At 29.1% G+C, this 104,864-nt stretch carries 106 protein-coding genes, 1 pseudogene and 1 other annotated feature (1 of these 108 only partly in view); of the genes and pseudogenes, 98 read left to right on the forward strand and 9 right to left on the reverse strand.

The window, feature by feature from the left end:
- From spoIIIAD to aroQ, 62 genes are all read left to right on the forward strand, one after another.
- On the forward strand, positions 1 to 58 hold the 3' end of the coding sequence (gene spoIIIAD / locus CHL78_RS04100; RefSeq protein ID WP_243446370.1) for a stage III sporulation protein AD. Its footprint begins 320 nt before the window's first position; 58 of the gene's 378 nt are visible here — the last part of the coding sequence; the start codon falls outside the window, past its left edge; the stop codon is at positions 56 to 58.
- A gap of 14 nt (positions 59 to 72) precedes the next feature.
- The gene (gene spoIIIAE / locus CHL78_RS04105) at positions 73 to 1,248 is read left to right on the forward strand and encodes a stage III sporulation protein AE (RefSeq protein ID WP_094366542.1); all 1,176 of its coding nucleotides are present in this window, start codon (positions 73 to 75) and stop codon (positions 1,246 to 1,248) included.
- Positions 1,249 to 1,258: 10 nt separating this feature from the next.
- On the forward strand, positions 1,259 to 1,846 hold the full coding sequence (locus tag CHL78_RS04110) for a stage III sporulation protein AF (RefSeq protein WP_094366543.1): 588 nt from the start codon (positions 1,259 to 1,261) through the stop codon (positions 1,844 to 1,846).
- 14 nt (positions 1,847 to 1,860) lie between these two features.
- The gene (locus CHL78_RS04115; RefSeq protein WP_094366544.1) at positions 1,861 to 2,403 is read left to right on the forward strand and encodes a stage III sporulation protein AG; all 543 of its coding nucleotides are present in this window, start codon (positions 1,861 to 1,863) and stop codon (positions 2,401 to 2,403) included.
- 29 nt (positions 2,404 to 2,432) lie between these two features.
- On the forward strand, positions 2,433 to 3,098 hold the full coding sequence (locus tag CHL78_RS04120) for a SpoIIIAH-like family protein (protein WP_094366545.1): 666 nt from the start codon (positions 2,433 to 2,435) through the stop codon (positions 3,096 to 3,098).
- A 203-nt stretch (positions 3,099 to 3,301) separates the two neighbouring features.
- Positions 3,302 to 3,667: an Asp23/Gls24 family envelope stress response protein gene (locus CHL78_RS04125; protein ID WP_094366546.1), complete on the forward strand. Its 366-nt coding sequence runs from the start codon at positions 3,302 to 3,304 to the stop codon at positions 3,665 to 3,667.
- A 77-nt stretch (positions 3,668 to 3,744) separates the two neighbouring features.
- The gene (gene nusB, locus CHL78_RS04130; protein WP_094366547.1) at positions 3,745 to 4,260 is read left to right on the forward strand and encodes a transcription antitermination factor NusB; all 516 of its coding nucleotides are present in this window, start codon (positions 3,745 to 3,747) and stop codon (positions 4,258 to 4,260) included.
- Positions 4,241 to 5,230: an O-sialoglycoprotein endopeptidase gene (locus tag CHL78_RS04135; protein ID WP_094366548.1), complete on the forward strand. Its 990-nt coding sequence runs from the start codon at positions 4,241 to 4,243 to the stop codon at positions 5,228 to 5,230. Before nusB ends, CHL78_RS04135 begins: the two co-directional genes overlap by 20 nt.
- A gap of 66 nt (positions 5,231 to 5,296) precedes the next feature.
- On the forward strand, positions 5,297 to 6,505 hold the full coding sequence (xseA, locus tag CHL78_RS04140) for an exodeoxyribonuclease VII large subunit (protein ID WP_094366549.1): 1,209 nt from the start codon (positions 5,297 to 5,299) through the stop codon (positions 6,503 to 6,505).
- Between the two features lie 2 nt (positions 6,506 to 6,507).
- Positions 6,508 to 6,723, forward strand: a complete 216-nt coding sequence (gene xseB / locus CHL78_RS04145; protein ID WP_094366550.1) for an exodeoxyribonuclease VII small subunit — start codon at positions 6,508 to 6,510, stop codon at positions 6,721 to 6,723.
- 2 nt (positions 6,724 to 6,725) lie between these two features.
- Positions 6,726 to 7,613, forward strand: a complete 888-nt coding sequence (locus tag CHL78_RS04150; RefSeq protein WP_094366551.1) for a polyprenyl synthetase family protein — start codon at positions 6,726 to 6,728, stop codon at positions 7,611 to 7,613.
- A 9-nt stretch (positions 7,614 to 7,622) separates the two neighbouring features.
- On the forward strand, positions 7,623 to 8,060 hold the full coding sequence (locus CHL78_RS04155; RefSeq protein ID WP_094366552.1) for a divergent PAP2 family protein: 438 nt from the start codon (positions 7,623 to 7,625) through the stop codon (positions 8,058 to 8,060).
- A 207-nt stretch (positions 8,061 to 8,267) separates the two neighbouring features.
- On the forward strand, positions 8,268 to 10,190 hold the full coding sequence (gene dxs, locus CHL78_RS04160) for a 1-deoxy-D-xylulose-5-phosphate synthase (RefSeq protein ID WP_094366553.1): 1,923 nt from the start codon (positions 8,268 to 8,270) through the stop codon (positions 10,188 to 10,190).
- Positions 10,141 to 10,950, forward strand: a complete 810-nt coding sequence (locus CHL78_RS04165; RefSeq protein WP_094366554.1) for a TlyA family RNA methyltransferase — start codon at positions 10,141 to 10,143, stop codon at positions 10,948 to 10,950. The genes dxs and CHL78_RS04165 overlap by 50 nt, the downstream gene beginning before the upstream one ends.
- 133 nt (positions 10,951 to 11,083) lie before the next feature.
- A complete protein-coding gene (gene recN / locus CHL78_RS04170; RefSeq protein WP_094366555.1) occupies positions 11,084 to 12,766 on the forward strand; it encodes a DNA repair protein RecN in 1,683 nt (560 codons plus the stop codon).
- 118 nt (positions 12,767 to 12,884) lie between these two features.
- A complete protein-coding gene (locus CHL78_RS04175) occupies positions 12,885 to 13,919 on the forward strand; it encodes a SpoIVB peptidase S55 domain-containing protein (protein ID WP_094366556.1) in 1,035 nt (344 codons plus the stop codon).
- Between the two features lie 142 nt (positions 13,920 to 14,061).
- Positions 14,062 to 14,889 carry a sporulation transcription factor Spo0A gene (gene spo0A / locus CHL78_RS04180; protein ID WP_094366557.1) on the forward strand — a complete coding sequence of 276 codons (828 nt, stop codon included), beginning with the start codon at positions 14,062 to 14,064 and terminating at the stop codon, positions 14,887 to 14,889.
- A 160-nt stretch (positions 14,890 to 15,049) separates the two neighbouring features.
- Complete coding sequence (locus tag CHL78_RS04185; RefSeq protein ID WP_094366558.1) at positions 15,050 to 16,276, forward strand: CCA tRNA nucleotidyltransferase; 1,227 nt, start codon at positions 15,050 to 15,052, stop codon at positions 16,274 to 16,276.
- 153 nt (positions 16,277 to 16,429) lie between these two features.
- Positions 16,430 to 17,551, forward strand: coding sequence for a putative cytokinetic ring protein SteA (steA, locus tag CHL78_RS04190; protein WP_094366559.1), 1,122 nt, complete (start codon positions 16,430 to 16,432; stop codon positions 17,549 to 17,551).
- 16 nt (positions 17,552 to 17,567) lie between these two features.
- Positions 17,568 to 18,443 carry a copper transporter gene (locus CHL78_RS04195; RefSeq protein WP_094366560.1) on the forward strand — a complete coding sequence of 292 codons (876 nt, stop codon included), beginning with the start codon at positions 17,568 to 17,570 and terminating at the stop codon, positions 18,441 to 18,443.
- Between the two features lie 17 nt (positions 18,444 to 18,460).
- On the forward strand, positions 18,461 to 19,153 hold the full coding sequence (locus CHL78_RS04200; RefSeq protein WP_094366561.1) for a glycosyltransferase family 2 protein: 693 nt from the start codon (positions 18,461 to 18,463) through the stop codon (positions 19,151 to 19,153).
- A gap of 7 nt (positions 19,154 to 19,160) precedes the next feature.
- Positions 19,161 to 19,985: a glycosyl transferase gene (locus CHL78_RS04205; RefSeq protein WP_094366562.1), complete on the forward strand. Its 825-nt coding sequence runs from the start codon at positions 19,161 to 19,163 to the stop codon at positions 19,983 to 19,985.
- Between the two features lie 4 nt (positions 19,986 to 19,989).
- A complete protein-coding gene (locus CHL78_RS04210; protein ID WP_094366563.1) occupies positions 19,990 to 21,084 on the forward strand; it encodes a DUF3866 family protein in 1,095 nt (364 codons plus the stop codon).
- The gene (locus tag CHL78_RS04215) at positions 21,059 to 21,589 is read left to right on the forward strand and encodes an NUDIX hydrolase (RefSeq protein ID WP_199533987.1); all 531 of its coding nucleotides are present in this window, start codon (positions 21,059 to 21,061) and stop codon (positions 21,587 to 21,589) included. The genes CHL78_RS04210 and CHL78_RS04215 overlap by 26 nt, the downstream gene beginning before the upstream one ends.
- Positions 21,590 to 21,748: 159 nt before the next feature.
- Positions 21,749 to 22,354: a stage II sporulation protein M gene (locus CHL78_RS04220; RefSeq protein ID WP_094366565.1), complete on the forward strand. Its 606-nt coding sequence runs from the start codon at positions 21,749 to 21,751 to the stop codon at positions 22,352 to 22,354.
- Between the two features lie 11 nt (positions 22,355 to 22,365).
- On the forward strand, positions 22,366 to 23,271 hold the full coding sequence (locus tag CHL78_RS04225) for a tyrosine-type recombinase/integrase (RefSeq protein ID WP_094366566.1): 906 nt from the start codon (positions 22,366 to 22,368) through the stop codon (positions 23,269 to 23,271).
- Positions 23,264 to 24,436, forward strand: a complete 1,173-nt coding sequence (locus tag CHL78_RS04230) for a phosphopentomutase (RefSeq protein ID WP_094366567.1) — start codon at positions 23,264 to 23,266, stop codon at positions 24,434 to 24,436. The genes CHL78_RS04225 and CHL78_RS04230 overlap by 8 nt, the downstream gene beginning before the upstream one ends.
- 16 nt (positions 24,437 to 24,452) lie before the next feature.
- On the forward strand, positions 24,453 to 25,274 hold the full coding sequence (locus tag CHL78_RS04235) for a purine-nucleoside phosphorylase (protein WP_094366568.1): 822 nt from the start codon (positions 24,453 to 24,455) through the stop codon (positions 25,272 to 25,274).
- 116 nt (positions 25,275 to 25,390) lie between these two features.
- The gene (locus tag CHL78_RS04240; RefSeq protein WP_199533988.1) at positions 25,391 to 26,716 is read left to right on the forward strand and encodes a pyrimidine-nucleoside phosphorylase; all 1,326 of its coding nucleotides are present in this window, start codon (positions 25,391 to 25,393) and stop codon (positions 26,714 to 26,716) included.
- 148 nt (positions 26,717 to 26,864) lie between these two features.
- Positions 26,865 to 27,917 carry an endolytic transglycosylase MltG gene (mltG, locus tag CHL78_RS04245; protein ID WP_094366570.1) on the forward strand — a complete coding sequence of 351 codons (1,053 nt, stop codon included), beginning with the start codon at positions 26,865 to 26,867 and terminating at the stop codon, positions 27,915 to 27,917.
- Between the two features lie 130 nt (positions 27,918 to 28,047).
- Entirely contained in the window at positions 28,048 to 28,716 is a 669-nt protein-coding gene (locus CHL78_RS04250) for an O-methyltransferase (RefSeq protein ID WP_094366571.1), read from the forward strand.
- Positions 28,709 to 29,944, forward strand: a complete 1,236-nt coding sequence (locus tag CHL78_RS04255) for a peptidase U32 family protein (protein WP_094366572.1) — start codon at positions 28,709 to 28,711, stop codon at positions 29,942 to 29,944. The genes CHL78_RS04250 and CHL78_RS04255 overlap by 8 nt, the downstream gene beginning before the upstream one ends.
- Complete coding sequence (gene udk / locus CHL78_RS04260; protein ID WP_094366573.1) at positions 29,931 to 30,560, forward strand: uridine kinase; 630 nt, start codon at positions 29,931 to 29,933, stop codon at positions 30,558 to 30,560. Before CHL78_RS04255 ends, udk begins: the two co-directional genes overlap by 14 nt.
- Positions 30,561 to 30,625: 65 nt before the next feature.
- Entirely contained in the window at positions 30,626 to 32,305 is a 1,680-nt protein-coding gene (locus CHL78_RS04265; protein ID WP_094366574.1) for a peptidoglycan D,D-transpeptidase FtsI family protein, read from the forward strand.
- A gap of 84 nt (positions 32,306 to 32,389) precedes the next feature.
- Complete coding sequence (gene sigK / locus CHL78_RS04270; protein WP_094366575.1) at positions 32,390 to 33,040, forward strand: RNA polymerase sporulation sigma factor SigK; 651 nt, start codon at positions 32,390 to 32,392, stop codon at positions 33,038 to 33,040.
- Between the two features lie 463 nt (positions 33,041 to 33,503).
- Positions 33,504 to 35,492 carry a PAS domain-containing sensor histidine kinase gene (locus CHL78_RS04275; RefSeq protein ID WP_158540629.1) on the forward strand — a complete coding sequence of 663 codons (1,989 nt, stop codon included), beginning with the start codon at positions 33,504 to 33,506 and terminating at the stop codon, positions 35,490 to 35,492.
- Positions 35,493 to 35,532: 40 nt separating this feature from the next.
- A complete protein-coding gene (locus CHL78_RS04280; protein ID WP_094366577.1) occupies positions 35,533 to 38,013 on the forward strand; it encodes a PAS domain-containing sensor histidine kinase in 2,481 nt (826 codons plus the stop codon).
- An 83-nt stretch (positions 38,014 to 38,096) separates the two neighbouring features.
- Entirely contained in the window at positions 38,097 to 38,954 is an 858-nt protein-coding gene (gene aroE, locus CHL78_RS04285) for a shikimate dehydrogenase (protein WP_094366578.1), read from the forward strand.
- A 21-nt stretch (positions 38,955 to 38,975) separates the two neighbouring features.
- A complete protein-coding gene (locus tag CHL78_RS04290) occupies positions 38,976 to 39,341 on the forward strand; it encodes a hypothetical protein (RefSeq protein WP_094366579.1) in 366 nt (121 codons plus the stop codon).
- Positions 39,325 to 39,945 carry a hypothetical protein gene (locus CHL78_RS04295; RefSeq protein WP_094366580.1) on the forward strand — a complete coding sequence of 207 codons (621 nt, stop codon included), beginning with the start codon at positions 39,325 to 39,327 and terminating at the stop codon, positions 39,943 to 39,945. Before CHL78_RS04290 ends, CHL78_RS04295 begins: the two co-directional genes overlap by 17 nt.
- 19 nt (positions 39,946 to 39,964) lie before the next feature.
- Entirely contained in the window at positions 39,965 to 40,390 is a 426-nt protein-coding gene (locus tag CHL78_RS04300; RefSeq protein ID WP_094366581.1) for a hypothetical protein, read from the forward strand.
- Positions 40,380 to 40,937, forward strand: a complete 558-nt coding sequence (locus CHL78_RS04305) for a hypothetical protein (protein WP_094366582.1) — start codon at positions 40,380 to 40,382, stop codon at positions 40,935 to 40,937. The genes CHL78_RS04300 and CHL78_RS04305 overlap by 11 nt, the downstream gene beginning before the upstream one ends.
- Complete coding sequence (locus CHL78_RS04310) at positions 40,934 to 41,440, forward strand: shikimate kinase (RefSeq protein WP_094366583.1); 507 nt, start codon at positions 40,934 to 40,936, stop codon at positions 41,438 to 41,440. The genes CHL78_RS04305 and CHL78_RS04310 overlap by 4 nt, the downstream gene beginning before the upstream one ends.
- A 173-nt stretch (positions 41,441 to 41,613) precedes the next feature.
- Positions 41,614 to 42,171 carry an elongation factor P gene (gene efp / locus CHL78_RS04315; protein ID WP_094366584.1) on the forward strand — a complete coding sequence of 186 codons (558 nt, stop codon included), beginning with the start codon at positions 41,614 to 41,616 and terminating at the stop codon, positions 42,169 to 42,171.
- Positions 42,172 to 42,258: 87 nt separating this feature from the next.
- Positions 42,259 to 42,681 carry a CD1247 N-terminal domain-containing protein gene (locus CHL78_RS04320; RefSeq protein ID WP_094366585.1) on the forward strand — a complete coding sequence of 141 codons (423 nt, stop codon included), beginning with the start codon at positions 42,259 to 42,261 and terminating at the stop codon, positions 42,679 to 42,681.
- A gap of 135 nt (positions 42,682 to 42,816) precedes the next feature.
- Complete coding sequence (gene rnc / locus CHL78_RS04325; RefSeq protein WP_094366586.1) at positions 42,817 to 43,518, forward strand: ribonuclease III; 702 nt, start codon at positions 42,817 to 42,819, stop codon at positions 43,516 to 43,518.
- A gap of 94 nt (positions 43,519 to 43,612) precedes the next feature.
- Positions 43,613 to 44,683, forward strand: coding sequence for an elongator complex protein 3 (locus tag CHL78_RS04330; protein WP_094366587.1), 1,071 nt, complete (start codon positions 43,613 to 43,615; stop codon positions 44,681 to 44,683).
- A gap of 23 nt (positions 44,684 to 44,706) precedes the next feature.
- Complete coding sequence (gene smc, locus CHL78_RS04335; protein ID WP_094366588.1) at positions 44,707 to 48,261, forward strand: chromosome segregation protein SMC; 3,555 nt, start codon at positions 44,707 to 44,709, stop codon at positions 48,259 to 48,261.
- A 28-nt stretch (positions 48,262 to 48,289) separates the two neighbouring features.
- Positions 48,290 to 49,567 carry a signal recognition particle-docking protein FtsY gene (gene ftsY / locus CHL78_RS04340; RefSeq protein ID WP_094366589.1) on the forward strand — a complete coding sequence of 426 codons (1,278 nt, stop codon included), beginning with the start codon at positions 48,290 to 48,292 and terminating at the stop codon, positions 49,565 to 49,567.
- A gap of 101 nt (positions 49,568 to 49,668) precedes the next feature.
- Positions 49,669 to 50,037 (forward strand): YlxM family DNA-binding protein, encoded by a 369-nt coding sequence (gene ylxM, locus CHL78_RS04345; RefSeq protein WP_094366590.1) that lies wholly within the window; start codon positions 49,669 to 49,671, stop codon positions 50,035 to 50,037.
- Entirely contained in the window at positions 50,034 to 51,386 is a 1,353-nt protein-coding gene (ffh, locus tag CHL78_RS04350) for a signal recognition particle protein (RefSeq protein WP_094366591.1), read from the forward strand. Before ylxM ends, ffh begins: the two co-directional genes overlap by 4 nt.
- Before the next feature lie 35 nt (positions 51,387 to 51,421).
- Positions 51,422 to 51,691 (forward strand): 30S ribosomal protein S16, encoded by a 270-nt coding sequence (gene rpsP / locus CHL78_RS04355; protein WP_094366592.1) that lies wholly within the window; start codon positions 51,422 to 51,424, stop codon positions 51,689 to 51,691.
- A 71-nt stretch (positions 51,692 to 51,762) separates the two neighbouring features.
- Positions 51,763 to 51,990 carry a KH domain-containing protein gene (locus tag CHL78_RS04360; RefSeq protein ID WP_094366593.1) on the forward strand — a complete coding sequence of 76 codons (228 nt, stop codon included), beginning with the start codon at positions 51,763 to 51,765 and terminating at the stop codon, positions 51,988 to 51,990.
- Positions 51,991 to 52,177: 187 nt separating this feature from the next.
- Positions 52,178 to 52,693: a ribosome maturation factor RimM gene (gene rimM / locus CHL78_RS04365; RefSeq protein WP_094366594.1), complete on the forward strand. Its 516-nt coding sequence runs from the start codon at positions 52,178 to 52,180 to the stop codon at positions 52,691 to 52,693.
- A gap of 8 nt (positions 52,694 to 52,701) precedes the next feature.
- Positions 52,702 to 53,394: a tRNA (guanosine(37)-N1)-methyltransferase TrmD gene (trmD, locus tag CHL78_RS04370; RefSeq protein ID WP_094366595.1), complete on the forward strand. Its 693-nt coding sequence runs from the start codon at positions 52,702 to 52,704 to the stop codon at positions 53,392 to 53,394.
- Between the two features lie 107 nt (positions 53,395 to 53,501).
- Entirely contained in the window at positions 53,502 to 53,855 is a 354-nt protein-coding gene (gene rplS / locus CHL78_RS04375) for a 50S ribosomal protein L19 (protein WP_094366596.1), read from the forward strand.
- Between the two features lie 300 nt (positions 53,856 to 54,155).
- Positions 54,156 to 55,052 (forward strand): ribosome biogenesis GTPase YlqF, encoded by an 897-nt coding sequence (ylqF, locus tag CHL78_RS04380; RefSeq protein WP_094366829.1) that lies wholly within the window; start codon positions 54,156 to 54,158, stop codon positions 55,050 to 55,052.
- A 305-nt stretch (positions 55,053 to 55,357) separates the two neighbouring features.
- Positions 55,358 to 56,659 (forward strand): branched-chain amino acid transport system II carrier protein, encoded by a 1,302-nt coding sequence (gene brnQ, locus CHL78_RS04385; RefSeq protein ID WP_094366597.1) that lies wholly within the window; start codon positions 55,358 to 55,360, stop codon positions 56,657 to 56,659.
- Positions 56,660 to 56,810: 151 nt separating this feature from the next.
- Positions 56,811 to 57,578, forward strand: coding sequence for a ribonuclease HII (locus tag CHL78_RS04390; RefSeq protein ID WP_094366598.1), 768 nt, complete (start codon positions 56,811 to 56,813; stop codon positions 57,576 to 57,578).
- Between the two features lie 102 nt (positions 57,579 to 57,680).
- Complete coding sequence (locus CHL78_RS04395; RefSeq protein ID WP_094366599.1) at positions 57,681 to 58,694, forward strand: alpha-hydroxy-acid oxidizing protein; 1,014 nt, start codon at positions 57,681 to 57,683, stop codon at positions 58,692 to 58,694.
- Between the two features lie 215 nt (positions 58,695 to 58,909).
- Positions 58,910 to 59,728, forward strand: a complete 819-nt coding sequence (gene aroF / locus CHL78_RS04400) for a 3-deoxy-7-phosphoheptulonate synthase (protein ID WP_330408577.1) — start codon at positions 58,910 to 58,912, stop codon at positions 59,726 to 59,728.
- A 29-nt stretch (positions 59,729 to 59,757) separates the two neighbouring features.
- A complete protein-coding gene (aroQ, locus tag CHL78_RS04405) occupies positions 59,758 to 60,201 on the forward strand; it encodes a type II 3-dehydroquinate dehydratase (protein WP_094366600.1) in 444 nt (147 codons plus the stop codon).
- 56 nt (positions 60,202 to 60,257) lie between these two features.
- Here aroQ and CHL78_RS04410 read toward each other — a convergent pair whose 3' ends face one another.
- The 6 genes from CHL78_RS04410 to CHL78_RS04435 all read right to left on the reverse strand — a co-directional run bounded on the left by CHL78_RS04410 (position 60,258) and on the right by CHL78_RS04435 (position 66,652).
- Complete coding sequence (locus CHL78_RS04410) at positions 60,258 to 61,325, reverse strand: ABC transporter permease (RefSeq protein ID WP_243446367.1); 1,068 nt, start codon at positions 61,323 to 61,325, stop codon at positions 60,258 to 60,260.
- The gene (locus tag CHL78_RS04415) at positions 61,325 to 62,413 is read right to left on the reverse strand and encodes an ABC transporter permease (RefSeq protein WP_094366601.1); all 1,089 of its coding nucleotides are present in this window, start codon (positions 62,411 to 62,413) and stop codon (positions 61,325 to 61,327) included. The genes CHL78_RS04410 and CHL78_RS04415 overlap by 1 nt, the downstream gene beginning before the upstream one ends.
- An 11-nt stretch (positions 62,414 to 62,424) precedes the next feature.
- On the reverse strand, positions 62,425 to 63,363 hold the full coding sequence (locus CHL78_RS04420) for an ABC transporter ATP-binding protein (protein ID WP_094366602.1): 939 nt from the start codon (positions 63,361 to 63,363) through the stop codon (positions 62,425 to 62,427).
- Between the two features lie 114 nt (positions 63,364 to 63,477).
- On the reverse strand, positions 63,478 to 64,122 hold the full coding sequence (locus CHL78_RS04425; protein ID WP_094366603.1) for a response regulator transcription factor: 645 nt from the start codon (positions 64,120 to 64,122) through the stop codon (positions 63,478 to 63,480).
- On the reverse strand, positions 64,109 to 65,275 hold the full coding sequence (locus tag CHL78_RS04430) for a sensor histidine kinase (RefSeq protein ID WP_094366604.1): 1,167 nt from the start codon (positions 65,273 to 65,275) through the stop codon (positions 64,109 to 64,111). The genes CHL78_RS04425 and CHL78_RS04430 overlap by 14 nt, the downstream gene beginning before the upstream one ends.
- 81 nt (positions 65,276 to 65,356) lie before the next feature.
- Complete coding sequence (locus tag CHL78_RS04435; protein ID WP_243446368.1) at positions 65,357 to 66,652, reverse strand: CapA family protein; 1,296 nt, start codon at positions 66,650 to 66,652, stop codon at positions 65,357 to 65,359.
- A 129-nt stretch (positions 66,653 to 66,781) separates the two neighbouring features.
- On the opposite strand from CHL78_RS04435, the gene CHL78_RS04440 reads away from it, so the two are divergent.
- The 18 genes from CHL78_RS04440 (at position 66,782) to CHL78_RS04525 (ending at position 86,973) form a co-directional block, all read left to right on the forward strand.
- Positions 66,782 to 67,126 (forward strand): YraN family protein, encoded by a 345-nt coding sequence (locus CHL78_RS04440; RefSeq protein ID WP_094366605.1) that lies wholly within the window; start codon positions 66,782 to 66,784, stop codon positions 67,124 to 67,126.
- A 12-nt stretch (positions 67,127 to 67,138) separates the two neighbouring features.
- Complete coding sequence (locus tag CHL78_RS04445; protein ID WP_094366606.1) at positions 67,139 to 68,680, forward strand: YifB family Mg chelatase-like AAA ATPase; 1,542 nt, start codon at positions 67,139 to 67,141, stop codon at positions 68,678 to 68,680.
- A gap of 9 nt (positions 68,681 to 68,689) precedes the next feature.
- Positions 68,690 to 69,790, forward strand: a complete 1,101-nt coding sequence (gene dprA / locus CHL78_RS04450) for a DNA-processing protein DprA (RefSeq protein ID WP_094366607.1) — start codon at positions 68,690 to 68,692, stop codon at positions 69,788 to 69,790.
- Positions 69,791 to 69,820: 30 nt separating this feature from the next.
- Positions 69,821 to 71,929: a type I DNA topoisomerase gene (gene topA, locus CHL78_RS04455; protein WP_094366608.1), complete on the forward strand. Its 2,109-nt coding sequence runs from the start codon at positions 69,821 to 69,823 to the stop codon at positions 71,927 to 71,929.
- Between the two features lie 185 nt (positions 71,930 to 72,114).
- Positions 72,115 to 72,900 carry a GTP-sensing pleiotropic transcriptional regulator CodY gene (gene codY / locus CHL78_RS04460; protein WP_094366609.1) on the forward strand — a complete coding sequence of 262 codons (786 nt, stop codon included), beginning with the start codon at positions 72,115 to 72,117 and terminating at the stop codon, positions 72,898 to 72,900.
- A gap of 98 nt (positions 72,901 to 72,998) precedes the next feature.
- The gene (locus CHL78_RS04465) at positions 72,999 to 74,261 is read left to right on the forward strand and encodes a replication-associated recombination protein A (protein ID WP_094366610.1); all 1,263 of its coding nucleotides are present in this window, start codon (positions 72,999 to 73,001) and stop codon (positions 74,259 to 74,261) included.
- A gap of 75 nt (positions 74,262 to 74,336) precedes the next feature.
- Complete coding sequence (locus CHL78_RS04470) at positions 74,337 to 75,119, forward strand: GNAT family N-acetyltransferase (protein ID WP_094366611.1); 783 nt, start codon at positions 74,337 to 74,339, stop codon at positions 75,117 to 75,119.
- An 88-nt stretch (positions 75,120 to 75,207) separates the two neighbouring features.
- Positions 75,208 to 76,140 carry an ROK family protein gene (locus CHL78_RS04475; RefSeq protein ID WP_094366612.1) on the forward strand — a complete coding sequence of 311 codons (933 nt, stop codon included), beginning with the start codon at positions 75,208 to 75,210 and terminating at the stop codon, positions 76,138 to 76,140.
- 247 nt (positions 76,141 to 76,387) lie between these two features.
- Positions 76,388 to 76,843, forward strand: coding sequence for an RrF2 family transcriptional regulator (locus tag CHL78_RS04480; RefSeq protein WP_094366613.1), 456 nt, complete (start codon positions 76,388 to 76,390; stop codon positions 76,841 to 76,843).
- Between the two features lie 12 nt (positions 76,844 to 76,855).
- Complete coding sequence (gene nifS / locus CHL78_RS04485) at positions 76,856 to 78,040, forward strand: cysteine desulfurase NifS (protein ID WP_094366614.1); 1,185 nt, start codon at positions 76,856 to 76,858, stop codon at positions 78,038 to 78,040.
- Positions 78,041 to 78,056: 16 nt separating this feature from the next.
- Positions 78,057 to 78,503: a Fe-S cluster assembly scaffold protein NifU gene (nifU, locus tag CHL78_RS04490; RefSeq protein ID WP_094366615.1), complete on the forward strand. Its 447-nt coding sequence runs from the start codon at positions 78,057 to 78,059 to the stop codon at positions 78,501 to 78,503.
- A 207-nt stretch (positions 78,504 to 78,710) separates the two neighbouring features.
- On the forward strand, positions 78,711 to 79,787 hold the full coding sequence (gene mnmA / locus CHL78_RS04495; RefSeq protein ID WP_094366616.1) for a tRNA 2-thiouridine(34) synthase MnmA: 1,077 nt from the start codon (positions 78,711 to 78,713) through the stop codon (positions 79,785 to 79,787).
- Between the two features lie 91 nt (positions 79,788 to 79,878).
- Positions 79,879 to 80,095, forward strand: a binding site (T-box leader).
- A 79-nt stretch (positions 80,096 to 80,174) separates the two neighbouring features.
- Complete coding sequence (alaS, locus tag CHL78_RS04500; RefSeq protein WP_094366617.1) at positions 80,175 to 82,820, forward strand: alanine--tRNA ligase; 2,646 nt, start codon at positions 80,175 to 80,177, stop codon at positions 82,818 to 82,820.
- Positions 82,821 to 82,847: 27 nt separating this feature from the next.
- Positions 82,848 to 83,108 (forward strand): IreB family regulatory phosphoprotein, encoded by a 261-nt coding sequence (locus CHL78_RS04505; protein ID WP_094366618.1) that lies wholly within the window; start codon positions 82,848 to 82,850, stop codon positions 83,106 to 83,108.
- 9 nt (positions 83,109 to 83,117) lie between these two features.
- Positions 83,118 to 85,295, forward strand: a complete 2,178-nt coding sequence (locus tag CHL78_RS04510; protein ID WP_094366619.1) for an MFS transporter — start codon at positions 83,118 to 83,120, stop codon at positions 85,293 to 85,295.
- Between the two features lie 120 nt (positions 85,296 to 85,415).
- Positions 85,416 to 85,841: a Holliday junction resolvase RuvX gene (ruvX, locus tag CHL78_RS04515; protein WP_094366620.1), complete on the forward strand. Its 426-nt coding sequence runs from the start codon at positions 85,416 to 85,418 to the stop codon at positions 85,839 to 85,841.
- Between the two features lie 71 nt (positions 85,842 to 85,912).
- A complete protein-coding gene (locus tag CHL78_RS04520) occupies positions 85,913 to 86,188 on the forward strand; it encodes a DUF1292 domain-containing protein (protein ID WP_094366621.1) in 276 nt (91 codons plus the stop codon).
- A 344-nt stretch (positions 86,189 to 86,532) separates the two neighbouring features.
- Positions 86,533 to 86,973, forward strand: a complete 441-nt coding sequence (locus tag CHL78_RS04525) for a Fur family transcriptional regulator (protein ID WP_094366832.1) — start codon at positions 86,533 to 86,535, stop codon at positions 86,971 to 86,973.
- Positions 86,974 to 86,998: 25 nt separating this feature from the next.
- On the opposite strand, the gene CHL78_RS21470 is transcribed toward CHL78_RS04525, so the two are convergent.
- Entirely contained in the window at positions 86,999 to 87,736 is a 738-nt protein-coding gene (locus CHL78_RS21470) for a metal-dependent hydrolase (protein WP_094366622.1), read from the reverse strand.
- Positions 87,737 to 87,960: 224 nt separating this feature from the next.
- Here CHL78_RS21470 and CHL78_RS04535 point away from each other — a divergent pair, with 224 nt between their 5' ends.
- The 9 genes from CHL78_RS04535 to CHL78_RS04575 all read left to right on the forward strand — a co-directional run bounded on the left by CHL78_RS04535 (position 87,961) and on the right by CHL78_RS04575 (position 94,570).
- Positions 87,961 to 89,637 carry a ribonuclease J gene (locus CHL78_RS04535; protein ID WP_094366623.1) on the forward strand — a complete coding sequence of 559 codons (1,677 nt, stop codon included), beginning with the start codon at positions 87,961 to 87,963 and terminating at the stop codon, positions 89,635 to 89,637.
- Between the two features lie 171 nt (positions 89,638 to 89,808).
- The gene (locus tag CHL78_RS04540) at positions 89,809 to 90,144 is read left to right on the forward strand and encodes a YlbF family regulator (RefSeq protein WP_094366624.1); all 336 of its coding nucleotides are present in this window, start codon (positions 89,809 to 89,811) and stop codon (positions 90,142 to 90,144) included.
- 23 nt (positions 90,145 to 90,167) lie between these two features.
- The gene (locus CHL78_RS04545; protein ID WP_094366625.1) at positions 90,168 to 90,455 is read left to right on the forward strand and encodes a DUF503 domain-containing protein; all 288 of its coding nucleotides are present in this window, start codon (positions 90,168 to 90,170) and stop codon (positions 90,453 to 90,455) included.
- 83 nt (positions 90,456 to 90,538) lie between these two features.
- The gene (locus CHL78_RS04550; RefSeq protein ID WP_243446369.1) at positions 90,539 to 90,751 is read left to right on the forward strand and encodes a CD1290 family small acid-soluble spore protein; all 213 of its coding nucleotides are present in this window, start codon (positions 90,539 to 90,541) and stop codon (positions 90,749 to 90,751) included.
- A 43-nt stretch (positions 90,752 to 90,794) separates the two neighbouring features.
- Positions 90,795 to 91,946: a D-alanyl-D-alanine carboxypeptidase family protein gene (locus CHL78_RS04555; RefSeq protein WP_094366626.1), complete on the forward strand. Its 1,152-nt coding sequence runs from the start codon at positions 90,795 to 90,797 to the stop codon at positions 91,944 to 91,946.
- Between the two features lie 156 nt (positions 91,947 to 92,102).
- Positions 92,103 to 92,705: a site-2 protease family protein gene (locus CHL78_RS04560; protein ID WP_094366627.1), complete on the forward strand. Its 603-nt coding sequence runs from the start codon at positions 92,103 to 92,105 to the stop codon at positions 92,703 to 92,705.
- 27 nt (positions 92,706 to 92,732) lie between these two features.
- Complete coding sequence (locus CHL78_RS04565; protein ID WP_094366628.1) at positions 92,733 to 93,461, forward strand: segregation and condensation protein A; 729 nt, start codon at positions 92,733 to 92,735, stop codon at positions 93,459 to 93,461.
- A gap of 1 nt (position 93,462) precedes the next feature.
- On the forward strand, positions 93,463 to 93,996 hold the full coding sequence (gene scpB, locus CHL78_RS04570) for an SMC-Scp complex subunit ScpB (protein WP_094366629.1): 534 nt from the start codon (positions 93,463 to 93,465) through the stop codon (positions 93,994 to 93,996).
- 184 nt (positions 93,997 to 94,180) lie between these two features.
- Positions 94,181 to 94,570, forward strand: coding sequence for a YbaN family protein (locus CHL78_RS04575; protein WP_094366630.1), 390 nt, complete (start codon positions 94,181 to 94,183; stop codon positions 94,568 to 94,570).
- 59 nt (positions 94,571 to 94,629) lie between these two features.
- Here the strand turns inward: CHL78_RS04575 and CHL78_RS04580 are convergent, their stop codons facing one another.
- Complete coding sequence (locus tag CHL78_RS04580) at positions 94,630 to 96,009, reverse strand: MATE family efflux transporter (RefSeq protein WP_094366631.1); 1,380 nt, start codon at positions 96,007 to 96,009, stop codon at positions 94,630 to 94,632.
- Positions 96,010 to 96,205: 196 nt separating this feature from the next.
- Between CHL78_RS04580 and CHL78_RS04585 the strand changes: the two genes are divergently transcribed.
- The 8 genes from CHL78_RS04585 (at position 96,206) to CHL78_RS04620 (ending at position 103,549) form a co-directional block, all read left to right on the forward strand.
- On the forward strand, positions 96,206 to 96,520 hold the full coding sequence (locus CHL78_RS04585) for a hypothetical protein (protein ID WP_094366632.1): 315 nt from the start codon (positions 96,206 to 96,208) through the stop codon (positions 96,518 to 96,520).
- Positions 96,521 to 96,539: 19 nt separating this feature from the next.
- Positions 96,540 to 98,318, forward strand: a complete 1,779-nt coding sequence (locus CHL78_RS04590; RefSeq protein ID WP_094366633.1) for an ABC transporter ATP-binding protein/permease — start codon at positions 96,540 to 96,542, stop codon at positions 98,316 to 98,318.
- Positions 98,311 to 99,990 (forward strand): thiol reductant ABC exporter subunit CydC, encoded by a 1,680-nt coding sequence (cydC, locus tag CHL78_RS04595; protein ID WP_330408581.1) that lies wholly within the window; start codon positions 98,311 to 98,313, stop codon positions 99,988 to 99,990. The genes CHL78_RS04590 and cydC overlap by 8 nt, the downstream gene beginning before the upstream one ends.
- Before the next feature lie 11 nt (positions 99,991 to 100,001).
- Positions 100,002 to 100,301 (forward strand): nitrous oxide-stimulated promoter family protein, encoded by a 300-nt coding sequence (locus tag CHL78_RS04600; RefSeq protein ID WP_094366634.1) that lies wholly within the window; start codon positions 100,002 to 100,004, stop codon positions 100,299 to 100,301.
- Positions 100,302 to 100,456: 155 nt separating this feature from the next.
- Positions 100,457 to 101,089 carry a hypothetical protein gene (locus tag CHL78_RS04605; protein WP_094366635.1) on the forward strand — a complete coding sequence of 211 codons (633 nt, stop codon included), beginning with the start codon at positions 100,457 to 100,459 and terminating at the stop codon, positions 101,087 to 101,089.
- A complete protein-coding gene (gene ytfJ / locus CHL78_RS04610; RefSeq protein ID WP_199533989.1) occupies positions 101,043 to 101,459 on the forward strand; it encodes a GerW family sporulation protein in 417 nt (138 codons plus the stop codon). Before CHL78_RS04605 ends, ytfJ begins: the two co-directional genes overlap by 47 nt.
- 172 nt (positions 101,460 to 101,631) lie before the next feature.
- Positions 101,632 to 102,075 carry a MarR family winged helix-turn-helix transcriptional regulator gene (locus CHL78_RS04615; protein ID WP_094366637.1) on the forward strand — a complete coding sequence of 148 codons (444 nt, stop codon included), beginning with the start codon at positions 101,632 to 101,634 and terminating at the stop codon, positions 102,073 to 102,075.
- Between the two features lie 31 nt (positions 102,076 to 102,106).
- Positions 102,107 to 103,549 (forward strand): leucyl aminopeptidase, encoded by a 1,443-nt coding sequence (locus tag CHL78_RS04620; protein WP_094366638.1) that lies wholly within the window; start codon positions 102,107 to 102,109, stop codon positions 103,547 to 103,549.
- Between the two features lie 163 nt (positions 103,550 to 103,712).
- On the opposite strand, the gene CHL78_RS04625 is transcribed toward CHL78_RS04620, so the two are convergent.
- The gene (locus CHL78_RS04625) at positions 103,713 to 104,447 is read right to left on the reverse strand and encodes a TMEM164 family acyltransferase (RefSeq protein WP_456300081.1); all 735 of its coding nucleotides are present in this window, start codon (positions 104,445 to 104,447) and stop codon (positions 103,713 to 103,715) included.
- 162 nt (positions 104,448 to 104,609) lie between these two features.
- On the opposite strand from CHL78_RS04625, the pseudogene CHL78_RS04630 reads away from it, so the two are divergent.
- Positions 104,610 to 104,864: pseudogene (locus CHL78_RS04630) on the forward strand (hypothetical protein); the annotation flags it as partial.

Genomic DNA, 104,864 nt, shown 5'->3' on the forward strand with positions numbered 1-104,864 from the left:
AATGTCATTCCCTATACTTTTATCAATTGTAGAAATGATAATAAATATAATACCGTAGGAGAATGATTACTTATGAAAAAAATATTTTTAGGAACTATGCTCCTATTTTTATTAATGGGGGTATCAAATAATTGTTTTGCTAATGAATCAGAGGATTATGACGAAACTAAAAGTACAATAGATTCATATATAGATAACCAGTTAGAAAAAGTTAATATAAAGGAAATAGAAGAATATATAAAAGAGGGGTCAGCCCTTGAGGATATAAATCTAAAAAGTTTTGTGAAGGATCTTATAAAAGGAGATAAAAGTATTTTAGATCTATTTGACAAAGAAAATATTAAAATAATTTTATTTGATGAATTAAAGGCAAGTTTAAGAGTGGCGGCTATAATTATAGTACTAGCATTGTTATCATCAATATTAAAAAGTTTGGAAAATTCATTTTCATCAGGTGCAGTAAGTCAAATAACTACATATATAATATTTATAACAATGGTATCGCTTACGCTTATCGGATTTAAAGATGTATTATCAATTTGCAATACAACTATAGATAATACTGTGGGGCTTATGCAGGTCATAATGCCAATATTAATTACATTCTTAGTACTAATCGGATTTCCAATCACATCGACAGCTTTAAATCCAATATTTATAGGAGGAGTAACTTTTATAAATGTTATTTTTAAAAATTTCTTGTTTGTTTCAATAACTATTGCATTCTCAATATTAATAATAAATAACTTATCAAAGAATATGAAACTTAAAAAATTATCATCATTTATAAAACAGATAAATATAGTATCGCTTGGAGCAATGTTTACTATATATTTGGGACTAGTATCAGTACAAGGTCTTTATGTAACGAGCATTGATAAATTTAGTATAAAGACAGCTAAATTTGCAATAGGTAATTTTATACCTGTAGTGGGTGGATTCGTATCTGACTCAGTAGATATACTACTATCTTCATCAGAGTTGATTAAAAATGTATTTGGTGGAATTGGACTGGTATTTCTAGTTGGAATTTGTTTACTACCAGTTATAAAAATTTTATCTGTAGTGATAGTATACAAAGCAGCAGCAATAGTAGTAGAGCCTATAGGTGAAGAAAATATGTCAACATTTTTAAATGAGGTTGCAAATTTAATGGTAATAATGTTAGTTAGCATAGTTGCAATCATGATAATGTTTTTTGTAACAGTAGCAATATTGACATCTATAAGTGTAGTAAGTCAGGGTTAGGAGGATGAACATGTTAAATGATATAAAAGTATGGATAGTAAGTATACTAATTGGAGCCTTCATAATAAATATAGTAGACATGATTTTGCCTTCATCTAAGATTAAACCATATATAAATTTAGTTGTGAACTTTATATTTGTATTTATAGTAATAACACCAGTAATTAGTTTTTTTTCAAAAGATATGGGGTTAGAGGATACAATTTTAAAATACATGGGAGAATATAATAAACAATATGTTGATAGTAATAACAATTTAGCTGGTCAGATGGGAAAAGACAATCTATCAAAGGGCTATGAAGATGGATTAAAAGATGTACTTAAATTAAAATTAGAAGAACATGGCTATGAACTAGAAGATATCGAGTTTGATGGATCAGATATTAATAATATAAAGATAAAAGAAAAAAATAATAGTAATAATGAAGATAAAAAGGACATACAATCTAGTAAAAATGAAAAATCAAAACAAGTATTTAAAGACAAGGAAAGTAAAACAGAAGAAACCGAGCATGAACTAGATTTAAGTAAGGAAAAACTAAAAGATGACTTAGTCAAAATACTAGATGTATCAATCGAAACTATAGAAATTGATTAATAGGGGTTGAGTTAATGTTTAAAAACTTAAACGAAAAAGACAAGAAGAGGATATACTCTCTTTTATCTCTAGCAGTTGTATGTGTGATAGTGCTTATTGCACTTTCAGTTTTGCCAGGAGATAAAAAAAGTGAAGAAAAAGCTAGTAAAGATAAGGAACAAAATGAAGTAAGTCAGGTTACAAGTGAGAGTAGCTTAGAAGACAGACTTAAAAATATATTAGCACAAATTGAAGGAGTAGGAGAGTTGGATGTTATGATAACATTTGAATCTAGCGAAGAAATACAACCAGCATACAATTCCAATTCAACTACGGAAAAGACGGAAGAAAAAGATGCTCAAGGTGGAGAAAGAACAATTACAACATCTAGTGAAAATAAGACTATGATAACATCAGGCTCAAGTGATCCTGTAGTAATAAAAACTACAGAAGCAAAGGTAAAAGGTGTGATAGTAGTATCAAGTGGAGCTAGTGATTCAAAAGTAAAGGAAACTCTTTATAGTACAGTACAAACAGCATTACAAATATCAGGCCATCAAGTTACAATTATAAATTAAAAAAATACATATAAACCGGGGGGATAAAAATGAAGTTTAATTATAAGAGTAGAGGATTTGTAGTAATAACATTAACAGCTATGTTAGTAGTTGTAGGAGTAGTAAATTACCAATTAAGTCAAAAGACACTACTTGGAATATCAGATGAATTTAAAGCCTATGAACAAGCACAATTAGAAAAGAATACAGACAAAGAGGCAAGTAAAGAAAAAGAGAATAATAAAAAAGAAGACGGAGAAGCAATGGGGATTGTAGATAGTGAAGCAAGTGATATAAATGAAAAAGTAACAGAGACTAGTAAGGAAATAAAGGAACAGTTAACATCAGAGAAAAATATGCAAAAAGCATCTTATGTTATAGATATGAAGATGACTAGAGAAAAACAAAGAAATGAACTATCTCAAGAATTAAATGAGATGATAAATAATCCATCTACTTCAGAAGACGCTAGAAAAGAAGCATCTGAAATGAAATTAAAACTAGTCAAAGATCAAGAGACAGAGCTAAAAATAGAAAATCTATTAAGTACTAAAGGATATGAAGATGCATTAGTATACATAAGTGATAATAGTGTAAATGTTGTTGTAAATAAGGATAACCTTGAAAAAGAAGGAGCAGCTAAAATATTTGACTTAGTAGCAGAACAGGCAAGCGTAAAATATGAGAATATTAAGCTTATGAATAATAAAAAATAATAATTAAAAAACTTAATAATTAAATGAATATAACTTTAGTTTGTAAGGGATTAAGATATAAAAAAGTGGGCAAACTCTAGATATATTCATTGCTTTTAAAATAACCTTAGAATATAACTGAGGTTATTTTCTTGCAAAGTTCAAGTGTATTTGGTATTATTATAGTTATAAAATAGTTCCTTAAATAGGGGGTAGTATTTATCATGGAAAATAGTAATAACTTTGGACAAGTAAAAATATCTAATGATGTAGTTGCTACTATAGCAGGTCTTGCTGCTTTAGAAGTAGAAGGAGTAGACACTATAACGACAATTGCAGATAAATTACTTAAAAATAATGGTGTTAAAATACAAATAGAAGACGAGGATGTTAACTTAGACATAATGGTAATAGTAGAGTACGGATCTTCTATACCGGATATAGCTTTCAAAGTACAAGAAAATGTAAAAAATACTGTTGAAACAATGACAGGATTAAAAGTTTCTCAAGTAAATATACATGTTCAAGGAATCAACTTTAAAAAAGAAAAAGTTGAGAAAGAAGAAGCTAAGCAAATTAAGAAAAGTTAATAGTAACCCTCTGAAAAATCAGAGGGTTTTTTACTGCCCCAATCGTGCATAATAAAATTGAAGGAGGATTATAACAAATGAAGAAGGATGACAAAGCGAGAAAAATAACAACTAGAGAGTATATGATGAAGTTAATATACCAAGCAAATGTAACTAAAGAAGAGCCGGGTAACTTAAAAGCTATGGTAGAGGACTTTGTAAATGATAATTTTGAATATATATCAAATAGATACGAGGAACTTAGACTTCAATATTCGAATAATCCTAATATGAGCTTAGAAAACCTACAAATTGAAGATACAATAGATAAAGAATATATAGATTCAATATGTGTTGCTTTAGATGAAAATGGAAGTAAAATAGATGAACTAATAAACAAATACGCTAAAAACTGGTCAGTAAATAGAATGCCAAAAGTTGACTTATCTATATTAAGACTAGCAATATGTGAAATACTTTATGCACAAAACATACCTACTAAAGTTTCAATAAATGAAGCTGTGGAGATGGCAAAAGTATACTGTGACGATAAATCTCCTAAATTTATAAACGGAATATTAGGAAGTGTTGTTAATGAGTTTGGTGAAAGATAATATAATAATCGGAATAGATACTAGCTGCTATACTACCTCTATAGCAGCTATATCTTTAGATAGAAAAGTTATTTTTAACGAAAGAATAATACTAGATGTAGGTGAAAAATCTAAAGGATTGAGACAAAGTGAAGCAGTTTTTCAACATGTAAAAAATCTAGGAACTATTGTGGAAAGCATGAAAAAACTTATGACAAAACACAATGTAGCTGCAATTTGTGTATCGGATAGACCTAGACCAATGGAAGATTCATATATGCCAGTTTTTAAGGTTGGAGAAAATTTTGCACAGCTTACAGGATGTATGCTTGGAGTTCCAGTTTACTTGACTTCGCATCAAGAAAATCATATTGAAGCTAGTTTATATACTAATAATATGAAAGGTAGTGATAAGTTCCTATCTGTTCATATGTCAGGTGGAACGAGTGAAGTATTACTAGTTAGTAAATTAAGTGAAAGTAATGAAGATGTAAATGAATTATATAATATAAATATAGTTGGTGGAAGTAAAGATATAAGCTTTGGTCAATTAATAGATAGAGTAGGTGTAAATTTAGGATATAAGTTTCCTGCTGGAAAATACATAGATGAAAATGCGATAAACTGTAATATTAAAATATCACAAGGGCTTAAGACATCAGTAAAAGAAGGTTATATAAATATATCGGGACTTGAAAATCAAATTTATAAGATAGATGAAAGTAAAGAGTATACATCAAAGCTTACACTAGATAGTATCGTAAGATCTGTATATAAATCAGTTGTATATTTAAGTGAAAAATACAACTTATCGGAAGTTTTATTTGCTGGAGGAGTATCCGCTAGTAAATATATTAACATAGAGTTGACTAAAAAGCTAAGACAAGGAAATATAACTGCATATTTTACGGAACCACAATACTCAACTGATAACGCAGTTGGTTGTGCTATAATAGGGTTGAATAAATTTATAAGGCAAAAGAAATCATAAAATCTATTATTACAATAGTAGTTAAATTAACTAATATGTCAGAGATAAATTTTAGGAGAATAAAGTATGAAGATAAGGGCTTTAGATATTAGCGAAGCAAATTCATATATAAAAAGAATTTTAATTAATGATCCAATATTATACAACTTAAAAGTAAAAGGTGAAATATCAAATTTTAAAGTGCATAGTAGTGGAAATGTATATTTGTCTTTGAAAGACTCTAACTCAAAATTAAATTGTGTCATATTCAAAAGTAATTTTGATAAAAGCATACAGCTGGATAATGGTATAAAAGTAATAGCTAGTGGATATATATCAGTTTATGAAAGAGATGGGTCTTATCAATTATATATAAACTCTATAGAAATAGAGGGTATGGGTAATTTATACATTGAATTTAATAAACTAAAAGAGAAATTAAGACAAGAAGGTTTATTCGATAGTAAATATAAAAAAACTATACCAAAATATCCTGAAAAAATTGGGGTAATAACCTCTGAGACGGGAGCCGTAATTAGAGATATTATAAATGTAATAAGACGAAGATATCCAAAAGTAAACATTAAGCTTTATCCTGTAACAGTTCAAGGTAATAAATCAGCTCTTGATATATGTGAAGGAATAAAGTTTTTTAATATATTTAATAATGTAGATACTATAATAGTAGGTAGAGGAGGAGGTTCTATAGAGGAACTTTGGTCTTTTAACGAAGAGATAGTAGCTAGAGAGGTTTTTAATTCTAGTATACCTATAATATCTGCAGTAGGACATGAGACCGACTTTACTATATGTGATTTTGTATCAGATATGAGAGCTCCAACTCCATCGGCAGCAGCAGAGATTGCTACACCGTCCTTAGAAGATATAGTATATAAACTTGGCAATATTAAGGAAAGAATGAACAAGTCTTTAATAAGCCAGATGCAGATAGATAAATACAGATTAAATTCAGTTTTTGATAAAATAAACAATTACTTAGAATCATATATAATAAGAGATAAAGTTATACAACTAGATAGAATATATGATAAAATAACATCTGAGGCAGAGAGCAACATAACTAGTGAAAAAGAAAAACTTTCTAAAGCTGGAGCATTGCTTCATAACTTAAGCCCACTAGCAACTATTGATAGGGGATATAGTATAGTTCAAAAATATGGAGAAGTAATAAATAGTGTAAAAACTATAGAGGCTAAAGATAATTTAGAAATAGTACTAAAAGATGGAAGTCTAGAATGTACTGTAGAAACAATTATAAATAAAGAAGAGGTATAAGTATGAACTTAACATATGAAGAAGCCTATACAAAATTAGAAGAAATATTAGATAAGCTAGAATCTAAAAGTGCAAGCTTAGATCAATCTTTAGGATTATATGAAGATGGTATAAGTCTTTATAAACATTGCAACAAGCTTTTAGAAGAGGCTCAGTTGAAGATAAGTAAGTTTAATACTTTAGGTATAGAAGAAGATTTAGATCTTGGGGAGGAGTAACTATGAATTTTAAGGAAGCATTAAGAGAAAGAGTAGGACATGTAGAAACATTACTAAAAGAATATATGCCAAAAGAAGAAGGATATCAAAAAACTGTCATAGAGGCTATGAATTATAGCTTAAAGGCTGGTGGAAAAAGGCTAAGGCCTATTTTAACACTAGAGGCATGTAAAATAGTAGGTGGAAATGAAGAAGATGCAATTCCTTTTGCAATGGCAATAGAGATGATACATACTTATTCATTGATACATGATGACTTACCAGCTCTTGATAATGATGACTTAAGAAGAGGTAGGTCTACGAACCATAAGGTATATGGAGATGCAATGGCAATACTAGCAGGTGATGGACTTTTAAATTATGCATTTGAGGTTATGCTTTCAAATTCACTAAATAAAGAGAATCCAGCAAAGTATTTAAAAGCTATAAATGAAATCGCATCATCAGCTGGAATCTATGGAATGATAGGTGGACAAGTTGTAGATGTTGAAAGTGAAGATAAGCAAATAGAAAAAGAAAAATTAGATTTTATTCACTTAAATAAAACTGCAGCTATTATGGTGGGATGTATGAGAGCTGGAGCTATAATAGGAGATGCTAATGAGGAACAGTTACAAGAAATTACTACTTATGCAAAAGATATAGGTTTATCTTTCCAAATTGTAGATGATATTTTAGATATAGTAGGAGATGAAGCTAAACTAGGTAAACATGTTGGAAGTGATATAGAAAATAATAAATCAACATATCCTTCTTTATTAGGTTTAGAAGAATCAAAAAAGATAGCGCATGATTTAATCAATGAAGCGAAGATGAGTATAGAAAAATTAAGTGATGATAGAGAATTTTTAAATGGATTAGCAGAATATATAATAGACAGAGAATACTAAGGAGGAAGAATGGGATTTTTTTCTGAAATTTTTAGCAACAGAGTTTTAGGCATAAGCATTTTTGCTTGCTTTTTAGCACAATTTATAAAAATATTTACTGGAAAAGAAAAAAGAATACAGTTTTCTAGGATATTCACATCAGGAGGAATGCCTAGTTCTCACAGCTCATTTGTAACCAGTTTAGGAGTATTAGTTGGTATTGAAAGAGGATTTGATTCAATTGATTTTGCTATTGTTGCGGTATTTGCACTTATAATAATGTATGATGCATCTGGAGTTAGAAGAGCGGTAGGAAAGCAAGCAACGATACTAAACCAAATATTAGATGATATACATCATAAAAAACATATAGAACAACAAAAATTAAAAGAGCTTATAGGTCACACACCTAAAGAGGTATGGTTTGGTGCGTTATTAGGTATAGCGACAGCTTTAATTATGTCATAAATTGAAAAAAAACAAATATTATGATATAATTTGTATGTTTTATGAATTAGTTATAAAATGAATATATCTTAGTCAATACTAAGATATATTCATTTTTTGTATTACAAAAGATTAAAAATTATATTTAGTATAAATTGTGGGAAACTATACCGTATGGTATAAACTGATCAATAATTAAAAATTAACAGATTAAAAGGTGAGGTTAATATGTATAAATATTTAGATAAAGTAAACTCTCCAAAAGATATAAAAACCATGAGCTTTGATGAAATGGATTTATTATCAAAAGATATAAGGAAATTTCTTGTTAGATCTGTATCACAGACTGGAGGACATCTAGCATCAAATTTAGGTGTGGTTGAGCTGACTTTGGCACTTCATAAAGTCTTTGAGACACCAACTGATAAAATAGTTTGGGATGTAGGTCACCAATCTTATGTACATAAAATAATTACAGGTAGAAGAGACGGTTTTACATCATTAAGACAATTTAATGGTATGAGTGGATTCCCAAAAGAATGTGAGAGCCCTCACGATGCATTTGACACTGGTCATAGTTCTACATCTATATCTGTTGCAACTGGACTTGCATGTGCTAGAGATATAAAGAAAGAAGACTATAATGTAATAGCGGTAATAGGGGACGGATCTATTACTGGTGGTATGGCTCTAGAAGGGTTAAATCACCTTGGTGATTTAAACAAAAGGATGATAATAATTCTTAATGATAATGAAATGTCAATAGATAAAAATGTTGGTGGGATGTCAAAACATATGTCAAATATTATTAGAAATTCAACAGCAAATAAAGTCAAAGATGAAATGGAGAAGTTATTAAAAATATCTCCAGGAGGGACTTTAATATCTAAAACAGCTAATAAATTTAAAGACAGCCTAGTTGGAAACTTCACACCACAAGAATGTGAACTATTCGATTCATTAGGAATAAAGTACTATGGTCCTATAGATGGCCATAATACTAAGGAATTAGTAGAAATACTTAGAAAAGTAAAGAGTAAAGATGAACCAGTATTACTACATGTAATAACTAAAAAGGGTAAAGGGTATAGATATGCAGAAGAACACCCAGAAAAATATCATGGAGTATCTAAATTTGATATAAAAGATGGTATAAAAAGTTCTAATTCTAAATCTATATCATCTGCTGTTGGAGAAAAACTTGTGAAAATGGCCTATGACAATAAATCTATTGCAGCCATAACAGCAGCAATGCCATCTGGTACAGGGCTTAATATGTTTGAAAAGGTACATCCAGAAAGATATTTTGATGTAGGTATTGCAGAACAGCATGCAACTGCATTTGCAGCAGGGCTGGCTTCAAGTGGAATGAAACCTTATTTTGCAGTATATTCATCATTTTTACAAAGAGGATTTGATCAAGTTATTCATGATGTATGTATAACTAAAAAGCCTGTTACTTTCCTGATAGATAGAGCTGGCCTTGTAGGAAATGACGGAGAAACTCATCATGGTATGTTCGATTTGAGTTATTTAAATATTGTTCCAAACATTACTGTTATGGCACCTAAGGACAGTCGAGAACTAGAGTTAATGATGGATTTATCATTAGAATTGAACCAACCAGCAGCTATAAGGTATCCAAGAGGAAACTGCTATTATTTAAATAAAGGTGAATATAACCCGATTAAGATAGGTACTTATGAAGTGCTAGATAAGGGTCGTGATATTGCTATTTTAGCGATAGGAAATATGGTAAAGCATGCTTTAGAGGCTAAGGAAATATTGATGAAAGAAGGAATAAATCCTACTATTATAAATGCAAGATTCTTAAAACCTATGGATGAAGAGCTCATGCACAAGTTATGTGAAGAGCACAATCATATAGTAACAGTAGAGGATAATGTTATATCTGGTGGTTTTGGAAGTAGAATAAATCAGTTTATGGTAGATAATAATTATAAGATAGATGTAGTTAACATGGCGATATCAGAAGAATTTGTACCTCATGGTAATGTAGATAAACTATATGATTTCGTTGGGCTATCATGTAAACATATAGCTGATAAAATAAAAAAAATAAACCTAGAAAGGCAATTTTATGAAAAAGAGAATAGACGTATTATTAGTGGAACAAGGCCACTTCGATAGTAGAGAAAGAGCGAAAAAAGCTATAATGGCTGGCCTTGTATTTGTAGACAATCAAAGATGTGATAAAGCTGGTGTAGATGTAAAAGATGATGCAAAAATAGAAGTAAAAGGTAACCCGATACCTTATGTTAGTAGAGGTGGATTGAAGTTAGAAAAAGCTATGAAAAACTTTGGCCTAACTCTAGAAAACAAAGTTTGTATGGATATAGGCTCATCTACTGGTGGATTTACAGATTGTATGCTTCAAAATGGTGCAGTAAAAGTGTTTTCAATAGATGTAGGGTATGGTCAGCTTGCTTGGAAGTTAAGACAAGATGAAAGAGTAGTATGTATGGAAAGGACCAATATAAGAAATGTAACAATAGAACAAACTAAAGAATTTGTTGATTTCGCTTCTATAGATGTTTCTTTTATATCTTTAAAGTTAGTGCTTCCTAAGGCGAAGGAACTTGTAATAGCAGGTGGAGAAATAGTTGCTTTAATTAAGCCACAGTTTGAAGCTGGAAGAGAAAAGGTTGGTAAAAAAGGAGTAGTAAGAGAAAAATCTACACACATTGAAGTAATTGAATTTATATCAAGATTCTCTGTTGAAAATGGATTTGAAATATTAAACCTGGACTATTCACCAATAAAAGGACCAGAAGGTAATATAGAATACTTAATTCACTTAAGAAATGGAAATGAAGGATATGAGTTTGATAGTGAAGCTCATGATAAAAAAATAGAAGAGGTTGTAGAAGCTTCTCACAATATGGCATAAAATAGTATATAATTTATATGTTAGATAAATACTTCAATTTAAATATCATTGAGGTAAATTGGTAATAAAGTCTAGAAATTAAGATTTCTAAATAATATAAAAATTTTCTTTATAGAAAAAGGGGGATTTAGAATTGATCCTTGAATTGTATATGAAAAACTGTGCTTTAGTAGAAGAGTTAAGGTTAAATATCGATGAAAATCTAAATATACTAACTGGGGAGACGGGTTCAGGAAAATCTATAATAATAGATGCTCTAGGTTTATGTTTAGGTGAAAAATATGATAGATCTTTTTTAAGAAAAGGAACGGAAAAAGGATTAGCTGAAGCTATATTTTACTCAGAGAGCACTCACTTAAAAAAAGTTTTAGATGATAATGGAATAGAATTAGAAGATGATAATCAAATAGTTATTACTAGATTAATGTACAGTGATGGAAAAAGTGTTGCTAGGGTAAATGGCAGAACTGTAAAGCTGGCATTATTAAAAGAAATAGCATCTACTTTAATTGATGTACATGGTCAGCATCAGACTCAAGCATTATTTAATAAGGAAACTCACTTACAGTTTTTAGATTTATTTGGTGAAGCTGACTTGGATCCTTTTAAAAATGAATATAAAGGCATATACCATAAGTATAGTGAAGTTAAAAGTGCATTAAATACTTTAACTGAAAACAAAGATGATATGCAAATACAAAGAGAAATAGATTTGCTTAAGTTTCAAATAAATGAGATTGAAGTTGCAAATTTAAGTAAAGATGAGTATGACGATTTGCTAAAACAAAGAGAAGTATATAGAAATAGCGAGAAGATACACAGTAACTTAAACCTTAGCTATCAAAACTTATATGAGGGAAGTGTAAATGCTGTAGATTTAATAGGAACTGCATCAAATGAACTAAGCATGATATCTCAGTATGATAAAGCATTAAGCGAATATAATGAAAGTATAGAAAGAATAATGTATGAGCTTCAAGATATATGTAGGGATATTAGAAGCTATAAAGATAGTATAGATTTTGAACCATATGAACTTGAACAAATCGAAGTGAGAGTAGATGAGATTAATAGTTTAAGAAGAAAATATGGAGATACTATAGAAGATATACTAAAGTATTATGAAAAAACTAAGGCTCGTCTTGAGGAAATATTAAATAGGGATGAGAGAGTAGAAGAATTAAAATCTGAAATACTTAAACTTGAAAAGATTTTATCTGAAAAGGCTGATAAATTATCGGATGCTAGAAAAAAAGTTGCTTTAGGTTTAGAAGAAGTATTACTTGTTGAGCTAAAAAGCTTAAACATGAAAAATGTATTGTTTAAGGTAAACTTTGAAGAAAGTAATTACAACTTAAGTGGAAAAGACGATGTTGAATTTATGATATCATTTAACTTAGGTGAAGATATTAAACCTATTTATAAGGTTGCATCAGGTGGAGAAATGTCTAGATTTATGCTGGCATTTAAAACAATACTTGCTGATATAGATCAAATAGATACATTGGTGTTTGATGAAATAGACACCGGTATAAGTGGAATTGCTGCACAAATAGTAGGTGAAAAACTTAGTAATATTGCTAAGAAAAAACAGATCATATGTATAACTCATTTACCTCAAATAGCTGCAAATGCTGACACTCATTACTGCATAGAAAAAAATACATCAAATGAAAGAACATTCACAACGATAAGAAAGTTAGATCATAGTCAAAAAAGAGATGAGATAGCAAGACTTATAGCAGGAAGTAATATAACTGAAAAAACAATAGAACATGCTAGTGAAATTATAGAGTTAGCAAAAAAGTGTACTTAGAAATAAGTACACTTTTTTTATTAAATATATATAATGATGTATACTTAAAAGTTAATGAATAAATTTTAACTAAATTGGAATTATAAGTACATAATTAGAAAATTTAGGGAGAATAGAAATGAAAATTAAAAGAAGGTTTAATAAAAAAATATTTTATTTTTGGGTAGTTTTAATAGGCTTGGTTCTAAGTATAAATATTTTAGATAAAAAAAGAGTTGAATTAGAAGCATTTAAAGAAGTATTTAATAACGATAAGACATATGTATACCCTATGGGTAGGGTAGTAGGAATAAAAGCTGATACAGATGGAGCCTTGGTTTTAGGATATGAAGAAAATGATGTAGAGTATATCGGAGGTATTAAAAAAGGTGATAATATAGTTAAAATAAATAATATCACTGTTAGAAATGCAGACGATATAGAAGAGGTTATAAATGATTTAAAGTTAGATGAAGTAAAAGTTACATTTGAAAGAGATGGAAAATATAAAAGTGAAAATATTAAGACGAAAAAAGAAAACGGAAAATATCGTCTAGGTTTATGGGCGAGAGATAAAATATCTGGAATTGGAACTATTACTTTTTATGATCCATCTGAAGAAAAATTTAGTGGCATAGGTCATGCTATTACAGATGTAGACACAAATAAACTATTAAAAATAAAACAGGGGAAAATATATGAACCTGTAAGCATAGAAATAATAAAGGGAACTGCTAGTAAAACTGGTCAAATAAAAGGAGATTTTAATAATCAAGAACCTATAGGTGAATTTTCAAACAATACACCATTTGGAATAAGCGGTGAATTAACGTTGAAAAAAGATCAAGAGATGCAGTTGATAGAAGTTGGAGATCCTAAAGATGTAAAAATAGGAGATGCAATAATTATTTTTGAAGATGAAAATAAAAACTTAAAGACTTATGATATAAAAATAGAACGTATAGTAGATTCTGAAAAAAACGATAGAGATATGGTGATATCAGTAGTAGATGATGAATTAATATCATATACTGGGGGAGTCGTGAGAGGCATGAGTGGTGTGCCTATAATACAAAATAATAAAATAATTGGTGCAATAACACATGTTTTTAGGGATAATCCTAAAAAAGGATATGGCATTTTTATAAACGAAATGCTAAAATTAGATAAGTAATATAATAAATTTAGAAAAAAATATATTAAATAATCTTAATTATAATGAAGGAATATAAATTTAGCATGTCGAATAAACTTAATTATGGATTTAAGTTATATTTTTAAAAAACTAAAGTAGGTATATTAAAGAAAAAGTTTTTATAGGGGGAATTTTCGTGAAAGAAAAAATTAAGATAGTTTTAGCGGATGATAACAAGGATTTTTGTCAAGTATTAAAGGAGTACTTATCTAATGAAGATGATATAGAAATATTAGGGATTGCAAAAGATGGTATAGAAGCATTAGATTTAGTGAAAAAGACTCAACCTGATTTATTAGTATTAGATGTAATAATGCCTCATTTAGATGGTCTAGGCGTTATAGAAAAACTAAATGTAATGGATATACCAAAGATGCCTAAAATAATAGTGCTGTCTGCAGTAGGTCAAGATAAAATAACTCAAAGTGCTATTAACTTAGGAGCAGATTATTATATAGTTAAGCCTTTTGACTTTGTAATATTCATAAATAGAATAAGAGAATTAGTATCAAATGTAACTAATAATGTAGAACCTAGAAGTAGAGCACATGCAGATATACAAATGACTAGAAGTGACTTTGTTAAAAATGTAGGTAATATTGAAACTGAAATAACTAATATAATACATGAAATAGGGGTACCAGCTCATATAAAAGGTTACTTATATCTAAGAGAAGCAATTAAAATGGTAATAGAAAATGTAGAACTTTTAGGGGCTGTAACTAAAGAACTATATCCAAGTATAGCTAAAAAGTTTAACACTACACCTAGTAGAGTAGAAAGAGCTATAAGACATGCAATAGAAGTTGCATGGAGTAGAGGAAAAGTTGATACTATAAATCAATTATTCGGATATACTGTTCATAATACTAAAGGAAAGCCAACAAACTCTGAATTTATAGCAATGATAGCAGATAAATTAAGATTAGAACACAGTATGGTTAAATAATTTAATATATAATACAGAAGCCTTCTCTAAACAAGAAGGCTTTATTTTTTGAATAAAAACAAAATATAATAAGAATCATAAATATATAGATTGTAAAATATTTAGATGTTTTATATAAGTGCAGGGCAAATATTTAAACATAAATTAAGGAGCGTTAATAATGAAAATAAGGTTGCCTAAAAAGGTTAAATACATAATTGATAAAATCTATGACGAAGGATATGAAGCTTTTATTGTTGGAGGGTGCGTAAGAGATAGTATATTGGGGATTGAACCTAATGATTATGACATAACAACTAGCGCTAAACCAAATGATATAATGAATATATTTAAGGGATATAAAATTATAGATAATGGTATTAAACACGGAACAGTAGCAGTAGTAGTGGATAAAGATATATATGAAATAACAACATACAGAGTCGAAGGTGAATATGAAGATAATAGAAGACCAAAAAGTGTAGAATTCACATCAAATATTAAAGATGATTTACAAAGAAGAGATTTTACTATCAATGCTATAGCTTATAATGACAAAATAGGATTGGTAGATAATTTTAATGGACTGATAGATATAAAAAACAAGATTGTTAAGACAGTTGGAGATCCAGATGAAAGGTTTAATGAAGACGGTCTAAGGATAGTTAGAGCTATAAGATTTAGTAGCAAGCTTGGATTTCAAATAGAAAAAGAAACGCTAAATAGTATTTATAAAAATGCAAATATAATAAAAAATATAAGTATAGAAAGAATAACTGAAGAGTTTACCAAAACTATTTTAAGTGATAATCCAGAAAAGATAATATTACTATATAAGACAGGAATAATGAAATACTTAGATATAGACTCGGATATAAATGAAGAAAGTTTAAAAATACTAAGAAAGTGTGATAAGACATTAGAAGATAGATTGACGATTTTGGAGTATATTAGCATTGTTAAAGCAAAATGTAATTTATGTATAGATAGTAAGAAAAATAGTGTATTGAATACGTTAAAATATTCAAATAAGTTAAATATAAAATGCAATATTATTTTAGAGTATATGTTTATTGACTTAAACGATATGAATACGGTAAAAATAAAACAGATGCTAAATAAAATTGGTCAAGATAACTTAAAAAAATCGTTAATATTAAAAAAAATATATTCTAGATTTTATTTAGAGGATAATACAACTCAAATAGACAATATTATTAATGAAATAGATAGAATACAAAATGACAAAGAATGTTACTGTATTAAAGATTTGGATATAAATGGAGAAATTCTAAAAGAATTAGGATATAGAGGAAAAGATATTGGAGAAAAACTTAATTTATTATTAAATAAAGTAATAAATAATCCAAAACTTAATACAAGGGAAAATCTTATAGGATTATTATAATTATAAAAGTTATGTAATAAAGAGCGGTTTATAATTTACTATAAATGACTAAATTGTAACTAAAAGTGTAAATGAATCTTTAAATATTTCATTTATTGCTAAATAATGCTATAATGTAGTGTGATTTGAAAAAAAATATCGGAGGTTTTAAATATGAGAGTCGAAGGCCCTATTAAAGTAGATAGAAAAACTAAAAGGCTTGCGAATAGACTTACGAGCGGAGATATAGCAGTTATAAATCATATCGATATAGATGAAGTTGCTGCAAACTCGTTAGTAGAAGGTAAGATAAAGCTAGTTATAAATGCGGCTCCTTCTATAAGTGGAAGATACCCAAATAAGGGTCCTGGAATCCTAACTGAAAAAAACATTCTTATAATAGATAATGTTGGAGAAAAACTATTTCATGAATTAAAAGAAGGTCAAATAATAGAAGTTATTGATGGCAAAATCTATAGAGATGGCATTCTTGTAGGTCAAGGTGAAGTGCTAGATAGAGCAGTAGTAAGTGAAAAGCTGAAAAAAGCATATGAAAACTTATCGGTAGAACTAGATAGATTTATAGATAATACGATAGATTATGCAAAGAAAGAAAAAGGGTTTATACTTGGAGAAGTAGAAATTCCAGTGGTTAAGACAAAATATAAAAATAGACATGTACTTATAGTTGTAAGAGGACAAGATTATAAGCAAGATTTAAGTACTATTTTATCTTATATAGAAGAAATGAAGCCTATCTTAGTTGGAGTTGATGGTGGAGCTGATGCGCTTCTTGAATTTGGATATACTCCAGATGTAATAGTTGGAGATATGGATAGTGTTAGTGATGAAGCTTTAAGACAAGCAAGTGAAATAATAGTACATGCGTATACAGATGGTAGAGCGCCAGGATTAAAAAGGGTACAAGATTTAGGTCTAGATGCAATAGTATTTCCTGCACCTGGAACTAGTGAAGATATTGCTATGCTTATCGCTTATGAATACAAAGCGGAGCTTATAGTTGCGCTAGGTACACATTCTAATATGATTGACTTTTTAGAAAAAGGAAGAAAAGGAATGGCAAGTACATTTTTAGTTAGATTAAAAATAGGTGCAAAGCTTATTGATGCAAAAGGAGTTAATCTATTATATAGAAGTAAACTAAAAATAAAGTACGTATGGGCATTAATAGCTACAGCGCTATTCCCGGTTATAATACTTGCTTCTTTATCACCAAGTGTTCAACAGTTTGTACATTTAATGCAGTTAAAATTCAAATTATTACTGCAGATGTAAATTTAGGAGGATTAAAATGCATATAAATATGAAATACTATATAGTTACTATAGGTGCTATATTCATTGCTTTAGGAATAGGTATATTAGTGGGATTTAACTTAAATTATGACCAAGAGCTAAGTAAACAGCAGTCAGAGGTAATAAATGATCTAGATAGAAGGTTTGAGGATTTGAAGAAAACTAATGATACTTTAGAGGCTGATTTATCTAATATTAATGGAAACTATGGTAAAGCTATAGAATTTATAAATCAAAATTCAAGTAAAATAATAGCAGACGAGTTATTAGAAAAAAGTATAGGTATAATATCTACAAATGAAAATAATGATTACACAGCAGAAATATCTGACATAATAAGTAAATCTAGTGGTAATGTAGCATTTGATATAATATTAAAAAATAACATTTATAATGATGAAAAGCTTAAGGAAGCAGCTAAAAAAATAGGTGTTCAAATAGATAATACTGAAGATATGATTAGCTATATAGTTGATGCTGTAAAAGCAGAAGACAGTGTAAGTAAATTAACCTATCTTCAAGAATTAGAAATGATAAAAATAAACGCATTAGATGAAGATTATTCTAAGTTTGATTCTGTAGTTTTAGCAGGTGGAAGCAACGATAAAGATGGTGAAACTCAGTTCACAAAAATAGATAAAGTTTTAATACCTAAATTAAAAGAAGGTAATAGATACGTTGTAGGTGTCCAAAAAAATGATGCTAAGTTTTCATATGTAGATTTATATAGTAAAGAAAAAGTTGCAACTGTAGACAACGTAGATGAAGGAATTGGACAATTATCATTAGTACTTTTATTAAAAGAAGGTAATATAGTTGGGAACTTTGGTAGACTTGATACTGCAGAAAGTGTAATTCCATATAAGAAATAAGAATAGGAGAGACCAATATGAATCCTTATATAAGCATAATAATACCAGCTTATAACGAAGAAGATAAGATAAAAGATACATTAGAAAATATACGAAACATAAGTGAGATAAATGAAATAGTAGTTGTAGATGATGGATCTAGTGATAATACTACTAAGATAGCATCAGAAGTTAAAGACGATAAGATTAAAGTATTTAAGTTAGATAAAAACAGAGGTAAAGGATATGCTTTAAATTATGGTTTAGAAATAGCTATGAAAAATGCAGATATAATAGGATTTTTAGATGGAGATTTAGGAAGTTCATCTAATGAAGTAAAAAAACTGATAACTCCAATTCTAAATAATGAAGCGGATGTAATAATAGCTAAATTCCCTCCAGCTAAGAAAAAAGGTGGATTAGGATTTGTCAAAGGGCTAGCAAAAGACTCTGTTTTAGAATTAACAGGAGTAGAGCTAGATGCAACTTTATCAGGTCAAAGAATTTTTAAAAGAGAAGTACTTGAACAATTTAATGAAATACCATTTGGATATGGTGTAGAAGTTGGAATGACAATAGATATACTTAAAAAAGGATATACAATAAAAGAAGTCTTAGTAAATATGACTCACAGTGAAACTGGAAGAGATTTAAAAGGATTTATCCATAGAGGTAAACAGTATTATCATATAAAGAAGGTACTAAGAGCTAAAAAGAAAGAATGGAGGTAGTATTTAAGTGAATAACTTTATACTTTACGCTATTTTATTACTAACAGGGCTAATTGGAACCTATACTGTAATACCACTATTTAGAAATTTACTTATAAACAGTAATATAGTGAGGCCGAATTATAAAAAAGATATGATACCTGTAAGTATGGGGATAGTTTTCTTACCTATGATTATTATAAATGGGATAATACTTGCATGGTTTACTAATAAATCACAAAATCTATTGTATTTATTTATATTTATCTTCGGTATGATATGCATGTTCTTTGCAGGGGTACTAGATGATATTATAGGTAACAGAGATGTTAGTGGATTAAAAGGACATTTCATGAGTTTATTTAAAGGTGAACTTACAACTGGAGGATTTAAAGCTTTATTTGGAGGATTTGTAGGTCTTATTATATCTATTTCTATATCAAAAGATATAGTTGATATAGTTGTAAATACATTAATAATTGCATTATCTACAAACCTTATGAATTTATTGGATTTAAGACCAGGTAGAGCTATTAAAGGGTATCTTATTATAGTGGGAACAATGCTTTTAACTTTAACTGGATATGTTAAAGTGTTGCCATTATTAATACTTCCAAATGTATTAGCTTATTTTAAATTTGATTTAAAAGCTAAGGCTATGATGGGAGACACTGGATCAAATGTATTAGGAATAAGTATAGGTATACTTATGGTTTTAGGATATTCTTTAAATGTTAGGTTAGCATGGCTAGCATTTTTACTATTTATACATATACTTACTGAAAAGTATTCATTAACTAAAATAATAGAACAGAACAAGTTTTTAAACTTTATAGATAAACTAGGAAGGTAATCTTATGATAAGTAAAAAAATTGGATTAGTGGAGTCTATAGCATCTAAAAGTAATGGATTAGATGATATAAGAGTTAAAATAAATGGAGAGATTCAAAGAGCGTATAACTACCCAAAACTTACTGGAGAAGTTAACATAGGAGATGAGGTAGTTTTAAATACAACAGCTGTTGAATTAAGTCTAGGAACAGGTGGATATCACTTTGTTATAAGTAACCTAAATAATATGGAATCTAATTTTACTCCAGGTGGACATATAATGAAGCTAAGGTATACTCCACTACAGGTTAAAGTAGATGCCGTAGAAGAACAAGAAAGCCCATATCATGATGCAATAGAAGAATTTGAAAGCTTAGAAAATATGCCGGTAGTAGTAGGTACTTTACATAGTATGTTGACTCCATTTGTGGCATCTTATAAAAGAAATAACCCTAGTAAAAAACTAGTATATATAATGACAGATGGAGCATCACTTCCTATATACTTAAGTAAAAATGTTGATACTCTTAAAAATAAAAAATTAATAGACAGTACAATAACTATAGGTAATGCATTTGGCGGAGATTATGAGTGTATAAATATTTATACTGCATTAATTACTGCCAAAGAAATACTAAAAGCCGATGTGGTTTTTGTAAGCATGGGTCCTGGTATTGCAGGAACAGGAACAAAATATGGCTTTACTGGTATAGAACAGGGACCAATATTAGATGCAGTTAAGAAACTTAAAGGTATGCCAGTTGCAATACCAAGAGTAAGTTTTGCAGACCAGAGAGATAGACATATGGGAATCTCACATCACAGTTTAACTGTATTAAATGATATTGTTAATGTCGAAGTTAATATACCAATAACAACTTATGAAGATGAAAAGCTAGATGTTGTAAAAAGACAGATAGAAACTAAAGAACTAGATAAGAAACATCACATAGTTTATATCAATAATAAAAATACGGAAGAAGATCTAAACTACTTTGGGCTTTCAGTTAGAAGTATGGGTAGAAATTATCAACAAGATAAAGAATTCTTTGATGCGGCAAGTAGTGCTGCATATTATTTGATGGAGGTTTGTGATGATAGTAGAAGAGAAAACTATTAGTAGTGATAGGGTCTATACAGGGAAAGTAATTAGTTTAAGGGTTGATACTGTTGAAGTATTAAATCAAGGATATAAAAAGAGAGAAATAGTTGAACATGGCGGAGCTGTAGGAATAGTTGCAATAACTGATAATAACAAGATCTTATTAGTAAAGCAATTTAGAAAAGCTATAGAAAAAGAAATAGTAGAAATACCGGCAGGTAAACTTGAAATAGGAGAAAATCCAAAAGACTGTGCAATAAGAGAATTGCAAGAAGAAACAGGATACACAGCTCAAAATATTAAACTGATGCATAAATTTTTCACTTCGGCTGGTTTTTCAAATCAAAAGGTATTTATATATCTTGCAACAGGCCTTACTAAAGGAGAAAATAATCTTGATGATGGAGAAAATTTAGATTTATATGAGTTAGATTTAAATGATGCCTATGATATGGTTGTAAGAAATGATATTGAAGATGCTAAGACATCCATAGGAATATTATTAGCTAAAGAATTAGTGTAATAACTTAATTTTATTAACTTTAAAATATAGCAACAAGAATCATATACTAAAATAAATTAAAAATAATTTTAAGAAATTTATAAATTATATTAATATAAAATGAATAACCTCCTCTTCTTTTACATATTAATTTGTAAGGTATAAGAGGGGGTTATAAATTTGAGAAGAACATATAGAAAAAAGAATTTTGAGGAAATAAACAAGCAAATAATAGTAGTTGGTATTTTCTTTATAGCATTCATAGTAATAGGTACATATTTAAATAAAATTTGGCCTGACGTAGCAAAGGACATGCTTAGTAATATTAATCCGGCAGTAGAGTATTATAATTCAAGTATAGATATAAAGAATACGATAATGTCTAACCTAAAGTCAGATTTTGGTCTTATGGGACTAGTATGTATATGTAGTTTGTTAGTTATAACTTTTCCAGCTTTAATAATAATTTTTATGCTAAAAGGTTTATCAATAGGCTATACTATAAATAGCTGCATATTGATGTTGAAGTTTAAAAGTATCAAAATGGTTTTAATAATACTATTTAAAAATATTATTATTATCCCAGGAGCAATAATATTAGCCTTAATCTCTTTAAGTTACATTAAAGAAGTATATCCCGCTATTCAAAGAAAGCAAAGAGATAATATACTATTTTTAAGTAAGAGATATTTATTAAACTCCTCAATTATAATATTATTATCAGTAGTATTACAGGCATTGTTAAATACCTTAAGTATCAGTGTTTTACAATTCCTAATCAAATAAAGGAGTTAGACATGGGCGTTATAGATGAATATATAAAATATATCCAGGATAAAAAAAAACTATCGAAAAATACTGTATCCTCATATTTCATTGATATTAAAAAATATATGGAATACTTACAAGAAAATAATATAGCATTAAATGATGTTGTAGAAAATGATATAATAAGTTATATGATAGAGTTAGAAAAAAGTAACATCTCAGTAGCCACAGTATCTAGAATGATATCATCAATAAAATCTTTTCATGACTACTTATTTTTTAGTCATAAATGTATTTTAGATCCGGCAAAAAGTATAAAAAAACCTAAGGTTGAAAAGAATGATGTAGATATTTTAACTGAAGATGAGGTAGAAGCTTTACTAAGATTTCCTAAACTATCAACACCTAAGTTAATTAGAGACAAGGCTATATTTGAAGTACTTTATGGGACAGGTGTAAAAGTTTCTGAGTTAATTGAGATGAAACTTGAAGATGTTAGCTTAGATATAGATTATATATATTGCAATACGGGTAAAAATAAAAGGGTAATACCTCTTTCTGATGTTACAAAACTATACTTAGAAAAGTATATAAAAGAAGGTAGATCTTACCTAGCTTTGGATGAAGAAGAATATTTATTTGTAAGTTCTTTGGGACAACGGTTTACAAGACAAGGGCTTTGGAAAATTATAAAAAAGCATGCTAACAGAGCTAATATAAATAAAAATATAAATCCAAGTATGCTTAGGCACTCATTTGCAATACATTTAATAAATGAGGGAGCAAATATTGCTGTTGTAAGTAAGATATTAGGAAATACAAACTTATCAAGCTTACAAGGGTATTTAAATCATATAAATAAAAATGTTAGAAGAGAAATAAAGGAAAAGCACCCAAGGAAAGAATATCAAATAGGAGGACAACATAATGAGTAGAGTTATATGGATGATAATTGATAGTGTTGGTATAGGAGCTTTGCCAGATGCTGAAGCATTTGGAGATAAAGGTGTAAATACACTTGGTAATATTGTCAAAGCACATAGTGATATAAAAATACCTAACTTAAGACAATTAGGCATAGGTAATATCGATGGAGCAGACTTTATTGAAAGTGTAGAAAGCCCAATAGGATGTTATGGAAAATGTAGCGAACTATCTCAAGGAAAAGACACTACAACTGGGCACTGGGAAATGACAGGTGTATTAGTTGAGACACCATTTAAGACTTTTGAAAATGGATTCCCTAAAGAAATAATAGATGAGTTTGAAAAGCAAACTGGTAGGAAGGTAGTTGCAAACAAGCCTGCTTCTGGAACTGCAATACTAGATGAATTTGGTGATCACCACATGAAGACTGGGGATGTAATAGTATATACATCAGCTGATAGTGTATTCCAAATTGCAGCTCATGAAGAAGTAGTGCCACTAGAAGAGCTTTACAAAATGTGTGAAATAGCAAGAAAAATAATGATGGGTGATAATGCTGTTGCAAGAATAATAGCTAGACCATTTGTTGGAGAAAAAGCAGGATCTTTTGAAAGGACATCTAATAGAAGAGACTACTCACTAAATCCATTTGAGGCTACAGTTTTAGATAATATCAAAGAAAGTAAATTAGATGTTATTGCCGTTGGAAAGATTGAAGATATCTTCAATGGACAAGGTATAACTGAAGCAATACATACAAAAAGTAATATGCATGGTGTAGATGAAACTATTAATTATATAAAGAAAGATAACAATGGTTTAATATTTACAAACTTAGTTGACTTTGATTCTAAATTTGGTCATAGGAGAGATACTAAAGGGTATAAAGAGGCTTTAGAAGAATTTGATGCTAGAATACCAGAGATAATAGAATATATGAATGAGGATGATATACTTATAATAAATGCAGATCATGGAAATGACCCTACATATAAGGGAACAGATCATACAAGAGAGTATATACCCGTATTAGTATACGGTAAAGATTTAAAGCAAAACTTAAATCTAGGAATTAGAAAAAGCTTTGCGGATATAGGAGCTACTGTTACTGATATACTAGATGTAAAAATGCCTAAACATGGTACTAGTTTTAAGAATGACATTATGAAATAATCTTGGAGGAAATAAAATGAATAATATATTTGATAAAATACAAGAGAGTGCAGAATTTATAAACTCAAAAACTACCGTAAAGCCTAAAATAGGTTTAATATTAGGGTCAGGACTAGGAGTTTTAGCTGATGAAATAGAAGAGGCTGTTAAAATAAAGTATAATGAAATACCAAACTTCCCTGTTTCAACTGTTGAAGGACATGCAGGACAATTAGTAGTAGGTAGTTTACAAGGTAAAGACGTAGTAGCTATGCAAGGAAGATTCCATTACTATGAAGGATACACTCAACAAGAAATAACTTTCCCAGTAAGAGTTATGAAAGCTTTAGGTGTAGATACAATAATAGTAACTAATGCAGCAGGTGGAGCCAATATAGATTTCAAACCAGGAGATTTAATGGTAATAAAAGACCATATAAATCTAAGTGGAAATAATCCTCTAATAGGATCAAATGACAACAGATTAGGACCTAGATTCCCTGATATGTCTACAGCATATAAGCCAAACTTTGTGCAATTAGTAAAAGATTGTGCAAAAGAATTAGATATGGAAATACAAGAAGGTGTATATGCATTCTTTAGTGGACCAACTTATGAAACTCCAGCAGAAGTAAAAATGGCAAGAATATTAGGAGCGGATGCAGTAGGAATGTCTACAGCACCAGAAGTTATAGTTGCTTCTCACTCAGGTATGGATGTAATAGGTATATCTTGTATAACTAATATGGCAGCTGGAATACTTGATCAACCACTAGATCATGAGGAAGTTATCGAAACTACTCAAAAAGTTAAAGCTGAGTTTTTAAGCTTAGTAAAAACTGTAGTTAATAAAATATAGTTTGTAGAATATATAAGGGGATGCCTAAAATTTGAGCGGATGTGTCGGTGACATGAGCGTAGCAAATTTTTATTTTGGCATACCCTTATTATTATTAATATAGAGGAGACATGGATATGAGAATTTACGATATAATAAGAAAAAAAAGAGATAATCATGAATTAAGTAAATTAGAGATTGATTTTTTTGTAGAAAAGTACTCAAAAGGTGAAATACCAGATTATCAAGCTTCTGCTTTATTAATGGCTATCTATTTAAATAAAATGAATAAGCAAGAAACAGTATACCTTACAGAGGCTATGATGAACTCTGGAGAAGTAATAGATTTATCTGCAATAGAAGGTATAAAGGTTGATAAGCATAGTACTGGCGGTGTTGGAGATAAAACAACAATAGCTCTAGCTCCATTAGTAGCGGCTTGTGGAGCACCAGTTGCTAAGATGTCAGGACGAGGTCTTGGACATACAGGAGGAACACTTGATAAGTTAGAAGCTATACCTGGATTTTCTATAGAGATGGAAGCTGAGAAGTTTATTGACTCAGTAAATGAACATAAAATTGCTGTGTGCGGACAAACTGCATCAATAGCTGTTGCAGATAAAAAAATGTATGCATTAAGAGATGTAACAGCTACTGTTGATAATATATCTCTTATAGCAGCGAGTATAATGTGTAAAAAGCTTGCTTCAGGTGCAAATGCAATATTATTAGATGTAAAAACTGGTGATGGAGCATTTATGAAAACTTTAGATGACTCTTTTGAGCTAGCTAAGGCTATGGTTGATATCGGTAACGGAATGAATAGAGAAACTATAGGTATGATTACTGATATGGACGAACCACTTGGTTTTGCAGTAGGAAACTCTTTAGAAGTTATAGAAGCAATAGAAACATTAAAAGGAAATGGTCCAACTGATTTTGTTAACCTTTGTGAGACTTTAGGTGCTTATATGTTAGTATTAGCTAAGGTTGCTAGTACTTACGAAGAAGGTGTACAAAAAATAAAAGAAGCAATAACATCAGGTTCAGCTCTTGATAAATTAAGAGTATTTATAGAGAATCAAGGTGGAGACAAGAGTATAGTTGATGATTACTCATTACTTCCTAAAGCATCTAAAATAGTACCGATAAAAGCTGAAAAATCAGGATATATAAGCAAAATAGAAGCTGAAGAGGTTGGAGTAAGTGCTATGATACTTGGTGCAGGTAGAGAGACAAAGGAAGATGTGCTTGATTTAGCAGCAGGTATAGTGTTAGAAAAGAAAGTTGGAGACTATGTTGAATGTGGTGATATACTAGCGTATATGCATTTAAACAATGAAAATAAATTTGAATCAGCGAGAGAAAGGTTTGTAAAAGCTTATACAATAGTTGATGAAAAAGTAGAACCTAAGAAATTAATCTATGGTGTTGTAACTAAGGATGAAGTAAAAAAATTCTAGAAAAATGATTATAAATAGCTTAACGTGTAAAGAATAACGTTAAGCTATTTTTATGCAATTTAATTAGTTTCGACAATTTTATTGAAAATTTTCATGCTTAGATTTATAATATAAAGGATATAAATATACATAAGGAGTAGATACACCTATGGATTTTAAAAATAATAAAGGGAAAATAATCGGATTGACAGCTATAATATTAATACTGATAGTAGGGGTATTTATATTTAATCAAGTTGGACCATATGACAGAAATAATAAAAAAGAAATAGTAATTGATATACCAAGTGGATCAAGTGTAAGCAGTATAGCGGATATATTATCTGAGAATAAACTAATAAAAAATGAACTTGTGTTCAAAGCGGTAGTAAAATTAAGTAATAAAGCGCCAAAAATAAAGGCTGGTAAATATTTACTTAATCAAACATATTCAAACAATGATATATTAAACTTATTAGTTTCTGGAAAGACGTATAATGATGGTATAAAAATTACAATACCTGAAGGGTCTACATCAAAAGAAATTACAGAGATGTTAATTAATGCAAAACTAGGAAACAGAGAAACCTATGAAAAATTAATAAACAACCCAAGTGAATTCGACGATAAATTTGAGTTTTTAAATGAAGATGACATAATATCTCTAGAAGGATTTTTATATCCTAATACTTATTACTTTAATGAAGAATCAAGTGAGAAAGAAATACTATCAAGCATGTTGTCTCATTTTAGCAAAGAGTATACTGATAAACTAAAGAAGAAGCAACAAGAAATGAAGCTAACACTTCAAGAAGTCGTAAACTTGGCTTCTATAATTGAAAAAGAAGCAGTTTTAGATGAAGATAGACCGACTATAGCTAGTGTATTTTATAATAGATTAAAAATAAATATGGCACTTCAATCTGATGCTACTATACAATATATATTTGATGAAAGAAAGAAAATAGTAACATATAAAGACTTAGAAATTAATTCACCATATAATACTTACAAAAATGTGGGACTACCACCAACTCCAGTTGCAAATCCTGGAATAAAATCGATAGAAGCGGCTTTATATCCAGATAACACTGAGTACTATTATTTTGTAGCTAAAATGGATGGTGGAAATAATTATAGTGAGACATATGAAAAACATTTAAAATATGTTCAAGAATATAAAGACCAAAGAGACAAGCTAAAAGAAAATAAAGAAAAATAAAATTATTTTAATATAAAAATGAACCTTAGTTTCATTTTAATCTAATGCTTAAAGATTATGGATTATGCCTTGAAATATTAAGGCATAATCCTATATTAATGTTTGTCTAAAAATTAAGGAGTGAGTTCAATTGAGTAATATAGTAAATAATTTAGTGGAAGATTATATAAGAAATACTTTACCAGAAAAAAGTGGTTTACTTAAAGAATTAGAAATTTATGCTGAAGAAAATAATGTACCTATTGTACATAAGGAAGTATCAGATTTGTTAAAGGTAATGCTTAAAGTTCAAAAACCTAAGAAGGTACTAGAAGTAGGATGTGCTATAGGATACTCATCAATACTTTTTGCAACAACAATAGGAGAAGGTGCAGACATAACAACTGTAGAAAGAAATGAAAAAATGATAGAAAAGGCTAAAGAAAATATAAAGTTAGCTGGATTTGAAAATAATATAACTATACTAGAAGGAGATGCAGAGGAAATATTAAGTAATATCGAAGGCGAGTTTGATATGATTTTCTTAGATGCAGCTAAAGGGCAGTACAAGTTATTTTATGACATGATAATAGATAAGTTAAAGGTTGGTGGACTTTTAATTTCTGATAATATACTATACAAAGGTATGGTAGCACATGATGACTTTGTTATAAGAAGAAAGAAAACAATAGTAAAGAGAATGAGAAACTATTTAGATTATATATCTACATGTGATTACCTACAAACATCACTTATACCAATAGGAGATGGAGTTGCATTTAGTTACAAAGAAAAAGAAAGAGGTGAGGTTAATGCATAAGGTACAACTTTTGGCTCCTGCGAGGAATTTAGAAAACTTAAAGATAGCGATAGCATATGGTGCTGATGCTGTATATATAGGTGGAGAAGCTTTTGGTATAATTGGGTCTACAAAGGATTATACGAAAGAAGAAATGATAGAAGGTATAAAATTTGCTCATGATAGAGATAAGAAGGTATATGTTACTGTTAATGTACTACCTCATAATGATGACTTTATACAATTAGAAAAATACTTACTAGGTTTAGAGAAAATAGGAGTAGATGCTCTTATAATAGCTGACCCAGGTGTACTTGATATAGTAAAAAAAGTAGTTCCTAATATGGAACTACACTTAGGAAGTCAAGCTAATACTACAAATTACGTAAGTGCTAACTTCTGGTATGAACAAGGCATAAAGAGAGTAGTAGCAACTAGAGAATTATCTTGTGAAGAGATAGCTCAGATAAGAGCAAATACTCCACTTGATTTAGATATAGAAGCTTTTGTACATGGAGAAATATGCATATCTTACTCTGGAAGATGTCTAATAAGCAGTTATATAAGAGGTAATTCGAAAGAAGTATCTCTAGAAGAATTAAGAAATCGTGAATATAGTCTAATGGAAGAAAAAAGACCAGGAGAATATTATCCAGTATATGAAGATGAAAGAGGAACATTCTTATTTAATTCGAAAGATTTATGTATGATAGGTAATATATCAGACTTAATAAAATCAGGTGTAACAAGCCTTAAGATAGAAGCAAGAATGAAAGACTCTTATTATATAGCAGCAGTTGTTAGAGCTTACAGAATGGCAATAGATGCGTTTTATAAAGATCCAACAAAGTGGAAGTTAGAACATGTATGGTTAGAAGAACTTAAAAAAGGTAGCTATAGAGACTTTACAACAGGATTCTATTTAAGTGAAAATAGCGAAGATGCTATAATAGAAGAGGTTGATACTGTATCGAAGCCTTACGAATGTATAGGTATAGTTGTTGATGTGGATCAAAACAATCAAGTTGCTTTAATTAAAACTAAAGGAAATATAAATGTTTTAGAAAAGATAGAAGTAATAGCTCCATATACAGATACAATAGTAGCAACTATAGAAGAATTATATGATGAAGATGAAAACTCAATGGAGAGTATTTCAGATTTAAATAGACTTGTGAAAGTTAAACTATCAACTAAGGTAGATAAGGACTACATGTTAAGGAGAGAAATTAAAAATGACAAAAACTAAAAGACCACTTGTAATTGGGATAACTGGAGGAACTGGATCAGGTAAAAGTACGGTATGCAGAGCGATAATAGACAATATACCAGAAGAAAATATAGCTACTTTAGAACAAGACGCCTACTATAAGGATCAAAGTCATTTAAGCTTTGAAGACAGGCTAAAGACTAATTATGATCATCCACTATCTTTTGATAATGCTTTATTAATAAATCATATAGATGATTTATGCAAAGGAATATCAGTAGAAAAGCCTATTTATGATTATGAACTTCATACTAGAAAGCTTAATGAAACTGTTAATATATCTCCTAAAGATATAATAATAGTAGAAGGTATAATGATTCTAGAGGATGAGGATTTAAGAGATAAGCTAGATATAAAAATATACGTAGATACAGAAGATGATCTTAGAATACTTAGAAGAATACAAAGAGATATCAGAGAGAGAGGTAGAACAGTAGACTCTGTTATAGAACAATACTTATCAACTGTAAAGCCTGCTCATGATCAATTTATAGAACCATATAAAAAATATGCAGATATAATAATGCCAGAAGGTGGACATAATGAGGTTGCTATAGATATAGTTATCTCTAAAATAAGAAGTATATTAGATTAATTTTAAAAATAAGTATTAACCCCTTAGAACTTGTCAAAAATTACAAGTATCTAAGGGGTGATTTTATGTCAAGAATAAAAGGTCCATTATCAAGTCGAAGTAAAAATAGAGCATACATAGCATTTATAATAGGAGCAATTGTTTATGCTTTATTAATTTATAGGTTAGTAGACATACAAATAATAAAAGGTGAAGAGTATACTAATAAGCAATTAAGTCAAGGAAGCGAAAAGGTAGATTTAAATAGTGGTAGAGGTATAATCTATGATAGAAATAATAAACCTCTAACAGATACAGAGAAGAGTAAAGTCTTGATAATACAAAGTGAAAAATTAAGTGAAGGTTATAAAACTATGAACTTAATTAAAGAAGCTACAAAGTTAGAATATACAGACATAGCAAAGATGATTGAGGAACAAATGCCATCATCAAGTATTTTGATTGAAACTGGGTATATAGACAATGCTATGAAAGAGGAATTAGAAGAAAATGAAATAATTATTGAAGAAAAGACATCAAGATATTCAGAAAATGGATTACTATCTCATACTATAGGACACTTGAAAAAATCAGACAGCTCAGGTCAAATGGGAATTGAAAAGAGCATGGATTCTATCCTGAAAGATTCTAATGAACAATATGTATCAGCTTTTAAAGCTGGGGACTCGGGAAATCGTGAAAATCTAAACATATTAAAGGGAAGTATAACTACTGTAAAAGAAAAAGAAAACGATAGACATATTAGATTGACTATTGATTCGAGTATTCAAAAAAAAGTAGAGGAAGTTGTAGATAAAGAAGAAAATCCTACAGCAGTAGTGATTAGTGATGTAGATACAGGCGAAGTACTTTCAATAAGTTCTAGACCTAATTTTGACCCAAATAATATTTATGAAGAAACTATAAGAAGTCAAAATGAGAAAAGTAGTATATTTTTAAACAGAGCAACAAATGTAACATATCCTCCTGGATCTGTTTTTAAAATAGTGGTACTGTATGCTGCATTTGAGAATAGAGTAATAGGAAATGATTACACATATAATTGTACTGGTAAAACACTAGTAGGAAATGATGAGTATTTGAAATGTCATAAATTAGACGGTCACGGATTAGAAACCCTTGAACAAGCATTTGCAAATTCATGTAACACTGCATTTTATGATATTGCAAATAAGGTAGGAGAAGAAAAAATACTAGAGGCAGCAAAGGCTCTCCATGTATCTGATAAGATTGATATAGGAATAGATGAAGAGCGTAGTGCAAAAATTCCTGATAATATAGAGATAAGAAATCTTGCTATAGGCCAAGGTGGTATTGAGTTTACGCCTTTGCAGATAAATCAATTAACTCAAATAGTCGCTAATAATGGTACGTATAAACCTTTATATATCTATGATAGTATAATTGATAATGATAAAAATATAATAAAACCTTTTAAAGTATCTAAAGATGAAGAAATCATTTCTCCATATTCTATTACTAGAATAAAAGAAATGATGAAGAGCGTCTCCAAAGAAGGTACTGCAAAAGAATTAAGCGATCTACCTGGTAAGTGTGGAGTTAAAACTGGTACAGCTCAAAGTAGCCTAAATGGAGTTGAGATAGCACATGGTTGGATTACAGGATTTTATCCAGCTGAAAATCCTAAGTATGCTATAACTGTACTCGTAGAAGGTACAGATGCTGGTAATAAGTCTGCAATACCTATATTTAAAGAAATATGCGAAAAAATAAATAAAAAATAAATAAAAATAATTTCATAACAGTCAATTTGGCCACACCCATTTCATATAATTTAAAATGACATGTAAAAAGAAGGGGGTGGCTTATTGACTATTCTGAAATCATTTGAAAAACCATTAACCCCTGAAGAAGAAGTAGATTATCTAATAAAGTTTAAAGTAGATAAAGATGAATCTGCAAAAGAAGTTTTAATTGAAAGAAACATGAGATTAGTCGCTCATATTGCCAAAAAATATAATAATTCTACTGAAGACCAAGATGACCTTATCTCCATAGGAACTATAGGATTAATAAAGGCAATAGAAACTTACAATGTAGAAAAAGGAACTAGACTTGCAACTTATGCTTCCAAGTGCATAGAAAATGAGATACTAATGAATATAAGAACTAACAAAAAAAATAGAGTTCAAGTATCACTACAAGATCCTATAGGAATGGATAAAGAAGGCAATGAAATAAGCTTAATTGATGTATTAGGTACTGATATAGACTATATATTAGATCAAGTTGAACTGAAAGTACAAATTAGTAAGCTTTATGAACAATTAGACAAAATACTAACAAGTAGAGAAAAAGAAATTGTGCAATTAAGATATGGCCTTACACCTTATGGTTACAAGACTCAAAGAGAGATTGCACAAAAACTGGATATATCCAGATCCTATGTATCTAGAATAGAAAAACGAGCTCTAAAAAAACTAAGAAAAGAACTTAAATCAGAAAAAAGCCTTAACTAAGGCTTTTTTTTGATGTAATCAAGAATTGACAAATTATTCGTATTGTATGTGCTAAGATAACTTATATAGCAAAAAAAATAATATTATAGAGTTTAGAAAATATATATAGATTATATAGTTATAAATTGATTAATTATAATTAAAACAATAAATATATAGGGAAGTGGTGGTTATTATGAATCTATATGGATATATAGAATCAACAAAAAATTTAAACATGATCATTATAACATCTATACCGGTAATATCTATTATTTTATATAGGCTATCTAAAAATGTATCACTCTTAATCATATCAATATTATATCTCCTTGAATTATGCATCTTTGTGCCTATATTAAAAAATAGCCCGGAGCAAGCACAAATTTTATCAAATATATCATACAGCTTATACATATATATTATAAATATATCTATAAGTGTTATTATCATTAAATTATTTATAGTAAAAGAAATAAAAATTTTGACAATAGATTTAGACAAAAATAAAAATAAATTAAAAGTTAATAAAAAATATTTAGTAAAGTCAATAAGTCAAATTTCTAAAGAATGTGAGTTACAAAACAAATATAAAAATGAGATACTATATTTAAATGACAAGATAGGTAAATCAATAGGGGAAGTCAACATGCCTATATTTGTACTTAACTTTAATAAAGAATACATATATAGCAATAAAAGTTTCTTAAGAATGGTTAATGAGGACGGAAATTTACTAAAAAACTTTGATGTAATTAGATACATAAAAGAAAATTTTATAAATGGTATAGACGCTGTAAATCTTATTAAAAGCTCGAGTAGTTTAGAAAGAAATAGCATAACATTAAAAAGTCATGATGACACAGTATATAGATTTATATGCATAGCAGACACGATAGAAGATAAGGGTGTAATATTTTGTATACTAAACGATATAACTGAGAGCACTATAATAAAGAATAAATTGAAAGAAAGTGAAGAAAGATATAGAAACCTAATGGATATATTGACTGATGGAGTAATAATACATAAGAGACATACTGTAAGTTATATAAATGATAAAGCTAGAGAACTTTTTAATATTGATAAAGATACTGGTGAAGAACTCTTAATGGACGATATCAATTTACATATGAGCAAAGGTTATAGAAGTAGTTTTCTTGAAAATATCAATACTATAGCTCTAGGAACATGTGAAAAGACTACTACTAAATTAAAAACCAAGTATGGGAAAAAATTAGAGTTTATAACAACACAGCTAGAAATGAACAATGAAAAAATGATGTTAAGTTTAGTTATAGATGTAACTGACTTAGAGAATGCTGTTGACCAACTTGAAGAAAGTGAAAAGACTTATAAATTATTACTACAGACGTTACCTGAAGGTATAATGATAATTGAAAAAAATACTAAAAATCATATTTATAGAAATAAAGCTATGATAAAAATATTAAAGGATATAGGTGTAGAAACATTAAATGATTTTGTAAGGGAATATATCAGTAAAAAAGAGTATGGAACTTTTAAGAAGTTTTCTGTAGAAAGTAATAAAGAGCTAAATATCTCTATAGCAATAATTTATATGAGAGAAGAAGGGAATTACTTAGTAGTTGTAAGGACCCTACAGAATGAAAAACAAGCTAAAAAAATGGCTGAGAAACTGAGCGAAGTAAAAGCAAAATACAGATTTAATACTGAATTTTTAACTAATGTAACCAAGGATCTAAAAAAACCGATTAATACAATATGTACTGTAAATAACATGCTAGAAATTAATAAAGATAAATATAACTCTTCAAATATTGATAATTATACAAGATTAGTAAGACAGAATTGCTATAGGTTAATACGATTACTTAATAATATTGAAGAAATTGATAAGGTTGACAGCGGGTTACATAAAATGGACATAAAAAAATATAACCTTATAAGCATGGTTGAAAGTATATTAAATCTTGCAAGAAATTATACTAATGAAAAAAATATAGAGATACAATTTAACTCTAGCTTAAAAGAAATATTTTTAAATATTGATAAGGAGAAAATAGAAAGTATTATTCTAAATCTTTTATCGAACTCAATTAAATTTACTGATCCGGGTGGGAAAATTGAAGTAAGCATTAATGATATAAATAAAAATATCGTTTTAACTGTTAAGGACACTGGTGTTGGTATACCTGAAAATAAAATAGGTATGATATTTGAAAACTTCGAACAAATAGACCGAACATTGTCTAGGGGAGCAGAAGGTACTGGTATAGGCTTATCTGTAGTGAAAAAACTAGTACAGGCTCATGATGCAAAAATTAATGTAAAAAGTGAAGTTGGAGTAGGAAGTGAATTTGAAGTAATATTTAAGTCTGAAGAATCTAGACGTGAAATAGATGATTATAAAAATGTGGAATATGCATTTGCAGATAAAGAAAAAATGGATATAGAATTCTCAGATATCTATTTTAATTTGAGTTATTAAATGAAGTAACTAAAATTATGGTTTAAGAGGGGGAGCAAAAATGTATAAGTATATAGATGTATTAAGTATAGCGTTTTTTCTTATGAGTTTATACATACTATATGCAAATTGGAGCACTAGGAAAAATAAAAAAAATACCATCTTGATGTTAACATTAATTATAATAGTAGGTTGCAAATCAATTTGTATTTTAGGAAACTCAAATTTTTTCGATATTATGAGCTTAAGTTACATAAGCAAGATAATAATTTCTTTATTTATAATAAAGATTAATCTAAATATATCGAAGAAAAAAAGTACAAGCTATATTGCATATATAAACTGCATTTTATCAATAGTTTGTATCTTTATGGCTTTTACAAAAGAACAAAATAGTAATGACGCATTAGTAATTTGCTGTATGCTAATAACTACAATCTTCTTATTTACAGTTTATACAGCTACAAATAAACGTAAAGAGTTTAGCAAATTGATAATAGCAATGAATATAGGATACGTTTTAATTAGTCTATTGATTCAAGGACAATATAATTTAATAAGTATAGAACCGATACTAGATTGTATATCGAGTATTTATATATTTGTTAAAATACTAAGACTTTATATTATAAATATAGATAAAAAAATGGAGGATATTATAAGTCAGTTAAGCAAAAGTGAAATAGATATAAAAGAGTATAAAGATAATTTAAAAATAAATAAAAATATAAGTAAAGTTATAGGTAGCAATTTAGAAAAGAAACAAAGTATATTAGATTCAATATTAAATGAATGTAATAGATGTGTATTATTAATTGACCATACAGGTTTTATACTAAATGAAAATGATGGACTCTCGAAAATGTGGCCAGAATATGAAAATATTAATAGAAAAATAACTTTAGACGAATTTGTAGAAAAAAGTATAAAAGACAATATAGAATTTAGAAGTGGCATTATAGATGTAAATAATACTGGTGAAGAAGTTGAAAAAGAAATTGAAGGGAAAGATGGTAGGTACTTTAATTGCACTTACGCTAAATTTAATTTAGGTGATAATAACCTGGGAATTATATGTATAGTAACGGATATTACCTACAGAAAGACAAGTGAAATAAGAATAGAGGAAAATAATACAAAGTATAAAAAGATTGTTGATAATATACCGTACTCAATATTGATGACTAACTCAAATGATATATTATATAATAATGAAAAGAATGCAGAGGTAGACTTTAATAGTGATGATATAAAGAATGTAATATTAAAAACATCAACCAATGGCGAGTTATATTACACGTGTAAGAGCTTAATGCAAGTATGTCTATATATTAATAGAGTTAGTTTTATTGAAGATCAAGAAGATAGAGATCTTATAGTTATTAGAGATATAAGTAAATACAAGGATTTGCTTAAAAAGATAGAAATAAGTAAGAAGCGATATGAAGCATTGGTAAATATTATTCCAGAAGGGATATATATACAAAACTTTGAAAATAAATTATTAACGTATGCAAATTCAACATTTTTAGATATGGTTGGGCTAGACAGTATTGAAGATATAAGATTAGAAGACAAAAATGAGATTATGGTAATACCAAATAAGAATATGTGTGAAAATTTAAATTTTAAAAGGAAGATAGTGAAAAATAGAGCTGGAAAAGATGCACATATAGAATATGGTAGTATGATAATAGATGTAAATAAAAGTCTCAAAACTATAGGTATAGTAAGAGACATAACTGATCAAGTAAAAGCTGAGCTTATGGAAATAGAAATAGAAGAAAAAAATAGAGCTAATAAAATAAAAGCAGAGTTCTTTATTAATATGTCTCATGAACTAAAAACACCACTTAATTTAATTTGCTCATCAAATCAATTAATTGAAAGTCTTTATAAACAAGATATTAAAGATAATCCTGATATAGAGATAGCTCAGGTAACGACGATTGTAAAGAAACACTCTTATATACTAAGAGGATTAATTGATAATATAATGGATTTGGCTAAACTAGAATCAGATTTTAGAGAAACAGAAAAAGATTATTACAACATAGTCCCGATTATTGAAGATGTGGCAATAGAGTTTAATAAATATATTGCTCTTAACAATATGGATATAGTATTTGACACGGATGAAGAAGAGATAATAGCCAATGTAGATCCTGATGATATAGAAGGTATAGTGTTGACTTTGCTCTCTGTAGTTGTAAGATATTCTTTACCAAGTAGTACAATCTATGTAGATTTAGAAAGTAGAAAAAATAAAACTAATATATCAATAAAAAATATAGCCGGTTATGATGGTATTAGGTACTTAAGTGATAAAGATAGAAGAAATCTAGATATAGGTATAATGGTTTCGAAATTAATGATAAAATTATATGGCGGAAATATCGATATTAAAATAGAAAATAAAGATAGTATAGAAGTTAAAGTAAGTATTCAATGTGATGAAAATATAAAGGAATATGCTGATAGAGTTAATAATAGAGCGGATGATTTTATGTATGCTGAATATACAAGAATGTGTAATTTCTAAATAGAAAATCATTATTATCATTATTTACAATATTTGGTATAAAATGAGTGCTTACTGGAGATATAACAACATAGGAGGATAATATGAATATAAATTCAAATTCTAAAACTTTGTGCTTACTAGGTCACCCAGTAAGCCAAAGTTTCTCACCATCAATACAAAATCATCTGTTTAAAAAATATAATTTAAATAAGCTATATGTATGTTTTAATGTTAAAGAAAATAACTTAGGAGACTCTATCGATGGTATTAAAGCGTTAGGCATACTTGGAGGTAATATTACCATACCTCATAAAGTTAATGTAATAGAATATTTAGATTGGGTTGATGAAAATTCTAGATTAATTGGTGCTGTAAATACTTTTAAAAATGAAGATGGCATTTTAAAAGGGTATAATACTGATGGTAAAGGATTTGTAAAGTCTATCATAGATAAAGGGTATGATCTTAATAATAAAAAAATAATGGTATTGGGTGCAGGAGGTGCATCTAGAAGTATATGTATAGAGTTAGCATCTAGAGGTGTAGAGATTATATATATTAGAAACAGAAGTATAGAAAAGCCAAAAGAAATATCTGAAGCGATAATGACTAATTTTGATACTAAAGTATCATGTAGTGTAGATAAAATAAAGCGCGAAGACCTAGACAATATAGATATATTAATCAATACAACGCCAATAGGCATGGGAACTTGCGAATGTCCTATAGATGAAGCAATAGTTCCTAGTAATAATTTACTTGTATGTGATATAGTGTATAAACCACATAATACCCAACTTCTAAAATGGGCTAGTAAACATAAGTTACAAGTAATTTATGGTATCGACATGTTGATTAATCAAGGACTAGAAGCTTTTCATATTTGGACAGGGATCAAACCGATTAAAGAAGACGAAGATGAAATAAAACATATTTATGAAGCATCAATAAATATCTAAAAAATATAAAGGTGATAAGTATTGAAAAATAAAAGCGATGGATTTATTTACATAGAATGTGTAGTAAGTTTATCTATTATTATAATAGCTACATATACGCTATGTACATCTTTAGAATATTGCTATAGGATTGTTGATAGTAATTTGAAGAATAAGGAAGTTACAAATTTGGCGAAAGATATATTATATGACTATAAGTATAGAGTTGAAAGTTCTGATGAAGAAATTATAGAAGATTGTTATGATACTAGCACAGTAAATAATTATAAAATAGAAAGTAGTTTATTAAAGGATGTAAACTATTATAGGTGCTATAAGATAAATGTAACTGTATCTGATAGTAGTAAAAATATTTTGGAGCTGAATAGTTATGTTACACAAAAATAATGGACATGTACTAATATCAACAATAATAATATTAGCTGTCATAGTTATAGTGAGTATGACATGTATAAGTTTGGTGTATAGTAATTCAAGGATTTTAGGTCTTGATGATAAAGCCATTAAAACAGAAGAAATCTCTTTTTCGGGGATAGAAATGATGAGAAGTAATATATTATATGAAATTAAGACTGCATTAGAAAATACCAATAATAAAACTGAGTATTTTAATTATTTCCAGGGGAATGATTCATACTTATCATTTGTAAATAAAATAAAGGATATTTCAAATAGTAATATAAAAAATTTAGCTGTAAAAGTAATGTATAATAATGTGTATATAGAGGGTGAATTTTTGAAATTTGATGTACAAACGGAAGCAAAAGATGGAACTTACCGTAAGAAATTACAAGCCAGTGTAAAAATAAAAAATCCGTGGGACAAAGATATTGTAAGCGAAGAAAATGAAACTACAAGTGAATCTGAAAACGTAGAAAGTATAGCGCATAGTGATGATGAAAATATAACTAATATACAGGGTATTACTAAAGAAAAAGATTATATAGATGAAAGAAGCTTAATACAAATCTATGATATTAAGGAGCTATAATAATGAAAAGAGAAGGAATGTGACTTTAGTAGAATTGGTTGTAGCATTAGGAATAATATTGTTAATAATTACTCTATGTTTTCCTAAGGCTAGTATAGAAAAATATAAAATAAACTCATTTATGAAACAACTATGTTCAGACATAAGGTATGTTAGAAAATCTAATATGCTAGGTGATTTTAGTACATATATTTATTATACTGAAGAGAATGGATGTAATGGCTATATACTTCAGGAAAATGGAAAATCAGAAAAGGAAGTATTTTTACCAGAGAATACTAAGCTAGAGTATAGTCCAAGAAATAGAGTTAAATTTAAAATAACTGGTGCACCAGACCCACAAGGTGGCTCAATAAGAGTGTATACTGATAAACAGATAAGAGAGATAACTATAGTACCTGTTAGTGGTAGAGTACTTTTGAAGGAAGGTAAATATGAAAAGTAATGGTGGGTATTTGATTATAGAGAGTATTTTATCTATTTCTATAATCGTAATACTATCAACTATGCTTTGTTCTTTGATACTATTTAGCACAACGCTAAAGTTAAATGTTGAAGATAAAGTAGAATTACAACAACAAGCATCTGATATAAGTGGTCACATTAAAGAACTAATTGGAAAAAGTAAAGGAATAATGAGTATACAATCTAAAAAAAAAGAGTTAGCATACGGTTCTGATGAAACATTTGTTGATGTTATATCTATAAAATGTAAATATAGAAATGATAATGAATTACAAAGTAGTACTATTAAAGATAAAGAGTTAAGTTTAAAAGTTGATACTAATAAATTGTTTATAAATACTCTCTACAATAATGGCGTTAGTGAGCCAGGAGGTTATGAGATCGGAAATTATATAGATAATGTTTATATAAGTATGTCAAATCAAGGAAGATGCGCTAATATAAAACTAGCATTATCTAAAAATAAACAATATTATGAGACTAAATTCAAAATATACATAAAAGATTTTGAAGGAGAAAAGTTATGAGAATAATACTGATTGGTTTTATGGCTTCTGGTAAAACAACTGTAGGTAAATCTATAGCTAATAAGCTTGGATTAAAGTTTATAGATATGGATAGAGAAATCGAAAAAGAAGAAAATTGTTCTATAGCTGATATATTTAAAGAACATGGGGAAGACTATTTCAGAATGGCAGAAAGCAACTTACTAAAAGATGTTATTTGTAAAGAAGATGTAGTGATATCCACAGGTGGTGGAGTAGTTACAAAGGAAGAAAATATAGATATACTTAAAACACAGAAGAATGTAATTTTTCTTGATGCGAATGTAGAGACACTAGTAAGAAATGTATCAAGCGAGGTTGAAAAAAGACCATTATTAAAAGAAAGTTTTGATGTGCAGAAAAAAATTAGCAATATGCTAAGCAGCAGATATGACAAATACATAAGAGCGTCAAAGTTAATAATAGATACAAATAATAAAAATGTGGAAGAAGTAGTTAGTCAAATACTTGTTTACATTGGATAATATATGATATTATAATAATATGTTGGTGAAGGTTTGAATATAGGTAAATGTATTTCTTATAGAAGTATTTGCCTAAGATTAAAATAAAAGTTTTGCTTATAATACTAATAAAATGAGTTTAATTTATAGTATCACCAAAACAGAAGAAAATTTTTTTAGATGGAGGGACAAAAATGGTATCAGCAAGTGATTTTAGAAAAGGTGTAACATTTGAAAAGGATGGTCAACCGTGTTTAATAGTTGACTTCCAACACGTTAAGCCAGGAAAAGGTGCTGCGTTTGTTAGAACAAAGTACAGAAATTTAAAAAGTGGAGCAATAAGAGAGGAAGCTTTCAACCCAAGTGATAAGTTCCCTAAAGCTCACATAGAAACAAGACAAATGCAATATTTATATAGTGATGGAGAATTATACTACTTCATGGATGAAGTAACTTATGATCAAATACCTTTAAACTATGTACAAGTTGAAGAGGCTATAAAGTTCTTAAAAGAAAATGAAGTTGCTACTATAAGATTCTACCAAGGACAAGCTTTCCAAGTTGAAGCTCCAAACTTTGCAGAGTTAGAAGTTGTAGAAACAGAGCCAGGAATAAAGGGAGATACTGCAAGTAACGTAACTAAAGCAGCTACAGTTGAAACTGGAGCAGTTGTTCAAGTTCCTTTATTCATAAACCAAGGGGATAAGATAAAGATAGATACAAGAACTGGAGATTATTTATCAAGAGTTTAATAATTTATGTATATAAAAGCTTATATATCTTAATAATAAAGATGTATGGGCTTTTAATTTATAAAAAAGAGAAAGAGAGGGATAAACATGAAATATTTATATGAAGAAGTTGCCTATCTAAAAGGTTTAGCAGAGGGATTAGACATAAGCAAGGAAAGTAAAGAAGGAAAAATCATACATAAAATAGTAGATGTACTAGAAAACTTTGCTGATGCAATAGTTGATTTAGAAGAAGAACAAGCTGACCTTGTAGAATATGTAGAATCAATCGATGAAGATTTATCTGATGTAGAGGATGATTTATACGAAGATGAAGATGTAGAAGACGATGATGAAGATTTCAGCTATGTTGAAATGGAATGTCCTAGTTGTGGTGACTTAGTAGAAATAGACGAAGATTTATTATACGATGATGATGTAGATATTGTTTGCCCTAATTGTCAAGCAATTGTATTAGAAGCGGATGCTGAAAACTGTGACTGCTGCGATTGTGATTGTGACGAAGAATAAAAAAATATAAACTGATAAATTGCCTATGGGGTATAGTTATACCCCATAGGTTTTTCTATAATTATTTTACTTTTGCAATAGTTAAAAAAACATAGTAAACTATAAGCTAGAGATAATTAACTCGGAGGTAGTTTTATGAAATTAAACAAAAAAGTACTAGATACTATAAACAAGTTTGAAGATATTATAAATTATAAATTTAATAATAAAGAATATATATTAGAAGCACTTACTCATAGTTCATACTCTAATGAAAATAAACATTATAATTTTAATGAGAGATTAGAGTTTTTAGGAGATTCGGTATTGAGTATTGTTATAAGTGATTATTTATTTAAAATGGAAAAAGATTTGCCAGAAGGAGAGCTTACTAAATTAAGAGCTAATATAGTTTGTGAAGACTCTTTAAGTGAAGCTGCAACAGCAATTAAACTGGGAGAACATATGTTACTTGGTAAGGGTGAAGAAGCTACTGGTGGAAGACACAGAATATCAATACTAGCAGATGCATTTGAGGCAGTTATAGCGGCTATATATTTGGATGGTGGATTAGATAATGCTAAGATATTTATACTAAATTATATGGATAATATAATTTATGACTCTAGAAAAGGGAAAATATTTAGAGACTATAAAACTCACCTTCAAGAGGTACTACAAGGAAAAGGTGAAAGTAATATATGGTACAAGCTTATAGATGAAAAAGGTCCAGATCATAGCAAAAGATTTGTTATGCAAGTAGGATTAAATGAAAATGTACTTGGAATTGGAGAAGGCAAGAGTAAAAAAGAAGCAGAACAACTTGCTGCAAAAACGGCGCTTAAGAAAATTGTATAATATTACAGTTAATAATTAATTCTAAGAGGGTATAATTTATAATTAATAAAAATACAATAAAAAATTAATTTAAATGACAAAAGGATGATGTAAAGTGAAAAAAAGAATAATACCTATATTTGTACCACACCAAGGATGCCCTCATGATTGCGTATTTTGTAATCAAAAGAAGATAACAGGCGTAAGTACAACTGTTACTAGTGAAGATGTAAGAACTATTGTAGAAGAATATCTGCCTACTATAGACAAAGATGCAAGTGTAGAAATAGCATTTTTTGGAGGAAGCTTTACTGCAATAGATATTGATATACAAAAGAGTTTATTGTCAGTAGCTAAAGAATATGTAGATAAAGGACTAATTCAAGATATTAGAATGTCTACAAGACCTGATTGCATAGATGAAGAAATATTAACTATGCTAAAGGAATACAAAGTAAGTGTAATTGAACTAGGAGTACAGTCTTTAGATAAAAATGTTTTGATTGATAGTATAAGAGGACATGAGGCTGAAATAGTAGAAAAAAGCGCAAAGCTTATAAAAAAGTATGATATAAAGTTAGGGTTACAAATGATGGTAGGATTACCTTCAGATTCTGAGGAGAAATGTATAAAAACTGCAAGACAATTTATAGATATAAATCCAGACTGTGTTAGAATATATCCTACACTGGTAGTTCAAGATACTGGTTTAGAGATTCTATTAAATAAAAATCTGTATAAGCCATTTACCTTAGAAGAAAGTATTCAAATAGTAAAAAAACTTTTAGCTTTATTTTATGTTAATAATACAAATGTAATAAGAGTAGGACTACAGGCAACAGATGAAATACAATTGGGAAAAGGAATCGTTGCAGGACCTTACCATCCAGCTTTTAGGGAGCTAGTAGAAGCTGAAATGATTAAGGACTATCTAAATAATATTATTAGAGAAAATAAAGTTACAAGTAATATAGTAGTAAAAACTAATAAGAAAAATATTTCTAAAGTAATAGGAAATAAGAAATCTAATAGTGTTTATATGAAAAATGAACTAGGTGTAAGCCTAAAAACACAAGAAGCTGACATTGATATAGATAAATTAGAAATTATATTAGATGAAAAGTTAGTTTTAAAAACTAACATGAGTAATATCTATAAGAATTTATATAATATTTATAACCTTTAGTTTCATTGAAGGGAGAGACAAAGTTGTATTTAAAAAGATTAGAATTAAAAGGATTCAAATCCTTTCCTACAAAGACAGATATAATTTTTAAAGAAGGGGTAACGGCTATAGTAGGACCTAATGGTAGTGGTAAAAGTAATATATCAGATGCGGTTAGGTGGGTTCTAGGAGAGCAAAGTATAAAAAGTCTAAGAGGTGATAAGCTAGAAGACGTTATATTTGCAGGAACAGACACAAAGAAGCCTATGAATTATTGTGAGGTTGCTCTGACAATAGATAACACAGATGATAAGCTAGATATAGATTTTAGTGAAGTAACAATAAAAAGAAGAGCTTATAGAAATGGGGAAAGTGAATTTTTCTTAAATAATAAGAGTTGTAGATTAAAAGATATCAAAGAAATACTTCTTGATACAGGAATTGGTAAGGATGGATACTCTATAATTGAGCAGGGAAAAGTAGATGAAATACTTAGTAGTAACCCTGCTAATAGAAGAAAGGTTTTTGATGAAGCTTGCGGTATATCTAAATATAGATATAAAAAACATGAGGCAGAAAGAAACTTAAAAAATACTAAGGAGAACTTAGACAGGATACACGATATTTATGTTGAAATTGAAAACCAGCTAAAACCTCTTTTCAATCAACAGACAAAAGCTAAGAAATATTTAGAGATTAGTGAGAAGCTAAAGACTATTGAAGTTAATAGCTATATAAAAGAAATTGAGGGATTAGAAAAAGAATTAAGCGAAGTTAATGAACATAGCATTCTGTTAGCAAAAGAATGTAGTGACACTGAAAAGCAAAAAGAATCTATAGAAAAGAACTTTAATGAAACTAACAAAGAAATAGAAGCTATGGATGAAGTTATAAATAAATCTGTAGACTATATCAATTCTATAAAATCTGTAATATCTCAAAAAGATGCTCAAATAAATCTTATAAATGAAAGAATAAGAAACTTTAGAAATGACATTGAAAGAGAATATAAAGAGATAGGTGAGATAAAGGAAAAACTGAGTAGTGACAAACTTTATGTAAAAGAACTTCAGGCTAAAAAAAATGAAAAAGAAAACAGTATAAATGATATAGCAAATAAAATAAAAGAAATAGAAGATAAAAACAAGAATAAAAAAGAAAAGATAGAAGAGCTAAATAATACATTAGAGAATTTAAAAGACGACATAATAAGTTTACTAAATAAAAAGCAGGAATCTAGCAATAAACTTTCTACGTTAAATGCAAATAAAGAAAATATTAGCTCAAGATCTGAAAATATTGATAGTGACATACAAGAGCTGAATAAATCTATATCAAATAAAAATAATGAGCTTAATAAGCTTCAATTAGAATTTGAAACTAGTCAAGAAGAAGCTAATAAATTAAGACTTAAAAATAATGAACTAAATAATAATTTGCAAAAATGTATAGATGATAATAATAATTTAGAAACAGCTATTCAGAACAATAAATATAGCCTAAATGATTATAAGTCGAAACTTAATATATATATAGATATGGAAAATCATCATGAAGGATTTAATAAAGGTGTTAAGGAAGTACTTAAAAATAAGAACTTACAAGGTATATATGGAGCGTTAGGTGAAGTAGTTACTGTAGAGCAAAGATACGAAAAGGCTATAGAGTCGGCACTTGGTGCATATATGCAAAATATAATCACAAAAGATGAAGTAAGTGCAAAATTTGCAATTAACTATTTAAAGAAGAACAACTTAGGTAGGGTTACGTTTTTGCCTATGAATATAATAAAGTCTAATAAAATAGACACTAGGAATATAAAATCTAACACTAAATTTATTGGTGTAGCAAGTGATTTAATTTCATATGATGATAAATATAGAAATATAATTGAAAGTATATTAGGAAAAACTATAATCATAGATAATATAGATAATGGTATAAAGTTTGCAAAAGAAACATTCCACAAATTTAAAGTTGTAACGCTAGATGGAGAAATACTAAATCCAGGCGGTTCTTTAACTGGAGGGAGTTTAAGAAGTAATGGAAACATATTATCGAGAAAAAGACTTATAAATGAGTTTAGAGATAAAATTGAGTCCACTAATAATGAAATTTCATCACTGATAAAGCAAAAAGAAGAGTATGGTAGAAATATTATAAATATTAAAGTGGAGCTAGATAAGGTCTTAGTTGATGAAAAAGAAATGGACAAACGTATAATTGTGAAAAACTCAAATATACAAAGAGTTATGGATGAAGTAAAATCGTTACAAGTTAGCATGGATAAATTACAACATGAGAAAAAAGGTTTAGATTCTAATTTAGATTACACATTAGATAAGACTAAATTTGTTGAGCAAGAAATTACTGAAATTGACGAAAAGCATATCCAAAATAAAGATAAGATAGATAAATTAACTAATGAGCTTAAAGAAAATAGTGCCATATATGAAAGTGAAAAAGTAAAATTTGATGAACTAAACTTAGAATTAGTAAAATATAAGCAAATTCATGAGTCATTGGTAAAAGATTTAGAAAGAATAAATTCAGAAAATCAAAACCTAGAGCTGAAATCTAGAAATATTGAAGAAATATTAAAGGACCAAGAACTAGGCACTGCTAAGTTAGAAGAAGAAATTGTAGTTGAACAGAGTGAAAAATTAAATTTAACTAAACAACTAGCGGATAATAATAGAAACTTAGAAAATAAAAGAGCAGTAAAGGAAGATTTAAAGAATAAGTTAGAAGAGTTTAATAAAGATTTAAAAACCATAGATAGACAGTACATGGATTTAAAAGAAAGTTTATTTAAAGTTGAGAGTAGGCTGGAAAGAGTAAAAGCTAGCCAGGAAGCGTATATAAATAAACTTTTTGAAAAATATGAAATGACATTAGTTCAGGCTATGGAAATAAAAGATCCGACTGTAGAAATAGATAAAAAACTACTGGAAAGTTTAAAAAGAGAGATAAGAAGTCTTGGAAATGTAAACATGGACTCTATTCAAGAGTATGAAGAAGTTAAGGAAAGATATGATTTCTATAGTGAACAAAAACTAGACTTAGAGCAATCAGTAGAAGCTATCGAGAGTCTAATAGGGGACCTAGAAGAAAATATGAAGGCTGAATTTGAAGTTAAATTTAACGAAATAAATGAAAACTTCAAATACGTATACACTAGATTATTTGGTGGAGGATATGGAGAGATAACTATAGTAGATAAAGAAAATATATTAGAAAGTGATATAGAAATAACTGCACAACCACCAGGAAAGAAGATGAGAAACTTAAATTTATTATCCGGTGGGGAAAAAGCACTTACAGCTATAAGTATACTGTTCTCGATATTATTAGCTAAACCAACACCGTTTTGTATATTAGATGAGATTGAGGCGCCTTTAGACGATGCCAATATCTTTAGATTTGGTGAATTCTTAAAAGAATTAGCCAAAGATACTCAGTTTATATCAGTAACTCATAGAAGAGGAACTATGGAGGCTGCTGATTACATATATGGTGTAACAATGCAGGAAAAAGCAATATCTAAAGTTATCAGTTTGAAATTAAATGAAGCAGAAGAGATGACAGATCTTATATAAATGTTTATCAGATTTAGGAGGAAATCAGGTGTTTAAAAAATTATTCAAATTTAATAAAAAGAAAGAACAAAGAGAAGAGTTTAAAGAAGAAGTAAACGAAGAATCGATAGAAGAAATCGAATCAAGTATTACAGTTGAAGAAGAAAATCACGATGTAGCTCAAGAAGATGTTATTGATGTAGTTGAAGAGGAGATTCAAGAAGAAAGTGCTGTTGAAGATATTACAAAAACTGAAGAAACTAATGAGAAAGAAGAGATTCTAGAAGAAGCTCAAATAGAAGTTAAAGAAGATATTTCTAAAGAACCTGAAATAATAGAAGCAGTAGAAGTCGAATCAAAGATAGAAGAAGTTATAAAAGAGAAAGAAGAAACTGAAGAAGTAGAAGAGAAAAAGGTAAGTTTATTTGATAGGTTAAAGGAAGGTTTAACTAAAGCAAAGCAAGGAATAACAGATAAAATAGATTTAGTATTAAATTCATATACAAAGGTAGATGAAGAACTACTAGAAGAATTAGAAGAAATACTAATAACTGCCGATGTGGGTGTAAATACTACTATGGATATAATCGAAAAGCTTAGAGGTAAAATAAAAGAAAAAGGTATTACAGATCCTATGGACGTTAGAGTTGAACTAAAGTCGATAGTAGAGGAAATACTTACTAATGCTAACTCTAACTTAGATGTATCACATTCACCTACAATAATACTTATGGTAGGTGTAAATGGAGTAGGAAAAACTACTACTATAGGAAAGTTAGCTAACAGATATAAAAAAGAAGGTAAGAAAGTCCTAATAGCAGCAGGAGATACATTTAGAGCAGCTGCAATAGAACAATTAGAGGTATGGGCAAATAGAAGTAATGTAGATATAATTAAACACCAAGAAGGAGCAGACCCTGGAGCTGTAATATTTGATGCAGTAAAGGCTGCAAAAGCTAGAAAAGTTGATTTATTAATATGTGATACAGCAGGAAGACTTCATAATAAGGCAAATCTTATGAATGAGCTTGGAAAAGTGTTTAAGATTGTTGATAGAGAATTCCCTGAAGCTAAGAAAGAAGTATTACTTGTTGTAGATGCTACTACTGGACAAAATGCAGTAGTACAGGCAAAAACATTTAAAGAAGTAGCAGAAATAACGGGGATAATACTTACTAAGCTTGATGGTACAGCAAAAGGTGGAGTAGTACTTGCTGTTAAGTCTGAGGTAGATGTACCGGTTAAGCTTATAGGTGTAGGAGAAAAAGTAGAAGACTTACAAGATTTTGATTCAAAAGCATTTTCGGATGCATTATTTGGGAAGTAATTAGCATTTTAAAATAAATGTTGACAAGGCTGTCTATATGATATAAAATACAATGTGTAAAGTAATTAACCTTTACAGTATATCATTGGGACGTGGATAAGATGAATATAGAGAAAATGGTTGAGATTGGGTTGCTATTTGAACAATATAAAGAATTATTAACTGATAAACAAAGAGAGATAGTATCTTTATATTATGAAGAAGATTACTCTTTAGGTGAAATCAGTGAAAATTTAAATGTATCCCGCCAAGGTGTGTACGATACACTAAAACGTTCAGAGAAGATACTAAAAGATTATGAGGAAAAAATACATTTAGTATCGAAACTTCAAGAACAAGAAAAATTCGTCAAGTCAATACAAGATAAAATTGTTGACATTAAGCAAGATTTATTGCAAAATAGAGATTGTGCTAATTTAATCCCTAAGCTAGAAAATATAGAAGATGTATGTAGGGAGATGTTAAAATGATATTTGAAGGATTATCTGACAGACTACAAGGAGCACTTAGTAAGTTAAAGTCAAAAGGAAAACTTACAGATAAAGATGTAAAGGACGCCATGAGAGAAGTCAAGCTTGCACTTCTTGAAGCCGACGTTAACTTCAAAGTAGTTAAAGATTTTATAAAGACAGTTCAAGAGAGATGTGTTGGACAAGAAGTTATGGAAAGTTTAACTCCTGCTCAACATGTTGTTAAAATAGTAAATGAAGAACTTACAAGCTTAATGGGTGATGTTCAAAGCAAAATAGTAATATCTCCAAAACCACCAACAGTTATAATGATGGTTGGTCTTCAAGGGGCAGGTAAAACTACTACTTCGGGAAAACTTGGAGGGTACTTCAAAAAGCAAGGAAAGAAACCTTTATTAGTAGCTTGTGATATTTATAGACCAGCAGCTATCAAGCAGTTACAAGTTGTTGGAGAAAAATTAGATATACCAGTATTTAATATGGGTGATAAAGAAAGCCCAATTAACATAGCAAAAGCAGGATTAAGTCATGCAATAAAAAATAATAATGACTTAGTTATAATAGATACAGCAGGTAGACTTCATATAGATGAGACTTTAATGGATGAATTAAAGTCGATAAAAAGTGAAGTTAGACCTCATGAAATATTACTAGTTGTAGACTCAATGACAGGTCAAGATGCAGTAAATGTGGCTGAAAGCTTCAACGAAGCGCTTGGTGTTGATGGAGTAGTCTTAACTAAGCTAGATGGTGACACTAGAGGTGGGGCGGCACTTTCAATAAGAGCTGTAACACAAAAGCCTATCAAATTTATAGGTATGGGTGAAAAGCTAGATGATTTAGAACCTTTCCATCCAGATAGAATGGCATCTAGAATATTAGGTATGGGAGATATCCTAAGCTTAATAGAAAAAGCTCAAGAAAATATAGATTTAGAAAAAGCTAAAGAATTAGAACAAAAGATTAAGAAGCAAGATTTAGATTTTGAAGATTTCTTAGAGCAGATGGAACAAATACAAAATATGGGTCCTCTTGATAAAATATTAGGAATGATGCCAGGTATGGGAAATATTAAAGACCAACTTGGTGACGTCGATATGAATGGTAAAGAGATCAATAGAACTAAAGCCATAGTACAGTCTATGACTATAGAAGAAAGAAGAAACCCAGGTATATTAAATGCTTCTAGAAAGAAAAGAATAGCTAGAGGTAGTGGAACAAGCGTTCAAGATGTAAACAGACTTATAAAACAATTCAATGAAATGAAGAAGATGATGAAGATGTTTACAGGCTCTCAAAAAAGTATGAAGAAAAGGGGCGGTTTTGCCGGACTTCCTTTCTTTAAATAAATACAAAAGACAAAAATTTTTCGGAGGTGACTGTAATGGCAGTTAAAATAAGATTAAAAAGAATGGGATCTAACAAAAAACCTTTCTACAGAATAGTAGTAGCGGACTCTAGATCTCCAAGAGATGGAAAGTTCATAGAAGAAATAGGATACTACAACCCAATTTCTCAACCAAAGCAAGTTAAAATAAACGATGAGAAAGCTGTAAAGTGGTTATCAAACGGTGCTCAACCAACTGATACTGTAAAGACTTTATTAGTTAACAACGGAGTAATGGAAAAGTTCGAAGCTTCTAAGCAAAAGTAATTTTTCTTAAACAATGAGGCCATTAGCACATGCTAATGGTCATTATCTAATTATTTTAGGAGATGAAAAATATGAGAGAGTTAGTGTTGGATATAGCTAAAGCTCTTGTTGATAATCCTGACGAAGTAGTAGTAGAGGAAACTAAAGAAAAAGATGAAATAGTCTTAAAACTTAAGGTTGCTCAAGACGACATGGGTAAGGTTATCGGTAAGCAGGGCAGAATAGCTAAAGCTATAAGAACTGTCGTAAGATCTGCTGCAAACAGAGAAAATATTAAGGTTTCTCTTGAAATACTATAAAAGGATTAGGTATATACCTAATCCTTTTTGTATATAATACAGATAAAATTCGCTGTGTCTAAGCTAATTTGTGGGCGAATTATTTAATATCGCCAGTGCAGTCGATAAAAATGACTTTAATCTAAGCAATAATATTTTACAATTAAAAGATTGATTATGTAAAACAATAGAAAGTGAGATATAGACAATGAAGGAAAAAGTAACTCATTTTAAAATCGGAAAGATAGTTAATACTCAGGGATTAAAAGGAGAAGTTAGAGTTTATTCTCTTACTGATGATATAAATAGATTTGATGATTTAGAAACATTTTACTTAGGAAAAGATTTAGAAAAACAATGGATTGTTGAAAAAGTTAGATACAAGGGCAACATGGTAATAATGAAAATAAAAGATATAGATACTGTTGAAATGGCTGAAAAATTAAGAGATAAGTTTATGTATGTATCTAGAGAGAATAGTAGAGAATTAGAAGATGGAGAATACTTCATATCTGATATGATAGGTATAGATGTATTTACAGTTAACGGTGAGCGTGTAGGTACATTAAAAGAAGTGCTTCAATATGCTGCTAATGACGTATATGTTGTAAAAGGAAATGAAGAGCAAGAGTACCTTATACCTGCTGTAATGAAGTTTGTTCCAACTATTGATATGAAAGAAAGAAAAATGATAATAGATCCTATTAAGGGAATGTTAGACTAGGTGGTAGTATGAGATTTCATATAATGACGCTTTTTCCAGAAATATTTCATTCTTATATGAATGAGAGTATAATGAAAAGAGCAGTAGAGAAAAATATAATAGAAGTATGTGTGTATAATATAAGGGATTTTTCAAATAACAAGCATAAAAAGGTAGATGATTATCCTTTTGGAGGTGGAGCCGGTATGGTAATGACTCCTCAACCAATATACGATACCTATAAGCACATAGTAGATAAATATAATATAAATAACCCAAGAGTTATTTATCTAACTCCTAAGGGTAAGGTACACAATCAAACCATAGCTACAGATATGTCTAAAGAAGATGATGTAATTCTTTTATGTGGTCACTACGAAGGAGTAGATCAAAGGATTATAGATTTAATAGTAACTGATGAAATATCTATAGGAGATTATGTATTAACAGGAGGAGAACTTCCAGCCCTTATATTAATAGATTCAATATCAAGGCTTATTCCTGGTGTATTAAGCCAAAATGAGTCCTTTGAAGAAGAATCTTTTAAAGATAATTTATTAGAGTATCCACATTATACAAGACCAAGAGAATTTATGGAACTTGAAGTTCCAGATGTTTTACTATCTGGAAATCATAAAAATATAGATAAGTGGAGACATGATGAATCAGTGAGAATCACTAAAGAAAGAAGACCTGATTTATATAAAAAAGCTTGTAAATAATTTAAAAACATAGTATAATTTAATCTGTTGAAAAAATAAACGGCCATTCCTCTGCTTACACTCATGTGGTAATTAAGAATGTCTATGATACTAGGAGGACTTAGAAAATGAATGAATTAGTAAGAGCATTAGGACAAGAACAATTAAAGAACGAAGTACCTAACTTCGGACCTGGAGATACTGTTAAAGTACACGTTAGAATAGTTGAAGGAAAAAGAGAAAGAGTTCAAATATTTGAAGGTGTAGTATTAAAGAGACAAGGTGGAGGAATACAAGAAACTTTCACTGTTAGAAAAATATCTTTCAACGTTGGTGTAGAAAGAACTTTCCCAGTTCACTCTCCAAGAATAGACAAGATAGAAGTAACTAGAAAAGGTAAAGTAAGAAGAGCTAAATTAACTTACTTAAGAGGTAGAGTTGGTAAAGCTGCTAAGATAAAAGAAGCTAGAGTTGCTAGATAATTAAAACTTTACTATAAATAAAAGAGCTGAGTATTCTCAGTTCTTTTTTTATATACTAAGGAATTATGAATTATCTAATATATAAAAATAATTTATTTATAAAGTGTAGATAAGCATAGTTAAGGGAAATCTAATAATAAAACATATGAAGATATATTTAACTTAGATAATAATAGCAAAATATAATTAATATAAAAACACATTTATATTGTGGTATAATGAAAAAGTTGAAATTATAGATGAAATTAATAAAATAAAGATAGATATTAAGGAGTGATAAGTATGGCAAGAGGCGATAAGATGAGAGTTGACTATGACGAATATCTTGTAGATGATAATTTACATATAAACTGGTATCCAGGGCATATGAAGAAAACTAGGGAATTAGTTAGAAATAACTTAAAGCTAGTAGACGTAGTGGTAGAACTTTTAGATGCAAGAATACCTTTTAGTAGTAAAAACCCTGATATAGATAACCTTGCAGGTGGTAAGCCAAGAGTAGTTATATTAAATAAAAGTGACTTAGCGGATAGAAATAAGTTAAATAGATGGATAAACTATTATAAAGATCTTGGAATTAAAGCTATACCAGTTGACACTATGAAAGGTGTGGGAATAAATAAATTAGTTGATGAGTGCAGAAATGTTACGAAAGGTAAGATGGATGCTCTAATAGAAAAAGGTAGAAAAGAAAGACCTATAAGAATAATGATAGTTGGTATTCCAAATGTTGGTAAATCATCAATTATAAATAAGTTAACAGGAAGAAAAAGTACTGCTACAGGAGATAAGCCTGGTGTAACTAAAGGTAAGCAATGGGTTAGATTAAAAGGAAACTTAGAACTACTAGATACTCCTGGTATATTATGGCCTAAATTCGAAGATCAAGAAGTTGCTTTAAACTTAGCATTTAGTAGAGCTATAAAGGATGAGATACTAGATGTTGAAACTTTAGGATTAAGACTTATAGAAAGACTTATGGAGATAGAACCTGAGAAATTAAAAGCTAGATATAAGCTTGAAGAGCTAGGAGAAACTGGTTTAGATACTATGGACATGATAGGCCGTAAGAGAGGCTTTATAACAGGTAAAAAAGAATTAGACTATACTCGTATAGCATTTACTGTGTTAAATGAATTTAGAGATGGGAAAATAGGACAAATATCTTTAGAAGTACCAGAAGATATAAAGAACTAATTAAAAAATAGAAACTTGTACCTTATCAAGTTTCTATTTTTATTGTATTAAGTGAAAAATATTGGAAAATAATATGATTATCAAGACATTTATATTATTAATTAGAAAATTTTTATATTAATAAAATTATAAAAAAATATAGTATTAGCAATACTATAGCTAAAATTGTCGAATAAAAAAGTATATTCAAGAAAATTTTGAAGATTTCGCATATTTTAAATATTATTGACTATCAAAAAAGTAAATTATATAATTAATTATCAGAATATTTAAACTGTACGAATATTTAATAAGGAGGGTTTTATATGATACAAAAAAATAAAGATGTAGTAATAGTAGGTTTTGCTCTATTTGCTATGTTCTTTGGAGCAGGGAATTTAATATTTCCACCATTTTTAGGCGTTATCTCAGGATCTAGTTGGATGACTGGATTTGGTGGATTTGTATTAGCTGATGTTGGCTTAGCTTTATTAGCTATAATAGCAGCAGCAAAGTGTGGAGGAGAAGTAAGTAAGATATTAGGTAGAGCGGGTAACGGTCTAGCAATAGTATTAGGCTCTGCAATAATGATATGTTTAGGTCCTCTATTAGCAATACCTAGGACAGCGGCAACAACTTTTGAAATGGGAGTAGCACCTTTAGTTAGTGGATTTAGCCCGGTATTATTTTCTTTAATATTTTTCGCATTAACATTTATATTAACTATAAAGCCATCAAAAGTTGTAGATATTATAGGTCAGTTTTTAACACCATTACTTTTACTAGCACTTGCGGTATTAATAGTTAAAGGTATAATAACTCCATTAGGAGATTTAAATAATTCACCGATGATTGAAGGTGTATTTGCAGAAGGTATAGCACAAGGATACCAGACAATGGACCCATTGGGGGCAGTAGCTTTATCAGCTGTAATAATAACTTCACTTGCAAACAAAGGATATACTAAGTCAAATGAAAAGATAAAGCTAACATTACAAGCAGGTATAATTGCAGGGATAGGTTTGTGTATTGTTTATGGAGGTCTAGCATATCTTGGTGCAACAGTTTCAGGAGTATATGATCAAAATGTATCTCAGACGTCTTTAATAGTTAATATAACGGCTTCGTTACTTGGATATCCAGGAAAGATTATATTAGCATTGATAGTTACTCTAGCATGTTTAACAACGGCTATAGGTCTTACATCAGCAACGGCTCAATATTTTGAAAAAATCACAAAAGGAAAACTAAATTATGGACTAATAGTTACTGTAGTTTGTATATTTAGTGCAGTAGTATCTAACTTTGGAGTAAGTACAATAATCAAATTCTCAGCTCCGATATTAAACATGATATATCCAGCAACTATTGTTTTAATAATAATGACTTTATTCACGGAAAAAATAAAGAATGATAATACTTTTAAAGCAGCTACTTATATGGCTTTATTTATCAGTATATTAACAGTAGTTAATGATTTAGGTATAAGCATACCTATGGTTACAAAACTACCATTTGCACCATTAGGATTTAACTGGATAGTTCCTGTAATTATAGCAGGTATTATAGGAAGCTTTATACCTCAAAGAAAAAGACCTAATAGACAAGATAAGAATATTACAGCTTAAAATAAGGAAGTATAAAATCGTTGATATATTAATATCAACGATTTTTATTTTGCTAATCAATTATGATATAAGTTATATATAATTGATTTACTAGAAAAATAATAATAAAATAGGATTAGTAAATACAAATAAGGATAAAAGAGGAGACAAGATGAAAGATAAAAGCGTAAAAGACATAAAAGAATTAGTTGATAATTTAAGTACAGATAAATATTTAGAGTATATAGATATATTAAGAAATGATGAGAGAAAATCTGTTCAAAATATTGCAGTAAAGTTGGCAAAAAAGCTAGATAATATTAGAAGAGAGGATGAAAGATTAGAAAAGATTAATATATATGAGAATGAAGGATATAGTAAAGGTTATGTTTATATAGGTGGTATAGATGAGGCTGGTAGAGGTCCTTTAGCAGGTCCTGTAGTGGCTAGTGTTGTAGTTTTTAAACCGAATACTAAGATAGAAGGGGTAAATGATTCAAAAAAACTAAGTGAAGCTAAGAGAGATGAGTTATTTGATATAATAAAAGAAGAAGCGCTAGATTATGGTATAGGTATAGTTAATCATGAAGAAATCGATGAGTTTAATATATTAAACGCTACATATATGGCAATGAAAAAAGCAGTAAATTGCTTAGATAAAACTCCTGACTATTTACTAATTGATGCTGCTACAATACCAGGTATAGATATAGACCAAAAACCATTAGTAAAGGGAGATTCAAAATCTATATCAATAGCTGCTGCTAGTATATTAGCAAAAGTTACAAGAGATAGTATCATGTATCAGTACGATGAAATGTACCCTGAATATGGATTTAAATCTCATAAAGGGTATGGAACTAAGGAGCATTATGAGGCAATTGAGAAACATGGAATTACCCCGATACATAGAAAAAGTTTCTTAAAGAATGTGTTATAATATATATTGACGAAAGTAATAATAAGATGTGTGATTACATAAAATAATAGCTTACAGGAACGTACTGTACACCTGTATCTTATAAAATTATGGGGGTTGAATATGGATTATAAAGAAATGCTAAAAAATGCTAGGGCTAACTTAAATGGAAGTTGTAAGGTATGTAAAGCGTGTAATGGTATAGCTTGTGCAGGAGAAGTACCGGGTATGGGTGGTAAGGGAAGTGGGTCTTCCTTTATAGAAAACTTTAAGAGTTTAGAAAAAATAAAGTTAAATATGAGAGTAACTCATAATGTTAATAATCCTGATACATCGATAGAATTATTTGGTAGAAAAATGGAAGCTCCAATATTTGCAGCTCCTGTAACAGGGACTACTTTAAATATGGGTGGAAAGATAACAGAAAGAGAGTACATAGAACCAGTAGTAAAGGGATGTATAAACTCAGGTATATACGCAATGGTAGGAGATACAGCAATAGATGCTTTCTTAATAGAAAACCTAGATGTACTTAAAGAAAACAATGGTGATGGAATTGTATTTATAAAGCCATGGGAAAATGAAGATATAATAAAGAAGATTAAGTTAGCTGAAGAAGCAGGAGCATTTGCTGTGGGTGTAGATGTAGATGCATGTGGATTAGTTACATTATCTATGCATGGTAAAACTGTAGAAGCTAAAACTATCGATAAAATAAAGGAATTAAAGGCATCTACAAAGCTTCCATTTATATTAAAAGGTATAATGACAGTAGAAGATGCACTTATGGCTGTAGAAGCTGGTGTGGATGCTATAGTCGTATCTAATCATGGTGGAAGAGTACTTGATTGTACACCAGGATCAGCAGAAGTACTACCTAAAATAGTACAAGCTGTTAAAGGTAAAATTACAATACTTGCAGATGGTGGAATAAGAACTGGAGTAGATGTAGTTAAGATGATAGGTCTTGGAGCAGATGCAGTGTTAATAGGTAGACCTTTTGTTACAGCTTCTTTTGGTGGAGCTACTGACGGAGTGATTACTTATGTAGAAAAGCTTAAAAGTGAATTAAGCGCAACAATGATATTAACAGGATGTCAAACTATTAATGATATAAATGAAAAAGTAATATTTTAGTATAGACGATAATTTTAAAAGCTCTGGTCAATATATTATTGATTAGGGCTTTTACTTTGAGAGTATAATAATAGATATAGTTGTTGTACTAGCTGTTATTGTAAATATAGGATATAATAATGAAATAAAGATTGTAAACTGACAATTACTTAATTAAAATATATAAAAACAATTTTAGAGAAAACCTCAAAATTGTGTTTTGATGGAGGTAGACTATGAAAGGAATAAATAAGGCTGGTAAAATATTTCATCCAGAGCCAACTATTATAGATGTTAATGGTAAAAAAATAGGTAGCAAAGAGATAGCAATTATTGCGGGGCCTTGTTCAGTAGAAACAGAAGAACAAATTACTTCAATAGCAGAAGAGGTTAAGCATTTAGGTGCAGGATTTTTAAGAGGCGGTGCATTTAAGCCTAGAACTTCACCTTATGCATTTCAAGGATTAAAATATGAGGGACTAGAATTGTTAAAAAGAGCTAAGGAAAAGACTGGTCTTCCTATAGTTACAGAACTTATGTCTCCATATGATATTGAAGTATTTGAAAGAGATGTAGACGTTATACAAATCGGTGCAAGAAACATGCAAAACTTTGATTTACTTAAAGAGTTAGGAAAAACTACAAAGCCAATACTTTTAAAAAGAGGACTATCTGCAACTATAGAAGAGTGGATAATGTCTGCAGAACATATTATGGCTGGTGGAAACGAAAATGTTATTCTTTGTGAAAGAGGTATAAGAACATTTGAAACTTATACTAGAAATACTCTAGATTTAAGTGCAGTATTAGCTGCAAAAGAACTAACTCATTTACCTGTAATAGTTGACCCGAGTCATGCTGCAGGAAAGTGGTGGATGGTAGAGTCTTTATCTAAGGCTGCAATAGCTGTGGGAGCTGATGGATTAATAATAGAGGTGCATAATAACCCTGAGGAAGCCCTTTGTGATGGTGATCAGTCAATTAAGCCTAAAAGATTTGGACAATTAGTAGATGACTTAAGAAAAGTTGCAAATGCTGTAGGAAGAGATATATAATACCTTAAATATTTTGGAGGTAAACCTATATGAAGTTAATGGTTATAAATGGACCTAATCTTAATATGCTTGGGATTAGGGAAAAAGGAATATATGGAACTAGAGATTTTAAAGATGTATGTGATTATATTAAGGGTGAAGGAAAAAAAAGAAATCATGAGATGACTCTTCTTCAAAGTAATATAGAAGGTGAAATTATAAATTTTATACAAAGAGCATATTTTGAAAGTTATGATGGGATAATTATAAATCCAGGAGCATATACACATTACAGCTATGCTATACATGATGCAATAAAGGGAGCAGATATACCTACTGTAGAAGTGCATATATCAAATGTACATGCTAGGGAAGAATTTAGGCATAAATCAGTAACTGCACCTGCATGCATAGGTCAGCTTTGCGGATTTGGTGAATTTGGATATATAATGGCAATATATGCATTAGAGAATAAAGTGCAAAATAAAAGCTAAATGGTAGGTTGATTAGAGACCTATCATTTAGCTTTTTTATTATTAGAAGCTTAGCATTAATTTTTTATAAAATCTCTAAGTCTAAAGCTACCAGCAGTTACAAATACTAATCCTATTAATATTAATATAGAGAAGTTCATAAAGTTAATGTCATGTTTCATTGCATCAAAGACCCAATAAAAAGGAGTAAGTTTAGAAAGATTAACTAAAAATGGAACATTAACATCTAGTGATGGTATCAAGCTAGAAAAAGATAATCCTAATCCTATTACAGCATAAAACATAGAAACTATGCTTATAGAACCTTCATCTTTACATACTCTGGTTATTAGCATTATAAATCCAGTCGATACAAAACTATTTGCTAATATAAGAAGTACCATAGTAAGGCTTATATAAGAATGTACAAATAAGCTTGTAACTAATATTACAAACATGTATATAGCTGATTGTAATAAAAATATACTTAAGAATAAGCTAAACATAATATCAAGGTCTGTATTTTTAGTAGAAAGCATTCTTTTAAGTACATTTGAGGTTCTAAGATCTAATAAGTCTTTACATAACATTGATGCATTGATATACATCATATAGCATATCAAGAAAACGGATACTACTGAACCACCAGCCAAATCAGATTCTTTAGGAATTATCTTTGAAGTAATCAAACTAGAATCAATATTTGGATCTAATTTATACTTTATAGAGTCATTTATGAATGCTTCTATAGTAGACTCAGCCCAAAGACTTCCTCCGCCTTCACTTACCTTTATACAATCAATAACAGGCTTTTTTAGGTTAGAAATATCTTTGGAAAAATCATTGTTTAATACAAATACAGCTGAAATCTCATTGCTTTTTAGTAAATTTATAGCCTTATCTTTTTCTTCTAAGTTAAATATATTATCATTTATATCAAGTTTGGATATTAATTTTTTTTCATACTCACCGCTTTTATTTAGTACAATTGCAATTTTCGAATAGTATACAGATTTATCTGACTTACTTGTCACAAGATTAACTGATAGAATCATAACAATAGGCACCAAAACAATAGGAAGCAATATTGAAGGAGATTTTATATACCTCTTTATATTTGCAAAAGTTAATTTAATTATATTCATTAAAATTCCCTCCAACTATATTTTTCTTTAATAGCAGATGCAACAAATAGTATCAATGACAAAATTACACATATTAAAGATGAAGTAGCTATAGATTCCCAGTTATTATATTCGTTAAAGCTACTAAACATATCATTTACTAAATAAAAAGGTGATATCTTAATCCACTTACTTGTCATATCTATAGGTATAAACATACCTCCAAAAATCATTTGAAGTATCATTATTATATAAAAAACTGTAGAACCTATTTTTTTAGAAAAGAATGTAGATATAAAACTACTACAACTAGATATAAGTAAAGAGCTAACTAAGCATAATGTTGTTAAAATAATAAAATTACCATCAAAGGATATATTTAAAAGTCTATATACGATAACATATAGCATTAAAAATAAAAATGAATATATAGATGATCCAATACAATCGTAGCATAAAGCACTTAATCTACTGATTGGCAGAGAGAAAGTTCTCTTGTTTAAACCATTAGATTCGCCTAAGTAAGAACCAGCAGTATTATTCATTATAAACATTAGCACTAAAAATACTATGAATGATGTTGCAAAGTATTCATAAGAATCTGGAGTGTTGTTAGCTTCAAGATAAGATGTTTTAAGTGAGTATTTATTAAATATTTCATTAACTTCAGTGGAGGAAGCTATACTATTTAAATATACATTCTCATGATAATCATCTAAAATATTTTGTAAGATATTAATTATACCACTTTTTGTGTTAAGCTCTTTTATGTCTATACTGCAAGCTTGACTAGAAAGTAGATTTTTTTCATAATCATTAGGAATAATTATTTCTATGTCAGCATCTTTTTCATTGTCTACAATAGATACTATGGAACTTAAGTCTTCTTTCAAAAATTCAGATAAATTATTAGACATTGCGGAGTTATCATTATTTGTTATGACAATAGGTGTTGTTTCTGTTTCTATTGGATTATTAAATTCACTATCTAGTACAAGTCCCATAAACCATGCAAGACCAAGAGGTAACGCTATAAAATAAACTATATTCAAGAGAAAAGTATTTTTTATACTTTTAAAAAGCATTTTGATAGTTGCAAATAGTCTCATAGTATACCTCCTTAATCTCTTAGATTTTTACCTGTAAGATTTAAGAATACATCTTCAAGGCTAGGTTCTTCATAAAATATTTTTGTTATCTTTGCTTTGTTATTTTCTACAGAAATTAGCGCATCAGATAGATTAAAACTTTTGTCAATAATTAGTGATATAATGCAGCTTGAATCCTCGCTAACTGATAATACGCCAGGAAGATTTTTCATGCTAAATACTAACTCAGCTGAGCTATTTTTAATTTCAAAAACTAGCTTTGTATTGGTATATACTAAGGACTTTAAATAATCCTTATCACCAAAGGCTATCTCTTTTCCTTCATCTATAATAAATATTCTTGAACAAAGATGTTCTACTTCTTCCATATAATGAGAAGTGTATATTACAGTAGTATTTTGCTCGATAGAAATTTTCTTTATAAAGTTAAAAATATGGTTCCTAGATTGAGGGTCAACCCCTACTGTAGGTTCATCTAATATTAAAAGTTTTGGATGGTTTAATATAGCAATTGCTATATTAAGTCTTCTTTTCATACCACCAGAAAGTTTCTTTACTTTTTTCTTTTTTACATCTTCAAGTCCTGAGATCTCTAAGGCTTCGTTAATTCTTGATTTTAATAGTTTACCCTTTAATCCATAAAGTGCGCCAAAGTATTCTAAGTTATCATAAGGTGTAATGTGTTCTATTACTGCAAGTTCTTGTGGAACTAATCCAATACAAGATTTTGCATCGACAGGATTTGATACTACATCAAACCCATTAATTTCAACACTGCCATTATTAGTAAGTATTAGGTTTGTCATAATATTTATTAATGTAGACTTACCAGCACCATTAGGCCCAATAAGACCAAATATTTCCCCTTCATTAACTGAAAAATTGATATTATCTAAGACTAATTTATCTTTAAACCTTTTAGATATATTGTTAACTTTTACTATACTCATTGCCAACCTCCCAAATATATTTTAATAGTAAATTTTCTATATTATTATAATAAGAAATTAGGATACATTAATCCATTACCTGAAGTCATTAAAAATAGTGACCTAAGTCACTATTTATTTTACAATATTATTTTTAAATGCAAATATGGCAATTTGAGTTCTGTCTCTAAGGTTGAGTTTACCTAGAATAGAAGTAATATTATTTTTAATTGTACCTTCTGATAAAAATAACTCTTGGCTAATTTCCTTATTAGTAAGTCCATTTGCAACAAGTTTTATTATAGATATTTCTTTTTCACTTAAATTGTATTTATCTATTTCAGATTTACTAGTAGTATTTCGTGAAGATGACATTATTGTGCTAGCTACGTTTTTATCTAAAACGATATTACCATAGTATGAAGATCGTATACCTTCGTATAAGACTTCATCGGAGCTATCCTTCAAAAGATAGCCCGAGGCACCGAAGTTCATTGCATCTTTTATATATTCTTGATCATTGAAGGTAGTTAATATCAATACAGATATAGAGTCGTCATACTCTTTAATTAGACGAGTACCTAAGACACCATCACATAGAACCATTCGAATATCCATAAGAACCAAATCAACACTATTGCTTCTGCAAAACTCCAAAGCTTCATATCCATTAGATACATCTCCTAATATATCTAAGTCATCATAAGATGAAAGGATTATTTTAAGCCCTTGCCTTATAAGCTTTTCATCATCTACAATTAATACTTTAATTTTTTTCAATGAAATCACCTCCTGTATGTTTAGGGAAAGAAGCCCTGATACTAAATCCATTACTAGAATTGTCAAATTCTACAGTACCATTAAGTTCATTAATACGTTCACAAATACTGTTAATTCCATTTCCCTTTACGATGTTTTTACAGCCAATGCCATTATCGCTTATAGTTACAACTAGGTCACGAGTATTAAATGTAATAAAGATGTTTATCTTACTTGATTTTCCATGTTTTGAAGAATTGGATAGAGATTCCTGCACTATTCTATATAAGGATGTATATTGAACACTAGAAAGATCCCAAGTATTTTTAGAAATTGTAAGCTTAACATCAATATTAGTAAGTTTTGTAAAGTTATTTGTAAGTTCTTCGATTTTAAATAGATTTTGATAAATTTCATACTCTATAGGCTTTAAATCAGTAACAGCTCTTCTTACATCTTGCAAACTTTTATTTACAAACAGTCTTAACTCTTTTACTAGTTCAAACAAATCTTTATTATTGGTTAGTAGTTTTTCCAATGCACCAAGTTGAATGATTGTAGTAGAAAGAGCATGTCCAACACTATCGTGTATTTCTCTAGAAATTCTATTTCTTTCTTTTAAAATAGCTAGCTCCTGAACTGAGCTTGCATATATTTCTAAATCTGAATTTGATTTTTTTAAATTATCCTCTGATATTCTAAGTTTATCATAAAGATTTTGAATATTTACCTTATTAAGGCTTTCATTGTATATGTAAATACATAGAACTGATATAATAATCAATATTACGCATGATCCAGTAGCGCTACCAAATGATGCTGATAAGTTTATTACAAATGAGCATAAGGCTATAATAGATAATAAAATATATTTAAGCAGAGAATTTTTAAAGAAACATACATCTAGCACTGAAGGAATAAAGTAAAAAATATCTCCAACTGAATTTATTGAAGATTGTAAAAAGCTAACTATGATAATCTCAATAGCAATAGAAATACAGCTTAGTATGCTATTATTTTTGAAGTTGAAAAATCTAACTTGGTTGTTTATTATCATAGACATAATCAATATTATTGGTAAAAATGAAATTTCATTATTATTGCTAAAGATATTTAATATAACCATAAATAAAGATAAATATCTAATATAAATAAGCAGAGTACGCTTGCTCATAATGTCCTCCTATATAAATCTGTGATATATAAAATTATAGCTTATTCTAAATAGAATAAGCTATAATTTTATATTATTAAGTTATTCAAATACTTTGTCAGGGTATTTTATTATATCAGATGTCTTAATTAAAGACGTAGTATTATTGAAAGAGTTTTTTAATGTCTCAATAGAAACATTGTCTATATTTTTTAGATCATTCTTATCAGCTAGAGGAATTATCTCATAAGTTGACTTAGGTGATGTGTATTTATTTACCCACGTCGGGATACACGATACTTCTTTTATAGTAGCCTCTTTATCCTTAGGATTTTTAGTTATATTAATATTAACTAGTAGACCATCTTCAGTAAAAGATGACCCTGAATATTCACGCCTTTGATTTGATATGAAATTTCCTAGAGAATAAATAACCAAAGTTTCATTGGAATTATCAGAGGATGTAATCATCTCCACAGGTTGAACAACATGAGGATGTGATCCAATAATAATATCTACTCCAGCATTACATAGTTTTTGGGCCAAAGTCGTTTGAAACTCACTAGGAGTACGCTGATATTCATTTCCCCAGTGAATAATTACTATTTGCATATCGGTGTTTTTAATATTATTAACAGCTGACATTATAGTGTTAAATGCATTTTCAACATTAGTCATATCAAATACACTAAGTCTGTTTTTTGTTTCATTAGATGCTTGTATACCATTTAAATATTTAGTATCATTTTTTATTTCACCATAAGAAAATGCTGTAATACCAAGTTTTATATCATTTATATCTTTTATTATGTAATTGTCACTAGAATCATTAGTATATGTTCCTATAGTATCAAGTTTAAGTTCTTTTAATACTTCTAATGTCCTATTTACACCAAGGTCTCCTTTATCAAGGGAATGGTTGTTAATTGTTGATAAAAGATCAAAGCCTGCATTCTTTAGAGCTTTTGCTATAGAATCAGGTGTATTAAAAGTAGGATAGGAATCATAACCTTTATCTTTTCCAGCTAAGGTTGTCTCTAAATTTGCAATAGCCAAATCTGAACTTTCTATATACTTTTTTATGTGAACATAATTATTATCAAATGAATAAGAATCAGTAGAGGCATCGTACTGAGCATTAAGTTGAGGTTTGTGAGCCATCACGTCTCCAGTAGCTGATAATATTAATTCATTTGGAGCCTTATCTACAAGTGAAGTAGATTCTAATGCTTCTTGATTTTTAGATACATTACTACCTTTTATATTTTCAAATAATGCTTTTGCCCCTAGCATTGAGCCCATGATGACAATTAATATTAATATGACTAAAATAGAAAGTCTTTGATAATTCAGTTTAATATTTTTTTTTCTTCGATTATTTCTTGACGATCTAGACAAAAAATCTCCCCCTTATAAGGTAATAGTAACTATAAAAAATAAAAAATTCAATTATAAATGGTAAAAAATGTATACTAAGATATTTGTATGACAATAATTACAAAAGAAACTTTTAATTAGGAGATTAAAATGAATAATAAAGAAAAAGGTAATATAGGAGAGCGTATAGCATATCAATATTTATTATCTAAAGGAGCATTAGTACTAGAGAATAACTATAGAATAAGGACTGGAGAAATAGATTTAATAGTTAAGCTAGACAATGAGCTAGTATTCGTAGAAGTCAAATCAAGAAGTAACTTAAAATACGGCTATCCAAGTGAATCCATAAACTATAATAAAATTAAAAAGATAACCAATACAGCAAAACATTATATACTTAAACATAATTTATATAATATTCCCATGAGATTTGATGTTGTAGAAGTTTACTTTAAAGAAAATAAAGTTAATCATATTGTTAATGCTTTTTAAAAAGGAGTAAGTATGCTAAGTATAATTAATTCAAGTAATCTAATAGGTATAGAATCTTTTTTAGTAAAGGTAGAGATAGATATAACTAATGGAATACCAAGTTTTAATATTGTAGGACTTGCAAGTACTGAGATTAAAGAGGCTAGAGAAAGGGTCAAATCTGCAATATTAAATAGTGGATATAAGTTTCCTAATTCAAGAATTGTGGTCAATCTATCACCTGCAGATATGAAAAAAGAAGGTTCATTTTTTGACTTGCCTATATCCATAGGTATACTAAGGCAACATTTAAAAAAAGATGAAAATTATATTAATGAATCTATGTTTGTGGGAGAACTATCCCTCGATGGAAAGATAAGAAAGGTAAGAGGTATACTACCTATAATAATAGGAGCGAAAGATGCTGGAATCAAAAGGATATTTGTTCCATTAGATAATGTATTGGAAAGTTCCTTTATAGATGGTATAGATATAATACCAATACAAAGCTTAGAGGAATGTATAGGCTTTTTAAATGATAGTTTGACTATAAATATAGAAGAAAGGATTGAAAATAGAAAGTATATTACTGATAAAAATAAAGACAGTGACTATGAAGAAGATTTTGAAGATGTGAGAGGTAATTATTTTGTAAAAAGAGCTGCAGAAATAGCCGCAGCAGGAAATCATAATCTCTTAATGATTGGACCTCCGGGCTCTGGTAAAACAATGATTGCAAAAAGAATTAGGACCATATTACCTGATATACAAAAGGATGAGATGATAGAGGTAAGTAAAATATATAGCGTATCAGGACTGATTGATGAAAATATAGGGATAATTAATAAAAGGCCATTTAGATCTCCTCATCATACATCTACAAGGCAAGCCTTAATTGGTGGAGGATATGATGCAAGGCCAGGAGAAGTTGTCTTAGCTCATAGAGGAGTTTTATTTTTAGACGAGATTGCAGAATTTGATAGGAGAATATTAGAGACCTTAAGGCAGCCGATTGAAGACAATCATATAAACATATCTAGAGTAAAACACAATCTAAAATACCCATGTAATATACTCTTAGTTGGAGCAATGAATCCATGTCCTTGCGGGTATTATATGTCTGACAATGAATGCAAATGTAGAAGCTTTGAGATTAATAGATATATAAATAAAATCTCAGGTCCACTTTTAGACAGGTTTGATATATTTGTTGAAGTAAATTCAGTGTCATATGATGATATCCATCAACAGCAAAGTAGTGAGTCTTCTGAAAATATAAAATTAAGAGTAGAAAAAGCAAGAGATATGCAAAACAATAGATTTAAAAGTGATAGTATAGGCACTAATAATGAAATAAATTCTTCTAAATTACTTAAGTTTTGCGATTTGAATGAAGATGCACTAAAAAAAACAAAATTAATTTTCGATAAATATAAATTAAGCAATAGAAGTTATAGTAAGCTACTAAAACTTTCGAGAACCATTGCTGATTTAGATATGTGTAAGGAAGTAGAGTCAAAGCATATTATAGAAGCTTTTTCCTTTAGAAAAGCTTATTATACTTACTTTAAATAGAGGTGAATTATGGAAAGTAAAGATATATATTTGTGGTTGAAATCAATGACTGGAATGACTAATAGAGTCATTGAAAATATAGCAAAAAACATAGGTGATATTGAAAATCTATTTGACATTTCTGATAAGGAAATATATAATTTGGAAAATATAAATTTAAATATTAAGGAAAATATAGTAAAATATAAAAGTCATTCTTATTTAGACAATATAAAAGAAGAACTATACAAAAAAGATGTGAAGTATGTATCCATTGCAGACAAAGACTATCCTTCTAATTTAAAGTACATACATAATGCTCCAAAGTTATTATTTTACAAAGGGAATTTAAGTATTGCGAGTAGTGATTTGAAGATAGCTATGGTAGGATCTAGAAAGCCTACAGCATATGGAATAAACTCAGCTAAAACTATAAGTAAACAATTATCAAATGAAGGTGTTAATATAATAAGTGGTTTAGCTATTGGTATTGACTCATATTCTCATGAAGGATGTATGCTTGGGAACTCAAAGACTATAGCAGTATTCGGATCTTCCGTAGATAATCCCTTACCAAGAAAAAATGTAAATCTATCAAATAAAATTCTAGATAATGGAGGATTAATATTATCAGAGTATAATATTAATTCAGTAGTGATTCCTTCAAACTTCCCAAGTAGAAATAGAATTATAAGTGGAATAAGCGATGGAGTGATTGTTGTAGAAGCTGCAAGTAAAAGTGGAGCTCTTATTACAGTAGAATTTGCTTTGGAACAAGGCAAAAACGTTTTCGCGGTTCCTGGAAATATAAATTCAGAGATGAGCAGAGGTTGTCATAAAATTATAAAAGAAGGGGCAAAACTAATAGAAAATACGGAAGATATTTTAAATGAATATAATATAATTAGTATTAATAGTGAAGAAATTGGTAAAAACTATGATAATATAGAATTAAATGCACAAACTATCAAAATAATAGAAGCAATAAAACACGAGGGTTGTGTTAATATAGATAGTATCTGTGATTACACTGGACTGGGAATAAAGTCAGTAAATGCCATATTAGGAGAACTAACATTAAATGATATAGTTTTAGAATTAAATAATAAAACATACAGTTTAAATGTATAAATAACATAAGTAGTGGGGGTGTATGGTTGTATGGCCAAAACATTAGTCATCGTTGAGTCGCCAGCAAAAGCTAAAACCATAGAAAAGTTTTTGGGAAAAAGCCATTATACAGTAAAGGCTTCAGTTGGACACGTTAGAGACTTACCTAAAAGTAAATTAGGTGTGGATATAGAAAATAATTTTGAGCCTCAATATATAAACATAAGAGGTAAAGGCGATGTAATAAAGGAATTAAAAAAAGAAGCAAAAAAATCTAAGCAAGTGTATCTAGCAACCGATCCAGATAGAGAGGGTGAAGCTATATCTTGGCACTTAGCTCATATCCTTGGATTAGATGAAACACAGGATTGTAGAATTGAATTTAATGAAATAACAAAAGAAGCAATAAAAAAGGCTATAAAAAGCCCTAGACACATAGATATAAATACTGTTGATGCTCAACAAGCAAGAAGAGTATTAGATAGACTTCTAGGGTATCAAATAAGTCCAATACTTTGGGAAAAGGTAAGAAAAGGACTTAGTGCAGGTAGGGTACAATCTGTAACAACTAAATTAATCTGTGACAAAGAAAAAGAAATAGAAGCTTTTGAGCCTAAAGAATATTGGACTATCGATTTAGAGGCAAAAACAGAAAAGAATAAAGATATAACGCTGAAATTTTATGGAAAAGATAATAAAAAGCTTGAGCTAGACAATGAGCAAATGGTAAATGAGATATTGGAACAAATAAAAGATAAAGATATAGTAGTTGAAAATATTGAATCTAAATCTAGAAGAAAATCAGCTCCAAAACCATTTACTACAAGTATGATTCAACAAGAAGCTGCAAATAAATTATCTTTTACAACTAAGAAAACTATGATGATAGCTCAAGAATTATACGAAGGTATAGATATCTCTGGAGAAGGTACTGTAGGTCTTATATCTTACATAAGAACAGATTCAAAGAGAATATCAGAAGAAGCTAAAGAAAAGTCTAAGGAATATATATTAGAAGCTCTAGGAGAAAATTATTATAAAAATGCTCCAGAGAAAAAAGAAAATAAAGATGCTAAAAAAGTACAAGATGCCCATGAAGCAATAAGGCCAACTTCTGTTACAAGAACTCCAGATAGTATAAAGAGTTCTTTGAGTAAAGATCAATTTAAGTTGTATAACTTAATTTGGAGACGATTCGTTGCAAGTCAAATGGAAGACTCTGTATTTGATATATTAAATGTTGAGTGTAGAGTAGGAAGTGTGTTGTTTAAAGCAACTGGATCTAAGATGAAGTTTGATGGATATACGAAAATATATAATTTTAGTGACAGAGAAGATAAAATATTACCAAATATAAGTAAAGGCGATGTACTTAAGTCTGAAGATATATTACCAATACAGCACTTTACTCAACCGCCAGCAAGATATACAGAGGCTAGCTTAGTAAAAACATTAGAAGAGCTAGGAATAGGTAGACCTAGTACTTATGCTCCGACAATAGCAACAGTACTAAACCGAGAATATGTAGAGAAGCAAGGAACTAGTTTATGTCCGACAGAATTAGGGATAATAGTAACAAATATATTAGAAAGTAATTTCAATAAGTTTATAGATGTTGATTTTACAGCTCAAATGGAAAATAAACTAGATAGTATAGAAGAGGGTAATATTGAGTGGAAAGAAGTAGTATCTGAAACATATGCACCTCTAAAGGAAGCTATTGAAAAAGCAATAGAAAGTATAGAAAAAATCAACATGGATCAAGAAACTGATGAGATATGTGAAAATTGTGGATTGAATATGGTAATAAAACATGGTAGATTCGGTAAATTTATGGCATGTAAAAATTATCCAGAATGTAAAACTACAAAACCGATAGTAAATAAGGTTGGAGTAAAATGTCCAAAATGTGGAGAAGGAGATATTATCCTTAGAAAATCTAAAAGAGGTAAGGCTTTTTATGGTTGTTCTAACTATCCAAATTGTGATTTTGTAGCTTGGAATAAGCCTACAGGAGACATGTGTGATGACTGTGGGTCATATATGGTAGAGAAGGTAACTAAGTCTGAAACTAAGGTGGTATGCTCTAATAAAGACTGCAAGAAAGAACAGGAAAAGAAACTAGAAGAAGATGGAAAAATTTCAATTGACGAAAAATAGCGAAAGTTGGAAAAAGTTTTCTAATTATATTGAAAAAGCTTGAAAACTATGATAATATTTCTAGTGCACCATTTATGTAAATAAAAAAAGTTTTTTATTGTAATATAAATTGTAGAATAAAGTAGGCAAAAATGTTAATAGCTAACTGCTATTAAAACTTAGGTTTCAAGAGGAGATGATTACAAATGGCTAGCGAAGTGTTACAAAAAACTAGAAGGATTAATAAAACTTTACAAGCTAATAGTGGAAGCAACGTATCTTTCGATTTATTAGCTGGAGCCTTAGGAGAAGTATTAGAATCTAATGCTTATATAATGAGTAGTAAAGGAAAAGTACTAGGTCTTCATCTTAATGATATAGAAGATAGCTCTGTTGTAGAAGATGAATCAACTAAGCAAAAGAGATTCCCAGATGAATATACTAAGAACGTATTAAAAATTAATGATACATTAGAAAACTTAACTGGAGAAAACTTATTAGAAGTATTTCCTTCTGAACATGCAAACATTCAAAAGTATACAACAATAGTTCCTATATTAGGCAGTGGTCAAAGACTTGGTACATTAGTATTATCAAGATACAATGATCAATATAATGATGATGATTTAGTCATAGCTGAATATAGTGCAACAGTTGTAGGTATAGAAATATTAAGAGCTATAGGCGAAGAATTAGAAGTAGAAATGAGAAAGAAAGCTGTAGTACAAATGGCTATAGGGACATTATCATATTCTGAATTAGAAGCTGTAGAGCATATATTTGAAGAATTAGATGGAAGAGAAGGACTACTTGTTGCAAGTAAAATAGCTGATAGAGTTGGAATAACTAGATCAGTTATAGTAAATGCACTTAGAAAGTTTGAAAGTGCGGGAGTTATAGAATCAAGATCGTTAGGTATGAAGGGGACGCACATAAAGATACTTAATGATAAGCTAACAGAAGAACTTCAAAAGTTAAAAAACAACCAATAGAATAAATTGTATGTTTAAGGTATCTATATTAAAATATAGATACCTTTTTATAGTTTTGGTATAAAATAATAAATATAAATATAGAGAGGAGTGTAAATATGCCTTTAGCTGATAAAATAAGACCAACTAAAATAGATGAAGTGATAGGTCAAAGTCATATAATTGGGAGAAATAAAGTGCTTACAAAGATCTTGGAATCACCATTTTTACCTAATATGATATTTTTTGGACCTCCAGGAGTAGGAAAGACTACTGTAGCAGAGATAGTAGCAAAGTATAGCAGTAAGACTTTTTATAAAATAAATGCAACAAATTCATCATTAGAAGATATTAAAAGAGTTGTATCAGAATTAGAACATATTAATAATATAAATGGGGTTTTGTTATACATAGATGAAATTCAAAGTTTTAATAAAAAACAACAGCAATCTATACTTGAGTTTATGGAAAATGGAAAAATTACTTTAATCGCAAGTACTACAGAAAATCCATATCACTATGTGTATAAAGCCTTGTTAAGCAGATCAACAGTATTTGAATTTAAGTTATTAGAAAAGAATGAAGTAGTAAGAGGACTAACAAGAGCAATAGAAATATTAAAAGAAGAAAGTTTTATGGATTTAGAATATACTAATGAGGCGCTTGAAGATATTGCTACTATATCAGATGGAGATATGAGAAGGGCGTTAAATATATTAGAGGTAGCAGTGTATGCTACTAGACCTAATAAAGATAACATAGTTATTGTAGATTCAGATTCAATAAAACAATCTACATTTAAAAAAATACTTAACTTTGATAAAGATGGAGATAGTCATTATGATATATTAAGTGCATTTCAAAAGTCTATAAGAGGAAGTGATCCCCAAGCTTCTATGCATTATTTAGCTAGGCTAATAAAAGGAGAGGATTTAATAAGTATATGTAGAAGACTTTTAGTAATAGCTTGTGAGGATATAGGTCTTGCATATCCAAATGCAATAACAATAGTTAAATCGTGTGTAGATGCAGCTATGCAAGTAGGATTTCCAGAGGCTAGAATACCACTGGCACAAGCTACGTTATTATTAGCAACATCTCCAAAATCAAACTCTGCATGTATGGCAATAGAAAAGGCACTTCAAGAGTTAGATGAGGAGTTTATAAAAGATATACCTATACATATAAAGGATGCTCATTACTCTGGAGCAAAAGACTTGGGTAGAGGTAGTGAGTATCTATATCCTCATAACTATAAAAATCATTATGTAAAACAACAATATCTTCCTGACAGTATTAAAGATAGTATATATTACACTCCACAAGAAAATAAAACAGAACAAAATATAAAAGCATATTTAGATTATATAAATAAATTTTAGTTATATACTTTGATGATTACTATAATATATATAATATAGTAATTATTTTAAGTTTCATATTCAGGGGGAAGTTTTATGATTATAAAGCTTAATAGAGCTTATCATGAGAGGGTATTAAAATATTTAGAAGAGGATCCAGAGTTTAATTTATTTATTATCGGAGATATAGATAGATACGGATACGATAATTATTTTTTAAATCTTTGGGCGGAAATAAATGAAAGAGGGGAAATTGAAGGAGTACTACTTAAATATTTTGAGTATTTAATATTTCATTCAAGGGATAGTTGTAACTTAGATGGATTTTGTAGATTAATCAAAACTATGAACTATTTAGAAATTAGTGGCAAGGCAGAATCAGTAGAACGAATATCTAGAAGGTTAGGATTAGAGAAAAGAAGAGTTGTGCATTTCTGCAGATTAACAAATGGAAACAATCTTTTAATGAGCAGAAATAGCAAAATTAAAGTTAAAAAAATTAGATTTGGAAATCTTAATAAAATCGTAAAACTTTATGAGTCTATTAATGAATTTGAAAATACTAATACAGAAAGTATTAAAAATGGACTTAGAACAGGGCGAGGATACTGTATAGAGATAAATAAACAAGTAATAGCAATGGCAAAGAGTACATCGGAGAATAGGACTCATGCAATGATAGTTGGAGTAGGGACACATCCAAACTATAGAAATAGAGGATTTGCAACAAAATGTATAGTAAAAATATGCAGAGAACTCCTTAAAGAAAGAAAGATACCTTGCCTATTTTATGACAACGAAGAAGCTGGAAAGATATATCATAAACTTGGATTTGAAGAAATTGGAGAATGGATGATATATTATAAATCAAAATTATAATAAAATTAAAATATTAGATAGTGAAAAATTTAATTATTTAAGGTATAATTTTTATTATAAAAAATAACAAAAGTTTTCAGGAGGCAGAATGTATACTATTGGGATTGATGTGGGAGGAACTAGCATAAAAGCTGGATTAGTTAGAGAGGGAAAAATTATCTATAAATGCAGTAAGGATACTGATAGATTAGGTGGAGCTGATAAGTTAGTAGAAGATATAGCATATGTAGTAGATGAGATAATGAAGTCTAATGAAATAACTAAGGAAGAGATAAAAAGTATAGGGGTAGGAATACCAGGTGTAGTTGCAAAGAGTGGAGAAGTTACGTGTGTAAATCTTGGCTTAAAAAATGAATTATTATCTAAGAAGATTCAAGATAAATTTGAAAATATAAAAGTAGTAGTAGAAAATGATGCTACAGTAGCTGCTGTAGCTGAGCATGAGTATGGAAGTATGAAAGGTTATGATATAGGAGTGATGCTTACTCTAGGAACTGGAGTAGGTGGAGGGATAATCATAAATGGTAAACCATTTTCAGGTGCTCATGGTGTAGGTTCAGAGCTTGGTCATGTAATGATATCTAGTAATTACTATGATTGCAACTGTGGAAATAATGGATGCTTTGAAACATTCTGTTCTGCAACAGCAATAATAAAGTATGCTCAAAAATTAATAAGTGAAAATAGAGAAAGTATAATATTAGGATATGCAGAGAACAACATAAAAAATATAACTGCAAGAATGGTATTTGATGCTTATAGAGAAGAAGATAGTGTTGCAGGAGAAGTTGTTAATAGATTTAAAAAATATCTAGCAATGGGAATAGTAAGTATAATACACTCTATAGATCCTGAAGTTATATCTATAGGTGGAGGGGTATCAAATGCAAGTGATATTGTATTAGATGGTTTATCACAGATGGTTAATGACAATGTAATATTCAATGGTGCAGGAATACCTGATATAGTAATAGCAGAATTTAAAAATGATGCAGGTATATTAGGGGCGTCTGCTCTTTAAAAAAATATATTAAAAAGTATAACTAGTGGGTATATATAAAATATTCACTAGTTTTTTATTTTAGATAAATAATAATGAAAATATATAGATTTTTAATCAATAGATATAAAAAAATAATTAGATTTAATCTCGACAAAAATACTTGGAATTAAATCTTGACAAAAAAACTCGGGTATAATACAATGTTATTGAAAGTAATTCATAGTAAATCAGTATGAATTAGATTTCGGTATAGAGGGTGATAATTATGAAGCTATCTACTAAGGGTAGATATGGTCTAAAGGCCATGTTTGAACTATCATTAAACCAAAATAATGGACCAGTTCCATTGAAGTTTATTGCAAAAAAACAAAATATATCAGATCAATATTTGGAACAAATATTTTCATCCCTAAAGAAATCGGGATTGGTAACTAGCGTAAGGGGTGCTCAAGGTGGGTATTTACTTAGCAAGGAACCAAAAGATATTACTGTAGGAGACATACTTACTGTACTAGAAGGTCCAGTATCATTATCAGACTGCGTATTAGATGATGAGGTCTGTGAAAATTCAGGAGTATGTGTGACAAAAGTAGTTTGGGAGAAGATGAAAAAGGGTATAGATGAAGTTATAAATTCAATTACTCTTCAAGACATGATAAATGATCACAATAAAAATAAATTAGAAAATGATATTACAAGTACAATATCAAAAAAGAAGTAGGAGATGAATGTAATGGAACAAAAAAGAATATATATGGATTACTCTGCAACAACTCCTGTGAAAAAAGAAGTATTAGATGCAATGATGCCTTATTTAACGGACTACTTTGGAAATGCATCAAGCTTCCATTCATTTGGTAGAGAAGCAAAAAATGCTTTAGATAAAGCAAGAGAACAAGTGGCAAACTTAATAGGTGCAAAACCAAATGAAATATATTTCACATCAGGTGGAACAGAAAGTGATAACTGGGCAATAAAAGGTGTTGCATTTGCCAATAAAGATAAAGGAAACCATATAATAACTTCAAAGATAGAACATCATGCAATACTTCACACATGTGAATACTTAGAAAAACACCATGGATTTGAAGTAACTTATTTAGATGTTGATTCTGAAGGTAAAATAGATTTAAAACAATTAGAAGATGCTATAAAAGATACTACAATATTAATAAGCATAATGTTTGCTAATAATGAAATAGGTACTATACAACCTATAAAAGAAATTGGCGAAATAGCTAAAAAACACAATATAGTATTCCATACTGATGCAGTACAAGCAGCAGGAAATATAAATATAGATGTTAAAGAATTAGATGTTAATTTAATGAGTATGTCATCTCATAAAATATATGGACCTAAAGGAATAGGTGCATTATATGTGAAAAATGGAACTAAGTTACATGCACATTCTCATGGTGGAGCTCAAGAAAGAAAGAGAAGAGGCGGAACTGAAAACCTACCATCAATAGTTGGATATGGAAAAGCTGCTGAAATTGCTAAAAGCCATATGAGTGAGCATATAGAAAGACTTACAAGATTAAGAGATGAATTAATAAATGGTATATTAGATAAAGTACCATACACTAAAGTAAATGGTAGTCTAGAAGACAGACTTCCTGGAAATGCAAATCTTAGATTTGAGTTTATAGAAGGTGAGTCAATAATATTAATGTTAGACATGTTAGGTATAGCTGTATCAACTGGATCAGCTTGTGCTTCAGGATCACTTGATCCATCACATGTTTTAATGTCTATAGGACTACTTCATGAAGAAGCTCACGGTTCAATAAGATTCTCAATTGGAGACTTTACAACGCAAGAAGATATAGATTACGTAATAGAAAAGTTACCAGGTGTTATAGAGAGACTTAGAAGCATGTCTCCACTATACAACAACCTAGTAAAAGGAAAATAATAAGGAGGAGATTGATATGCAATATAGCCCAAAAGTTATGGATCACTTTATGAATCCTAGAAATGTTGGAGAAATAGAAGAGGCAAGTGGAATAGGTGAAGTTGGAAACGCTAAATGTGGAGATATAATGAGAATATATCTTGATATAGAAGATGAAATAATAAAAGACGTTAAGTTTATGACATTTGGATGTGGATCAGCAATAGCTAGTTCATCAATGGCTACAGAAATGGTTAAAGGAAAAACTATACATGAAGCATTAGCTGTTACAAATAAAGCAGTTGCAGAAGCTTTAGATGGTTTACCACCAGTTAAGATGCACTGTTCAGTATTAGCTGAGCAAGCTATAAAGTCAGCTTTAATAGACTATGCAAAGAAAAACAACATACACATACCTGAATTAGATGGTGTTGTTATAGATGATGATCATGATCACCACCACGATGTAGAGGAAGAAGAATAAAAAATGATAAATAAATCTTCGAGATGAATATAATTTCATTTCGAAGATTTTTTAATTATAGATTAAAAACTTGAATTAAAGAGATTATATTTTAGAAAATGGATAGACTTAAAAGAAGTAAGAACTTTACTTAAGATTAATAAATTTTTTGTTTATGCTTTTAAAAATTATGTAAAATATATATAATATAAACATCGAGGTGATTTTATGAGCAAAAGAGTAATGATAGGTATGAGTGGTGGGGTAGACAGTTCGGTAGCAGCCTACCTACTAAAACAACAAGGCTATGAAGTCATAGGGGTTACTATGAAGTTATGGCAAGACGATGACGATGATTTAATAGAGAATGAAGGTGGATGTTGTTCTTTAGCTGCAGTAGAGGACGCTAGACGTGTAGCTGAGAATATTGGAATACCTTTTTATGTATTAAACTTTAGAGATGTATTTGAAAAGAAAGTAATAGAGCCATTTATAGATGAATATCTAAATGGAAGAACTCCTAACCCATGTATAGCATGTAACAAGCATATAAAGTTTGATGATTTCTATAAAAAAGCTAGACAAATAGGTTGTGACTATGTTGCAACTGGGCATTATGCTAAAATAGAAAAAGACGAAGAAACGGGAAGATATCAATTAAGAAAATCTGTAACAGATAAAAAAGATCAGACATATGCTCTTTACAACTTAACACAAGAGCAATTAGAACATACTTTACTTCCAATCGGTGATTATGAAAAAGATAAAGTAAGAGAGATTGCAAAAGAAATGGGTATGGATGTGCATAATAAACCGGATAGTCAAGAAATCTGTTTCGTAAAAGATAATGACTATGCGGGATATGTAAAAAAACACTCTAAAAAGAGAATTGAAGATGGGTATTTTGTAGATACTAACGGTAATGTATTAGGAAGACATAAAGGAATAATACATTACACAATAGGTCAAAGAAAAGGTCTAGGCATAGCATTTGGTAAGCCAATGTTTGTTGTAGATATAGATCCAGTAAAAAATACAGTAATACTTGGTGGAAATGAAGATATCTTCAGTAAAGAACTTATTGCAACTGATGTAAACTTAATATCAATTGATAAAATAGATGAGCCAATAAGAGTACAAGCAAAGATAAGATACTCAGCTAAGCCATCTCCTGCAACTATATATAATAATGGAGAAAACTCTATAAAGATAGTATTTGATGAACCTCAAAGAGCTATAACTAAAGGTCAATCTGTTGTAATGTACGATGGAGACATAGTTGTAGGTGGAGGAATAATTAAATAATATAGCAATAATTTTTTATATATTAAAAATTATACTATTGATTAATTATATAAAGTTTAGTAATATATCTATAGATAAAAATTAATAGAAATTAAACACAATGAAAAGAAATAGTAAATTATTTGAAGTCTTACAGAGAGAGGGAGTTGGTGAGAGCCCTTAGAATAAAATAGTTGAAGCAGTCTTGGAGTAGCATTCTTGAAAGTAAGTAGAGATTGCCGGTAGTTCCGTTATAACTAAGGTTTTCCGAAGATGTCATGATTTCATGATAATTAGGGTGGTACCGCGAAATTATCCTCGCCCCTATACATTTGTATATGTGCGAGGTTTTTTATATGTAAAAATAAAAGTTATAGAGTTATAACTTAAAAATAGGAGGAAAATAATATGCAACAAATGGGATTAAACGAAATTAGAAGCAAATTTTTAAAATTCTTTGAATCTAAAGGTCACTACGTGAAAGATAGTGCATCTTTAGTACCACACAACGATAAGAGTTTATTACTTATAAACTCAGGTATGGCTCCACTTAAAAACTACTTCGCAGGAGTAGAAGTACCACCAAGCGTAAGAATGACTACTTGCCAAAAGTGTATAAGAACTGGAGATATAGAAAACGTAGGAAAGACTGCTAGACATGGTACTTTCTTTGAAATGTTAGGAAACTTCTCGTTCGGAGATTACTTCAAGGAAGAATCTATAGCTTGGGGATGGGAATTCGTAACTGAGCATTTAAATATGCCAGAAGATAAAATATGGGTAACAGTTTATGAAGAAGATGATGATGCTTATGAATTATGGGAAAAAGGAATGAACTTCCCTAAAGAAAGAATAGTTAGACTTGGAAAAGACGATAACTTCTGGGAAATAGGTATAGGACCTTGTGGACCATGTTCAGAAATGTACTTCGATAGAGGAGAAGCATTTGGATGTGATAATCCAGATTGTAAGCCAGGGTGTGACTGTGATAGATACTTAGAATTTTGGAATCATGTATTCACTCAATTCGATAGAGATGAAGATGGAAAATATGGACAATTAGAAAACAAAAACATAGATACAGGAATGGGTCTAGAGAGAATGGCTTGTATAATGCAAGACGTTGATAATATATTTGAAGTAGATACAATAAGACAAATAATAAGTGCTATAGAAAAGGCTGCTAACGTAGAATATGGAAAAAATGCTAAGAGAGATGTCTCTGTAAGAATAATAACTGACCATATAAGAGCTGTAAGCTTCTTAGTTGCAGATGGTGTACTTCCATCAAATGAAGGTAGAGGATACGTTCTTAGAAGATTACTTAGAAGAGCTGCTAGACATGGTAAATTATTAGGAATAAAAGAAAACTTCTTATACAAATTAGTTGATGAAGTAATAAGTGTAAGTGGAGAAGCGTACCCAGAACTAGTAGAAAAAGAAAGCTACATAAAGAAAGTAATAAGAATAGAAGAAGAAAAGTTCAATGAAACTATAGATCAAGGTAGTGAAATACTAGCTTCTTATATAGCTGAATTAAAATCTAACAACATAAATACTTTAAGTGGAGAAAATGCATTTAAATTATATGATACTTATGGTTTCCCAATAGATTTAACTAAGGAAATATTAGAAGAAGAAGGTCTTGATTTAGATGAAGAATCTTTTAATGAAGAAATGAATAAGCAAAGAGAAAGAGCTAGAAATGCTAGAGGAAATATGGAAGGTGAAAGCTGGAAGGAAGATCCACTATCAAAGCTAGATGCATCTGTTCAAAGTTCATTTGAGGGATATGAAGATTTAACTATATTAGGAAAAGTTAATGCTATAGTTAAAGACAATGAAATAGTAGAATCTGCTACTGAAGGAGATGTAGTTACAATAGTATTAGACAAGACTACTTTCTATCCAGAAGGTGGGGGTCAAGCAGGAGACTGTGGTATACTTACTAACGCATCTGAAGATGTAGTAATAGAAGTAACAGATACAAGAAAAGGCGCTAACAATACTATAAAGCATATAGGAAAAGTTAAATGTGGAACAGTTAATACTAATGAAGAATTAAAAGCTTTAGTAAACAAAGACGTAAGAATGGCTTCTGCAAGAAACCACAGTGCAACTCACTTACTTCACAAAGCTTTAAAAGAAGTATTAGGAGATCACGTTAACCAAGCAGGATCTTTAGTTACTCCAGAAAGATTAAGATTTGACGTAACACACTTTGAAGCTATATCAAAAGATGAGTTAAAAGTAATAGAAGAAAAAGTAAACAATGCAATATTAGATGCTTTAGATATAAACTGCGAAAATATGAGTATAAATGAAGCAAAAGAAAAAGGAGCTACAGCATTATTTGGCGAAAAGTATGGTAATGATGTAAGAGTTGTTGCTATGGGTGATTATTCTATAGAACTTTGTGGAGGAACTCACTTAAAAAATACTTCTCAAATAGGTATGTTTAAAATAGTATCTGAAGGTGGAGTAGCTGCAGGTGTAAGAAGAATAGAAGCTATAACAGGAAAATCAGTATACGAATACTTAAAAGAAAAAGAAGCTGTAATAAATGAAGTTTGCACTACATTAAAAGCTAAAGAAGATAACTTAACTCAAAGAGCTCAAAGTTTAGTTGATGAAAACAAAGCATTGGCTAAAGAGTTACATGATGTTAAGACTAAGATGAGCTTACAGTCTGTAGACTCAATATTAGATTCTAAGTTAGATATAAATGGAGTTAACTTAATAACAACTAAATTTGAAAATATGGATATGAATACTTTAAAAGACACTACAGATAGTTTAAGAGATAAGCTAGCATCAGGTGTAGTTGTAGTAGCTAATGTATGTGAAGATAAGGTAAACTTCATAGTAACTGCTACTAAGGATGTATTAGATAGAGGGATTCATTCAGGAAACATAGTTAGAGAAGTTGCACAAATTGCTGGTGGAAAAGGTGGAGGAAGACCTAACATGGCGCAAGCAGGAGCTACAGATGTAACTAAGGTTGATGAAGCATTAAACTATGCAGCTGAGGTTGTTAAGTCACAAGTAAAATAAATAACCATATTAAAGGGGGATTTAACAATGGAAAAAGATTTAGATTATACAATGAAATTTGAAGGTGTATCAGATACAGAAAAGATGAGCGTTGGAGAAGCTATAGATTTTGTATATGAATCTCTAACTGAGAAAGGATATAACCCTATAAATCAAATTATAGGGTATATACTTTCAGGTGATTCAAGTTATATAACTAGTTATAAGAATGCAAGATCTGTAATTAAAAAATTTGAAAGAGACGAGATACTTGAAGAAGTAATCACTCATTATTTAAACAGAAAGTAGGGCGATCTAATGAAGAAGAAAATTGGATCATTATTGGTAGCAATTATGATACTAGTAGTATCTATGACCCAATATAGCTTTGCAAATGAAGACAATAAGCAAGGTAAAGTTATATTTATAAATATGACTAGAACTAGCCTTGATAATATGTTGAAAATATCATCTCTAAAAGAGGAATTAGACAACAGAGGACACGTAGGTCTAATGAATATAAGAGGTGATAAAGGAACTGACGATAGAAGGTCTTTTGCTAGTATGGGTGCTGGAGGTAGAGCTAATGTTAGTACAGAGGATCTAATAAACTTCCAAGAAACTGATAAAAATGAGGCAGCAACTTTTAAAGCTGCAACAGGTCAAAAAGCGAAAGCAATAAATGATTTGACTATCAATAATTCTATACATGAAAACAAAGACAAAGGTCAATATGGATCTACATTAGGTTCTTTAGGACAAACACTATCAGATAATAACTTGAAAACAGCAGTACTTGGAAACTCAGATATAATTGAAAATGGTGAACTAGTAAAAAATAGAAATATTGGTCTAGTTGCTATGGACGAACATGGAAGAATAGATGCTGGAAATATTGATGATATTAATGTAGAGGATTTATCAATGCCTTATGGAATAAGAACTGACTATGATAAATTAACTAAAGAAACTAAAAAGTATTACAATGAAAGTAATGCTATATTTGTGGATTTAGGAGATACATATAGATTAGATATGTATAGATTAAATTTAAATGAAAAAACTCATGGACAAATGAGATCTAAGATAGCTAAGAATATTGATAAATACTTAGAAGAAGTATTCAATATGATTGGTGAAAATGATACAGTATATATAACAAGTGCTTTTCCTAGTGACTTAGATTATAAAAATAAAAAGAGGTTATCTCCAATAATTAAATTTAGTGGAGAAGGAAAAGGAGTCTTAGCATCTCCAACAACAAGAAGAGATGGAATAGTAGCAAACTTAGATGTTGGTGTAGATATACTAAGTGAGTTTGGTTTAGAGAATGAAAATATGGTAGGCAGAAAATACGACTTGGTAGATAAGAGTGATAATATAACATTTTTATCAGATGAGTATGAAAAAATAGTTACTATCTCTAGTATTAGATCAAACGTAGTAAATAGTTTTGTAGGAGTAGTATCTGCATCATGGATAATAGGAATGTTTGCAGTATTCTTTAGAAACTACATACCTAATAAGAAAAAGGTATTTACAGTCCTAAAAGAATTTATAAAATTAGGTCTTATATTACCACTATCATTCTTAATAGTAGCTATATTTAACTTTAAGACGCCTATGTCAATATCTTTAGGTATACTGGCAACTACAATAGCCTTCTATTTAATAGGAAGATTACTATTTAAAGATGATATAAAACATATGGGATTCTTTGCTGTAGTAACAATACTAGCTATATCTATTGACTGTGCATTTGGAACATACCTAATGAAAAATAGTATAATGAGTTATGATGCCATAATTGGTGCAAGATATTATGGTATGGGTAATGAATATCAAGGTATAGCAATAGGAAGTGCAATATTTGGATTAGCAGTACTACTACAATATAAAAAAATACCGAAGTGGTTAGCTGTAGTATCGTCTATATTTATTTTAATTACTAGTGCATCTCCAGCTATGGGAGCAAACGTAGGAGCTGCCATTTCTGAGAGTGTAGCTTACTTATTATTTATACTTATAATATTTAATGTTAAGCTAGATTTCAAAAAGGTAATATTAATTGGACTTGCAGCTGCAGGCGTAGTATTTGCATTTGCAGCATTTGATATGATTTCAGGTAGTGAGTCGCACTTAGCTGGTTTTGTTGAACAAATATTAGTAAATGGACCTGGAACTATAATCCAAACATTTAGCAGAAAGATTCAGATGAACTTAAAGCTAGCACAAACTAGTGTATGGGTAAACATACTACTTGCGGGTGTTGCTATAATAGGAGTTCTTATATTTAGACCATCTAGACATTTTAGAAAAATAGCTAGAGAATACAAATTTATATTTGATAGCTTTATAGCTACTATGGTAGGATGTGCTATAACTCTTTTAGTAAATGATTCAGGTATAGTTGCGGCATCAACTGCATCTATTTATATACTTATACCTTTAATAATAATAAGTATGAATATGATAATATTTGAAGATAAAGAATAATTTTTATTTATATATAAGCTAGTCAGGAGATTTCCTGACTAGTTTAATTTTAAGTGCATTAATGATTTTTATATTGGCAAAATAAATAGAGATAACACTCAAAAATAAGGAGAAATATATATGTTAGACGGAAGAATAATGGGACTTGATATAGGAGATAAAACTATAGGTGTGGCAGTAAGTGATATAATGGGAATTACTGCACAAGGAGTCACAACAGTAAGAAGAGTAGGTAAGAAGAAAGATATTGAAGAGTTAAAGGCAATAATAAAAGAAAGACAAGTAAATAAAATAGTATCAGGACTTCCTAAAAATATGAATGGTACAATAGGACCTCAAGGTGAAAAAGTTCAAAAGTTTTGTGAGTTATTACAAGAAGAAACTGGTATAGCTATAGAATTTTGGGATGAGAGGTTATCTACGGTTGCAGCTGAAAGAACATTGATAGAAGGAAATGTTCGTAGAGAAAATAGAAAGAAAGTAATAGACATGCTTGCTGCTGTAATAATTTTACAAGGTTACTTAGATCTTAAAAGAAATTTCTAAAAAGCATATAAAATTATAGTTTTATGAGATATAATATAGGTAATAAAAAAATAAAATTTGAGGTGAATGATATGCAAGAAAACATAATAAGTTTAATAGATGAAAATGGTGTAGAAAGCCAATTCGAAATAATACTAACTCTAGAAGCAGAAGAAAAGGAATATGCAATATTAATGCCAGTTCAAGATGAAGAAGCAGATGAAGCATTAATATTCAGAATCGATTCTGATGAAGAAGGCGAAATATTAGTTCCATTAGAAAATGATGACGAGTATGAAACAGTTGTAGCTGTATACAATACATTAATGGAAGAAGAAGGATTAAACTACGACGAAGACGAGCAATAATAACTAAATATTATTATATTAATAAAGTCTATTTAATGATACCAACATTAGATAGGCTTTTTTAATTGTTAGGAAATTATATCTTATTTGCTTTGTAAGTCGTTGACTATATGAACGAAATGAATTTTTAACTAGATTTATAATTATTTGTTATATATAAGTACATAAAGTTTAAACTACTAAATATCGGGTAATAATATAGTATATAACATGTTAATAAAATATGGATAAAAATAAAAATAAAAATAAAAATAATGATAATGGAAGATTTTATATAGTTGACAATAAGTCTATTATCAATTAAAATATTTAATAAAGATTATCAATTGAAAAAGGGTGAGATTATAATGAATACGATGGATATACTAAAAGAAAAATTAAAAGAGACTGGATTTAAAATTACACCTCAAAGAAGGGCGATTATAGATATATTATTAAAAAATGATCATGCTCATTTAAGTAGTGAAGAAATATATGACTTAGTTAGGGTTGACTGCCCAGAAATAGGTTTAGCTACAGTTTATAGAACGATGCAGTTATTAGATGAGATTGATGTAATATCTAAACTAAACTTAGACGACGGATGTATAAGATATGAAATTAGTTTAAATAAAGAAGATTGTCATAATCATCACCATCTTATATGTAAAAAGTGCGGAAAAATAATGGAAGCTAAAGAAGATTTACTAGATACTATAGAAAAAGAAATACAAGGTCTATATAAATTTAAAATTCTAGATCATGATGTAAAGTTCTACGGATTATGTGAAGATTGTGATCAATAATAAAAATATAAGTCCCCTGTGGGACTTATATTTTTATTATTGAATAAATTATACAAATAACTAGTACAATCACAAAAACTATTTCTAATAAATTACTAAAAAAGCTACCTACCCTTAAAAACCCTAAAGAGATTTTTTTGTCACTTATGGGATAAAATAGTGGAACACCTTGTTTTGTAAATATATCTCCTAAAAACATATGACTTGCATAGCTTATAGTTCCAAAAAAGGATAAATTGGATATATTAGTTAGTAGCTCTATTTGTTTTAATAAAAAGTATATTATTATTATTGAAAACATACTGTGCGAAAAACTTCTATGTTTCATCCAAGGGAAAGTAGCCAACATAAGGCAAAAAATTATAAAATATATTGGGATTTTTACGAAGTATAAACACGTGGCTAATAATATAAAAATTAAAGATAGAAATACTTTTCTTAGCAAATTATGTGTTAATTTAGATTCTATAACAAAGATAGCTATAAAAGTTATTATAGAACTAAAGTAAAAATTATTATTTATTTTTATTGATATAAAGAAGATTGCTATATTAGTTGTGTATATTATTATTTTATATATGAACTTAGAAATATTTTTTTTGAAAAAAAAATCTGAAACTATTGAGTTAGGTTCATCTAAGTCGGGTAATAATGAAAAAATAGCAGAAATCATAAGACTAAATAAGGAAATAGGAACCTTGAAGATTATAGATGCTTGTATTGAAGCTAATATACCTATTGTACAATGAGTTTTTCCTCTCATATATCCTCCTAATATATACCAAAAAATGGATTAATATATTCAGAGAATATCAAATTAATATAGGTTTGTCAAAACAATACATTAAATGTATTTTAAATATAGCTTAAAATATAATAAGAATTATGGTACAATGATAATAACTGGTAAAGAGTGCGCGATTTGATATTATTTAAAATTATAGAACGTGGTTTGGTTTTTTAAAACTGAATAGACAGAAGGAGATGATGCAATTGTTCAAGAATAACACCAATAAAATAAAAGTCATGGCTTTAGGCGGACTTAATGAAATTGGGAAAAATATGACGGTTATTGAATACAAAGATGAGATAATTGTAATTGATGCGGGGTTAAGTTTTCCTGAAGAAGATATGTTAGGGGTAGATATAGTTATACCGGATATAACTTATTTAATGAAAAATAAGGATAAGATAAAAGGTATATTTATCACACATGGTCACGAGGATCATATAGGAGCTCTTCCTTATATATTAAAGAAGATAAATGTACCTGTATACGGGGCTAAACTTAGTATAGGACTTATACAAGTTAAATTAAAAGAACATAAGCTTAACAATGTTAAGTTAAATGTTGTAACTCCTAGACAAGTTATAAAACTTAATAACTTTGAAGTAGAATTTATAAAGAATAATCATAGTATACCAGATGCTTGTTCTATAGCTGTTCATACAGATCAAGGTATAATATATCACACAGGAGATTTTAAGATTGATTTAACACCTATTGATGGTGATGTTATGGACATTCATAGAATATGTGAATTAAGCAATGAGGGAGTACTTTTAATGTTAGCTGATAGTACTAACGTTGGAAGAAGTGGATATACTATGTCAGAAAAAACTGTGGGTGCAGGACTAGATGATTTATTTAGAAAAGCAAACAACAGTAGGATAATAGTAGCTACTTTCTCATCTAATATACACAGACTTCAACAAATTATAAATATGGCTGAGAAGTTTAATAGAAAAGTAGCTATATCAGGTAGATCTATGATCAATGTAGTTGGTGTATCAAGAGATTTAGGATATTTAAATATAGAAGATAAAACATTAATTGATTTAAATGATATATCTAAATATGAAGATAGCGAATTAGTTATTATAACTACAGGTACACAAGGTGAACCTATGTCAGCTTTAGCAAGAATGGCAAGCGCTGAACATAAAAAAGTAGAGATTAAAGCTGGAGATTTAGTAATAATATCAGCTCATCCAATACCAGGGAATGAGAAATTAATATCAAGAGTAATAAATTTATTATTTGAAAAGGGTGCAGAAGTAGTATACAACGATATCGCGGATATACATGTTTCTGGTCATGCTTCTCAAGAAGAATTAAAGCTTATTCATAGGCTAGCAAAACCTAAGTTCTTTATGCCAGCTCATGGTGAGTACAGAATGTTAAAGAGACATGCTGAACTAGCAGAAGAGTTAGGAATGCCAAGTCAAAATATATTTGTAATGCAAACTGGAGATGTATTAGAATTAGATGCAAATTCAGCAAAGGTTGCTTCTCGTATACCAACTGGAAACGTATTAGTTGATGGATTAGGTGTAGGAGATGTTGGAAATATTGTTTTAAGAGACAGAAAACATTTATCAGAAGATGGATTAATGATAGTAGTAGTAACTATATCAAAAGAAGATGGAACAGTTTTAGCAGGTCCAGATATTATATCAAGAGGATTTGTATATGTAAGAGAATCTGAGGACTTAATGGATGGAGCTAAGGGAATAATTAAGCAAGTTTTAAAAGACTGTGAAGAAAAGAACATAAAAGAATGGGCATACTTAAAGAATAATATAAAAGAAAATCTTAAAGAATACCTATACCAAAGAACTAAGAGAAATCCAATGATACTTCCTATAATAATGGAGGTATAATATATAAAGATTGAATATAATTTATTATATTCAATCTTTTTTTATTATAATGGATTATAGCTTATCAAGTAATATGTAAGTTTAATTCTAATTACTTTGTTTAAGAATGTGCTTATCACGTAATAAGTTTCTTTTTCATGCACAGCTTAAAGATATTTTTAGGAGGTATTTATGGGGGTATATGATACAGCTACTAAGTTAGCTAGTGAAATAAAAAATAGCAAGGAATATAAAGATTTTAGAAGGTCTATGAAAGAAGTAAAGAGAGATAAAAACTGTGAAGAGTTATTAAAAGCGTATAGATCATCTCAAGTTGAGCTACAAGCCCATATGATTCAAAGAAAAGAGATAGATAAGAAGACAAAGAAAAGAATAGAAGATACACAGAAAAAGGTAAGTAATAACAAAAAATTAATTAATTACCTAAATAATGAACAGAAATTTACACAACTTATGAATAATATAAATAATATTATAGGTAAAACAGTAGAAAAGGATTATGAATAATAAAATAATTTAGGAGACATAAGATGATAATACTAATGATGAAGATACACTTAAGGGCAAACTGGGTTCATTCATTAAAAGAAAAGAGAATGGTTGTAAAGAGTTTAGTAAAAAGATTACAAAATGCGTTTAATATATCAGTAATGGAAGTGGAAAATCAAGATCTTCATCAGAGGATAACAATTGGAATCTGTGGTGTGAATCTTGATAAAGGCCAATGTGACTCTTCAATAGAAAAGATAATTTACTTTATTGAAAATAATACTGATGCAGAAATAATAGAAATAGAAGAAGATGTAACTAAGTTCTAATTATAATGTAAAAAATACCAATAATAAATCTACCATATTAGTAAAAAATAACTATATGAAAAATAATATACAGGAGGACTAATATGGCTGATAGAATGGTAGATAAAAACGCAAGAATAGCTTTAAAACAAATGAGAATGGAAATAGCAGGTGATTATGGTATGAATTATGAGGATGCATTTGAGATAATTGAAAACGCAAGTACTAATGGAGTATTAGCCAATCATTTTAAAAAACTTGAGACTAAAAAGAAATTAGGTGAAAGTATATCTACCCTATCGAATAAAAAGATGTAAGTGTGGGAAAATATATACAAATAAAACTTAAGAGGTGACAACGATGAAAAAATTGGCTAGCATACTGGTGGCTATAGCATTTATAGCTACGCCTATGAGTACGGCTTTTGCAACTGGAGAAAATGCACCATTAAATTTATCTTCAAAATCTGCAATTTTAATGGATATAGGGAGTGGTAAAATTCTTTTTGAAAAAAATTCTCATGAGAAATTACCACCTGCAAGTGTAACAAAAGTAATGACAATGCTACTTATTTGTGAAGCAGTAGATTCAGGAAAATTAAAACTTGATGACACAGTTCAAGTAAGTGAGACTGCATCTAGTATGGGAGGAAGTCAAATATTTTTAGAGCCAGGTGAAACTCAAAAAGTGGATGATTTACTAAAAGGTATTGCAGTAGCATCAGCTAATGATGCTTGTGTAGCAATGGCAGAACATATAGGTGGAAGTGTTGAAGGTTTTGTTGATATGATGAATTCAAAAGCAAAAGATTTAGACATGAAGGATACTCACTTTGCAAATACTAATGGTCTTCCTATAGATAATCACTATACCTCAGCACATGATATAGCGATAATGTCAAAGGAATTATTAAAACATGATATGATAAGTAAATACTTAACAACATGGATGGACCAGATAGTAGTTGGAAAAAAACAAGCAACAATAGGTCTTGCAAATACTAACAAAATGATAAAGCATTATCAGGGAGCAACAGGAGTTAAGACAGGGTTTACACAAGAAGCGAAGTATTGTCTGTCAGCAGCAGCAAAAAGAGGAGAGACACATTTAGTAGCAGCAACTCTTGGAGCACCAACTTCTCCTGAGAGATTTAAAGATGCTTCTAATCTTTTAAATTATGGATTTGCAAATTATGAAAGTGTAAAATTATGTGCAAAAGATGATAAAATTGCAACTCTTACTTTAGATAAAGCAGAAGATAATAAGGTTACTTTGGTTGCTAAAGAAGATTTAAGTGTTCTTATTAAAAAAGGTGACGCAAAAGATTTTACTAGAAAGATAAAAGTAACTGAAAATCCTACTATACCTGTTAAAAAGGGAACTACACTTGGAACAATTGAAATATATCAAAAGGACAATCTTGTAGGTAAGGCTGATTTAGTTAACACTAAAGATATAAATAAAGCTAGTTACTTACAAATGCTTCAAAGACTTATAGATAATATGATATAAATAAAAAGAGAAGTATATAGCCAGAACAAGGCTTATACTTCTCTTTTTATTTTGTAAAATAATTTACTAATACTATTATACCATTTATAAATATTTTGATTATATATTTATAAATGGTATAATAGTATTAAAAAAGTAATTTAGGAGAGAAAATATATGTTTAATTTAAGTTTAAGTGAGATATTAGTAAGCTTAGTCGCTATAGCAATAGCTATATCTGTACATGAGTTTGGTCATGCATATGCAGCCCATTTATTAGGTGATGATACTGCTAAGTATGATGGAAGGATGACGTTAAATCCAGCTAGACATGTAGACCCAGTAGGGCTTATAACAATGCTTTTCTTTAGAATAGGTTGGGCAAAACCAGTACCAGTTAACCCGAACAACTTCAAAAATTATAAAATTGGAAATTTATTAGTCTCATTGGCTGGTGTAATATGTAATGTGATTACGGCTATAATATGTGTGATAATAAATAGAAAAGTAAATTTCTATGCTATAAACATGATAGCACAGATGACTTTAGTATATAACTTAGGATTTGCAGCATTTAACTTACTTCCAATACCACCTTTAGATGGATGGGGAGTAATATCTACATTTATACCATATAAGTATTATGAAGCTGTATACAAGTATGAGAGTTATAGTACTATATTATTACTGTTATTAATATTTACTAACACATATTCTTATATAGTAGGACCGATACACAGTTTTTTAGTAAAGATAGTATTTATGTTTGCGGGAATTTAGAATCAAACAAAATTAAGAGGTATTTGAATGAAGTATAATATACAATTACAAGTTTATGAAGGACCGCTAGATTTATTATATGATTTAATATCTAAACAAAAAATAGATATAAAAGATATCTCCATTTCTGAGATAACAAAGCAATACCTTAAGTATTTGGATTTGTTAGAAAAAATGGATTTAGAAATAACTAGTGAATTTATTACAATGGCATCTAAACTTCTTGAGATAAAATCTAGATATTTATTATATAAGCAAAAAGATGATGAAGAAGAGGAAGATCCAAGATTAGAGCTTATGGAGAAGTTAGAGGAATACAAAAAGTTTAAGATAGCTTCTCAAGATATAAAAGAAAATGTTAGTTATATAAATGAAAGATTCTATAGAAATAAAGAAGAAATAGTAGTTGATGAAAAAATAGATTTAGACGATATATCTATAGAAGCAATAAAAAACATATTGCCTTATATATTTAAGGTAAGAATAAGTGAAGAGAAAACAACAAATAATGATGAAAAATTAAATAAAATAGTTAGGGGAAGAATAATATCTGTTGAAGAAAAAATGACAGAGCTAAGGACTATTTTAGAGGAAAATCAAGAATTTATGTTCACTAAGATTATTAATAATTGTGATAAAGATGAAGTAATAGCTACATTCTTGTCTATATTAGAGCTTATTAAAGCTAAGGAAATAGTAGTTATTCAAGATATATTCTTTGATGACATTATAATAAAGAAAGGCTCGGAGATGTAACATGAAACGTGAAGATATAAAACATATTATTGAGGCAATTTTATTTGCTTATGGTGAGCCTATAAGCATAAAAGAGCTTAACTATATAGTAAATGAAGATCTATCATCTAAAGAAATAGAATATATGATAAATATTCTTATCGAAGAATACAAAGAGCAAAATAGAGGAGTACAGATAATAAAGCTTGAGAATAAATATCAGATGTGTACAAATAAGGATTATGCAGGATATATAAAGAAAGTTCTTGAGCCAAAGAAAAAGAAGACACTTAGTCAAGCAACTCTAGAAACTCTTACTATAATTGCATATAAGCAACCTATTACTAAAATAGAAATAGAAAATATAAGAGGTGTAAAGTGCGATAAAGTACTTCAGACTCTATTAGAAAATGATCTTATAAGAGAAGCTGGAAGGCTTAATAAAATAGGGAAGCCTATAATATATAAGACTACAAATGAGTTTTTAAAGCTAATAAATATAGAAAAATTAGAAGATTTACCACCACTTGAGACTTATGAAAACAGTGAATTATAAATAATACAATGGCTATATTGAGATATTAAATTATCTTAATGTAGCTATTTTTTATTGTAAGGAATTAATAATATATAGGTAGAATAATATTTTCTGTCTTAAATGATATAAAATATTTGTTGAAAATAAATATCAAGTGTGATAAGTTATTATTAGATAATATGAAATATATGGAGGACAGATTATGAATAAAATTAAAAAATTTATATATGTAACAATTGGAATGATAGCATTTATTATAGGGGCAGTAGGAGTGATATTACCAGTATTACCAACAACACCATTTTTATTATTGGCTTCAGTTTGTTTTGTAAAAGGATCAGATAGATTTGATAGATGGTTTAAATCTACTAAGATATATAAAAAGCACCTAGAAAGTTTTGTGAAAACTAGGTCTATGACTTTAAAACAAAAAGTTACACTGATTTTATTTGCAGATGTTATGATGGCATTTCCATTTGTAATAATAGACAATCTACATATGAGATTAACTCTAATAGCGGTAATGTTATTTAAATTATACTACTTCACATTTAGAATAAAGACAATAAAAGAAGATACAGTAAATAGCTAAAAGTTTGTTAACATATAGAAAGCCCCAGGAATAATATAAATTGCTCCTGGGGCTTTAAATTAAGCTATTTCAATGTTTTCTTTATCAGGTTCGTTAATTCTTTTAATCCATTTCTTACTTAACAGTCTTCCTGTACACCATATTGATTTTATAATCTCATCAAGTTTTAAAGCTATAAAGACTATACCAGGAGAAAGTCCAAGTACAATACCCGCAATATATCCAAGTGGAATGGATACAACCCATAAGAATAAAACATCAGCAATCATAAGGAATTTCGTATCTCCACCTGCACGAAGTACACCTTTTGTAAGAATAGAAGATACTGATGAGAATATTACTATTATGCAAGTTGAGTCCATAAGCGAATATGCTATTTGCTTAGTAGCATCAGAGACATTATAGAAATCTACAATAACATTTTTAAGAGACAAAATAATAATAGATGATACTATACCCAGTAAAACTGACAGTGTCAAGAAGGATACACCTCTTTCCTGAGCAGCATCTAAGTTTCCTTCACCAACAGTATTTCCAATTATCACAGAACTTGAATTTGAAACACCTTGTAAAAATACCATGGTAAATTGAGTAACAATATTTGATATACTATTTGCAGCTACCATGTCAGATCCCATCCTACCCATGACAACTGATAACATATTTAATCCCAAAACTAAGATAATATCACTTATTAAAACAGGAAAACCAATTTTGATGTACTTATTAAGTATGTACTTATCAGTAGAGAATATATATTTTAGATTGAATTTAATCTTTTTATCAAACTTAAGTAAATAAATTATTACTACAGTAAATTCAATAATCCTTGCAGTTAAGGTAGCAATAGCAGCCCCCTCAATTCCTAAAGCTGGAGCACCGAATTTACCAAATATAAGTACGTAATTTAAGAATATGTTTATTAAAAATGATAGCCCAGAAGCTAACAGTCCTATTTGAACTGTTCCTACAGTTCTAAGCACTATAGTTGCAGTAGTAACTATTCCTTGCATAATAAATGATAGCGATATAACTCTTAAATACTTAGCACCTTGTTCAATAACACCAGCCTCACTAGTGTAGATTGACATTATTTTTTCTGGGAAAAATTGTGCCAATAATAAAAATAAAACTGCAAATGCTATACTAATTTTAAATAATATAGACATAGTCTTTTTTATAGAGTTAACATCTTTTTGTCCCCAAAATTGACCTGTTAATACTCCAGATCCACCACCTAAACCAAAGTTTATTACTAAGAATATAAAACAAAACTGATTGGCTAAAGATGCAGCTGATAAGGTTACCTCTCCTAAAGAGCCTAACATCATAGTATCTGTCATACTAACACTGAATGTAATTAAACTTTGAAGTGAAATAGGAATGCCTATAGAAAGAATTCTTTTATAAAATTCTTTATCTTTTACTAATAATTGCATAAAAACCTCCTTGTTAATATAAAACACTAATCTTAATATATAGGCTGAAGATATTATAGTCAATAAATATATATCGGATGAAATTAAATAAATGTGTTTATCTAAAATCAAAAAGGGTATATAAAAAATAAATAAGATATTGATAATTAATATCAACTGTTATATAATATCTATTGCGAAGGATAGGAGGAAAATTATGTTACATAGATTTAGCAGCATGTTGTTTTTAATTGCATTTATTACTTATTTTGGTAAATATTTTAAGTTTGTAAATAATAAACTTTGTTTAAAAGTACATATACTAACAGGAACATTAGCTTGTTTAGGGATGGTCATATATGCCATAACAGATTATCTAAAAGATAAAGAAATAACAATATTACCAGTAGCAATTGTGAGTATATTGATAATTTTAACTGGTAAAAAAGAATTTAGAAAAAAATATAAATGGATGCATTTAGCTTCAGTATTATTATTTGCAGGAGCATTGTCATTTCATATAATATACTAATAATTTAGGAGGAGAAGTAATGATAAATAAAAGACTAATATCTCTTTGTGAAGAATCAAAGAAATATATAGGTTTGACAGTACTAATGAACTGGATATCTATAATTTGTAATATAGGAATAATATTATTTGTAGGAGATATAATTAATAAGCTGTATAATAAAGATTTAAGCTTTAACATAGGTGGCTATGTGATTTTTTTAGCTTCATTAATGATAATAAGATTTATTTGCAACTATATGGCTGGGAAGTTTTCTCATAAGTCATCTGCAAAGGTTAGGTATTTATTAAGAGAAAGTATTTACAATAAGCTACTTAGATTAGGTGTAAACTACAATGATACAATATCAACATCATCAACTGTACAAATCGCAGTAGATGGAGTAGAGGCTTTAGAAATATACTTTGGTAGGTTCTTACCACAATTATTTTATAGTTTAATTGGACCATTAACTTTATTTGTAGTTATTGCTCAATTTAGTTTTAAGGCAGCGATAGTATTACTAGTATGTGTACCATTAATACCAATATCAATAGCATCAGTTATGAAGTTTGCAAAAAAACTTTTAAGCAAATATTGGGGAATATATACAAACTTAGGTGATTCATTCTTAGAAAATCTTCAAGGTCTTACAACATTAAAAATATTTGATTTAGATGAAGAAAAGAATGAAGAAATGAATAAAGAAGCTGAAACATTTAGAAATATTACTATGAAGGTACTTTCAATGCAGTTAAACTCTATAACTATAATGGATTTAATCGCATTTGGAGGGGCAGCAGCAGGTATACTTATTGCTCTAAATGAATTATCAAAAGGAAATATAACTGTAGGTGCTACAGTAATAATAATTTTATTATCTTCAGAGTTCTTTATACCTCTTAGATTACTAGGATCATTCTTCCACGTAGCTATGAACGGTATGGCAGCATCAGATAAAATGTTTGAGTTATTAGATGCAGAGGAAGAACAAGAACCAGTACTATCAAGAGAAGATAAAGAAAAATTAAAAGATATTTCTATTTCAATAAAAGATGTAGATTTTAGTTATGATAAAGAGAGAAGAGTACTTAATAATATAAGTGTAGAAGTTAAGAATAAATCTATGGTTGCATTAGTTGGGGAGAGTGGATGTGGTAAGAGTACTATTACAAACCTACTTCTTAAATTAAGAAAAGTTGATAGTGGAGTAATATCTTTAAATGATGTGGATATAAACTCTATACCATTTGAAGAATTAAGAAAGAAGATAGGTTTTATAAGTCACAGTTCGTATATATTTAACTCAACGATAGAAGAAAATTTAAAAATGGGCAATGAATATGCAAGCGAAGATGAAATGTATAATGCACTGAGAACTGCAAACTTATATGATTTTGTAGTTGGATTAGAAGATAAATTAAAGACAAAGGTAGGAGAAGGTGGTTCTCTATTATCAGGTGGACAAAAGCAAAGACTAGCCTTAGCTAGAATGATACTTACTAATCCAGAGGTATACATATTTGATGAAGCAACTTCAAATGTTGATGTGGAAAGTGAAGATAGTATATTAAAAACTATACATGATATAGCTAAGAAAAAGACTGTAATAGTAATATCTCATAGACTTGCAAATATAAAAAATGCGGATAAGATATATGTGCTAGATAGAGGTAATATAGTAGAAAGCGGTACTCATAAGGAACTTATGAGCAATAAATCTACATACTGTAATTTATACACTAACCAAAAAAATCTAGAAAATATATATGAAGAAGATAATAGTAACTATAAAAAGGAGGTGGCTGTAAGTGAATAATACTAAAAGACAATCAGGATTTAAGATAATGTCAAGGCTTATAAAAATACTAAAGCCATTAACTCCTATTATGATGATAACAATAAGTTTTGGAGTATTAGGATTTTTAGCAGCTATAGCTATAACAACTCTTGGATCAATAGCTATAGGAGATATAATTGGATTAAATATGAAGTTTAGTTTCGCCGAGGCAACTAAAATAATCATAGTGTGTGCCATATTAAGAGGTATATTAAGATATATTGAGCAATACTCAGGTCACTATATTGCCTTTAAAATACTTGCAATACTAAGAGATAAGGTGTATAAGGCATTAAGAAAGCTTGCACCATCAAAGTTAGAAACTAAAGAAAAAGGAAATTTAATATCAGTAATAACAAGTGATATAGAACTTTTAGAAGTATTTTATGCTCATACAATAGCCCCGATAGCTATAGCAATACTTACATCATCTGTAATAGCTTATGTGTTATACACTATAAATCCTTACTTTGGATTAATAGCCGTAGTATTTTACTTAATAGTTGGAGCTTTAATACCTATATTATCTTCTAAATTAGGTAGTGATGCAGGATTTGAGTATAGAAATGAGTTCGGTAATACTAACAGTTTCTTATTAGATTCTTTAAGGGGAATAAAGGAAGTATTATTATTTGGTGAAGGTGAAAAAAGACTAGATAGTATAAATAAAAATAGTGATAAATTAAATGAAAAGCTTGAAGTTATAAAAGAGCATGAAGGTTTAATAAGAGCTTGTACAGATATTACTATAATGATAGCAATTCTTGTGACTTTATTTGCGGGTGTTGAATTATTTAAGTCAAATACTATAGACTTAGGGCAAGTAATAGTAGCTATAGTATTACTTGCAAGTTCATTTGGTCCTACAGTTGCGTTAAGTAACTTATCAAATAATCTAATGCATACATTTGCATGTGCTCAAAGGCTATTCAATATATTAGATGAAGTACCTGCAGTTAAAGAAGTTGAAGGTAATGAAGACCTTAATATGGACTTTATAGATGTAAGAGATATGGAATTTAAATACAATGGTAGAGAAGAAGTATTATTAAAGGACATAAATCTTAATATTGAAAAAGGTGATAAGGTTGCAATTATTGGAGAAAGTGGATGTGGTAAGAGTACTTTATTAAAATTAATAATGAGATTCTGGGATGTTAATAAAGGAAGTGTTGAAATATCTAATAGAAATATCAAAGATATACCTACAAAAGCGCTTAGAAAATCACAGTCTTTAGTAAGTCAAGAAACGTTCTTATTTAATGACACTATAGAAAATAACCTTAAGATAGGTAAAATGGATGCTACAGAAGAAGAAATCATAGAAGCTTGTAAAAAAGCATCTGTACATGATTTTATACAAACTTTACCAAATGGGTACAAGACAAATGTTGGAGAAATAGGTTCAAACTTATCCTCTGGTGAAAAGCAAAGATTAGGTATAGCTAGAGCATTTTTACATAATGCTGATCTTATGATATTAGATGAGCCTACTAGTAACTTAGATACTCTAAATGAAGCAGAAATACTAAAGAGTATAAAGCGTGAGTCTGATGACAAGACGATAATAATGGTATCTCATAGAAAATCAAGTACATCTATATGTGATAAAAAAGTATATGTTAAGAATAATACACTTGAGTTTAACTAAAAGAGGATATTATGAGTAGAATAGAAAAAGAAAAAAATACAATAAACTTAATGATAGACATATACTGTAGAAAAAAACATGGAAGTAAAAAAGGCGAATTATGTGAGGATTGCGCTGAACTTTTAGCATATGCTAACAAGAGATTAGATTTTTGTAAATTTGGCGAAGAAAAAAAGTTTTGTAGCAAATGCCCAATACACTGTTATAAAAAGGATATGAAGCTAAAAATTAAAGAAGTTATGAAGTTTTCAGGACCAAGGTTACTTCTATATAGTCCAATGGAAGTTATTAAGCATGTATTTGAAAAGTAGAGTTGAGTAGAAAATTTTATAATGATATAAATGTATAATAAAAAGCACTAAGCCATTATAGGTTTAGTGCTTTTTTTATTGTATTTTGTTTTAAAAAAGTTAATAAGTTTTTAAGAAAAAGTATATATAATTATCTTTTAGAAAATAATAGTAATATGAGATATAATGAAGTATTTAATTTTAGCAATTTAATAATATTAATTGTTTTATTTTTTATTTTATTAATAATGTTTATATATTCATCATTTCATATAATTATTAACTCTAATATAAAAGGAACAGATGTATGTATAACGTTAAACATAAAATACTTATTTAATATTATCAATATTCATAGACAGATTTATCCACCTACCAATAAGAAGCGAAGAAAAAATAAAAGGGAAGGTTATGAAAGTAAACATAAAAGTACTTTATTGGCTGGTGATATTATAAGTCTTTATAGATTAATAATAAAAGTAAAAATAGTAGAGATTTACTCAAACATAGAATTTGGAAGTACATATATTAACCTAACTTCATTTACATATTTACTTATAAATATTATTTATGGTAATGTAGCTAGTTGCTTTAATCCAGATAAAATATATCTTGGAGTAAAACCCAATTTTGTAGAAAATTATTTTTTAGCAAAAACTAAAATACATATCAAACCTTCGGTAAAAGATATTATAAAGGTAATTATAGCTCTTCGCAAAGTTAAAAAAATAAATCAATCAAATATTAAGGATGGTGATATCAATGAGAGCGACAGGGTCAATTCAGAGTCTTATGGAGACAACTCTTGAGACTATTAAAGGTTCTATTGATGCAAATACAATAGTTGGAGATCCTATTAAAACAGATAATACTGTAGTAGTACCAATATCAAAGGTAACTATAGGATTTGGTATAGGTGGAGGAGAATACTCCAAAGGCTATGATAAAAAAGAAGTTCATAAAGAGAATGAAAAAGGTGATACAAACTTTGCTGGAGGTAGTGCTGGGGCAATTTCAGTTCAGCCAGTTGCTTTTGTAGTAGTAGAAGATGGACAAACTAGACTAATGAGCTTAGATGATAATATTAATTTGGTAGACAACATACTTACAATTACTCCAAAGGTAATAGAAAAAATACAAAATTTCTCAAATCATAATAAGAAAAATGATAACAGATAGATATTAAAATAAAGCATAATAATTAGTTAAATTATGCTTTATTTTAATATAAAAACTATCTAATGTATTTTAATTTCATATTAAAACAATTTAAATAGATAATAATAATTAGGTATAGTATAATTAAAAAGAACGTAAATACAATGCCTATAAGCATTTTGAGGTGGATAATATGAATAATAAGAGAGAGTTAATCGTACCATTAATGGAGGGTATGAATAATTTTTATAAATTGATGAGGGTTTTAAGTAAAGAAAGATATAAAAGTGAGAAAGTGTTAACGGAGAAGCAATTCTTTGCATTAGTAGAAATGAAAAAATACGAGAAAATAGAGCTTAAAAATTTAAGCAAAGATTTAACTGTATCAAATTCAAGTTTATGTATATTATTGAATAAATTAGTAGATCAAGGGTATGTTTATAGAGAAGAAGATAGTAATGATAGAAGAAATACTTTCTATGCTCTAACAGAAGAAGGAAAACTTGTTACAAATGAAGAAATAGAAAGATTTATAGAGATTATTGAAGCTAAAGTAGAAGTGCTAGAAGAATCAAAGCAAAATAGACTACTTACAGCTTTAGATGATGTAAATAGTCTAATGAAAGAGCTTATATAATAAAATCTAAAATAAATATAGGGGGTAGGACATGAATATTAAAATTGGAAAAAGTTATTTAGAGGTTTTAGAGAATACAGTAGTAGTGGCAGCTTTTAAAGAGGAAATAATAAAAAGCAAGCTTGAAGAAATAAACATAATAAGCAAAGAATTTGATGCTAAATATAATAACATTGAAGTTGTAAAAGCTTTTATTGATGGAAAAATAGTTACTATATGTTTAGTTGGTCTTGGAGAAAAAGAAAAACTAAATGAAGAAAAGCTAAGAGTATTAGGTGGAAGTTTAGTTAAGAAGTTAAAGAATATAATAAAAAGTAGTACATGTACATCTGATTCTGTAGATGTATTAAATGTAAGTTTAAGTGCAGATTACATAGGTGTTTTAGTAGAAGGAATGTTACTTGGTAATTATGAGTTTAACAAGTATAAGACTAAAACTTCAGAAGAAAATACAATAGAAACTTTAACAATATATACAGATGAAGAAGTAGAGAATGAAATTGAAAAAGCAGAAATATTAGCTACATCTACAATAATAGCAAGAGATTTAGTAAATGAGCCTTCAAATGTAATATACCCAGAAACATTAGCTAATGAAGCTGTAAAGTTAGGTAATGAGTATGGATTTGAAGTTGAAGTATATGAACAAGACAAAATAGAAGAATTAGGAATGGAAGCATTTTTGGCTGTAGGCAGAGGTTCAAGTAATAAGCCTAGATTTATAGTAATGAGATATATTCAAGATGCTGACAATGAAGATATATTAGGATTAGTTGGAAAAGGTATAACTTACGATACAGGTGGATACTCTATAAAGCCTACTGGATCTATGGTTGATATGAAAACTGATATGGGTGGTGCTGCAAGTGTAATTGGAGCAATGTGTGCTATAGCTAAAAGTAAACTAAACAAAAATGTAATAGCAGTAGTAGCAGCTTGTGAAAACTCTATATCTGGAAATGCATATAAACCAGGAGATATAATAAGCTCTATGGCTAAAAAGACTATTGAAGTACTAAATACTGATGCAGAAGGTAGACTTACTTTAGCAGATGCAGTTTATTATATTGTAAATAATGAAAATGTAAGTAAAGTTGTTGACGTGGCAACTCTTACAGGGGCAGCAGTGGTAGCTCTTGGAAGCGTAGCTACAGCAGTTGTAACTAATAACGATGAATTCTATGAAGATGTAAAAGAAGCTGCTGATTTATCTGGAGAAAAAATCTGGAGAATGCCAGTGTTTGATGAATATAAGAAGTTAATAAAAGGATCTGAAGCAGACCTTAAAAATAGTGCTGGTAGAGAAGGTGGATGTATAACTGCTGGATTGTTCGTTGGAGAGTTTGTTGGAAATACTCCATGGGTTCACATGGATATAGCTGGAACTAGTGCATCAAATAAGGCACAGGGATATAAGTCTAAAGGTGGCACAGGAGAAGGTGTAAGAACTTTATACTACTTAGCTACTAAATAATACAATAGATTTGATTATGTAGTTTACCGACATAGTTATATTAAAATATGTCGGTAAACTGTTTTATAAAAACATCATAATTAAAATAGAGCATCTTTATAAAACTAATTTATAAGGATGCTCTATTTTAATATGCAATAAAAGTTAACAGGTAAAATCACGTCTATCGTTTCTTCTTAAAGCTAAAATTAAACTTATCATAATCATCTTTATTAAAAATTAAAGATGGTATATACATTATAGTAGTTATGCCAACGAATATAAATATACTTGCTATATTGTTGCTTGAAAAACTATAAGTATAATTTGCTGTAGTCAATGAGTCTAGCAGGAATATAAATGAAAAATAAAGAGTACACATAAGTAGATTGTCTTTTATAGCATATTTATTAACTTTAAACTTTCTAACCTCACACATATAAACCACAGCATAGATAAGGAAAAACTTAGAAGCTATATAAAATATGTGCTCTGTGCTAGGAAATACATATGGAAGTTCCTCAAAGAAAATCAATTCACCAATAGCAGAAACTAAGCCCCAAGAGAAAAATACATTAAATAGCTGATACTGCTTAAAAAATAATATAGCTATACACATATAAGCACTAAAGCGACTTATGCTAATAGGTAAAGATGTTAAGGTATTGTAGTCGCCTAGATACATAATAGAAGCTTGTTCAAAAAAAATCTCCAAAAAAATTAGTAAGCAGAGAATTTTTTCAATCATATAGCTATAAGGTAGCAGGTTTTTTGTAAGTCTAGGACAGAAATATAAAAACAAGGCTAAGATTAAAAGTACTATTAAATGTGCTTTAGAAAAAAGAAAAGTATGAACCATATCATCCGCTCCCACCATATTAATATAATTAGTGTTTATACAATTATATTCTAATTGCATAGATTTGATATAAAATATTTTAGATATAATACATTATATTTTCAAAAGCGTAAAATAGAATATTAAAAACTAATCCAAATGTAACAAAATAGAAGAAAAAATAATAAATTATAAGTATAAGATTTAGATAGTTTAAAATATCATTTTAAGGAAGTGACTGATTTGAAAAGGACTAATATTCAATCATGTGCTGATGCAGGGACTAAGTACTGTCCATGTCATCTTGCATATTCAGGGGACTGTATTAAATGTAGCTTGATACAAGGATGTGAAAATTGTAACTGTGTATGGCAAGGTGTATGTGTTTATAATGAGGTACAGCATAATACAAATGAACAAGTTACAGAAAGAGAAGAGTATTTATGTAATATAGTGGATGTAGACGAGATTGGGGAGAGCATATTTCTTGTAAGGATA

Source organism: Romboutsia weinsteinii, from assembly GCF_002250835.2.
Classification (GTDB): domain Bacteria; phylum Bacillota; class Clostridia; order Peptostreptococcales; family Peptostreptococcaceae; genus Romboutsia_A; species Romboutsia_A weinsteinii.

Bases quoted from the DNA above. Each gene is read 5' to 3' on its own strand.
- spoIIIAE (WP_094366542.1), top strand. From the start codon at position 73: ATGAAAAAAATATTTTTAGGAACTATGCTCCTATTTTTATTAATGGGG.
- CHL78_RS04110 (WP_094366543.1), top strand. From the start codon at position 1,259: ATGTTAAATGATATAAAAGTATGGATAGTAAGTATACTAATTGGAGCC.
- CHL78_RS04115 (WP_094366544.1), top strand. From the start codon at position 1,861: ATGTTTAAAAACTTAAACGAAAAAGACAAGAAGAGGATATACTCTCTT.
- CHL78_RS04120 (WP_094366545.1), top strand. From the start codon at position 2,433: ATGAAGTTTAATTATAAGAGTAGAGGATTTGTAGTAATAACATTAACA.
- CHL78_RS04125 (WP_094366546.1), top strand. From the start codon at position 3,302: ATGGAAAATAGTAATAACTTTGGACAAGTAAAAATATCTAATGATGTA.
- nusB (WP_094366547.1), top strand. From the start codon at position 3,745: ATGAAGAAGGATGACAAAGCGAGAAAAATAACAACTAGAGAGTATATG.
- CHL78_RS04135 (WP_094366548.1), top strand. From the start codon at position 4,241: ATGAGTTTGGTGAAAGATAATATAATAATCGGAATAGATACTAGCTGC.
- xseA (WP_094366549.1), top strand. From the start codon at position 5,297: ATGAAGATAAGGGCTTTAGATATTAGCGAAGCAAATTCATATATAAAA.
- xseB (WP_094366550.1), top strand. From the start codon at position 6,508: ATGAACTTAACATATGAAGAAGCCTATACAAAATTAGAAGAAATATTA.
- CHL78_RS04150 (WP_094366551.1), top strand. From the start codon at position 6,726: ATGAATTTTAAGGAAGCATTAAGAGAAAGAGTAGGACATGTAGAAACA.
- CHL78_RS04155 (WP_094366552.1), top strand. From the start codon at position 7,623: ATGGGATTTTTTTCTGAAATTTTTAGCAACAGAGTTTTAGGCATAAGC.
- dxs (WP_094366553.1), top strand. From the start codon at position 8,268: ATGTATAAATATTTAGATAAAGTAAACTCTCCAAAAGATATAAAAACC.
- CHL78_RS04165 (WP_094366554.1), top strand. From the start codon at position 10,141: ATGAAAAAGAGAATAGACGTATTATTAGTGGAACAAGGCCACTTCGAT.
- CHL78_RS04175 (WP_094366556.1), top strand. From the start codon at position 12,885: ATGAAAATTAAAAGAAGGTTTAATAAAAAAATATTTTATTTTTGGGTA.
- CHL78_RS04185 (WP_094366558.1), top strand. From the start codon at position 15,050: ATGAAAATAAGGTTGCCTAAAAAGGTTAAATACATAATTGATAAAATC.
- steA (WP_094366559.1), top strand. From the start codon at position 16,430: ATGAGAGTCGAAGGCCCTATTAAAGTAGATAGAAAAACTAAAAGGCTT.
- CHL78_RS04195 (WP_094366560.1), top strand. From the start codon at position 17,568: ATGCATATAAATATGAAATACTATATAGTTACTATAGGTGCTATATTC.
- CHL78_RS04200 (WP_094366561.1), top strand. From the start codon at position 18,461: ATGAATCCTTATATAAGCATAATAATACCAGCTTATAACGAAGAAGAT.
- CHL78_RS04210 (WP_094366563.1), top strand. From the start codon at position 19,990: ATGATAAGTAAAAAAATTGGATTAGTGGAGTCTATAGCATCTAAAAGT.
- CHL78_RS04215 (WP_199533987.1), top strand. From the start codon at position 21,059: ATGATAGTAGAAGAGAAAACTATTAGTAGTGATAGGGTCTATACAGGG.
- CHL78_RS04225 (WP_094366566.1), top strand. From the start codon at position 22,366: ATGGGCGTTATAGATGAATATATAAAATATATCCAGGATAAAAAAAAA.
- CHL78_RS04230 (WP_094366567.1), top strand. From the start codon at position 23,264: ATGAGTAGAGTTATATGGATGATAATTGATAGTGTTGGTATAGGAGCT.
- CHL78_RS04235 (WP_094366568.1), top strand. From the start codon at position 24,453: ATGAATAATATATTTGATAAAATACAAGAGAGTGCAGAATTTATAAAC.
- CHL78_RS04240 (WP_199533988.1), top strand. From the start codon at position 25,391: ATGAGAATTTACGATATAATAAGAAAAAAAAGAGATAATCATGAATTA.
- mltG (WP_094366570.1), top strand. From the start codon at position 26,865: ATGGATTTTAAAAATAATAAAGGGAAAATAATCGGATTGACAGCTATA.
- CHL78_RS04255 (WP_094366572.1), top strand. From the start codon at position 28,709: ATGCATAAGGTACAACTTTTGGCTCCTGCGAGGAATTTAGAAAACTTA.
- udk (WP_094366573.1), top strand. From the start codon at position 29,931: ATGACAAAAACTAAAAGACCACTTGTAATTGGGATAACTGGAGGAACT.
- CHL78_RS04265 (WP_094366574.1), top strand. From the start codon at position 30,626: ATGTCAAGAATAAAAGGTCCATTATCAAGTCGAAGTAAAAATAGAGCA.
- CHL78_RS04280 (WP_094366577.1), top strand. From the start codon at position 35,533: ATGTATAAGTATATAGATGTATTAAGTATAGCGTTTTTTCTTATGAGT.
- aroE (WP_094366578.1), top strand. From the start codon at position 38,097: ATGAATATAAATTCAAATTCTAAAACTTTGTGCTTACTAGGTCACCCA.
- CHL78_RS04295 (WP_094366580.1), top strand. From the start codon at position 39,325: ATGTTACACAAAAATAATGGACATGTACTAATATCAACAATAATAATA.
- CHL78_RS04305 (WP_094366582.1), top strand. From the start codon at position 40,380: ATGAAAAGTAATGGTGGGTATTTGATTATAGAGAGTATTTTATCTATT.
- CHL78_RS04310 (WP_094366583.1), top strand. From the start codon at position 40,934: ATGAGAATAATACTGATTGGTTTTATGGCTTCTGGTAAAACAACTGTA.
- efp (WP_094366584.1), top strand. From the start codon at position 41,614: ATGGTATCAGCAAGTGATTTTAGAAAAGGTGTAACATTTGAAAAGGAT.
- CHL78_RS04320 (WP_094366585.1), top strand. From the start codon at position 42,259: ATGAAATATTTATATGAAGAAGTTGCCTATCTAAAAGGTTTAGCAGAG.
- rnc (WP_094366586.1), top strand. From the start codon at position 42,817: ATGAAATTAAACAAAAAAGTACTAGATACTATAAACAAGTTTGAAGAT.
- ylxM (WP_094366590.1), top strand. From the start codon at position 49,669: ATGAATATAGAGAAAATGGTTGAGATTGGGTTGCTATTTGAACAATAT.
- ffh (WP_094366591.1), top strand. From the start codon at position 50,034: ATGATATTTGAAGGATTATCTGACAGACTACAAGGAGCACTTAGTAAG.
- rpsP (WP_094366592.1), top strand. From the start codon at position 51,422: ATGGCAGTTAAAATAAGATTAAAAAGAATGGGATCTAACAAAAAACCT.
- CHL78_RS04360 (WP_094366593.1), top strand. From the start codon at position 51,763: ATGAGAGAGTTAGTGTTGGATATAGCTAAAGCTCTTGTTGATAATCCT.
- rimM (WP_094366594.1), top strand. From the start codon at position 52,178: ATGAAGGAAAAAGTAACTCATTTTAAAATCGGAAAGATAGTTAATACT.
- trmD (WP_094366595.1), top strand. From the start codon at position 52,702: ATGAGATTTCATATAATGACGCTTTTTCCAGAAATATTTCATTCTTAT.
- rplS (WP_094366596.1), top strand. From the start codon at position 53,502: ATGAATGAATTAGTAAGAGCATTAGGACAAGAACAATTAAAGAACGAA.
- ylqF (WP_094366829.1), top strand. From the start codon at position 54,156: ATGAGAGTTGACTATGACGAATATCTTGTAGATGATAATTTACATATA.
- brnQ (WP_094366597.1), top strand. From the start codon at position 55,358: ATGATACAAAAAAATAAAGATGTAGTAATAGTAGGTTTTGCTCTATTT.
- CHL78_RS04390 (WP_094366598.1), top strand. From the start codon at position 56,811: ATGAAAGATAAAAGCGTAAAAGACATAAAAGAATTAGTTGATAATTTA.
- CHL78_RS04395 (WP_094366599.1), top strand. From the start codon at position 57,681: ATGGATTATAAAGAAATGCTAAAAAATGCTAGGGCTAACTTAAATGGA.
- aroF (WP_330408577.1), top strand. From the start codon at position 58,910: ATGAAAGGAATAAATAAGGCTGGTAAAATATTTCATCCAGAGCCAACT.
- aroQ (WP_094366600.1), top strand. From the start codon at position 59,758: ATGAAGTTAATGGTTATAAATGGACCTAATCTTAATATGCTTGGGATT.
- CHL78_RS04410 (WP_243446367.1), bottom strand. From the start codon at position 61,325: ATGAATATAATTAAATTAACTTTTGCAAATATAAAGAGGTATATAAAA.
- CHL78_RS04415 (WP_094366601.1), bottom strand. From the start codon at position 62,413: ATGAGACTATTTGCAACTATCAAAATGCTTTTTAAAAGTATAAAAAAT.
- CHL78_RS04420 (WP_094366602.1), bottom strand. From the start codon at position 63,363: ATGAGTATAGTAAAAGTTAACAATATATCTAAAAGGTTTAAAGATAAA.
- CHL78_RS04430 (WP_094366604.1), bottom strand. From the start codon at position 65,275: ATGAGCAAGCGTACTCTGCTTATTTATATTAGATATTTATCTTTATTT.
- CHL78_RS04440 (WP_094366605.1), top strand. From the start codon at position 66,782: ATGAATAATAAAGAAAAAGGTAATATAGGAGAGCGTATAGCATATCAA.
- CHL78_RS04445 (WP_094366606.1), top strand. From the start codon at position 67,139: ATGCTAAGTATAATTAATTCAAGTAATCTAATAGGTATAGAATCTTTT.
- dprA (WP_094366607.1), top strand. From the start codon at position 68,690: ATGGAAAGTAAAGATATATATTTGTGGTTGAAATCAATGACTGGAATG.
- topA (WP_094366608.1), top strand. From the start codon at position 69,821: ATGGCCAAAACATTAGTCATCGTTGAGTCGCCAGCAAAAGCTAAAACC.
- codY (WP_094366609.1), top strand. From the start codon at position 72,115: ATGGCTAGCGAAGTGTTACAAAAAACTAGAAGGATTAATAAAACTTTA.
- CHL78_RS04465 (WP_094366610.1), top strand. From the start codon at position 72,999: ATGCCTTTAGCTGATAAAATAAGACCAACTAAAATAGATGAAGTGATA.
- CHL78_RS04470 (WP_094366611.1), top strand. From the start codon at position 74,337: ATGATTATAAAGCTTAATAGAGCTTATCATGAGAGGGTATTAAAATAT.
- CHL78_RS04475 (WP_094366612.1), top strand. From the start codon at position 75,208: ATGTATACTATTGGGATTGATGTGGGAGGAACTAGCATAAAAGCTGGA.
- CHL78_RS04480 (WP_094366613.1), top strand. From the start codon at position 76,388: ATGAAGCTATCTACTAAGGGTAGATATGGTCTAAAGGCCATGTTTGAA.
- nifS (WP_094366614.1), top strand. From the start codon at position 76,856: ATGGAACAAAAAAGAATATATATGGATTACTCTGCAACAACTCCTGTG.
- nifU (WP_094366615.1), top strand. From the start codon at position 78,057: ATGCAATATAGCCCAAAAGTTATGGATCACTTTATGAATCCTAGAAAT.
- mnmA (WP_094366616.1), top strand. From the start codon at position 78,711: ATGAGCAAAAGAGTAATGATAGGTATGAGTGGTGGGGTAGACAGTTCG.
- alaS (WP_094366617.1), top strand. From the start codon at position 80,175: ATGCAACAAATGGGATTAAACGAAATTAGAAGCAAATTTTTAAAATTC.
- CHL78_RS04505 (WP_094366618.1), top strand. From the start codon at position 82,848: ATGGAAAAAGATTTAGATTATACAATGAAATTTGAAGGTGTATCAGAT.
- CHL78_RS04510 (WP_094366619.1), top strand. From the start codon at position 83,118: ATGAAGAAGAAAATTGGATCATTATTGGTAGCAATTATGATACTAGTA.
- ruvX (WP_094366620.1), top strand. From the start codon at position 85,416: ATGTTAGACGGAAGAATAATGGGACTTGATATAGGAGATAAAACTATA.
- CHL78_RS04520 (WP_094366621.1), top strand. From the start codon at position 85,913: ATGCAAGAAAACATAATAAGTTTAATAGATGAAAATGGTGTAGAAAGC.
- CHL78_RS21470 (WP_094366622.1), bottom strand. From the start codon at position 87,736: ATGAGAGGAAAAACTCATTGTACAATAGGTATATTAGCTTCAATACAA.
- CHL78_RS04535 (WP_094366623.1), top strand. From the start codon at position 87,961: ATGCAATTGTTCAAGAATAACACCAATAAAATAAAAGTCATGGCTTTA.
- CHL78_RS04540 (WP_094366624.1), top strand. From the start codon at position 89,809: ATGGGGGTATATGATACAGCTACTAAGTTAGCTAGTGAAATAAAAAAT.
- CHL78_RS04545 (WP_094366625.1), top strand. From the start codon at position 90,168: ATGATAATACTAATGATGAAGATACACTTAAGGGCAAACTGGGTTCAT.
- CHL78_RS04550 (WP_243446369.1), top strand. From the start codon at position 90,539: ATGGCTGATAGAATGGTAGATAAAAACGCAAGAATAGCTTTAAAACAA.
- CHL78_RS04555 (WP_094366626.1), top strand. From the start codon at position 90,795: ATGAAAAAATTGGCTAGCATACTGGTGGCTATAGCATTTATAGCTACG.
- CHL78_RS04560 (WP_094366627.1), top strand. From the start codon at position 92,103: ATGTTTAATTTAAGTTTAAGTGAGATATTAGTAAGCTTAGTCGCTATA.
- CHL78_RS04565 (WP_094366628.1), top strand. From the start codon at position 92,733: ATGAAGTATAATATACAATTACAAGTTTATGAAGGACCGCTAGATTTA.
- scpB (WP_094366629.1), top strand. From the start codon at position 93,463: ATGAAACGTGAAGATATAAAACATATTATTGAGGCAATTTTATTTGCT.
- CHL78_RS04575 (WP_094366630.1), top strand. From the start codon at position 94,181: ATGAATAAAATTAAAAAATTTATATATGTAACAATTGGAATGATAGCA.
- CHL78_RS04580 (WP_094366631.1), bottom strand. From the start codon at position 96,009: ATGCAATTATTAGTAAAAGATAAAGAATTTTATAAAAGAATTCTTTCT.
- CHL78_RS04585 (WP_094366632.1), top strand. From the start codon at position 96,206: ATGTTACATAGATTTAGCAGCATGTTGTTTTTAATTGCATTTATTACT.
- CHL78_RS04590 (WP_094366633.1), top strand. From the start codon at position 96,540: ATGATAAATAAAAGACTAATATCTCTTTGTGAAGAATCAAAGAAATAT.
- CHL78_RS04600 (WP_094366634.1), top strand. From the start codon at position 100,002: ATGAGTAGAATAGAAAAAGAAAAAAATACAATAAACTTAATGATAGAC.
- CHL78_RS04605 (WP_094366635.1), top strand. From the start codon at position 100,457: ATGAGATATAATGAAGTATTTAATTTTAGCAATTTAATAATATTAATT.
- ytfJ (WP_199533989.1), top strand. From the start codon at position 101,043: ATGAGAGCGACAGGGTCAATTCAGAGTCTTATGGAGACAACTCTTGAG.
- CHL78_RS04615 (WP_094366637.1), top strand. From the start codon at position 101,632: ATGAATAATAAGAGAGAGTTAATCGTACCATTAATGGAGGGTATGAAT.
- CHL78_RS04620 (WP_094366638.1), top strand. From the start codon at position 102,107: ATGAATATTAAAATTGGAAAAAGTTATTTAGAGGTTTTAGAGAATACA.
- CHL78_RS04625 (WP_456300081.1), bottom strand. From the start codon at position 104,447: ATGCAATTAGAATATAATTGTATAAACACTAATTATATTAATATGGTG.